The sequence below is a fragment of the Seonamhaeicola aphaedonensis genome (assembly GCF_003386195.1).
GTDB classification, from domain to species: domain Bacteria; phylum Bacteroidota; class Bacteroidia; order Flavobacteriales; family Flavobacteriaceae; genus Seonamhaeicola; species Seonamhaeicola aphaedonensis.
Genome location: NZ_QRDX01000004.1, coordinates 230,686 through 346,028, shown reverse-complemented (window position 1 = coordinate 346,028; position 115,343 = coordinate 230,686). Strand labels below are relative to the sequence as shown.

The window sequence follows — 115,343 nt, the reverse complement described above, 5'->3', positions numbered from 1 at the left end:
TTCTTATATACTTTCTAAAATCTTCGTCTTTAGACATTAGATATCTATTTTACTTTAACAGCAATTCTATGGCAAGCGTTATTTAAATAGCCTTTAGGGTTCCACCCAGGCAATAACATAGGTTGAGACACACCATTGGAATCTGTAGCTTTAGCCCAAACTTCGTAATAGCCTTTTTTTGGAAACGTAACTTCTGCTTTAAAATGTTGCCAAGCCAATCTGTTTACTGGTTTTTCAATTTTGCATATTTGCCAAGTAGCACCAAAATCAATAGAGTATTCCATTTTTGTAACTTCTAATTCTCCGGCCCAGGCATGACCTCTTATTTTTAATGCATTTCCTTCATTAATAATAGCTCCAGTTTTTGGGTCAGTAATTAAAGATTTTACGGGCATTGATTCTATAATGCACATATTTTCATCTTTTACTTTTTCACCAGGAGCAACCGGTTCACATGGTACTCTGTATGCGGTTCCTGTCATTTTAGTACCATCATGCACTTTATTTCTAATGCTAATTCTATTTATCCATTTTCCTGAAACCGAAGCAGGCCAACCACCAGCAACAAGTCTTAAGGGATAACCATGAGCTATCGGAATATCTTTACCATTCATTTTAAACGCTAAGAGTGTTTCGTCTTGAAGGGCCTTAGACATTGGGCAGCCCCTTGAAATTGGTTCTTTTGTAGGGTCCATACTTAAATGAATATCTGCTGCATGGTATCCTATATAGACAGCGTCACTTTCTATACCGGCATCTTCTAAAACATCTTTTAAACGAACACCAGTCCAATTTGCACAGTGTACTGCACCAACACTCCATTGGTTTCCTTTTGCAGGCGGGTTAAACTCATTTCTACCATTTCCACCGCATTCTAAAGTTAATTGGTAGGTATATTGCTTAAATTTAGTTTTTAAATCTGCCAAAGAGTATGTTTTTTTGTTGGTCACAGACTCTCCATCAATGGTTAATGTCCAAGCTTTAGCATCAATATCTTTAGGTATCAGCCCATTATTTCTAATAAACATACAAGCGTTTGGAGTGACAGCGTCATCTAGGAGATGTGCTTGTGCTTCAATATTCCAAGGCTTGTCATTTAAAACTACCATGTCTTTATGTTTATTGAACATTTTAAATGGATCTGGATCTTGTAATGCCAGAGGAATATAATCTTCAGGCAAGTTGAGTCCGTAAACAATTTCTGCTCCAATGATAGTTGAAATTGTGCCTAACCCTGCTCTACTTATGAATTCTCTTCTCTTCAAAATTATTTATCTAAAATGTAATTAATGTTTTAAACATGCCTAGAATTTGATGTAAGTTAATTAAAAAAATAAACCCTTATGAAACAAAAGTTACATTACAACTTATTGTTGTGTAGTACTTTACAAAATATTTAAATAAGTTTATTATGAAAAAAGATTTTGAAACTAAGTTTACAGCATGGTCATTTATTGCTGCAGCTCTTATGTTATGGGGTGGTTGGGTATTATCTTCACATCATGTTGGTGAATATTTTGTAGCCGAAGACTTTACAGCCATTGGAGAAAATGTTTGGTATTGGATTTGGATGTATCGCATACATATTTTTGGCTGGGTTACAATGGCTATAGCTATGTTTGCAATAGTTGCGGTTATAAGTAAAAAACCATTTAGGGTACTCGTATTACCAGGAGCAGGTATGGTGGTTGTAGGTACTTTTACTTTGGCAATTGCAAATGCGTATTACTATAATTATGGTGCCTGGGGTGTTGGTCAAACTGCTGGTAAATCGGTCGCTGAAATTAAAGAATTCATGAACAGTATTTTGTACACAAATCAATATGTTACATGTTTCATTCGTTTTGGACGTATTTTCTCTGGAGTAGGCCTGGTGTTATTAGGGGCTGGTTTAGTAAAATGGAAAATTGTTAGTGCATGGTTAGGTTGGTTCACAATTTTATTTGGGTTGTTAGCTATGGGGATTATTTTATTGATTCCTGATAACTTTGAAGTATATAAACCAATGTTTCATGTAAAAGTAATCTGGTTAGCAGTTATGGGTGTTTTCTTGCTAAGAAAAGGTGTTAATCTTAACGAATCATAGCTTTAATTTTAAGGTGACTAATTCTAAAAGGCTTCCTTGTATTTTGAGGAGGCCTTTTTGTTGCTCTAATGAATATATTTTAAAATTATATTCTATTCTTAATTGAATTCTTGTAATTTTACATCAATGCAAACCCAAATTCAAGAATACATACCGCAACTAGCCATAGCAAAGGTATTAAAATTGTTAGAGCATGATAATTTGGTAATAAAAATTAAAAAGGAACGTAAAACCAGACATGGAGATTACAGGCCTTTACCTAACGGAAAACATCAAATAACGGTCAATTCTAACCTAAACAAGTATCGATTTTTAATAACCCTAATCCATGAAATAGCGCATTTTGAGGCTTATAAAACTTATGGAAGGTTAATTAAACCGCATGGTATGGAGTGGAGGCGTACCTTTCAGCATTTAATGTTACCATTTATTAACCCTGAGGTTTTTCCAAATAATTTACTGCCTTTGTTAGCTAATCATTTTAAGAATCCCAAAGCTAGTAGTGATACCGATGTTAATTTAGCATTAGCATTAAAACAATTTGATAAACCCAATAATAAAACTTATATTTTCGAAGTTCCGTTTGGTAGTTTATTTAAACTTTACAACGGAAAAATATTTAAGCAAGGTAAAAAGCGGGTAAAACGGTTTGAATGCTTGGAAATAAAAACAGGCAAATTATACCTTTTTAACCCTAATGTAGAAGTAGAAATATTAAAAGATGAATAAAAACTATTACGCCATTTTAATGGCAGGAGGCGTGGGCTCTAGATTTTGGCCGGTAAGCACCCAAGATTTTCCAAAGCAGTTTCATGATATGTTAGGTACGGGAGATACCTTAATTCAAAAAACATTTCAGAGGTTATCGCATATAATCCCAAAAGAGAATATTTTCATTTTAACCAATGAGCGCTATAATAATTTGGTATTAGAACAGTTGCCAGAAGTAGCACAACGTCAAGTGGTTTTAGAACCAGCCATGAGAAATACAGCTCCTTGTATTTTGTATGCTGCTTTAAAAATTCAAAAGGAAAACCCCAATGCGGTTATGATAGTAGCGCCAAGTGATCATTGGATTGAAGACGAAGCTACCTTTGCAAAAAACGTACAAACAGCATTTGATTATTGCTCAAATAATGATGCCTTAATGACACTTGGAATAAAACCAACCTTTCCTAATACCGGTTATGGATATATTGAGTTCGATAAAACATCTTCAGAGGAAATTAAGTCTGTAAACCAGTTTAGGGAAAAACCTGATTACGAAACTGCTAAACAATTTTTAGCTCAAGGAAATTTTTTATGGAATGCGGGCATTTTTATGTGGAGTGCTGCAACGGTCATTAAGGCATTTAAAAATAATCAACCTGAATTATATGCGCTTTTTGAGTCTGGAATTCAAGCATATAATACAGAAAATGAAGGTAGTTTTATAGCAGAGAACTATCCGAAGGCAGAAAATATTTCGGTAGATTATGCCATAATGGAAAAATCTGACAATGTTTGGGTCATTGGAGCAGAATTTGACTGGAATGATCTTGGCACTTGGGGAAGTTTGTATGATAAGCTATCCAATGAAAATCATAAAAATATAGTTTTGAATGCTCAATGTTTGGCTGAAAATGCCGAAGGTAATATTATTAGAACATCAAAAAACAAAGTTGTGGTTGTTGATGGATTAAATGATTATATTATTGTTGACCACGATAATACTCTACTTATTTACCCAAAGAGTAAAGAACAAGGAATTAAACAGGTTCAGCAGCAAGTAAAAAATAAGTTTGGATAAATTTAAATGTAATTTATTACAAAAAATTATACTTATATTGGTGTGTGCAAGTTAATCCAATATCTTTATGGAAGAAAATAAATTTAACTTCAGTGATGAAGAGGCTTCAGGAAAAGATCAGGTATCTCAAAGCAAAGAAGCAGTAAAAAAAGAAGCACGTGGTTTATATGCAAGTGTCACAAAGTTTTTAAGTGAACTCCTTGATTTTAGGGAAGATACCGATAGAGATGCTACTATACTGGCCATAAAAGGAGATATTCCTTTTAAAGGTGCCACAGCTTGGATTTTAATTTGTTCTATTTTTGTAGCTTCAGTGGGTTTAAATGCAAATTCAACAGCAGTGGTAATTGGTGCCATGTTAATCTCACCGCTAATGGGCCCTATTTTAGGAGTTGGATTATCCATTGCAATTAATGATGTAGACACACTTAAAAAATCTATTATAAACTTAGCCACAATGATTGTGCTGAGTTTATTAACAGCATTTTTGTTTTTTAAATTTTTTCCTTTAAGTGAAGACACTTCAGAACTTTTAGGAAGAGTTAAACCAGATATTAGAGATGTTTTAATTGCCTTTTTTGGTGGTTTAGCGCTTATAATTGCACGTACTAAAAAGGGAACAATAGCCTCGGTTATTTTTGGTGTGGCCATTGCTACGGCATTAATGCCACCACTTTGTACTGCAGGATATGGGTTAGCAAAAGGTAATTTTGAATACTTTTTGGGAGCCATGTATTTATTTACCATCAACACAATTTTTATTGCTTTAGCAACATTTTTGGTACTAAAATTATTGCGGTTTCCAATGCTAAAATATGTTAATTCTAAGAAAAGAAAGCGTATTGGGCAATTAGCTTCTTTATTAGCTATTTTGGTTATGATTCCTGCAGGCTTTACTTTTTTTAATGTTTATAATGAGAGTAATTTTAATAGAGATGCCAACTTGTTTATTAAAAACGAATTAGAAGGGTTGCCGCATGCAGAGTACATTAGGAACAATGCCTCTTATGTTTATGATGGAGAGGGTAGGAGTAAAATAGAGTTTAACTCTTTTGGACTTGATGAAATACCTGAAACCACTATTTCTATATTAAAAAATAGAATATCTAATTATCCGGCCTTAGAAAAGAATTCAACACAACTTATCTTTAACCAAAGTACACGTAAAGGTATGGATAACTTCAAGTATATGAAGGAGTTACGTTATAGGGATTCTCTCGATATTCTTTCGCAAAACCAAAAAATTACCTTTCTTGAAGATAAAGTACGACAGCTGTCAAAACTAGAGAAAAATTATATAGCCTTTGAAGAGCTAACCAAAGAGGTAAAAATAAATTACCAAAATGTTGAAAATATTGCCTATTCAAATCTCATTCGGTCAAACTTCGCTCAAATGGACACTATTTCTGTTTTTGAAGTTAAATGGATAGATTCATTAACGAATGAAGCTACTAGAAAATCCGAAAGAGAAAAATTAGAAAATTGGTTTAAGCAAAAATTAAATTTAGAAAAATTAGTTGTAAAGCGAATAAATTAATGTTTTATTCACTTCAACATTATAAAAATAGAACTGCTAGTGCTACTCGTTTTCTTCTAAGTACATTTGGCGTACTTTTTTAAACAGATTAGATGAGTAAACAAAATCTGTAACGGCTTTATTATCGGTTTTAAAAATAGTGTCTTTAGAACCTTGCCATTCTTTTATGCCATGTCTTAAAAAAACAATTTTTTCTCCAATTTCCATAACAGAGTTCATGTCATGAGAGTTAATAACTGTTACCATTTGATATTCATCGGTTATTTCCTGAATTAAATTATCTATGACAATAGCTGTTTTGGGGTCTAAACCAGAGTTAGGTTCATCACAGAATAAGTATTTAGGGTTATTTACTATGGCTCGCGCAATGGCTACACGTTTTTGCATACCACCTGATGCCTCACTTGGCATTTTGTTATGAGCATCCGGCAGGTTTACTCTTTTTAAAACAAAATCGGCTCTATCCTCCATTTCGCTTTTACTCATTTTAGTAAACATTTTTAGAGGGAACATTACATTTTCTACAATGGTCATAGAATCAAATAGAGCACTGCCTTGAAATACCATACCAATTTCTGCGCGTAAATCTCTTTTTTGGTCTTCAGATAATTTAGAAAATATTTTCCCATCATAAGAAATAATACCTTTTTCATAAGGAAAAAGACCTAATAAACACTTTAAAAAAACGGTTTTTCCAGAACCACTTTGCCCTATAATGAGGTTTGTCTTTCCTTTTTCAAAAGAGGTGCTGATACCTTTTAAAACCTCAGCATTACCAAAAGACTTGTATAAATTTTCTACTAGTATCATTAGCCTAACAACATTCCGGTTAAAATATAATTTAATAGAATTATAACCACTGATGTCCAAACAAAAGCGGTTGTACTTGCTTTACCTACCTCTAATGCGCCCCCTTTCATATAAAACCCGTAAAAAGAAGGAATGGTTGCTAATACAAAAGCAAAAACATACGTTTTAATGAAAGAATAGGTAACGTGGAAACCATCAAAATCTGTCTGTAAACCTAAAACGTAATCTTCTAAACTGGTATACCCTCCAAAAACACAAGCTGCCATACCACCCAAAATGCCTAAAAACATACCAATGGCAATAGCAAATGGGTATAGCATCAATGCAATGGTTTTAGGAAATACCAAATAATTTAAAGCGTTAATACCCATAACTTCTAAGGCATCGATTTGTTCCGTAACTCGCATGGTTCCAATACTGGAAGTTATGAAAGAACCTACCTTTCCAGCCATAATAATGGAGGTAAAGGTTGGAGCAAACTCTAAAATTACGGATTGCCTTGTAGCAAAACCAACAAGGTACCTGGGGATGAGTGGATTTTCAATGTTTAAAGCTGTTTGAATGGTTATTACGCCTCCTACAAAAAAGGATATGAAGGCAATAATGCCTAAGGAGCTAATTATTAAATCATCAATATCTTTTAAAATTAATGTTCTCATAACCGACCATTTAGTGGGTTTGCGGAACATTTCGGCAATCATTAAAAAATACCGACCAGTATTATGAAGATATCGCATATAAAAATTTCTTAGTGCTAAAGTAAAAAAAAGTTAATGGTATTTAACCTTAATTTTAAATTATGATGTTTTAAAAGCAGTATTTTTGAAGTAATAAATATTCATTGAAATGAAGCAAGTAATGTTATTGTTTTTGGTTTTAACCATGAGTTTTGTCAGTAAAGCACAGACTAATGCACAAGAATCTCAAGTAGAAATAATTAACGTTTCAAATGACAAACCTAAATTGGTAGTAGGTATTGTTGTAGACCAAATGCGTTATGATTATTTAACACGCTTCTATCATAGATATGGTGAAGGAGGTTTTAAGCGCATGATAAATGAAGGTTTTAATTGTAAAAACAATCATTTTAATTATATACCTACAAAGACAGGTCCAGGACATGCTTCTGTATTCACAGGAACAACTCCCAAAACACATGGTATTATAGCCAATGACTGGTATGATAAACAAACCAAAAAGATGATATACTGCGCTGGAGATACTAGTGTATTGGCAGTTGGGAGTAGTTCTGAGTCCGAGCGTATGTCACCACACCGCATGAAGACAACCACTTTTGCCGATGAAAATCGCTTATTTACCCAAATGCGAGGGAAGAGTATAGGTGTATCAATAAAAGATAGAGGTGCTGTGTTGCCAGCGGGTCACTCAGCAAATGCAGCTTATTGGTTTCGCGGAAAGAAAGAAGGTAATTTTATAACGAGTACTTATTACATGAACGAATTACCAAAATGGGTGCAGGATTTTAATGAATCAAATACAGTCCAATCCTATTTAAAAGAGTGGAATACTTTATATGATATTTCTACTTACAGTGAAAGTGGTAATGATTTAAATAATTTTGAACTTGGGTTTAAAGGTAAAGAAACAGCAACATTTCCGTATGATTTAAAAAAATTGAGTACTCAAAATGCTGGTTTCGACATTATTAAAAACACGCCTTATGGTAATAGTATTGTGGCAGATTTTGCAATTGTAGCTTTAAAAGGTGAAGGTTTAGGAAAAGATGATTATACTGATGTTTTAACGGTGAGTTTTTCAAGTACTGATTACGTAGGTCATAATTTTGGAGTAAACTCCAAAGAAATACAAGATACCTATCTGCGCTTAGATAAAGATTTAGAACGTTTTTTTAATGAACTTGATGCAGAAGTTGGAAAAGGGAACTACACGGTCTTTCTAACGGCTGATCATGGTGCTATAGATGTTCCTTTGTATCTAAAATCTGAAAAAATACCCGCTGGATATTTGAATTTTGATGAGACAAGAAAAAAACTAAGCGCTTTTGTGTTGGATAGATTCAAGTCTAATGATTTAATCGAAAATATAAGCAATAATCAAATATTTTTAAACAGAGATAAATTAAAAATTTTAGGTTTAGATTTAACTGAGGTTCAACAAGCCATTGTAAATGAAATTATTGGTTATGAGCATGTTTACAAAGCGTATTCTGCAACCACTTTAAGTACTACTTTTTTTACAAATGGTATAGAAGCCTTGTTGCAAAATGGTTATAATCAAAAAAGATCGGGTGATGTTTTAGTCATTGAAGATCCAGCATTTATATCCTATCCAAAGACGGGGTCAACCCATGGTAGTGGTTTAAATTATGATACTCACGTACCTTTATTGTTCTTTGGTAATGGAATAAAAAAGGGAGAAACATTCCAAAAAACGGTTATTCCAGATATTGCTCCAACCATATCTGCCCTTCTAGGTATTAGTTTTCCTAATGGAGCCACAGGTAAACCATTAGGTTTTGTTTTAAAATAGTATGAGTAGAGAAAAGGTGTTTTCAATACTGGCAATATTTATTCTTTTAGGTGTTTTAGGATATGAGTATTTTTTGGAAGAGAAAGAGCGCGCTGATATCCAATCTTTAGGTGTAAAGCCAAAAGTTGATACGAATACCTATTTTTTACCAACCAGTACAACAGGTCAAATTATTCATCACAGCAGTTATTCGTTGTCCTATGATGAAGACCACGAACAAGCTGAATGGGTGGCTTATGAGTTAAAAAAGTCTCATTTGTCTACTAGAAAATTTAAGAGACCTTATTTTGAAATTGATAAAGCCGTGAAAACAGGGGCGGCTCATTGGCGCAGTTATAAAAATTCAGGATATGACCGCGGACATTTATGTCCTGCAGGAGACCGTAGCTATAGTAGAGAAGCCCATGATGAAACTTTTTTAACGAGTAATATTAGTCCACAAAAGCATGATTTCAATTCAGGGATATGGAACAGATTAGAGCAAAAAATACGGTATTGGGCGAATAAGTATGAAGGGGTTTTTGTGGTAACAGGTGGAATTTTAAATGGTGAAATGGAAACTATTGGACAAGATGCTGTGTCTGTCCCCAATCAGTTTTATAAAGTACTCATTGATAACAATAAGGTATTACCTAAAATGATTGCTTTTTTAATACCTCATGAAGATTCCGACAAACCATTATATGATTTTGTGGTTTCGGTTGACGACCTTGAAAATTTAACAGGAATAGATTTTTTTCCACAACTGGATGATACTATTGAAAACAGATTGGAAGCTTCTAGTAGTTATAAAGGTTGGAGTTTTAACTAAATTTATTTAACATGCCTTTCCAGCGCAATTGTCTTATAAATTTGCCTTGTTCTTTGGTGACTAACTGTTCAGGTTTTTCTTTTTTTGCTTTAAAAAAGCCACGCATATAATTTATAAACAATTTAAAGTTTCCTTTTTTAAAGGCCAATTTTATAGCAGAAATTAAGGTGATCATAAAACCATAACGCATTTTATACATGGCTTCTCCTTGTAAATATTTAGAAGCTTTATTATAAGATACACCTGTTGGTTTTAAATGTTTCACTTGCAAAGAGTCATCGGTTAAAATTTCCCAGCCATAATATTTAGCTAGTAGTTCGTCAACGGTATCCCAACCCATAGATGGCTTTAAATTACCAATATCTAAAAAGCACTGTTTTCTGTAAGCTTTTAAAGCACCACGAATATGGTCTTTTCTGGTTAGGTTTTCTAAAATCCAATGGCCATTTTTCTCTATATAACAAAACCCAGAAGCCATACCAAGACGTTCATTTTCTTCAAAATGACACGCTAACTTTTCAAGGTAGTTATCTGGAAAAACCAAGTCTGCATCAAACTTACAGATAATATCATAATTATCATCTAAAATGTTATAACCACAATAAAAAGCATTGATGATTTTAGCTCCAGGTAAATGATCATTGGATGATTTTGAATGAACCAGTTTAATGAAATCATGTTTAAATGAATAACTTTCAACAATATCTTGTGTGCTATCGGTTGAATTATCATTAACTACAACAACTTGTTTTGGTATTAGAGTTTGATTGACTAAAGAATCTAAGGTAAGACCAATAGAACTTTCTTCATTATGAGCAGGTATAACAATGTAGAATTTCAATTAATTTTTTTTTAAAGTAAAAGAATTAGTCAAAAGTATTACTTTCGTTGCAAATAAATCTAAAGTGACCTCAATTATAAAGAGACTTTCCCTAGTACTAATCAGTTTTTTTGTTATTTCATGTAGTTCGGAAGATATAATTATTATCGACGAAGAAGGTAGTGTTATCATTGATGAAGAAAAGGAGGAAAATCATGCTTCTAATTTAGTATACGATAATATTTCTGAAGGAAGTTTAAATAGTTTTTTCCATAATGCTTTAATTTCTGATTTATACAATAATATTGAAAGGCAAGAACCAATTGAGATAACTGAATATGACATAGGTAATAATAGAATAAAAACAAATTACGAGCATATAGAAAATTTACTTGTAAAGGCCTCTAATGATCAATCTTGGTTTGTTACTCAGGGCAGAGAAGCTACTGCAGTTGTTGAGGTTAAAAGTGTAGATGTTAATAATGGTTGGGTTAATCTAGGGCAAAGGTATTCTGGATCCTTTAATTCTAAAGTTGGGGCAAGATTAGAGTTTTTTAATCCTTTTGTGAATTACAAAATAATAAATGATAGTCCGTTATTTAGTCCCTATCCAACCCAAGTAGATGAGGGTAATTTTAATTATATTCAATCAGGTGGTTTAATAGAAAAAGCTAATGGAACATACGTTCTACTTACTCCCGTTGTTTTTGGTAGTCATCAAAAAAGAAGTATTTATTACGCCATGAGTTCTAATTTGGAAGACTGGGATTTTAAAAATGAAAAGTTATTAGGAACTGAAACGATATCGTTTGCAAAACCTAGTGGTAATGTATTTTCAGTTGATAATCCGTTTAAATTGGACGATGGAAGGTTGTTAGTTTTACTAGGAGTTGAGCAACCAAATGGTAGTTATACATCTGCTTATATGATTATAGATGAGGGTTTAAATATTTTGCAACAACCTAAGGAAATTATGATTCCAGGGTGGTATGGAGAAAATCAAAACAGTTTCCCTTTAGCGCTTACAAAGTTTAATAATCAATACAGGTTACTGCTTCATAGAAGAAACTCTAGCTTCATTGATAGAGAGATTTATGAATTGGTTTTTTCGGATTTATTTAGTGCTTTAGAATCAAACAAAACTATAGTATCTTCTAAATTGGTACACAGAGGATCTGAAAGCGCTGGTTATTTGGAGGGAAAAGCTGATGATGCATGTTATATTAAGTTTAATTCAGAATTATATATAATTCTTGGAGGCGAGGAGGTAAGCTCTAATTATTTAACTTCTAACAATAGAGAATATGGGCTTATGAGATGGCATGAAAGTTTATGGAAACATGATCCTAGAAGTCCTCTAATAATAAACCCTGTTCAATTGCATAAAAAATATCCAAATTATAATTGGGCATGGGATCATTTAGGAGGTTTTGTATCACCTATTATTCGTAATAATACACTTTATCTATACATGGCTTTTGGAACCGATAACCCCGATTATTACATTACAGGCATTAAAATACCTTTGCAATAGACTTCTAAATTATTTATAAAACTCAATAATGTTTTGAAGTTAATAATATGAAAAAACATTTGTTAACTAATATGTTTTATACTCTTTCAGCATAAACAATATAGTATCTTGGAGTAAACCATCTTAAAATTGGCCTAATACCAATTTTTTTGGTTGGGTTGGACCATTTTTTAGAATCTATAATCTGCCACCCAGTTTTTTCTAACAACCAATCAAATTGCCAATCTTCAAATTCATGATAATGTCTGTCCCATGTATCAGTTTTACTTCTATAGGCTGAAGAAAACCATAATTTAAGAGGCACACTGGCTACCAATTTGTTAGTCTTTATTTCTTTCAGAACAGTATATGGATTGAGTAAGTGTTCAAAAATTTCAAAGGCAGTTACAACGTCAGCTTTTGAGTTTATTATAGTAGATTGATTTTCGTCTAAATCTTCGCCCTTAGTGTTTTCAACAGCATAGCCGTGTTCTATCATGATTTTAGAAAACGGATTTTCTACCCCTAAATCTAAAATGCTTTCAGATTTTGAAATATGTTTTTTTAAAAATGAAATAGTGTGCTTAAAGCGTTTGTTAGGATATGATTGCTCGTACATTAATGATATTAATATTTGTAAACAATAGCATTGATGTGCATACCAGCACCCACACTAGCAAATATAACAACATCACCTTTGGTTAAGCTATGGTTTTCCATTTTATTATTTTTTACCAAATCAAAAAGTGTTGGAACCGTAGCTACAGAACTGTTTCCCAAAGTTTGAATACTCATAGGCATGATGTGCTCAGGAATAAGGGTTTTATAAAGTCTATAAAAACGCTTTAAAATGGCCTCGTCCATTTTTTCATTGGCTTGATGGATAAAAATCTTTTTGACATCTTTAATACCATAACCACTATTATCTAAACAGGTTTTCATTGCTTTTGGAACATTCAATAAGGCAAATTCATATATTTTTCTGCCATCCATTTTAATGTATCGCGTATCTTTACATAGATCTTGATTATTGGAATTTCCAAAGTAGAGATAATATGCTTCGTCGTATGTGAAGCTCGCTGTTTCATGAGCTAAAATACCACCGTCTTCATCGGTTGCTTCCACAATAGTAGCACCAGCGCCATCAGAAAAAATCATAGAATCTCTATCGTATTTGTCTACAACTCTGGATAAGGTTTCTGTGCCTATAACCAAACAACGTTTAGCCATACCAGACTTGATAAAAGCTTTAGCTTGAATTACACCTTCAACCCAACCTGGGCATCCAAATAGAATATCATAAGCCACACATTTAGGATTCTTAATTCGGAGACTATGCTTGATACGAGATGCTAAAGAAGGCAACATATCACTTTGGATAGTGTTGTTTTTTACATCTCCAAAATTGTGTGCAACTATTATATAATCAATAGTTTCGGGGTCTATTTTAGCATCTTCAATGGCTTTTTCAGCAGCAAAAAAACCAAGATCAGAAGAATTGTGATGAGGCTTAGCGTAACGACGTTCAGCAATACCTGTGATAGCCTCAAACTTTTCTACGATGACTTCGTTAGGAGTATTTATACTAGAACCATCAGTATTTAAAAATTCATGATTATGAAAACTTTCATTTGTCTCAATGGTGTCAGGTATAAAGCTTCCAGAGCCTGTAATCTTGATATTCATAGAACGGTGTTTTGCTATTAATTTTTAAATTTGAAAGCTAAGATACTGGCATTAATAAAAAACTCAGTTTTAAAGTGTTATTCATTACGATGTTCAACAACCTAAATTATGCTTCAACATATTCTTCAATTGGAGCGCAGGAGCATATTAAGTTCCTGTCTCCATAAGCGTCATCAACACGTCTTACACTAGGCCAAAATTTATTGCTTCTAAGGTATTCCAAAGGAAATGCTGCAAATTCTCTAGAATACGGGTAGTCCCATTCATCAGAAGTAATCATTTCTAGGGTATGAGGCGCATTTTTCAAAACATTGTTGTTGTCCTGGTTTGAAAGTTGTTCTATTTCATTCTTTATGGAAATCATAGCATCACAGAACCTATCTATTTCCTCTTTACTTTCACTTTCGGTTGGTTCAATCATTAAAGTACCGGCTACTGGGAATGAAACCGTTGGCGCATGAAACCCATAATCCATTAAACGTTTAGCAATATCAGTCACTTCAATCCCATTAGCCTTAAACGGACGGCAGTCTACAATCATTTCGTGAGCGGCTCTACCTCGTTCTCCAGAGTATAGTGTATTGTAGTGCCCATCAAGCCTATGTTTAATATAATTAGCGTTAAGGATAGCTACTTTGGTAGATTCTGTGAGTCCTTCAGTACCTAACATTTTTATATAGCCGTATGAAATTAAACATGCCAAAGCAGAACCAAATGGTGCTGCAGAAATAGCTGTGATTGCTTTATCACCTCCAGTTTTAAAAAGGGGGTTGCCCGGAAGGAAAGGCGCTAATTGTTTAGCAACACAAATGGGTCCAACTCCTGGTCCACCACCACCGTGTGGAATAGCAAATGTTTTATGAAGGTTTAAATGACATACATCGGCACCAATATTTCCAGGATTGGTTAAACCAACCTGCGCATTCATGTTGGCTCCATCCATATATACCTGTCCGCCATTATCATGAATAATTTTGGTGATTTCTTTTATGTTCGATTCAAAAACTCCGTGGGTCGATGGATAAGTAACCATTAATGCTGCTAAATCATCCTTGTGTTGAATAGCTTTTTCACGTAAATCATTCACGTCAATATTACCCTCGTCAGTAGATTTTGTCACAACTACTTTCATGCCTGCCATAATAGCACTTGCAGGATTAGTACCATGAGCAGACGAAGGAATTAAACAAATATTCCTATGGGCTTCACCACGAGATTCATGATACGCCTTAATTACCATTAAACCAGCAAACTCTCCCTGAGCACCAGAGTTTGGTTGAAGTGATGTGGCTGCAAAACCTGTGATTTCGGTTAATTGATTTTCTAAAGTTTTTAAAACTTTTCTGTAGCCTCTAGCTTGTTTTTTAGGCGCAAACGGATGGATGTTCCCCCATTTAAACCAACTTAGTGGCAGCATTTCAGAGGCTGCATTTAATTTCATGGTACAAGACCCTAAAGAAATCATGGAATGGTTAAGCGATAAATCTTTACGTTCTAAAGATTTAATATAGCGCATCAATTGTGTTTCAGAGTGATGTTGATTAAACACATCAAGTTCTAAAAAAGGTGAAGTTCTTTTAACGGATTCTTCAATATTATCTGCTGGAGATACTTCAGAAAGAATTATAGTTTCTTTGTTGGCTGCTTCTGCAAAAACTGAAATTAAATAATTGAGATCTCTGATGGATGTGGTTTCATTAATTGAAACTGTAACCGTGTCTTTATCTGGGTAGCAAAGATTAACTTTCTTTTTAGTTGCTACTTTTTTTATTTTTCTGGCTTTGGTTTTTATTTGAAGTGTATCAAAAAACGATATGTTTACTTGTTTATAACCAAAACTTTCTAAAACTTCGGCTAATTTTGAAGCTTTATTATGAACTTTGTTAGCAATGAATTTTAATCCCTTTGGACCGTGATAAACGGCATACATGCCTGCCATAACTGCCAGTAAGACCTGAGCAGTACAGATGTTGGAGGTTGCACGGTCTCTTTTAATATGTTGCTCTCTGGTTTGTAGGGCCATTCGAAGCGCCCTATTACCATTGGCATCTTTTGTAACCCCAATAATTCGCCCTGGAATTTCCCTTTTATAAGCCTCTTTTGTAGCAAAATAAGCCGCGTGCGGACCTCCATATCCCATAGGAATTCCAAAACGCTGCGTAGTGCCAACAACTACATCAGCACCAAAATTACCTGGAGCTTCAAGTTTTACTAAACTTAAAATATCAGCAGCTACAGCAACTTTAATTAGTGCTTCTTTGGCATTTTCAATAAAAGATTTTATGTTAGTTATTTGACCATCTCTTCCAGGGTATTGCAAAATAGCCCCAAAGAATTCTGATGAGAAATCAAAACTTTTTTCGTTGCCAACTACCAATTCAATACCTATCGGGGTTGCTCTGGTCTCTAGAAGAGATAATGTTTGTGGTAAAATATTATCGGAAACAAAAAATTTGTTGACACCTGCTTTCTTTTGATCACGTTCACGTACAGCAAATAGTAAACTCATAGCCTCTGCTGCAGCTGTACTTTCATCTAGAAGGGAAGCGTTTGCAATTTCCATTCCAGTCAACTCTGTAATCATGGTTTGGTAATTCAAAAGCGCTTCTAAGCGCCCTTGTGCAATTTCTGCTTGATACGGAGTATAAGCTGTATACCAACCAGGACTTTCTAGTATGTTCCTTTGAATAACTGCGGGCATAACTGTTGGGTGATACCCTAAACCAATGTATGTCTTATAAGCTTTATTTCTTTTTGATAAATCATGAATATGAAGTAAATATTCATGTTCTGTCATTGGCTCTTCTAAATTCAATCCGTTTTTTAAACGGATATCTGCGGGTATGGTTTCATTTATTAATTGATCTAATGACTCAAGACCTAAAGTCTCCAACATTTGTTTTTGATCATTTTCATTAGGGCCAATATGACGTAAAGCAAAAGCGTTTGTGTTCATTTAGTTGCAAATTGTTATACAATTTGCAAAAATACGCATTATTTAATGTTGCTTATTTCTAAAAAAGGAAAGTTTTTAACCATTTGAGAACGTTATTAACAGTTTATTTATTTTTGTTTGATGGGGGCAATCAAACAACTACTTAATTTTTATATTAATAGCAGCATTCATGTGGCTTTGGCTGTTTGTGCATTAACTTGGACTACCTTTTTGGAATTTCAAGTTCCCATAGATAAAATACTTATGTGTTTTATTTTTTTTGCCTCTGTAACAGGGTATAATTTTGTGAAGTACTTCGGATTAGCAAAATTTCATCACAGACGTTTAGCAAATTGGTTAAAAGCCATTCAGGTTTTTTCTTTTTTTTGCTTTTTATTGATGGTTTATTATGCTGTTAAATTACCTGTAAACACTTTATTATATACCTTAGGTTTTGGAGCAGTAACCTTTTTTTATGCCATTCCGTTTTTACCAAAACGTTTTTTTGTAGATAAGCAACAAAATTTACGAAGTATAGGTGGACTTAAAATCTACCTTATTGCTTTTGTGTGGACTGGGGTTACTGTTTTTATACCTCTAATTAATGACGCTTATCAATTATCTGCAGATGTTTTTATAACAGGTTTTCAACGCTACATTTATGTTGTTGTATTAATGCTGCCTTTTGAAATTAGAGATTTAAGGTTTGATAATTTAAAACTATCAACTATTCCACAGAAAATAGGAGTGCCTCTTACTAAGATTATTGGTGCACTCTTATTATTTCTCTTAATAGCTTTAGAGCTTTTAAAAACTGAATTTAAATTTTCTCAGCTATTAATAATTACGGTTATGGCATTTTTAACTTGGGTAGCAATTAAATTTTCTGAAACGAATCAGGGAAAATATTACAGCTCTTTTTGGGTAGAAGGATTACCACTATTATGGCTGCTATTGATGCACTTGTTTATTTAATTTGCTTGTTCTTTAATAGCTTTATCAAGCTCTTTTTTCATATTTTTTTTACTGGTGCTGTCTAAACATTCCACTTTAGATTCTTTTATCCTCTTTGTTAGCATAGCATTACTTTTGTAGTAAGCTCTGGTAATTTTGCAGTAGGAGAGTCTTATATTTAACTTAAATTTTTCCCATGAGCTAGCTTCATCATATTGCGCTTTGTCACAAATATGTTGTGCTTCATCACAGCTAACAAATAAAAAACTTTGCTTTTTCATCATTAAAACCAATTTTCTTTTAGGCAATCTGCCATGGCGGTGCGCGCTCTATGGATAATTACCCAAAGATTAGACGCTGTAATATTTAGTTCATTACAAATAACTTCGGTTTCAATACCTTGTATGGTTTTCATTTTAAAAACGTCGGCTTGCTTTAAAGGAAGTTTGCTTAAACAATTGTATATAGCATTTCCCAATTCACTGTTTTGCATGGTGTCTTCTGCAGTTTTATCAAAGGGGTCTGCAACACGTTCTTCTAGCCAATCGCCTTCGCTTTCTTCATCCTTATAATTAATTCTAACCTCAGCTTTACCTTTGTTAGAATTAATTTTCCGATAATGGTCAATAATTTTTCTTTTTAAAATAGATATAAGCCAAGTACGTTCACTGGCTTCACCTTTAAAATTTTTCATTGACTTTAGACCCGCTAAAAAAGTATCTTGAACTAAATCCTGAGCAACTTCTCTATCATTAATACGAGCAATGGTATAGTTGTAGAGATAATCAGAATATGAATCGATCCATTTGTTTGGATTAATCTCGTGTTTGGGCATTGTCTAGCAATTGTTTTATAAAACCAAAAATAAGATAAAAAATCGAATATTTTCAATTGTTTAAATAATACTAAAAATTATTGAAGAATTGCTTTTTGAGCCTGTATTTCAGAACCATTAACCAGGCATTTGTATATATGGTTAAGATATTTAAAATGGGGTAGTAATAGTTTGAGTAATTTTGAATTGAAGTTTAATATTATTGTTTTATAATCTTTCTATAATTGATAAAAAAAAGTGACACCTAAACGAAATTAGGTGTTACATTATTTCAGCAACCCCGCACGTTTTAATAAAGCTTCAGGTTTTGGTTCTTGACCCCTAAAACGTTTGTATAAAGTCATAGGGTTCTCAGTACCACCTTGACTTAATATGTGGTTTTTAAATTTGTTGGCAATTTGTTTATCAAAAATACCTTCTTCTTTAAAATATTCAAAAGCATCAGCATCTAATACTTCAGCCCATTTATAGCTGTAGTATCCTGAAGAATAACCTCCCTGAAAAATATGAGCAAAAGCAGTACTCATACAATTTGTTTGAACATCAGGGTATAGATTTGTATTTTCAAAAGCTTTAGATTCGTATTCTTTTACGCTCTTGATTGATTCTGGTGAATCACTTGCATGCCAACTCATATCCAATAGACCAAAACTTAATTGTCTGAGTGTTTGCATCCCTTCATGAAATGTAGCCGATTCTTTGATTTTTTCAACCAAATCCATTGGTATAATTTCGCCAGTTTCATAATGTGTTGCAAATAACTCTAAAGCATCTTTCTCATAGCACCAATTTTCCATGACCTGACTTGGTAATTCTACAAAATCCCAATAAACACTTGTTCCAGATAAACTTGGGTAGGTAGTATTGGCTAACATACCGTGTAGGGCATGACCAAACTCATGGAATAGCGTCGTAACTTCATTAAAAGTTAGTAAAGAAGGCTTGGTTTTAGTAGGTTTTGTAAAGTTACAGACTATTGAAATATGAGGTCTTGAATTTTCACCATTTTTGATATACTGAGGTTTGAAGGACGTCATCCAAGCACCGTTTCTTTTTCCTGGTCTTGGATAGAAGTCAGCATAAAAAACAGCTATAAATTCACCTTTTGTATTGGTAACTTCATACGTTAAAATATCCTCATGATATTTGTCAATATTATGAATCTCTCGGAAATTTAAATCGAAAAGTTTATTAGCAATGGTAAAAGCTCCATTAATAACATTTTCAAGTTTAAAATATGGTTTTAATAGCTCGTCATCAAGATTGAACAGTTTTTGTTTTAATTTTTCAGAATAATACGCTCCATCCCATTTCTGTAGTTGCTCAATACCGTTTAATTCTTTTGCAAAGTTTTGAAGATTTGTAAATTCTCTTTCGGCAGCAGGTTTGGCCTTTTCCAATAATTCATTCAAAAAACTGAGAACTTTCTTGGGGGTTTTTGCCATGCGTTCTTCTAAAACGAATTGAGCATGTGTTCTATATCCTAAAAGTTTAGCACGATCATGACGCAGTTTCACAATCTCTAAAACAATTTGTTGATTGTCTAAATCATCATTTTTAAATCCTTTGCTTCCAAAGGCTAGAGACATTTTTTGTCTTAACTCCCTATTGTGAGCATACGTTACAAACGGAATATAACTAGGGTAATCTAAGGTGAATAACCAACCTTCTTTTTCTTTTGATTCAGCCAGTTGTCTAGCTGCTTCAATAGTGCCTTCAGGTAAACCACATAAATTCTCTTTTTCTGTAATGAGCATTTCAAACTTATTGGTTTCGGCTAAAACATTTTCACCAAATTTAAGTTTCAGCTGACTTAATTTTTTGTCAATTTCTCTGAGCTGTTCTTTTTTATCCTCTGGTAGGTTAGCACCATTTCTTGAGAAGCTTTTATATTTTTTATCAAGTAATGTTTGTTGTTCAGTGGTTAATTTTAAATCATCTTTTTTATCATAAACTGCTTTTACACGTTCAAACAAATCTTTGTTTAAAGTAATATCATTACTAAATTCAGAAAGAAGCGGAGATACTTCGTGAGCTATTTTTTGAATAGTTTCATTAGTTTCTGCAGAGTTTAAATTGAAAAATATACTTGAAATTCTATCTAATTTTTCGCCAGAAAAATCAAGGGCTTCAATGGTGTTTTCAAATGATGGTTCGTCAGTATTGCTTACTATTGCATCAATTTCGGCTTTAGCATCATTGATAGCTTCCTTGAAGGCTGGTAAAAAATAGTCTTCTTTAATTTTCGAAAAAGGTGCTGTATTATAAGGTGTTTGAAACGGATTGAGTAATATTTTATAAGACATTCTTATGAGGATATTGTAAATATTTATAATTTACTATGCATACATAGTAAAATTTTTATATTTTTGTTTGTGAAAGTTATAAGAGTGACTAACTCGAATAAAATTATATGTTAATATAGCTAGTGAAATCCTGAGGTTTATCTCAGGATTTTTTATTGTAAATCTTTTGCGGATTCGTTTACTTTAATTTTTAAGCCTTCTTTATAAGCAATTATTTTGTCTAACACACATTTATCTGCAGAGCCAATAATTTGTGCCGCTAAAATACCTGCATTTTTTGCACCGTTTAGGGCAACAGTGGCAACAGGAACACCACCTGGCATTTGTAAAATAGAAAGCACAGAATCCCAACCATCAATAGAGTTGCTGCTTTTTACAGGAACACCAATAACTGGAAGTGGTGACAATGAGGCAATCATACCAGGTAAATGTGCAGCACCACCAGCACCAGCAATAATAACCGATAAACCCCGTGTATGCGCATTTTTGCCATAATCAAAAAGTTTATCTGGAGTCCTGTGTGCAGAAACAATATCAACTTCAACTTCAATATCAAATCCTTTTAAGATGTCTATGGCATCTTGCATAACTGGGAGGTCACTCTTGCTTCCCATAATTACACCTACTTTCATAATACTTTATTTGTTCAGTTGTTTATTTATTAGTTTTATATAGCTTAACAAATAAACGATTCAACTATTACACTTTACTCACTTATAACTTTTATACTTTTCTTTACCGCTTCTGCCACACGTCTGGCTTCATCTAAATCTTCATTTACTATGGTAACATGTCCCATTTTTCGGAATGGTCTCGTTTGCTTCTTCCCGTAAATATGTGGGGTTACACCATCCATTTCCATAATGGTTTCAATATTTTTATAAACTACATTTCCTGTAAAACCTTCAGCGCCAACTAAATTTACCATAACGCCACCTACTTTACTATCGGTTCTTCCTAACGGTAAATTTAAAATAGCTCTTATGTGTTGTTCAAATTGAGACGTATAACTGGCTTCAATGGTTTGGTGGCCAGAATTATGTGGCCTTGGTGCTACTTCGTTAACTAAAATTTGATCATCTTTAGTTTGAAACATTTCAACAGCTAGTAATCCAACATGATTAAAAGCTTCAGAGACTTTCAGGGCCACTGCTTTTGCCTTATTTGTCACAGCATTATCAATTCTTGCAGGACAAATAACATATTCAACTTGATTGGCTTCTGGGTGAAATTCCATTTCAACAACTGGATAGCTTTTAATATCACCAGAAGCATTTCGGGCAACAATTACCGCTAATTCATTCTTAAAAGGAACCAAGTTTTCCACTATACATTCTACGTTTGGTAATCCATCTAAATCCGCAATGGTTCTTACAATTTTAACACCTTGCCCGTCGTATCCAAATTGGGCACTTTTCCAAACAAAGGGCAGTGATAAACCACCATGATTTATAGATTCTTTTATTTCAGAGGTATAAGCAAACCTTGAGAAAGGAGCCGTTGGAATATCATTATCAACGTAAAATAGTTTTTGTTTCGCCTTGTTTTGAATAGTTCTCAAAGTTTTAGAGGCGGGATATACTTTTATGCCTTCTTTCTCTAGGGTTTCCAGAGCATCAACATTTACATTTTCAATTTCAATAGTAAGTACATCTACTTTTTTACCAAAGTTGTAAACCGCTTCGTAATCCATTAAGTCACCAAGTGTAAACTCATTACAAGCAATTTTACAAGGTGCCTCATTACTGGAATCCATCACCGAGGTGTTTATATCAAATTTTCTAGTATTGTAAAGCAGCATTTTACCAAGTTGGCCGCCACCAAGAATTCCCAATTTAAAATCAGAAGAAAAAAAGTTCATCAATGTCTTTTAAATAAAACTGTTTAAAGATGTTGCAAAAATACACTTAAATATGAAATTAGGTTCTAAATCCTAATTCAAAAAATCGGTATTACTTAATCTATTGATTATCTTTGCTGCTCAAAACAAGTTTAGGGTGATAAAATTACACGACAAATTTTTTAAACCTCTTATTTCTGCAGCACAAATTGAGAAGGCCATTGATAGATTGGTCAAAGAAATTTCGGCTGATTTAGGCGATGAAATTCCAGTATTTGTAGGTATTTTAAATGGGTCTTTTATGCTAACAAGTGACTTTGTAAAAAAGTATCCAAAACCATGCGAAGTTACTTTTATTAAACTAGCTTCTTACGAAGGCTTACAATCCTCAGAAGATATTCAGCGTTTAATTGGCCTTACTCAAGATCTTACAGGTAGAACAGTTATTATTCTCGAAGATATTATAGATACGGGAAAAACTTTGGCCGAAGTGTACAGAATTTTTAAGAATGAAAAAGTAAAGACCCTTAAAATTGCAACGCTTTTTTACAAACCTGAAGCTTATAAAAAAGACTTTAAATTACATTATGTAGGTATTGAAATTCCAGATAAATTTATAGTTGGTTACGGATTGGATTATGATAATTTAGGAAGAGATTTACCAGAAGTATATCAAATAAAAGAAACGCAACATATGACAAACTTAGTGCTATTTGGTCCTCCGGGAGCAGGTAAAGGAACCCAAGCAGAATTTTTAAAAGAAAAGTATAATCTCGTACACATTTCTACAGGTGATGTTTTTAGGTACAATATTAAAAATGAAACCGCTTTGGGTATGTTGGCCAAGTCTTATATGGACAAAGGCGCATTGGTGCCAGATCAAGTAACTATTGATATGTTGAATGCTGAAGTTGAAAAGAATGCTGACGCCAATGGGTTTATTTTTGATGGATTTCCACGTACCGATGCCCAAGCAAAAGCATTGGATGAATTAATGGATACAAAAGATTCCGCTATTAATGCCATGATTGCTTTAGAGGTTGATGATGAAGTACTCGTAAAACGATTATTAGAAAGAGGTAAAACTAGCGGAAGAGCTGACGATGCCGATGAGTCTATTATTCGAAATAGAATTAAAGAATATTACAATAAAACAGCTATCTTAAAAGATTACTATTCTGCCCAAAATAAGTATTTTGGTGTTGATGGTGTGGGGAGCATTGAAGATATTACCGTGCGTTTAAGTGGTGTCATAGATAATCTCTAACTTATACTTTAAGAGCTTGAGTTTAAACTTTAAACTTTAAACTTAAAACTTTAAACTCAAAATATGACTGAAGGGAATTTTGTTGATTATGTAAAGGTCTATGTGTCGTCTGGAAACGGAGGTAAGGGGTCTGCGCACTTGCATAGAGAAAAATATATTGCCAAAGGTGGTCCTGATGGAGGTGATGGTGGCCGAGGCGGCCATGTGATTATTCGTGGTAATGCGAATATGTGGACGCTCTTTCATTTAAAATTTAAAAAGCATTTTCGAGCAGGTCATGGCGAACATGGTGGCAGTAGTAGAAGTACGGGTGCCGATGGAGAGGATGTGTACGTTGATGTGCCTCTGGGAACAGTTGTTAGAGATACTGAAACAAACGATATACTCCTAGAAATTACAGAAGATAAGGAAGAGCAAATTCTCGTTCAAGGCGGAAAGGGTGGTTTAGGGAACTGGCATTTTAAAACGGCTACCAATCAAACCCCTCGTTATGCACAACCTGGTTTGCCACTTGAGGAAAAGTATATTACTTTAGAGTTAAAGGTATTGGCTGATGTAGGCTTGGTTGGGTTTCCAAATGCTGGGAAATCCACACTTTTGTCGGTTATGACCTCAGCAAAACCTAAAATTGCCGATTACGAATTTACTACTTTAAAACCCAATTTAGGTATTGTTGAATACAGAGATTTTCAAACCTTTGTTATGGCTGATATCCCTGGAATTATAGAGGGTGCTGCTGAAGGTAAAGGCTTAGGACATTATTTTTTACGCCATATAGAGCGAAACTCTGTGTTACTGTTTTTAATTCCCGCAGATGCCGATGATATTAAAAAACAATACGATATTCTTTTGGATGAATTGAGACGTTACAATCCAGAAATGCTTGATAAAGAACGACTGATTGCTATATCAAAAAGCGACATGTTGGATGATGAGTTAAAAGCAGAACTTAAAAAAGAACTGGATAATGAACTTCCTATTCCTTATTTGTTTATTTCGTCGGTAGCGCAACAAGGCATGGTTCAACTTAAAGATGCTTTGTGGAACATGTTGAATCCTTAGTATTTAAAGCTTTTCTATTTGCAGTATTTTTTGAGTACCTTTAATGAAAAATTTGCTTCAAATGAAATCATTAAAACTCATATTATTTGCTTTACTCCTAGTTGGTTGTGCGCCCATTCGTGTAAATTATGATTTTGACAGAACTACTGATTTTACAGATTATAAAACTTATCAGTATTAAGGTGATATGAAAACGGGTTTGAGTGAATTAGATGCGAAACGCTTATTAGATGCCATAGATTCTAAAATGAACTCCTTAGGTTTCCAAATTTCTGAAACACCAGATTTTTTAATAGATATTAGAAGTATTGAATATCAAGGAGCACCTAGGAATACTGTGGGTGTTGGTTTAGGTGGGGCCGGACGTAATATGGGAGGTGGAATTTCTTTGGGGATACCTGTTGGTCAGGGTAATTTAAATAGACAAATTAGTATTGATTTTGTTGATGAAAAAGGCAAAGGTTTATTCTGGCAAGCTGTTAGTGAATCTAGCTTTAACCCTAATACCACTCCAGAAAACCGAGAGGCACAATTAAAGGCTATTGTTGCAAAGGTTTTGGCTGGATATCCTCCTAAAAAAAGTTAGTTTTACTATAAACCTCTAGTATTTGCTTTAATATTTTTATTTTTATGAACTAGATGTTTCATCTAAATCGTGCAATTCATTTAGAGTATTTCTATGCGAGACTATAAAATTATTAGATATTCAAAGGAATACTTCCAAATCTGGAATGAATTTATTTCTAAATCTAAGAATGGTACTTTTTTATTTCATAGAAATTTTATAGAGTATCACAAGGATAGATTTGAAGATTTTTCATTATTAGTTTTTAGAAAAAATAAACTTGTTACGGTTTTGCCAGCAAATAAGGTTGATAATACATTACACTCTCATCAAGGGTTGAGTTATGGAGGTGTAATTGTTAAACCAGAACTCAAATTTAATATCCTTATTGAATTATTTAGAGAAATTCTATCTTTTTTAAATGGTCTCAATATTATCTATTTTGAAATTAAAATGCTACCCTCAATATATTCTCAATTCCCTAACGACGAACTACTATATATGATGTTTTTGCTAGATGCAGAACTAATAAAGAGGGAGTCTCTTTCTGTGATAAATAATGAAGCTGTAATAAAGATTTCAAGAAATAGAATGGAGGGTGTTAAAAGGGGTGAAAAACATAACCTTAGAATAATTGAAGAGAACAGTTTTGATGCATTTTGGAATGAGATTTTAATACCAAATTTAAACTTAAAACATAAAGTATCTCCAGTTCATAGTTTGGAGGAAATTTTATTGTTAAAAGAATACTTTCCTAACAATATTAGGCAATTTAATACTTACTACGAAAACACTTTAGTTGCTGGAGCTACAATTTTTGAAACAAAAAATGTAGCTCATTGTCAGTATATTTCAGGGAATATAGAAAAGAATATTCTGGGAAGTTTAGATTTATTGCACTATCATTTAATTAGTAACGTTTTTTCAGACAAAAAATATTTTGATTTTGGTTCCTCAAATGAAAATGATGGTAAACAAGTTAACAGAGGATTACAGTATTGGAAGGAAGGTTTTGGAGCTAGAATTATAACTCAGGATTTTTATAGAATTAAGACTGAAAATTACAAGCTATTAAATGGTGTGTTTATATGATTAAGTTTTTAGATTTACAAAAAATAAACGCTCGCTTTGAAACTCAATTTCAAGAGAAATTTCAAGACTTTTTAAGTTTGGGTCAATATATCTTAGGAGAAGAAGTGAGTACTTTTGAAAGTGAATATGCTAAATATTGTGGAACAAAATATTGTATAGGTGTTAGTTCAGGTTTAGATGCTCTTCAGCTTATTTTTGAAGCATACAAAATATTAGGCAAATTGGAAGATGGTGACGAAATAATTGTTCCAGCAAATACATATATAGCATCCATATTGGCTATAAGTCATAAAGGATTGAAACCTGTTTTGGTTGAACCTAATTTAGAGACATTTAATATTAATCCTATTGAAGTTGAAAAAGCTATAACACCAAAGACAAAAGCTATTTTAGGAGTTCATTTATATGGAAAGCTTTATGATGTTGCTGCTTTGAATAAAATTTCTAAAGCATATAATTTATTGTTGATTGAGGATGCAGCTCAGGCTCATGGGGCTGTATATAGGGATGGAAGAAAAGCTGGAAATGTTTCAAATACGGCAGCTTTTAGCTTTTATCCAACTAAAAACTTAGGAGCTCTAGGAGAGGCAGGAGCTATTACGACAAATGATTCAGCGCTAGCAGAAGTTCTATATAGATTAAGAAATTATGGAAGGGGAACTTCATATAAAAATGATTACAAAGGATATAATTGCAGATTAGATGAAATACAGGCAGCCTTTTTAAGAATTAAATTAAACTACCTTGATGAAGATAATAATAGAAGACGAGAAATAGCTAGTCGGTATTTTCAAGATATGAATTCTGAAAATGTTAAATTACCTTATTCCAAAGACTTAAACGAACACGTATTTCACCTTTTCGTAGTTAGATCTAGGAGAAGAGAAGAACTTAAGGACTACTTATATAAAAATGGCATCGAAACTTTTGTGCATTATCCAATACCAACCCATAAACAAAAAGCATATCAGGGACTAAATAATCAAAAATATCCTATAACAGAAAAAATTCATAAAGAGGTATTGAGTTTACCAATAAATCAATTATTAGAAACTCAAGAAGTAGAGAAAATAGTTGCAGTTATTTCTAATTATAAATAGTTTTTTGAACGAAAATAAAAACTCATATAAACAAATATTAAAAGCTACAACATTATTTGGTGGCGTTCAAGTTTATAATATTTTGTTATCTGTTATAAAAACAAAGATAGTAGCTGTTTTAATAGGCGCTAATGGTTTGGGGGTTTTAGGTTTGTTTAATTCATCTATTAGACTGATAGTAGATGTAACAAAAGTTGGTTTAGATACAAGTGCTGTTAAGGAATTATCTGAATTAAATTCAAATGCTGAAAGTTGTGAAATCTCGGACTTTATATCGGTTTTAAATAAGGTTATTTGGATTACCGGAGTTTTGGGAGCGTTTTTAGTGGTGTGTTTTTCTAAGCCTCTAAGTGTTTGGACTTTTGGAAGTGATAAATATACCATCCATTTTACATGGTTGGCAATAGCTATTATATTTAATCAGCTTACAAAAGGGAAAATAGCAATATTTCAAGGGAATCATCAGTTAAAAAAGCTTGCAAAGGCAAATTTAATGGGTAGCTCATTAGCGTTGTTAATTTCACTTCCTATATATTTTTATTTTAGAATGGATGGTATTGTACCTGCCATAATAGGAAGTTTTGTAATAACATATTTAGTTTTTTTAAGGTATTCTAATACTAAGAAAACAAAAACAATAAAGCATAGTTTATCTGAGATTTACCAAAAAAGTAAAGCAATGTTTTCATTAGGGTTAACTATGAGTTTTACATCCATTGTAGGGGCTTTAACTCTATGGTTAATTCAAATTTATATCAGAAATCAAGGAGGTGTTGAAGCAGTAGGCTTTTATAGTGCAGGGTTGGTAATAATAAATTCTTACGTTGGAATGGTTTTTAGTGCTATGTCAACAGATTATTTTCCCAGACTTTCGGCAATAAATAGAGATAAGGTTGCAGTAAATGAAGTAGTAAACAAGCAAGCCAACATTGCTGTTTTAATAATTACGCCTATAATATTATTATTTTTAACTTTTGATTTTTTAATAATTCGAATATTATACACAAAGGAATTTCTAGTTATTTTAGGTTTAGTAACTTTTGGGGTTTTAGGAACTCTGTTTAAAGCAGTTTCTTTTTCAATTGGTTATGTAATTATAGCTAAGGGAGATTCAAGAATTTTTATAAAAACAAGTTTGTTTTTTAATGCTATTTTGTTTTTAATATGCGCGTTATCATATCATTATGGGGGACTCAAAGGTTTAGGAATAGGTTTGTTATTGCATTATTTTATACATTTTACAGTCTTAAAAATATTAACTCATTATTTATATGGACTAACCTTAAATAGAGCCTTTTACAAAGTATTTGTTCTTTGTGTTTTCTTGTGTTTTATAGGTTTTTTAGGAACTCTTGTTGGGCAGAAATATATTCGTTTTTTGGTAATGGTTTTAATTGTGTCGATTTCAGTTATATTTACTCTAAGAGAATTTAATAAACAAATTGATCTGAAGGAGATAATGCACAAATTTTTAAAGCAAAATAAAGAAAAATAAAAGGGTATGCTTGGGCTTGGAATAAAAAGAAAACTAAAAATTTTTGTTAAAGTAAATTGGATAAAGACCTTGTATTTTAATTTTAAAATGTTTCCTTTTAATATTGCCAAGAAACTTCCTGTATTTTTTTATGGAAGTGTTAAGTTTTCAAACCTTAGTGGAGAAGTTATAATTGATGCTCCTGTAAGATTAGGTATGTTTGGTTTTGGTCAACAGTTTGAGGTTTTTACACGAAGTAAAAAAACATCTGAAATAAACTTGTCTGGGATACTAAAAATAAAAGGAAATGTACATATTGGTAAAGATTGTTTTTTATACATTGCCAAAGAAGCTTATTGTGAGTTCGGACATATGACTTGTTTAGGGTATAATGTCAAGATATTATGTACCGATAAAATTATTTTAGGTAAATGGGCAAGGGTAGCTTATGAATCACAAATTTCTGACTCAAATTTTCACGACACTTATAATACTTTAACTAAAGAAAGATATAGTAAGAGTGGCTCAATTGTAATTGGAAATTACAATTGGGTAGCCAATAGAAGTACTATTATGAAATCAACTGTAACTCCAGATTATTGCATTATTGCATCAAATAGTTTGTTAAGTAAGGACTATTCAAAGTTGGGAAATTATATTTTGATAGGAGGTGTTCCTGCTAAATTAATTAAAGAACATGTTTCTAGAGATTGGGAAGGGGAAAAAGCCACTTTAGAAAAAAATCTGATTATAAGGATTTAAATTATGATTGATTTTCTAAAGATAATAGATATACCAAAAGTAAAAGATGTTAGAGGTAATCTAGGTGTAGTTGAGTTAGATACAATTCCTTTTGAAATAAAAAGGGTTTATTACTTATTCGATGTGCCGAGTTCTGCCTCTAGAGGGGGGCATGCGCACAAGGAACAGGAGGAACTTTTAATTGCTGTTAGTGGTAGTTTTGATGTAATTGTTGATGATGGTAATGTGAAACAAAAAATTACACTTAATAAACCCGATAAAGGATTAATGATTTCTACTGGAATATGGAGGGAATTGGAAAATTTTTCTTCGGGATCTGTTTGTTTGGTAATTGCTTCTGGTGTTTTTGATGAAGAAGATTATATTAGGGATTATAATGAATTTTTAAAATTAAAATCTTAAGATAGCCAACAGTCAATATATTGTTGTGCAACTTTTTTATAGTCGTGATACTCTAAAATATAGGCTCTAGAATTTTTGCTTATTTCTTCAATTTTCTTAGGGTTTTCTATTAAGTAAATTAAATCGTTTACAATTTTATCAACATTAGGTATGGTATGAATGCCTATTGTTTTATTAATGTTATAATATTCTGTGAACTGCTTGCTTATACCTGTAAATACTACCTTTCCTTGTGCCATAGCTTCAAGTGCATTGTAGCCTTGGTCATAGGCATAAACCTGATCTAGAAGAATGTGGCATTTGTTATAAAGTTTTATGTATTCTTTATAAGGAATACTTGTAACTTCTGTGATAATTACACGGTCTTTATACTTGTTTTGTATGTGTTTTAAAGCTTCGCAAAAATAATCATTCCCCTTTTTATAAAAATTAACTCTATTAATACCGTGGAAGATGTGAATTTTATCTTTTACTTTTAAAGGATTGTACTTGATAGCATCGGTGTTTATAGGAAACGGAATGAGTGGTTTAGCAATAGATAAATCCTTATATGCCATTTCATAATCCATATCCGCAGGTATAAAGCCATTACTGTGCTTAACGACATAATCATGTAGTTTTTTATGGGATTTACTTAAATAGTTTAGGCTAAATTTAAAGTGCTTTTTTAATTTAGGGTTTTTTATGTACGGAGTTAATATATGATGAGGTAATGAGGTGTTTAATAAATAATTCAAGTAAATAACATCATCTCCACATGCAGAAATAAAAACTTTATTGTTGTGTTTAAAAATGCTTTTTAAGAGGAATCTATCAAAAAAAGGAGTTGACTTAATAGGATATTCATTTATGAACTGAACAACATCAAAGTTTTTGAGTTTTTTTTTGTTCTTTAAAAATAAGAATACTATTTCGTAAATAGATATATCAAATTTACATACTCTGTATATAATCCCTCTAATGTATCTTAATGGTTTTTTTACTGTGACAACAGGATCAAAAGATATATCAACAGGGTATGATTTAAAGCCATCGTTTCTACCAGCAATAACTACTTTATGACCTAAACTTTCAATACCTTTTTTTAAGGAGTTATGAAAGTTACTATATTCACCTAGTAAAAGAATTTTCATAAGTTAATTTGTTGGGGGTAATTTAGTAGATTTATACTATGGTACAAAATTTTAGAAGAAAAGTATGTCTAATAGTCGATTGTTTAAGTGGTGGTGGAGCGGAACGTATTGCAGCTTTATTATCAATTAAATTAACAGACTTAAATTATGATGTTTCTATTATAAGTATTAGGAATGAAATATCTTACGAATTTAATGGGATACTTTATAATTTAGGAATTAATGAGCCTAAATTTAAAATATTAAAGCAGGTTAGTAAATTTTTCGATTTCAAGAAAGTCTATAAAGATATCAATGCAGATGTTTATATTGATTTTAGGATGAGAAATAGGGTTCTTATGGAATGGTTATTTCATGTATTTGTATTTGATGTAAAAAAAATGATTATGGCTATTCATAGTTATAATATTTTTTATCATATGCCAAAGCATAAGTTTTTTTATAAAGAATATAACAGTTCGGTTGCTATTGTAGGGGTTTCTAAGCATATATGTAAGTGTTTAGAGCAGGTTTATGAGTTTAAGAATTTAGTCAATATCTCAAATTTTTATAGTAGAGATATTTTGAATATGAAATATTCTGATGGGTATGTTGATATTGACAAAGAGTTTGTTTTAGCTGTTGGTAGGCTAGATAATGAAATTAAACAATTTGATAAACTTATTTTAGCTTATAAGAACTCTATTCTTATAAATAAGAGCATTTCATTAATAATCATAGGAGAGGGGAAAGATAGGCCAGTTTTAGAAAACTTAATTTTAAGAAATAATTTAGAAGATTATGTTAAGTTATTAGGTTTTAAGGATAACGTCTATTCATATATGAAGGCAGCTAAGTTTTTATTGTTGAGTAGCAAAGTAGAAGGTTTCCCAAATGTTATATTGGAGTCTCTTGTATTTGGAACACCGGTAATATCTTTCAATTGTAAATCTGGTCCATCAGAAATGATTCAAAATGGTGTTAACGGAATTTTAGTTGAAGACCAAAATTTTGAAGCTTTTACTCAGGCTATGAATAAGATGATATCCGATAAAGGATATTATGAAAATTGTAAATCAAATACTCTAAGTTCTGTAAAAAAGTTTTCTGAAAAGAATGTTATGGATAAGTGGATAAATCTAATTGAATCCTAGTTTGTTGAAACTCTTATTCTATACTTTAATAAAGACATTTTTAAATTTCGTATTAATTTTACTAAAAAATAGGGACTATTCAGCATCAACTTTTGTTTGAGGGTTAAATGATTAGGGTTTATTTTTTTTATGTAAAATTTTTTTAATGACTTGTTTCTTTCCTCTATGCACTTGATTACATATTTATATAATTGAATTGATATATACCTTTGAATAGAATTATTGTTTTTATGTAAAGTTTTATAAAATTCAAAATCTGGTAGTTTTTTATTAGATATGTATGAATTAGACATTCTATTAGCTACATCAAAATTCACATATGCTAAAGGTGAATAAAAAATAGCAACTTTATATTTGGGGCAGTATTTTAAATAGAAATCAACATCTTCATGGTAGGTTAAATCTTCATTATATGGAGACGTTGGGAAAGCTTTTTTTAATAAAGCTATGGTACTCTGACAAGGGATGAACTGCTTTGTGTTATAAATGAAAAAATCATTAATTATAAATGAGGATTCCTTTAAACTATTACTAATGTTAACATTTATATTTAAGTTTTTTTTTGAATAAGTTTCATAATAGCTAGTCCCATATATTTGAGCCTTTGGGAATTCATTGTACAAATTCTTAATAGATTTTAAAAAATCTACATGCCAATAGTCGTCGGCATCTAAAAATGTGACAATTGTACCTCTAGCCATATTAAAACCTTTATTCCTTGACGCAGAAAGGCCTTTGTTTTTTTGATTGATTATAGTTAAATTTTGAGCTTTGATAGTTTTTACTATTTCAAGACTATTATCTGTTGAACCATCATTTACGATAATAAGCTCAAAATCAGTGAAAGTTTGTTTTAAAACACTATTAATAGTTTCTTTAATATAAAGTGCTTTGTTAAATAATGGTATGACGACAGAAAAAAATGGCATTAGTTGTTTTTATTAAACGAAATCATCTTTAGTTGTTCAAATGAATTTTTTTTGCTATAATCTTGGCTGCCTTAAGGTCGTTGTCAGTTATAAATCCATCTATTAAATGATTATAAAAAAGTTCTTGTAAAAAAATGTTTAGGTATTTTTTGTTAGGTATAAAATTAAGAGCTTCTTTTAAAATAGCTTTTAAAAACTTGTTTTTTGTATATGGCAAACATATTTTCTCCTTTTTGTAGTAAGAGTTGCCTAAGACTATTAATGGTTTTTGGTTGATTAGGGCATCAATACCCACCGTTGAGTTATTAACAATAACAACATTTGCCTTTTTAATAGTGTCTTGAAGACTACTTTCATGTTCTATATAAATATGATGCTTTTTTACAAATTGGTATAATTTTTTTTCATATTTTCCCATGTAAACAGGGTGTTCTCGTATTACAAGTTTTGAACTTCTAGGTAGGTTAAAAAAAACCTCTTTTACAATATCATAATGCCTTTTAAAATACGGACTATGGTAAATCATATTAACATCTTCGGGGACTTGAAGAACAAGTAAATAAACGTTAGAATTTATTTTTTTTTCTGAATCTACTTTCCGCTGCTTGAACTGTTTAAAAATTCTGGGATATGTGTCAGTATATCTTAAGTCTGGTGGATAAAGGATAGTCTTTTCAAAAAAGAAACTTATAAGCCAATCAAATCCTCGGTATAAAAAAGATCTTCTATATGGTCTTGGTTTAGGCTTTTTAATTAACGTCTTTATTAATTCATCATTATCTTGCTCAAATGCAGTAGATGTATTTATAATATAATCAGAAATTGAATGATTGGCATTAACGCCTTTTGAATCAAAAAAAGTAGTGTTGTAAGGCCCTTGTTCAATATAATATACCTTAACATGAAACAATAACGCTAGTTTTTTTGTAACTTCAAAAACTAATCTGGAGTCTCCTATAAGCAGAATGATATCTGGTTTAAACGTTTCAAATTTTTTATATAAAATGTCTATGTAAGAAACACATTGTAATAATAAAGAAGTTCTTGAAATGTTTTTGTTAAGATTTGTATGATAATTAATTAAAGTATCTAAAGTAATATTCTTATAGCTATTCTTACTTATAGCGGTAAGGAATTTTTTTTTATGAAGTAATACATTAAGCCAAGCTTTGAACGTGATAATAGATGACTTGTGTTTTCTTAAACAAGAATAAAAATAACCACTAAAAAAAAGACTTATAATATAGAACCTTGCATTTGGACGCTTTTCTTTAAGTTCTTTTTTTATACCAATAAAAAATCTCGAAAACTTATCAAAATAACCTATGCAGAGTACGTTCATTACACTTTATAATTTTGTTGTCATCCCTTCCTTTGCACCACCTCGTACACTTGATTATCATCACATTTCAATGTCTTACTGGGGTATTTTAAAAGTAAAGCATAATCATGAGTGGCCATTAAAATGGTGTTACCATTTTTGTTGATTTCTTGAAGAACTTCCATGACTTCAACACTGGTCTGTGGGTCTAAATTTCCAGTAGGCTCATCCGCAAGAATTAACTCGGGGTTATTCAGTAAAGCTCTAGCAATAGCCACTCGTTGTTGTTCACCACCAGAAAGCTCATGAGGAAATTTAAAACCTTTGGTTTTCATACCAACCTTGTTTAAAACCTCTTCAATGCGAGTATTCATTTTTTCTTTATCCTTCCAGCCCGTTGCCTTTAAAACAAACAACAAGTTATCGTTGATAGTTCTATCAATAAGCAATTTAAAATCTTGAAAAACTACGCCTAGTTTACGTCTTAAAAATGGGATATCTTTTTCTTTTAAACCATGTAATTTAAAATCAACAATCTGTCCCTCACCTTCAGTTAATGGCAAATCGGCATAAAGCGTTTTCATAAAACTACTCTTACCAGTGCCTGTTTTTCCAATTAAATACACAAACTCTCCTTTATTGATTTCAATATTTACGTTTGAGAGTACCAAACTTTCACCTTGATAAATAGCGGCGTTTTTTAATTGTAAAATTGGGTTTGACATAAGATTTGCAAAGCAGTTTTATGTTGGTAAATGTATTGTTAAAAATTTCAAATCACAAATTACAAAATCCAAATCTGTCAAATAATAATATCACAACAATTTTAGATTTAATAGGTTGGTTTATAATTATGGCACGATTATTTCGTTATAGGTTCTAAAATTCTTCAAGATTTTTAAATCTTGATTTCATTTGAATTTGTCATTCCTGCGAAGTCAGGAATCTAAACCTTATGTTTATCTTTGATTTCAAATTAAATAACGAATAGTTATAATGACTAAAAATAGTTTTATTTTCCTTTCTCTGGCTATCTGTTTCAGTTTTTCCCTTTTAGCCCAACAATCGGCAGCCTATACCAGTAATATGGTTGACTATCAAAAAGCCCTTTCGCTTTATAATAATAACCAGTTTTTAGCAGCTCAATCTTTATTTGGAAGTGTAAAAAAAACAACAAAAGAAGAAATTCTGGAATCTGACTGTGCTTACTATATAGCTAATTGTGCGGTGCGGTTAAATCAGCTCAATGCAGACCAATTGGTTGAAGATTTTGTAAAAGAGTATCCTACCAGTACAAAGCGCAATACGGCTTATGTAGACGTAGCCGATTACTATTTTGAAAATTCAAAATATGCCTATGCCAGAAAGTGGTATAATAAAGTTGATGAAAATGCTTTGGCTAGGAAAGAAAAAGAAAAGTTTTATTTCAACAATGGGTATTCGGCATTTTCAACCAAGCAATACCGAGATGCTAAAAAGTACTTGTCTAAGGTAGAAACGTCTCAAGAATATGGTTCGCAAGCCAAATATTATATTGGTTTTATGGCGTATGAAGGTGATGATTATAACCAAGCCAATGCATATTTTGAACAGGTAAATGATCAGGAGCGATACAAAGAAAAATTGTCTTACTATCAGGCCGATTTAAACTTTAAACTCGGAAACTTTCAGAAGGCTATTGAACTGGCAAAAGAAAGGTTGCCTGAAAGCAATGATGAGGAAGTCTCGGAATTATCAAAAATAATTGGTGAGAGTTATTTTAATTTAGAAGAATATGCAGCCGCAATCCCTTATTTAACTGCCTATAAAGGGAAAAAAGGTAAACGTGAAAAAACTGCTAAATGGAATAATACTGATTTTTATCAATTAGGGTATGCCCATTATAAACAAGGTGACTATGAAAAGGCTATTTCAGAATTTAATAAGATTATTGACGGAAATAATGGTATAGCACAAAATGCTTATTATCATTTAGGGGAGAGTTACATTAAACTCGATAAAAAACAGGAAGCCTTGAATGCCTTTAGGTATGCTTCTGAAATGAATTTCGATGAGAAAATACAAGAAGATGCGTGGTTAAATTATGCAAAGATTAGTTATGAAATTGGTAACCCATACCAGCCAGCACCTCAAGTTTTAGATGGTTATTTAGAGAAATACCCCAAAACCCCTTATAAAGAAGAAATAGAAACCTTATTAATTGATTCCTATATCACTTCAAAAAACTATAAAGAAGCCCTTAAGTTATTAGAAGGCAAAAACAGTTTTGAAAATAAGGTCGCTTACCAAAAAGTAGCTTTTTACAGAGGTATAGAACTGTATAATGAAAACCAGTATTTAGAGGCCGAGTCGCTTTTTGATGCTTCTTTAAAAGAACCAAGAGACGATAAATTTACCGCCAGAGCAACCTTTTGGAAAGCAGAATCTGATTATAATTTGTCGGATTATGAAGATGCCTTGGTTGGGTTTAAGGAATTTCAGTTAATAGGTTCAAACACGCCTGAAACAGAGAATTTAGATTATAATCTTGCCTACACCTATTTTAAATTAAAGAATTATCCAAAAGCCACTGAACATTTCAATAACTTTATTTCTAACAAAAAAGATGATAAGGTAAGATTGAATGATGCCTATTTACGTATGGGAGATACCCATTTTGTAACTAGTAACTATAGTGCAGCTGTAAGTGCCTATAACAATGCCATAAAAATTGGGGCTATGGATGCAGACTATCCCGCATTTCAAAAAGCTATTAGCATTGGCTATTTGGGGCAATCGTCAAAAAAAATAAAGGAACTGGAGCAATTTATCTTAGATTACCAGACGTCAAAACTTCGTGACGATGCTATGTATGAATTAGGTAATTCTTACGTAAAAGCTAATGAAACGGATAAAGCCATAAAAATATATGACCGATTGAACTCTGAATATAAAATGAGTTCATTTGTTCCAAAGTCTTTATTACGCCAAGGGTTGGTTTTTTATAACCAAAATGAAAACGAACGAGCGCTTAATAAATTTAAAACAGTTGCAAACGATTACCCAAAAACACCCGAAGCTGTTCAGGCGGTTTCTACAGCTAAATTAATTTATATTGACTTAGGTCGTGTTGATGACTATGCCAATTGGGTAAAGACACTAGATTACGTTGAAGTAACCGATTCTGAATTAGACAACGCTACTTACACTGCTGCCGAAAAACAATATTTAGATGGTAATACAGACAGAGCTATTAAGCAATTTAATGGCTATGTAAACGAATTTCCCAACGGATTACACCTACTACAAGCCCATTTTTATTTAGGACAGTTGTACTATAAAAAAGATTTGGTGGCAAATGCAGCACCTCATTATACGTTTATTGTGGAGGCGTCTCAAAATGAATATACAGAGGAAGCATTATCTAGATTGTCCCAATATTATTTAGAAGAAAAAAATTGGAATCAAGCTATTCCACTATTAAAACGTTTAGAAGTAGAAGCTAATTTCCCTCAAAATGTGGTTTTTGCACAATCTAATTTAATGAAAGCTAATTATCAGTTAGAAAATTATGACGAAGCCGTTTCATATGCAGAGAAAGTACTGGCAAGTTCAAAAATTGACAATAAAATAAAGAGTGATGCATATGTTATTATGGCACGCTCTGCTATTAAAACAGATGATGAGGTTAAAGCTAAAAAAGCGTATGCAAATGTTGAAAAAGTTGCAACCGGTGAAACGGCTGCTGAAGCACTTTTTTACAACGCCTACTTTAAAAGCAAAGATGCTAAGTACGAAGCTTCAAACATAGTTATCCAAAAACTAGCTAAAGATTATTCAGGTTTTAAATATTACAGTGCCAAAGGTTTGGTAGTAATGGCTAAGAATTTTTATGCTTTAGATGACGCGTTTCAAGCCACCTATATTTTAGAAAGTGTTATTGAAAATTTTGCTGAGTTTGAAGATGTAATTGATGAAGCTAAAGAAGAACTAAGCAAAATTAAAACGGAAGAAGCTAAAACAAATTCATCTATTCAACCTGAGTAAACCAATAAACAGTATGCAGCTTTCAATTTGCAGTTTGCAACCAACAGTAGTTAGTCAATCATATGTCATGCTGAGCGCAGTCAAAGCATCTCAATCGTCAATCATTAACCTGCCCTGAACCTAGTCGAAGGGTCATAATCGTAAATCAAAATTATGCGAAAGCACATCAAACATATATTAAGCATTGTCACCATTTTAAGTGTAACATTGGTCTTTTCTCAAAACAGGCAAAAAGACACCATTGATACCGGCGTTATTGATGTTGTTAAACCATATACGCCATCAATTTCAGATGCTTTTAAAGTAAAAGAAATACCTTCATTAGATGATGAAACAACCCAAAATAAAAAGGAAGTAAAATATAATATTTTTTCATTTCCTGTAGCCTCTACTTTTACTCCAGCCAAAGGAAAAGCCGCTGCTGTAGAAAAAGCAAAACCCATCAAGCTTTATGATAATTATGCAACTTTAGGTGTTGGTACTTATACAACTATTTTAGGTGAAGTTTACTTAAATCATGCTATTAACAGAAACGAGAGTGTTGGTGGTTATGTAAGTCATAATTCTTCACAAGGTGGGATTGACGGCGTTTCTTTTGATGATAATTTTTCCATTTCAAAAATTAATTTAAACTACGCTAGCAGGTTACGAGATTTATCATGGAAAGTTGATGCTGGGTTTAAACACCAAATGTATAATTGGTACGGAGTGCCCAATTCTTTTGTTGATACAGCTATTGCTGATGCAATTGATGAAGAGCACAGTTTTTACGATGCTCATTTTGGAGGTGATATCACATTTGAAGATACCTATATAAATTCGGGAAGTTTCTTTTTCAGACGTTTTGGAGACAACCAAGGTTCTGGTGAAAATAGGTTTTTGGTAAATACCAAAATGGATATACCTATTAATGACGAAGAGATTTCAACCACTTTTAATTTTGATTATTTAAAGGGAACTTTTGACAGAAGTTATGAAGTAGATGAAGAACTTCTATACGGAAATTTTATAGTAAGTGCTTCACCAACTTATGAGATGAAACAAGATGATTTAACCGTGAATGTTGGTATTACAGCTGCATATTCTAGAGATTCAGAAACTAAAGAAAGTAAATTTTATATCTACCCCAATGTGACGGCTACTTATAGATTAGTAAGTGATATACTTATTGCCTACGGTGGTATTGAAGGCGGACTCATCCAAAATTCATATTTTGATTTTGCCTCAGAAAATCCGTTTGTATCGCCAACCTTGAATGTTATGCCCACGGACGAACAATACAACGCGTATATTGGTTTAAAAGGTAAGTTGTCTAGTAATATGAGTTATAATATTAGCGGACTTTATAAAGCAGATAGAAACAAAGCTCTGTTTAGGAACAATGATATTACATTGATGTCAGACCAAGCTTATTCCTATGGGAATTCCTTTGGAATTGTCTATGACAATGTAGATACGTTTGGTGTTGCTGGTGAAATTAATTTAGATGTAAACCGAAACTTTAAATTAGGCATTAAGGCCGAATATTTTAGCTACTCTACCGATGACGAAGCCGAAGCTTGGAACCTACCTGATTTTAAAGGGTCTTTATTCATGGATTATCAAATTGATGAACACTGGTTTACTGGCGCCAATTTATTTTATGTAGGCGAAAGAAAAGACCAATTCTTTTTAAATGATGGCATTACAGTAGCGTCTCCGTTTACGGTGGTATTGGATAGTTATTTTGATGCCAATGCGCATTTAGGATATCATGTTAATGAAAAGATTTCGGTATTTGCCAAAGCTAATAACATAGCGAATAACGCTTACCAACGCTGGCAAAATTTCCCGGTACAAAGTATTCAGTTTTTAGCAGGAGCTACTTTTAAGTTTGATTTTTGATACATAGTGTCATCCTGAACTGTCAGACTGAGCGTAGTCGAAGTCTTGTTTCAGGATCTCATTTTTGACATTCCCGCGAAGGCGGGAATCTCATCGTTTGAACCGTCACTCTGAACTTACTTGTTCTAAACTTTTTAAGGAAGGTCGCATGTTTGTGTGCCAGGATTTTTCGAAGGAAACTCAGATGTAAGCAAACATGCATTATTTTTAGATTTAGGAATAAACTTATACATTATTTTTATAAAATGTTGTCTGTAGTTATTTTTAGTTCAGCGATTCCATATATCTAATTGGAAATATTTGCCTTATTTCTTGCCATTTTATTATGTCCTCTTGCTCGTTTGAGTTTAGTAATTCCGTTAAACTTTTGTTGAATTTCGACATAGAGAAGTCATTACGGACTTCATTGTAAGCTAAATAAAATTTGTTTCTAATTTTTTGATACTTTTCATAGTTTAATTCTTTGTGATATTTAACAAGGATAGTGATATTTTTGTGAGTATTAACCTTTCCAGAATATTGAAAACTCTTCTCAGTTGTCATTGGCATTTTTTCGTCAGTTGGGTTTGGTGTTATATATTTTTTGAATTCAGATATTATTAGGCTGTCTGGAATAAAATTGTCCTCAATTGTCGTTTCACCATTTTTATCAACATAAATTAAAACGATATTTCTTTGTTTGATTATTAATTGTTCGGATTTATCTCTGATATTTCTCATATAATTGTCAAATCCGTATTCCAAATCAATAACCTTATAGTCAGCCTCTAACTCTAATAAAGAGTCTAAATCTTTCTTACAAGAAGTTGAAACTAATATTAAAGTCAGAAGAAATATTTTTAGTGAAATTTTTGTCATAATTACAGGTAACGTATAGATAGACTTGCGTTTTAATTGAGTTTAAGGATTGTTAAACGAAGTTAGTAGAAGTTTATTACAAAATCAAATTAAGTGTAAGGTCTTATTTATTTAACCGCGCCAAATAATCAAAATGTTCCCCTTCCATAATCAATTCGCATTGCAGTCCAACCGTTTCACAAGCCAGTTTTAAAGTGTTAAAATCTAAATACAACCATGTCATGGGCACTTCTTTTTCACCTTTATAACTAATAAAATAATCTATTTCCCCGTAGTATTCTGCATTGGTATCCATCCAAATTCCGCCATCGTCATCTTCGTACATGTATTGAATATCAGAAGAATCGATTAAAATGTGTCCGTTTGGTTTCAACAGACTTTTCAAGTGTTTTAAATACTTGGCAACCAGATTTAATTTTTGGAAGATGCCGGTACCATTCATTAGTAAAAGAATAGTGTCATAAGTTTCGGTTTCATCTAGAATATTTAAAACCTCGGCATTTTTAACACCCCTAAGCTTAGCCACTTCAATAGCGCCTTTAGATATATCAATAGCTTTTACCGTTAAGCCTTTTTTTTGTAAATAAAGACTATGACTTCCAGAGCCGCAACCAACATCAAGAACTTCTCCTTTGGCAAGTTCCAAGGCCTTTTGCTCCAATTTTGGCATGTCAGGATAATTTCTAAACAAATAGGGAAGTGGTAAAACATCATCATTAGAAATACTTGTTGAGGTGATGATGTCTTCGGTATAATCTCTGTTTTGATAATCTAGTAAAGCCTTACCAAAAATGTCTCGCATATTTTTTTTGTCATTCCCGCGAAGGCGGGAATCAATATTGGTCACGTTGGGCGCAGTCGAAACATCTTAATAATTATTAAGATTCTTCACTTCGTTCAGAATGACAGGTTTGTTTATTTTTGCGCTATGCAAGACATTATAAAAAATCTTCCAAAGCAGGCCAAAGATAAACATAACGAGAACAAAAAGTTCTTTCAGAAGCTTAAAAAGAAGCCGCCAAAAAATCTAGATTATATCATGCAGGAATTGCATGAAAACGAATTTAAACAAACAGATTGTCTAGAATGTGCCAATTGTTGTAAAACAACAGGGCCACTTTTTACCGATAAAGACATTGGGCGTATCGCAAAATTCTTTAGAATAAAACCACAGCAGTTCATTGAGCAATATTTAAGAATTGATGAAGAAAACGATTATGTGTTACAGAGTGTTCCTTGTACATTTTTAGGTGCCGATAATTACTGTTCAATTTATGAGGTGCGTCCAAAAGCATGTAGGGAATTTCCACATACCGATAGAAAAAAGTTTCATCAAATCTCTAATCTTACCTTAAAAAATGTAACCATTTGTCCGGCGGCATTTAACATTGTAGAGGAAATGAAAAAACGAATTAAATAATTATATTTAGTACATAAATTATTTTGATTGGACCACATTCTGAATTATTTCGAAACCATTCCACCTCCACATAGAGCAATGCTTATTATTGGGGGGGCTTACCATTTTTTGGATTATAGAAGGAGCTATTCCTTTATTTAAGTTTAAGTACAACAAATGGAGGCACGCCATTCCTAATCTGTTTTTTAATCTCACATTGATGTTGGTTAATTTGCCTTTAGCATTTTTACTTTTAAAGACATCAGATTGGGTTAGGGATAATAATTTTGGAATTATTAATTGGCTTCCAGAAATACCATTATGGTTATATGCTTTTCTAGGTGTTTTGTTTTTAGACTTTTTTGGAGCCTATCTTCCACATTTAATAGAGCACAAGGTAAAGCCGCTTTGGATGGTGCACTTAGTACATCATACCGATCATAAAGTGGACACAACAACTGCAAACAGACATCATCCTATTGAGAGTGTTATTCGGTTTTTTTTCACACTTATGGGTGTATTTTTAGTTGGAACGCCCATTGGAATTGTGTTTTTCTATCAAACACTTTCTGTAATAGCAACACAATTTAGTCATGCCAATATAAAGTTGCCCAAACATGTTGATAAAGCAATCAGTTATGTGTTGGTGTCTCCAGATATGCACAAAGTTCACCATCATTACAGGTTACCTTATACCGATTCTAACTATGGAAATATTTTTTCGATTTGGGATAGGCTTTTAGGAACTTATATGGAGTTGGATACAGAAAAACTGATTTACGGTGTGGATGTATTTCCGGATGAGAAAAAGAATCAGCACATTGGAGAATTGTTGAAACAACCGTTTCAGAAATACGACAAACCAACCTTGGAGATCGATGAGAATTTATAAATCAATTATTGTTACCACTTTAACTTCTTTTATGAATTGCCATTCAACCAAAACAATAGATATTCAAGGCCACCGTGGGTGCAGAGGGCTTATGCCCGAGAATACTATAGAGGCTTTTGTAAAAGCTATTGATTTGGGTGTACATACTTTAGAGTTGGATGTAGCTGTTTCAAAAGATAATGTGGTGGTGGTCTCTCATGAGCCGTTTATAAGTAGAAAATATTGTTTTGATTTGAATGGAAATAACATATCAAAAGGTTTGGATAAAGCATTCAATTTATACCAAATGACATTTGATAGCATTAAGCAGTTTGATTGTGGAAGTAAATTCTATCCCAAGTTTCCAGAACAGAAAAAAGGGAAGACTTATAAACCCTCACTAAATGATGTTATTAAGGTGTGCAAAGCAAAAAAACCAAAAATAAAATTCAATATAGAGTTAAAGGCTCGACCAGAATATGACAATATTTACACGCCAATCCCAGATGAATTTGTGAAACTAGTTTTAGAAGTTGTAAACATAAATGATGCTTTTAAAGAAACTAATCTACAAAGTTTTGACCTTAGGGTTTTAGAAGCCATTAAACAGCAATCACCTAAAATGAAAGTAGCATTATTGGTTGATGAAGATGAAGTTGTTTGGGTAAAAATGACAAAAATGTCGTATTTGCCTGAGATTATAAGTCCGTATTTCAAATTATTAGATACCAAAACGGTAAGAAATCTTAAAGCTGAAAATTTTAAAGTAATTCCTTGGACAGTCAATAAAAATGAGAATTTGCAGAGAATGAAAGACTTTGGAGTTGATGGTATTATTACCGATTATCCCGATAGGTTGATTAAACTTTTAAACTAATAAATTTTCATTCTTGTGATTTGTGTTGAACTTGTTTCAGTAAGACAGTAATCCACTTTTAATCATAAAGCAAGTACTTTTTTCTGGTCTTTTTAAAAACTTCTAAATTATCTTTCCAAGTGGTCTTAATGTCAGCCTCGCTCATACCAGATTCAATTTGCTTTTGGAGTTGATCTGTACCAGCATGTTTCGTAAAATTATCAATATTAAAGAACTTTGATTTATCTGTTGAGTTTTGATAAGCCTTGATAATCCATTTTAAGGTCATTTCGCCATCAATATCCTCACTTCTTAAATCTTCTCCATAGCATAACTCATTTTGATGTTTCGGGTATTTAGCACCAAAATTAGCAACGGGGGTGTAAGTAAAATGCATAGTTTCACTGTTTAGAAAAGGAGCGCCATACCTTTGAAACTGAAATTCTGTGCCTCTACCAGCGTTAACATTGGTGCCTTCAAATAATCCCAAACTAGGATACAATTTAATGGATTGATCATTAGGAAGGTTAGGTGAAGGTCGGATTGGTAAACTATAAGGCGTATGATGATTATAGTTTTTTAATGGAATTATGGCAATGTCACATTGTAATTCATGAGCTAGCCATTTTTCTCCGTTAATCATTTGAGCATATTCGCCAATGGTCATGCCATGAACCAATGGAATGGGGTGCATTCCTAAAAAGCTTTGGTTTTCCATTTTTAAAGTAGGACCATCAATGTAGTGTCCGTTAGGATTCGGTCTATCAAAAATTAAGACAGGGATATTTGCTTCTGCACAAGCTTCCATGACGTTATGAAGTGTTGAAATGTAAGTATAAAATCGTACGCCTACGTCTTGAATATCAAAAACGACAATATCTAAATCTTCAAGTTGCTCTTGCGTGGGTTTTCTGTTTTTTCCATGAAGGGACACAATGGGTAGATTTGTTTTGGTGTCATAGCCATCTTCTACATGCTCTCCGGCGTCTGCTTTTCCTCTAAAACCATGCTCCGGTGCAAATACTTTTTTAATAGCGATGTTTAATGTAAGTAAGGAGTCAACTAAATGGGTATATCTGTCATTGCGAGGAGCACTGAGCGACGTGGCAATCTCTTTTTTAAATATTACACTCGTTTGATTCGCCACAATACCCACTCGTTTTCCTTGTAACAAAGGTAAATAAATTTCAGTTTGATTAGCACCTTCAACAGGCAGATTGTCATTCTGAACAAAGTGAAGAATCTCGCCTTCTGTCTTCTGTCTTCTGTGTTCTACCTTCTTTATGTTTCCACAAGAAATAAGTACAATAACAAATAATAAAACTGTATTTTTGAAAATAGTAAACTTCATTAAAAAAATTGAATTACGAGTATTTTATAGCTAAACGCATTATTAGTAGTAAGTCGTATAAAAGTAGTGTTTCGGCACCAATAATAAAAATTGGTATTGCGGCAATTACTATTGGTATTGTGGTGATGATGATTGCCATTGCCACCGGTATTGGTTTACAACAAAAAATACGTGATAAAGTAGTGGCATTCAATGGTCATGTGCTTATCACAAATTATGATAGTAATAATTCAGAAGAAAGTATTACACCTATTTCTATTAATCAGGAATTTTATCCTGAGTTTAAATCGGTTGAGGGTATTGAACATATTCAAGCTGTAGCTTCCAAGTACGGTGTTATTAGAACTGATAAAGATTTTGAAGCGGCTTATTTAAAAGGTGTGGGTGCGGACTATAATTGGATGTATTTTAATGAGTTTTTAATTGAAGGGAGGTTGCCTGACTATACCCAAAAGAGGAATGAAGATGTTTTAATATCGCAATATTTAGCCAATAGATTAGAACTAAAATTGAATGAAACCTTTCAAATGGTCTTCCCAAAGAACGACCCCGAAAAATTGCCAAACATGATAACATATAACGTAGTTGGTATTTATAACTCTGGGTTTCAAGATTTTGATGCCAACTATATTATTGGTGATATTAGACACATTCAGCGTATTAATAATTGGAAAAAAGATGAGGAAGGCAACTTTATTGAAGTTGGAAATTTTGAAGTTTTCATAAGTGATTATGATGAGCTTGAACAAAAGGGTTATGAAATTTATGATAATACACCTTCGGTATTAAACACCCAGATCATCACAGACAAGTATAGTTCTATATTTGAATGGATTAAAATATTTGATACCAATATTTATGGAATCATTGGTATTATGATTTTAGTGGCAGGAATTAATATGATTACGGCGCTGCTCGTTCTCATCTTGGAACGCACCCAAATGATAGGTATTTTAAAAGCTTTGGGAAGTAATAACTGGAGTATCAGGAAAGTGTTTCTTTACAATGCTTCCTATTTAATTCTTTTGGGATTGTTTTGGGGGAATTTGTTGGGACTAGGATTACTGTTTGCGCAAAAATATTTTAAAATTTTTCCTTTAGACCCTAGTGTGTATTATGTAACCGAAGCTCCAGTTTACATCAGTGCCGGTTACATAATAGCTTTAAATATTGGTACACTGCTATTGTGTTTATTGATGCTATTAGTGCCGTCTTATATCATCACGAAGATTTCTCCCGTTAAAGCAATCCGGTTTGATTAATTCTATTGAGATTAAGAGCATTCATAAATTTTGAAAAGTTGGTTTCTTTAGAAAGCTTACCTTAAAACAATCGAATCGATTTCTAATTTAAAACGTTCTTCTTTTTTGTTGCCAATTAAAAATGCAACCATTTCAAGTTGTTGCCCTGGATAGTTTGCTTTATCAAGCTTGCGCCCCCGAAATGAAGGATACATTGTGTTTAAAGGTATTTCGATGGTCTCCCACGCTCCAGTGGTTTTAAAAGGGATAACATACGAATAACTGTCATCGATACTGGATTTAACCCGAAACTGATACGTTTTTCCATCTCCTTTCAGATAAATAGATACTCTGGAGAAACTAGAAATATTTTTCGTTTCAAAAGCATATTGTACCATAGAGAATCCACCATTATTCTCAAGTGAAACATAACCTGAAAAAATACCGTTTCCAGCATCGTTTAAATCAAAGTTTCCATTAGAACGACCTCCCATAACTACATCATCAACAATGCGCCAATTAGTGTAATTACTATTTTTGTTAAAATCGAATAGTATCATTTGATTTTGCAAGATAGTTAAGATTATAAGAATTATAATTACTTTCATTTTTACTTACCCTCAATGTCACTTATATGATGCTCTAAAGCCTTAACAGAAATTTGTATTTCCCAAATTAAAAAGGCTAACGAAAGGATTAACAAAATTAGAGCTAAGCCAAATACCCAAATAGCAACAGTTTGCTGTTCTATGTATATTAAAAACATGGTTAAAACACAAAGTAGTAAACTGCTAATTCCCAGAATTTGCATAGACCTAGTTAAGTATAAGCGTTTTTTTATATTTTGTATTTGTGCCATAAGCACGTTGTCTTTATTCTTAACGTATTTAGCGTGTAAACTTCTAATAGTAGCAGCATAGGCTAAAAACCTATTTGTATAAGCTAGCATTATTAAAGAAATAGCAGAGAATAAAAGAGCAGGCGTGGTGAGTGTAAGAGCTTCCATAAAAACGGCTTTGTGACAAAATTACAAAGTTTAGGTTAAGAAATCGAAAGATTGAAAGTTGATCTTATTTTAAATATTAAAAGACAGTCTCAAGGAGATTTTTTTATAGTTTGTTTACAATAACCTGTATTAGTATTTTTCATTCTATTAAATGAGTATGAAGACCTAATTTGTTTAATAGTTATTTAAATAATACACGAAATATTTGTGTGCCTCAAACGTTATTAAAACAACTTGCATTATAGGTTTATATTACTATTTTTGTATCCATCTGAATAAAATTTACTTCATGAAATTAAGATTTTTGTTTGCGTTAATATCAGTATTGTTAACGGCAGTTAATTATGCTCAAGATAATCAGGAAGATGTACTTTTTTTGGTAGATAATGAGCCTATTTATGTTTCTGAATTTATAAGGGTTTACAATAAAAACCTTGATTTAGTTCAGGATGAATCTCAAAAAAATGTTGATGAATATCTAAAACTATTTACGAGCTATAAATTGAAATTAAAGGAAGCTAAGGCTCAGGGGTTACATAATAAACCCTCCTATAAAAGAGAATTGTCTACTTATAAAAAACAGTTGGCTCAAAGTTTTATGTCCAATACTAAAGTTACAGACGCATTAGTAGAAGAAGCCTACAAAAGAATTTCTTTTGATATAAAGGCTAATCATATTTTGGTCAAGGTAGCTGAAAACGCCAATCCAAAAGATACTCTTAAGGCCTACAATGAAATTACTAAATTTCGCAATAGAGCCTTGAGTGAAGGTTTTGAAAAAGTTAGAAAGGAAGTACACAATGGGCAAACTATTTTTGGAGAAGAGTTGGGATATTTTACTGGATTTAGAATGGTTTACAAATTTGAAACAGCTGCTTTTAATACGCCAGTAGGAGAAATATCTCAACCATTTAGAACCCGGTTTGGATACCATATTGTGAATGTATTAGATAAAAGAAAAGCTAGAGGTGAATGTACTGTGGCTCACATTATGGTAGTCGATAACAAAGAGGAAGCAATTAGCAACCCTGAAGCTGAAGTTAGAATTCAGGAAATCTATCAAAAAATACAGCAAGGAGAAGATTTTGAAGCTTTAGCAAAACAATTTTCAGACGATAAAAGTTCAGCATCCAAAGGCGGAGCACTTGCACCATTTTCCAGCGGACAATTAAGTGCGCCAGAGTTTGAGGAAGTCGCTTTTTCATTAGTTAATAAAAATGACATTTCAGAGCCTTTTAAAAGTGCTTATGGTTGGCATATAGTAAAGCTAATTGATAAAAAACCAATACCATCATTTAAAGATATAAAACCTGAGTTGGAAGTAAAAGTTAAGAGAGATGATAGATCCAAACTCATAGATGAAGCGTTATATAATTCACTAAAAAAAGAATACAACGTTAAGGTTAATGAATCATACTTAGATTATTTTGCTTCTATCATAACGGAAGATTATTTTAAACGGACTTGGAAATTGCCCGATAATTTCAAAGCAGACCAACCTTTGTTTAAAATAGGAAAGAAGCAGTTTTACTTCAAAGATTTTGGTGAGTATTTATTAAGTGGTCAGAAAGGGAGAGTGCTTAGAGAGCCATTTGATACTTTAGTAAAAGACAAATACAATACCTTTTTAAATGAAAGTTTAGTGCAGTATAAAGAAGATAATTTGGAATACGAAAATCAAGAATATGCGCATATCTTATCAGAGTATAGAGATGGTTTGTTGTTATTTGATTTAATGGAAGGCACTATTTGGAATGCGGCTAAAACTGACTCTGTTGAAATAAAAAAATTCTATGAAGCTAACAAAAGTAATTATGTATTGCCTGAGCGTGTTGATGCAGTTTTAGCGTCTTCTTCAAAGCAAAAAACACTTAAAAAAGTGGCAAAATTGTTAGAGAAAGGTATGGAATTAGACAAGATAAAAAGCCTAATTAATGGCAATGATAACATAGAGGTGATTTTTACTACAGGCATTATGGAAGCAAATAATCAATCAATACCTAAATCATTACCATTTAAAGAAGGCATTTCAAAAGTATACAAACACAATGAAAGTTTTGTGTTGGCTCAAATTAAAGAGGTGCTTCCAGTAACTCAGCAAAGTTTTGAAGAATCAAAAGGTAGAGTAATAAGTGATTACCAAACCTTTAAAGAAGAAAGTTGGGTGGAAAATTTGAAAGAAAAGTATGAGGTTATAATAAACCAGGAAGCCTTGAAAAGAGTAAAAGCAGATCTTAAAAGCCAATAGGTGTGCAAAATAAATTTGTTTTATTTTTTGTATTAATATCAATACAGTCATGTACGTTTTTTAAAACTCAAGAAGAGCTATCTGCCATAGCTAGGGTTAATGAGTCTTATTTGTTTTATGACGATATAAAGAATTTGGTTTCAGAAGGAACCAGTACTTCAGATAGTGTACTTATAGTTCAAAATTATATAAATAAATGGGCAACACAACAATTATTGATGGATGGTGCTATCTTAAACTTAAGTGAATCTAAACAACTGTTTTTCAATAAATTGGTTGACCAATATAAAAATGATTTATATACTAAGGCCTATATGGAAGCGTTAGTGAAAAAAAACATTGATACTGTAGTAACTAATGATGAAGCTCAAAAATATTACGAGAATAACAAAGAAGCCTTTAAACTAAACGAAGAACTTATTAAGTTTAGATATATCCACGTTGATGAAAGTATTATTGATTACGACATTATTAAAAAAAAGTTTAAGCGCTTTGAAAACCAAGATAAAAAGGAATTAGATTCTATATCTATTCAATTTCAATCTTACTCATTAAATGATTCTATTTGGATAAAACTGAATCAGATTATTGAAAAAGTCCCTGTTGTAAATTCAGAAAACAAATCAGAACTGTTAAAAAAATCTAATTTTATACAACTCAAAGATTCATTAGGAGTATATTTGATGCAAATTAATGACGTGCTGTTAAGAAATGACGCTGCTCCATTAGAATATATAAAGCCCACAATAGATCAAATAGTTATCAACAAAAGAAAACTGGAGCTTATAAGGCAATTAGAAAAAGACATTACAAAAGATGCTATTAAAAATAAACAATTTGAGATATATAAATAATCTAAAAATAACGAGTATTTTACTTTTTGCCCTATTATTTTATAGTTCAATTGCTGCTCAAGAAATAATAGAGGACAAACCTAAACAAAAACCTTTACAAAAAACGGATAGTGTGTTTTCGTCCTTCAAAGCTCTAAAAGTAGATGGTGTAGCTGCTGTGGTTGGAGAGTACATTGTTTTAGAGTCCGATATTCCAAAAGAACGGGAACAAATTCTTGCAGCAGGAGGAAATTTAGATGGTGTAACAGATTGTCAGTTAATGGGGTCTTTGCTAGAAAATAAGTTGTATGCACACCATGCCATTCAAGATAGTATTCAGGTGTCTGATGCTGAAATTAGAAGTCAAGTAGATTATCAAGTTCAACAGTTTTTACAATACTTTAATGGTTCTATGGAAAGGCTTCTGGAATATTATAAAAAAGACGATGAAGCTAGTTTTAGAGAGGAAATGTTCGAAATTAATAAGAACAATCAGTTGGCAGCTAAAATGCGAAGTAAAATTGTTGAGGAAGTAGAAATAACACCTGAGGAGGTCAGAGAATTTTTTAATGCTATCCCTGTTGATAAAAGGCCACGATTTGGTACAGAATTAAAAGTTGCACAGATAGTAGCAGAACCTAAAGTTTCTGAAGAAGAAGAACAAAGAATCATAGACAGGTTAAATGGCTTTAAAGAAGATGTTGAAGTCAGAGGCTCCAGTTTTAGGTCAAAGGCAGTTTTATATGGGGAAGATCCAGGTTTGAAACAAGCAGGATACGTTTACACATTAGATAGAAATAAGCCTAGAATGGTAAAAGAATTTAGGCAGGCTGCTTTTGCATTAAAGGAAGGTGAAGTTTCAGAACCATTTAAAACCGATTTTGGATATCACATAGTCTATTGTCAAAAAATTAAAGGACAAAAGTACGATGTTAGTCATATTCTCTTAAAGCCTAAGGTGTCATATGAGGCTATTGAAGAAGCAAAGAACAGACTTGAAAATATTCGAAAACGTATTATAGATGGCGATATTTCGTTTGCTGACGCTGCTAAAGAGGCAAGTGATGAAAAGGAAACTAGGAATGATGGTGGCCAATTGATAAACCCAGAAACTCAAGATTATAATTTTGAACTCACAAGAATGGATACTGAACTATACTCTCAAATTCAAAATTTAAAGGATAATGAAGTAAGTCTAGTTTTAAAAGATGAGGATAATAGAGGTAATGTTAAGTATAAAATTTTAATGGTTTCTGATAGAATTGATGAACACGTAGCAGATTATGCAAGAGATTTTCTTAAAATTAAAGAATTGGCTCTGAAGGAAAAGCAGCTAAAAGCAATTGAAAAATGGCAAGATGAAAAAATATTGGATACCTACATAAAAATTAGTGGCTCCTATAGAGATTGTGAATTTTCTGGTAATTGGCTAAAAAAATAAATTATGTCAGACGTTGCTACCGTAGAACGGTTTGTAAAAAAATATCAAGAGTTAAAACAAGAAGTAGCCAAAGTTATTGTTGGACAGGATGACGTTGTAAATCAAATTTTAATTTCTATATTTTCTGGAGGACATTCATTATTAATAGGAGTTCCAGGGTTAGCCAAAACTTTAATGGTTAATACTATTGCACAGGCTTTAGGATTAGATTTTAAACGTATTCAGTTTACACCAGATTTAATGCCAAGTGATATTTTAGGAAGTGAAATTTTAGATGAAGACAGGCATTTTAAATTTTTAAAAGGTCCTATTTTTGCTAACATTATTTTAGCAGATGAAATTAATAGAACACCGCCAAAAACTCAAGCCGCTTTATTAGAAGCCATGCAAGAAAGAGCGGTTACCGTTGCTGGACACCATTATAAATTAAACTTGCCTTATTTTGTGTTGGCTACACAAAACCCTATAGAGCAAGAGGGTACCTACCCGTTACCAGAAGCACAGTTAGATCGTTTTATGTTTGCTATTAATTTAAACTATCCTTCTTTTAACGAAGAGGTAGAAGTGGTAAAAGCAACTACAAATGATGATATTGTAGAGGTTAAACCGTTGTTTACTGCTGAAGAAATATTGACTTTTCAGCATGTCATTCGTCGTATTCCAGTAGCAGATAATGTTATAGAATATGCTGTAGCTATGGTTGGTAAGACCAGACCTGATAATGATACTGCCGTTGATTTAGTAAAACAATATATAGATTGGGGGGCAGGGCCTAGAGCCTCTCAAAACCTAGTTTTAGCAGCTAAAACTCATGCCGTAATAAACGGTAAATTTTCCCCAGACATAGAAGATGTTCAGGCTGTAGCAAATAGTATTCTTCGTCATAGAATTATTAAAAACTACAAGGCTGAAGCTGAAGGTGTTTCAGAAGACCAGATTATAAAAAGCTTATTTTAGTAATTGTCTAATATCTTTTTTTAACCTTTTAACAGAAATTGGCTTGAGTAAATCGTAAAATCCTCTTATGAGTTGCTCCTTATCCACTAAAGCGACAAATGATGAGTGGTAAAAATCCATTCTATCTTCTTTGCGTGAAAAGCTTGTTCTAAATAGTTTGGCTGTATGTTCAAGTTCTTTTTTTCCCCGGTTAGGAATAGCCATTTGTTACTAGCAATATTTGTAGCGTTTGAATATAGTTTTAAAACACTTGGAGTGTCATTTTTAGGATAGATACTAATGGAAATAATTTTAAAATTAGAATCTTTTTTAAAATCGTTGGCAATATCTTCTATAACAAATTTCATTTTTGGGCATATACTAGGACAACGGGTAAAGAAAAAATTAGCAATATAAACGTTATTATTTACTTCATTTTCATTGAAATTTTGATTGTTTTGGTATGTAAAATTTAGATCATTAATCTTATAGATAACTTCCAGACCATCATCATTGATGTATTTACTTAGAATGGGTAATTTAGTTTTTGACGAACAGGAATCTAACAAAAGCATAATAAGAACTAATATAAGCCTTTTAGTTTGCATTGTAGTACGACTTAATTTTTAGATCTATTTCGTTATCGTAAAAAAATAAAAACATACTAGCCATCATATCCTGAGATTTATTGGTAGTATTGTGAGTAGTTAACTCTATTTGATATTTGTGTTTAGGATACATCAATACCCCTGCCTTACTTGAAAAGCTAGGGGTGCTAGCTAATCCAATTCTGTTAGTATGATTTTTTACTTCACACTTGTAAATTATAGAGTCAGTAGTCATGTCTTTTAAAATAAATTCTTTCGCAAAAGGGTGTAAGTGGGGAGTGATTTGATGTAAACGTATAGTGTCTTTAATAGCCAATTGATTAGTTACATTACTTTTGAAGGTTTGTAAGCCAGGAAAAATTTTCCAATGTCCGGAAAAATATTGACCATTTTCGTTTTTATATGTATGATTTTTTGTTTCAACAGGAATACAGGAATTTGCACCATTAGAATAATCTACATTATTAATATCGAAGGGAAGTGCCATATAGATGGTTTTGGGCAATAATGGTTTAAGATTCTCACTTTTTGAGTAGTTTATTGAAATATTGTGCTTTATTTGAAAAATACTATCCTTAATGTTATGATTTAATGATTGCGTTACCATAAAAAAAGTTTCATTACCCCAAAAAGGAAAGCCATAACCATCTGGAAATTTTATGGATTCTATACCATGAGATAAGGATATTAATCTAGGGTATTGATTGTTGATTCTGTTTAATAAGTTCCAACGACCATGGTGCTCTTGATCAATATAGTTAATATTCATATGGCATATAAAATCATTAGATATTGCTTTGTTACTTTTAGTGTGTTTTGCATTAACCTTAAAACCTGTCATCCAAAATAAAGAATCGTTGTCAGAGTCTATGTTAAAGTATTGCATAGTTTTAGGGCCCTCCATAGACTTATAAATTCCATCAATTAGTAAAGAAGGGGATTCGAAATTTAACTGTTTATTCTCTATAGTTTTATCCCAATCACTATCAATTATTTTAAGAAAATGTAGGGTTCTGGTTTTAACTATAGCTTTATGTCTGTTAGATAAATTAAAGTAGTATATTAGACCAACAGTAGAAAAGATTAAGAATATTATCAGGAATATTTTATAAGTTTTTTTCATCTGCAAAATTAAAATTCCGTCTATTCAAATGTACTAATATTTTACTGCCAGAAATTACTAATACTAATGAATTACAAGTTTCGAGAATTAATTAGCAACAATGATGAACTTTTTTGGATTAGATTAGCCGCTTTTTTAGCTTTTGTAATACCTATAGGCATGGCTCCATTAATTTGGTTTTCTAATCGAGATTTCCCCATGATTTCAATGTTTACGGGATTTTGGAAGTTAAATTTCTATTTAGATTTAGTAATTATTTTAGGATTTGTTGTTTGCTTTTTATTTTTTGTGTTTAAGCCCCAATGGATTGCTGGTATTATAGTAACAGTCATTTATTTGTTTTGGATAGTTTTAGATCAAAATAGAATACAGCCGTTCTATTTTGAAATAGTTTTCGTGGTGCTTGCGTTAACCCAATTTAAATCTGGTAGGCAGGTGGCCAAGCAATGTTTGCTATTAATATTAATTGGTACTTATTTTTGGAGTGGCGTACATAAATATAATGATGTTTTTTTTGAAAAATGGTTACTAGGTCTTGAAAACCGAATTCCATATGTTCCTAGCTGGATAAAAAAATGCTTTACTTATGCCATTCCGTTTTTGGAAGCCTTTTTTGGAGTGTCCTTAATTTTTAAAAATACTAGAAGAATAGGTGTTTGGCTAATTGCAATCATGCATCTCATGATTTTAACAACATTAACATTGAGTGGGACGGGATTTTTGATTTTTCCTCTTACTATCTTTAACGTGTTTACATTGTTTTTCTTATTCTATAAACAAGAAGATGCTCTTTTTAATAAAGATTTTAGGAAACCGAAAATTTTGTTTTTTTCTATTTTAGTCTTTGTATTACCCGTTTTTAATTTTGTTGGGTTTTACGATCATTTACCATCTTTTAGTTATTTTTCTGGTAAGCCCAAATACGCCATGGTATATTTTGATGAAGATACAAACCTAAACAATCTGCCCACAAGTATCACAAAACATATATTGGTTCATGAAGGAAGGAATTATATTGATTTTAACTATTGGTCTGGTAATACTATAAAAGTTATGGTTTATCCAGAGAATCGAGTTTATAAAAAAATACAGAACTATATTGATTCTTACTTTGATGAACCCAAAACGCAATTAGTTTATTATTGATGACGTCTGAATTAAAACGAAATTTTGGGCTCGATTTACTCAGGTCAATAGCTATTAGCTTGGTAGTTATATCGCATTCTACGTATCTTCTGTTTCCCCAAAACACGTCCTTTTATGTGACCTTTTTTAGAACAATAGGAGCTGTGGGGGTAGACTTGTTCTTTGTTCTAAGCGGATTCTTGATAGGTGGGATTTTATTAAAATTGATAACGGAAAGAAAGACAAATTTTAATAAACTATTCAAATTTTGGAAAAGACGTTGGTTTAGAACTTTACCCAATTATTTTTTAATACTAGTGGTTAATATTCTTTTACTGCTTATTCAAGGAATTGGTTTACCAGACAATATATTCTTGTATTTTGTGTTTTTACAGAATGTTTTATCACCTCACCCAGATTTTTTCACAGAAGCATGGAGTTTATCTATTGAAGAATATGCATATTTACTTTTACCATTTTTGATTTTTTTAAGCTTCAGACTTTTTAATAAAGCAAGCAAAAGAGCCTTATTTATATGGACTTCTATTCTCACAATAGCATTATTAATGTTTTTTAAATGGAAATACTTTAAAACAGTCAGCGTAATTAATTATCAAGAGTGGAGCGCTACTTTTCGAAAGGTAATTATTTATAGGATGGATAGTATATATTTTGGATTTGTTTTGGTTTATCTTATAAGAACTTTTCCTAAATATATAAAGGAATATAAAAACCTATTATTTGTTTTGGGTTTTAGTTTATTTGTTTTATTGCATTTAGTTATTTATTACTTCAATATTCAACCCCAAAACAATTTATTTTTTTACACTTTTATTTATTTACAAGTAATCATTATCAGTTTGGCAATGTTATTTCCATTTTTTTTGAATTTAAAAAATGTGAAAAAATGTATCAATAAAATGGTCTTATTTGTCAGTACTAGATCATATGCAATTTACCTTATTAATTACTCAATAGTGTTGTTAAGTGTTGAAAAACTAATGCATACTTTTACACCATCAATGTTTGAAAAATGGTTATTGGTAATAATATTTATGGTAATTACTTTAGTTGCCTCTAATATTATATATGTTTACTTTGAGAAACCGATATTAAAATACAGAGATAGAAAATTTCCAAGATAAACTTGAAAGCAGAGAAAACTAGGATATACGGTTTAGACTTAATACGAGCCATAGCTATTACCATGGTAATCTTTTCACATACACTATACATTTTTCAAGGATATGATAATTTAATGACCCAAGCAATGCAGATTCTAGGAGTTCAAGGAGTAGAAATATTTTTTGTATTAAGTGGGTTTTTAATTGGAGGAATACTTTTAAGGTTATTCAAAAATGGGAATTTCACAAAAAAGGCAATGCTGCATTTTTGGTTAAGACGATGGTTTAGAACCTTGCCATTATATTTTTTGATGTTGCTAGTTAATATCACTGTTGCTTTGATTATAGGTTTAAGTTTACCTCAAGACCTTTGGAAGTACTTCTTCTTTTTGCAGAATTTTGCTAAGCATCATATTCCTTTTTTTCCTGAGTCTTGGAGTTTGTCTGTGGAGGAGTATGCCTATATATTAGCTCCAATTTGTATATATCTTTTCTTTATGTTATTGGGTAGAATAATTAAAAAGAAAGAAACGATATTTTTATACACATCCATATTTTTGGTGTTATTTTTTTTCGCCACCAAAATTAGTTATTATGTCTCAACTCAACTAGAATCTCAATCATTGAAATTGTGGAATTCAAATTTAAAGGCTATTGTAATTTATAGGATGGATGCTATTTTTTACGGTTTTGTGTTGGTTTATACATTCAATAGATATAAAAATATATTTTTTCAGAATAAAGGTAGACTTTTAGTGGTTGGAGTGAGCCTTTGTTTTTTAGTCATAGTTTTAATACCTCTTATGGGTGTAAACATTCAAGAGTATCCTTTTTATTGGAATGTACTCTATTTACCTCTAAACTCCATGGGAATATGTTTGATGTTTCCCTACTTTTATTTTTTAAGGAAACCAGATAGAAGGATTGCAAGCCTAGTTAAGGGAGTAAGTTTATATTCTTATGCAATGTATTTACTACACTACACTTTTATACTATATGTGATACGGCTTTATTTTAACTTTGAAACCTTTAGCTTCATAGAACGTCTTATCTGCTCAATCATTTATGTTCTGTTAACTTACACGTTATCCAGAACGGTATACATCTATTTTGAAAAACCCATCACCAATTTAAGAGATTCCAGATTTATTGTAAAATATTTTAATTGTTAGTCTAATAAATCATCAGTTTAATTCAATTTTACTGTTAAAAAAAGCAATCATTTTATTTTAAAATGTCACAATAATAATTAAGTATAAATACGTATTCTTAACTAATTTTTAGTTTTAAATCTTTGCATTTATTTCGTATTTTGCGTCGCTTTAAAAAATACTTTTATTTTTAAGTCAATAAAATTATTGAAACACTTCATTTTTTATGCAGACATATAACAATTATATTAAGGAGATTCAGGAAAGAAAAGCTCAGGGATTGCATCCTAAGCCAATTGATGGTGCTGAATTAACAAGCGAGATTATCACTCAAATTAAAGATTTAAATAGTCCAAACAGAGAAGATTCTCTAAATTTTTTTATTTACAACACGTTGCCAGGTACTACTAGTGCTGCGGGTGTTAAAGCAAAATTTTTAAAAGAGGTTATCCTTGGTGAGTCGATTGTAGATGAAATCACACCAGCTTTTGCATTTGAGCAGTTGTCTCACATGAAAGGAGGGCCTTCAATTGAGGTATTATTAGATTTAGCTTTAGGAAATGATGTAGCTATAGCCGAGGAAGCTGCCAAAGTTTTAAAGACACAAGTGTTTTTATATGAAGCAGATACTGATCGTTTGGAGGAAGCCTTTAAGGCAGGAAATGCTATAGCCAAAGATATTATTGAAAGTTACGCCCAGGCAGAATTTTTCACAAAACTTCCTGAGGTTGAGGAAGAAATAAAAGTAGTTACTTTCATTGCTGGTGTTGGAGATATTTCAACTGATTTGTTATCACCTGGAGCCGATGCTCACTCAAGATCTGATAGAGAGTTGCATGGGCAGTGCATTTTTGAGCATAATAAAGACATGCAAAAAGAACTTTTAGAGCTTAAAGCACAACACCCAGATAAACGCGTGATGCTCATAGCCGAAAAAGGAACTATGGGTGTGGGGTCTTCAAGAATGTCTGGTGTAAATAACGTTGCCTTATGGACAGGAATACCATCGAGTCCGTATGTGCCATTTATTAATATTGCGCCTGTAATTGCAGGCACCAATGGTATTGCGCCAATCTTCTTAACAACTGTAGGTGTTACGGGAGGCATAGGAATCGATTTAAAAAACTGGGTAACTAAGAAAGATGCTGAAGGTAATACTGTTTATGATGCAGATGGTGAGCCCGTTTTAGAGCAAGTATATTCCGTTGAAACAGGTACTGTTTTAACAATCAATACAAAAGAAAAGAAACTTTATAACGGTGATAAAGAATTAAAAGATATTTCAGCAGCACTGACCCCACAAAAAATGGAGTTTATAAAAGCAGGAGGCTCATATGCGGTGGTTTTTGGTAAAAAACTGCAAACTTTTGCTTGTAATGTTCTAGGTATTGAGGTACCGCAAGTATATGCGCCATCAAAAGAAATATCAATAGAAGGGCAAGGTTTAACGGCTGTTGAAAAGATTTTTAATAAAAATGCTGTTGGAACTACTCCAGGAAAGACCTTGCACACGGGTTCTAACGTTCGTGTAGAAGTTAACATAGTAGGATCTCAAGATACTACTGGATTAATGACCTCTCAGGAGTTAGAGATGATGGCAGCTACTGTTATTTCTCCAATTGTAGATGCTGGTTACCAATCTGGTTGTCACACCGCTTCGGTTTGGGATGATAAGTCTAAAGCTAACATTCCTAAACTAATGAAGTTTATGAATGATTTTGGTTTAATAACAGGTCGTGATCCAAAAGGAAAATACCATGCCATGACCGATGTAATTCATAAGGTATTAAATGACATTACAGTTGATGATTGGGATATCATTATTGGTGGAGATTCACATACACGTATGTCCAAAGGTGTGGCCTTTGGAGCAGATTCGGGTACAGTAGCTTTAGCTTTAGCTACGGGTGAGGCTACCATGCCAATTCCAGAATCGGTTAAGGTTACCTTTAAAGGTAATATGAGAAGTTATATGGATTTCCGAGATGTGGTGCACGCAACACAACAACAAATGTTAAAACAATTTGGTGGTGAAAACGTGTTCCAAGGTCGTGTAATTGAAGTGCACATTGGCACTTTAACATCAGACCAAGCGTTTACATTTACAGATTGGACTGCAGAAATGAAAGCCAAAGCTTCTATTTGTATTTCAGAAGATGACACTTTAATTGAATCTTTAGAAATTGCCAGAAATCGTATCCAAATCATGATTGATAAAGGAATGGATAACGATAAGCAAGTCCTCAAAGGATTAATTGATAAAGCTAATTCTAGAATAACAGAACTTAAAACGGGTATTAAACCAGCATTAAAACCAGATGCTAATGCTAAGTATTACGCTGAGGTTACTATAGATTTGGATGAAATAGCAGAACCAATGATTGCAGATCCAGATGTAAATAATGAAGACCCATCAAGACGTTATACACATGATACCATCCGTCCGTTATCATATTACGGAGGGACTAAACAAGTAGATTTAGGCTTTGTTGGTTCTTGTATGGTTCATAAGGGTGATATGAAAATATTAGCCCAAATGTTAAAGAACATAGAGGCTCAACACGGTAAAGTAGAATTTAAAGCGCCATTGGTGGTGGCGCCTCCAACCTATAATATTGTAGATGAATTAAAAGCAGAAGGTGATTGGGAAGTATTGCAAAAATATTCAGGATTTGAATTTGACGATAGCGCACCAAAAGGACTGGCGCGTACAAAGTATGAAAACATGTTATACCTAGAGCGCCCTGGATGCAACCTATGTATGGGTAATCAAGAAAAGGCTGAACCAGGTGATACGGTTATGGCAACATCAACGCGTTTATTTCAAGGGCGTGTGGTTAAGGATTCTGGTGAGAAAAAGGGAGAATCGTTATTATCATCAACACCTGTAGTGGTGCTATCAACCATTTTAGGAAGAACCCCTACTATGGAAGAGTACGAGGCAGCTGTAGATGGCATTGTTTTAACCAAGTTTAAACCATCTCAAAAAGAGTTGGTTATATAATTTAAATTTGTAATTCCCGAAAAAGCGGGAATCTATAATAAAAAGCCTGAGTTTTATACTTGGGCTTTTCTGTATTTTGTCATGCTGAATTTACTTGTGCTGAACTTGTTTCAGTATTTCAATATCTCATTTTGAGTAGTTGGGCGTTCCCTACTTTGGTCGGGTCGGGCTTTCACTAAGCAATCTTTTTAAAACGCCATTGCGAAGTAGGTACGACTGTGGCAATCTATAGAATTTTATTTCTGTCCTAGTAACAATGCTCCTTGCCAGTTTTAAAAAGGATTTCAATCATACCGTTCAATCCCTAACACGCGTGCTTGCTATTGAAGTTTTAAATTCTAACCTTTTGGATTTTTGGAGAGTTTAGTTTAACCCTGAGATGGAGCACATTTAATTTAAGGTGCATTGTCTATGAAGCAGCGCAGATTAAAGTTCGCCTTTGGCGAATGTGCTATCATCTCAAGAATATGTGTCATTTTAATGACTTATATTCGACGTTAAACGAAGGTAGTTAAAAAATTCTTACAGAATCAAGTGAGTAATTCCTGTTTTTAACATTTTTAAAAGTTGTTTACTAATTGTAAATTTGGGTCATAAACCATATTGTATATGAAATTAGTTTTATCACCTGCCAAGTCATTAGATTTTGAAAGTGAATTGCCAACCACTTTAAATACCGAAGCCTGTTTTTTAAAACAAGCCGAACTATTAAATAAGCTGCTTAAAAAGAAATCTGCCAAAAGTTTATCTAAACTTATGAGTATTTCAGATGCTTTGGGGCAATTAAATTATGAGCGAAATCAAGAGTGGACCTTACCGTTTACTCCAGAAAACTCAAGACCTGCGGTGTATGCCTTTAGCGGTGATGTTTATAGAGGATTGGATGCTTATACCATTACACAGGATAAATTAGAGAAATTGCAAGATACGGTTAGAATCATTTCAGGCTTATACGGCATTTTAAAACCAACCGATCTAATACAGCCTTACCGGTTGGAAATGGGAACTAAATTTCCCGTAGGGAAAAATAAAAACCTCTATGAGTTCTGGAAAAAAAACATTACATCTGCCTTAAATGACGAGTTAGAAGATGATGAACTATTTCTAAACCTTGCGAGTAATGAATACTTTAAAGCTATTGATGCCAAAGCTTTAAAAGTACCTGTGGTGACGGCTAATTTCAAAGACTTTAAAAACGGAGAATATAAAATGATTTCGTTTTTTGCTAAGGCAGCACGTGGTATGATGGCACGCTATATTATTGATACCAATGCCAATACTTTAGATGATATAAAAGGCTTTAATTATGAAGGTTACGGATTCAGTGAAAAGATGTCTTCTGATACCAATTTGGTTTTTATACGTTAGTTCTGTCATTCCAGCGTGTCACACTGAGCGCAGTTCATGTGTAGACAGGAATCCATTTTAAAAGAGTTGTTTTAATGTTTTATTATCTAATTATTGCCTTACAGGGGTTTTCCATTTACCACGTTATATTAGATATAGAATAGCTTACTGCTGGATATTGTTGATTTTGTTACTTCCTATGATTAGTTCTATTATCTATTTTACAGGAATACGATCTCAGAAGTTGAAAAATTGTTGGTAACTCTGTAATCATTTAGGATTGACTTTAGTGCTAATATCTATTTTAGTTTCTACTGAAAGCTTCTTTTTAACTCTTGGACGTCTTACTCCAAATGTACCCCGGTTAATTTTTCCTCGTTTAGTTTTTTTATCGCCTTTCCCCATAAATTAAATTATTTTTCAAGTAACTTAGTAAAGAGTACTGTATAAGTACAATTCATATAGTTTTACATTGAACAATAAGATAATAAAAATATATTTACATGACAAGGTTAAGAGATTGGTTTTGTATTAAAACAAAAAATAATTCCGGCAAACCCCCATTAAGTTAGAGGGTTGAACCGGAATTGCTATTATATATAGTTAGTGGGAATTTACATAGCAGCTTTGTATATACTAATAGTGTCTTCTAATGTTACCTCTCTTGGATTTCCGCCAGTACAAACGTCGGCTAGAGCATTTTTAGCCATTTCTTCAAAATCTTCTTCTTTCACACCCAGCTCTCGTAAACCAGATGGAATACCAACAGATTTTGATAGGGTTTTAATAGCTTCAATAGCTGCATTGGCGCCTTCTGTATCACTCATTCCTGATACTTGAACTCCCATGGCTTTAGCTACACATTTTAGTTTATTTGCACAGCCAGGAATATTAAACTGCTCTACATGTGGTAATAAAATAGCATTGGCAACACCATGAGGTAGGTCGTACATGCCACCTAATTGATGCGCCATTGAGTGCACATAACCTAGTCCAGCATTTGAAAATGCTTGACCTGCAATAAATTGTCCCCAGGCCATTTTATTTCGTGCTTCAAGATCATTACCATCAACAACAGCTTTTTCTAAACTTTGTGAGATTAATTTTATAGCCTCTAGAGCCAAGGCATCAGACCATCCAAAAGCACCTTTGGTTACATAAGTTTCAATGGCATGTGTTAGTGCATCCATACCAGTAGCAGCAGTTAAAGCTGCTGGTTTACCTATCATCAATTTAGGGTCATTTACAGCAATTGACACTAAACAGTTTTTGTCTACCATAACCATTTTTATATGGCGTTTTTCATCAGTAATCACATAATTAATGGTTACTTCGCTTGCCGTTCCTGCAGTGGTATTTATAGCAATAATGGGCAAAGAAGTATTTTTAGATACATGGATACCTTCATAATCTGCAATGTTTCCTCCATTGGTGGCAAGAATACCAATAGCTTTACCGCAATCTTGTGGTGAGCCGCCTCCAAGTGTTAAAATAAAATCACATGAATTATCTTTTAGTAATTTTAAACCATCATCAACATTTTTAACAGTAGGATTTGGTTGTACATCGTCAAATAAAACAATTTCAATATTTGAAGATTTTATAATATCAAGTACTTTCTCTACAATACCTATTTTGACCAAAACGTTATCTGTAACAAAAAGAGCCTTTTTGTAAGGAAGTGTTTTTAATTCTTCTGCTAAATCCTCTAGTGCACCTGGACCTATTAAACTTAATGGAGGTAGATATATTCTTTTACTTTGTGTCATTTCTATGCGTGTTATAAGATTATTAAAATTTATTTACAGCACAAATGACTTAAAAGTTGAATTCTTATTTTATGATTTTTATCACTTAACCCAAAACATTAAGTACTTTTAGTTTTTATAGTATTAGCATCTTTTTTTAATGCGGCAATATAATGTTTGTTCTTGTTAATGTTTTGTGATAAATATGATTGAAATGCTAAAGAATTTGTTAAAAAAATAGATTAATAAAAAAACCACCTTGATTTAACAAAGTGGTTGCTTTTAGTTGTTTATGTAGTATCAGTTTATTAGTCTACAGAAATTAAATTAATATCAAAAATTAGTACGGCACCACCGGGAATACTTCCGTTACCAAAACTACCGTAGGCTAAGTGTGATGGAATTAATAGGATACCACTACCACCTTCTTTAAAATAGGTGATTCCCTCTGTCCAACCTGCTATGACTTGTTGTAAATTAAATGAAATACCTGAGGCATCACTTTCGTCAAAAACAGTACCGTTTGTAAAATAGCCTTTATATGCTACGGTAACATTATCTGTAAATGTGGGCTGTGTGCCTGTTCCTTGTTCATTAAGGACATAATACAAACCAGAGGTACTACTTTGGGCGTTTAAGTTGTTTGCTGTTATATAATCTTGAATTTCTTTATCGTTTTCCGCACGATAATCTTTTGGGGTATTATCGTTGTTTGAAGTACATGAAAGAAAAAGGACTAAGCTAAAAGTCAGAATTAATTTTTTCATAGAAATTTTTTTAAGAATGCAAATATAATTTAGAGTGTAGTATTATCAAAAAAACCACTTTGATTTAACAAAGTGGTTTTAGATTTATGTAAGATGAGGTGCTGACACCAGTTCAGCATGACAAAAAACCTCTACTTAATCATATCATAACTACGTTTAATGAAGTTTGTTAGTTCTTCGCCTTTAAGTAAACCTTGAGATAAACGTGCTAAGTCTAAACTTTGGTTAATTAAACGTTCTTGTTTTTTACGTGTTTTGGTATTCAAGATTTCGCTTACCAATTCGTGATTGGTATTTACAACAAGGTTGTACATTTCTGGCATATTACCCATACCAAACATGCCACCACCTCCAGTAGCTTGCATTTCTTTCATCCTACGCATAAATTCTGGTTGCGTAATGATAAAAGGGGAAGCTTCACTATCCATTGCCTCTAACTGAACCATGAATTTTTCTGAAGGAATCACTTCTTTTAATAATTCATCTAAAGATTTCTTTTGGTCATCATCTAATTTAGAAATGGTTGTGTCTTCTTTTTTAATTAAGTTATCAATATGATCTCCGTCTACACGAGCAAAAGAGACTTTCTCTTTAGTTGTTTCTAATTTTTGAATTAGATGAGATACAATTGGAGAATCTAACAATAATACTTCATAACCTTTAGCCTTGGCAGCTTCAATATAGCTGTGTTGAGCATCTTTATCAGCTGCATAAAGAATCACTAGTTTGTCATCTTTATCAGTTTGGTTTGCTTTTATCTTGTTATATAATTCTTCGTATGTATAATATTTACCATCAACGGTAGGGTATAAGGCAAAAGCCTCTGCTTTTTCAAAGAACTTTTCTTCAGAAAGCATTCCGTATTCAATTACAACTTTAATGTCGTTCCATTTAGCTTCAAAATCTTCACGATTATTATTGAAGAGTGATTTTAACTTATCTGCTACCTTTCTAGTGATGTAAGATGAAATCTTTTTAACCGCACCATCGGCTTGTAAATAAGAACGAGAAACGTTTAACGGAATATCTGGAGAATCAATCACACCTCGAAGCATGGTCAGGAATTCTGGTACAATACCTTCAACATTGTCTGTTACAAAAACCTGGTTTTGGTATAACTGAATTCTATCTTTTTGAATGTTTAAGTCGTTCGTCATTTTTGGGAAGTACAAAATTCCCGTTAGGTTGAACGGATAATCAACATTTAAGTGAATATTGAATAGCGGTTCTTCAAACTGCATTGGATACAATTCGCGGTAGAAGTTGTTGTAATCTTCATCTTTTAAATCGGCAGGTTGTTTTGTCCATGCTGGATTAGGATTATTGACAATATCATCAACTGTAATCTTTCTATAAGGTTCTTTGGTTTCTTTACCGTCTTTATCGGTAATAGTTTTAGGTTCATGCTCAGGGTCATTAATCTCCTTCGTACCAAACTTAATTGGCACAGGCATAAACTTGTTATACTTGGTTAAAAGTTCTCTAATTCTTCCTTCTTCCAAGAATTCTTTTTCATCATCTGCAATATGAAGAATAATTTCAGTACCTCTCTCGGTTTTATCATGTGGTTCTATTGTAAACTCTGGAGAGCCATCACAAATCCAATGTGCTGCAGGTTCATCTTTATAAGACTTGGTAATTATTTCCACCTTTTTGGCTACCATAAAAGCAGAATAAAATCCAAGACCAAAGTGCCCAATAATACCGGAATCTTTCGCAGAATCTTTGTATTTATCTAAAAACTCTTCAGCACCAGAAAAAGCCACTTGATTGATGTACTTTTCAACTTCTTCGGCTGTCATACCCAAACCTTGATCAATAACATGAAGCTTTTTGGTATCCTTATCAATTTTAACTTCAATCTGAGGATTGCCATATTCTACTTTGGCTTCACCTATATTCGTAAGGTGTTTTAGTTTTAATGTAGCATCTGTAGCGTTGCTAATGAGCTCACGAAGAAAGATTTCGTGGTCACTGTATAAGAATTTTTTAATGAGAGGAAAGATATTCTCTACCGATACATTAATACTTCCTTTTGTCATGATAAATAAATTTATTTGCCATTCCCGCTAAGGCAGGAATGTAATTAATTATAAGTTTAATTTCTTGAGAAACATTTAGACAAAAAAAATACCAAGAGCAAAAAAGTGACAAACTGACACAACTTTTGTTGAAAAAGTAAAACACAAAAGATAAATATCCATAGAGCAAAAGGATAAACTATGTTAGGGAATTGTTGTTTTGAAATTGGAATTTGTTTGTAGTTATTGTATTTTGTATTACTAAAATAAAGTTTCCTTTCTTCAGGGGAATGACAAAAACCGATTCGTTATGTATAATTCTAGAATAATTGGTCTTGGAAAGTATTTACCAGATAATGTGGTGACAAATGATGATTTGTCTAAAATGATGGATACCAATGATGCGTGGATACAGGAACGTACTGGAATAAAAGAGCGGCGCTGGATTAGGGAAGGTAGTGACGACACATCCGCAGTAATGGGGGCTAAGGCTGCTAGAATAGCCATTGAAAGATCGGGGTTGACCAAAGATGATATAGATTTTATAGTGTTTGCTACCTTGAGTCCAGACTATTATTTCCCGGGCTGTGGAGTGCAAATTCAAGATATGCTAGATATGCCTACAGTTGGAGCTTTAGATATTAGAAACCAGTGCACCGGTTTTGTGTATGCCGTGGCAGTTGCGGATCAATTTATTAAAACCGGTATGTATAAAAATATTCTGGTTATTGGGTCTGAATATCACTCTGGCGGTTTAGAAAAATCAACTAGAGGTAGAGGAGTTACTGTTATTTTTGGTGATGGCGCCGGCGCCGCAGTTATGAGTAGGATTGAAGATAATACAAAAGGAGTGTTGTCATCACATTTACATTCGGAAGGAAAGTATGCCGAAGAATTAACGGTTCTAGGGCCTAGCATAAAGCATTGGGTGCCACAGATATTAGAAGATAATGACCCTAATGACACATCGTATTACCCTTATATGAATGGAACCTTTGTTTTTAAGCATGCTGTAGTAAGATTTAGTGAAGCTATTGTAGAAGGTCTAAAAACGAATAATCTTAAGAAGGAAGATATTGATATGCTTATTCCGCATCAGGCAAATTTGAGAATCTCTCAATTTATTCAAAGGAAGTTTGGTTTAAGGGATGATCAGGTTTATAATAATATTCAAAGATATGGTAATACTACGGCTGCTTCGGTTGTGATTGCTTTAACTGAAGCATGGGAAGAAGGTAAAATTAAGGAGGGAGATACTGTAGTTCTAGCTGCCTTTGGTAGCGGTTTTACTTGGGGTAGTGTTATTATTAATTGGTAAACTAAGATGACTAATTGTATTTCTGTCATGCTTAACTTGTTTTAGTATCTTAAAATAAAAGTAAAAAGCATTATATAAGGAGACCTTGAAATTAATTCAGGGTGACAATTGTAAAATAAAAACCCAAAACTTTAAGTTTTGGGTTTTTCAGCTATTAATCAACTCCAACTAACACTAATGTGAAGAATCTTATCTATTAGACGTACAAAACGTCACTTTATTGCACGGATTTTATAATTTAACGCTTTTTAACACTTTACAGAGAAAACTCGGAGTATTACGCTCCGAGTTTTATTGTGAAAATATACTAATCTGATTACGAAATTTAATGTGTAAGACGACTAACTCTAAATAATTATTCTTCGCTTTGGCTAGATTGTATATATTTCAAATAACGATAAGTTATTATATTTATTGTATAGGGATTAAAGTTTTTAAAACAAAACCCCAAGGTTGTTAAACTCTGGGGTCTTTTATTTAATAACCTAACTTAACACTAACCAACAAAAATTATGCAGGTTATTAAATTACTTTTAAAGAAAACCTCCGCTACCAGATTTTGTGTTGTTATCGCGTTGCTTTCTTTTTAGAGCCCTGTATTTGCCACCACCAAACCTGTAAGATAGCGCAAGGTTCCAGGTGTTGCTTTCCCAGTTAAACTCACCTTGGCTTGGGAACGGAGAAACACCTTCAAACTCAAATTTCATACTATTAAAAATATCGCTATAGTTGAAGCTAAAAGTAGCTCTATTATCTTCTAAAAAGCTGTATCGCATACCTGTATTGACCATTATCATGGGTTTTCTGGTAAACTGAATACCTTTTTCTTCGCCTCGATACATTGCAAAAAGTGAAAAACTCAATTTTTCAGAGGCTTTAAAATTGTTGAACATTCTCAAATTCCAAATGACATTATCTACAACAGTTTTTCTAGATTTAATATCATCTATTGTGGCATCTTGGATATTAGGATTGTCAATAAACTCAGTAATACCTGTTTGTTCCTGCGAGTATAAATCAAAACTTCCATTAATGTTCCACCATTTTGTAGGGCGATAGTTGCTAGATATTTCAATTCCATAAGCAGAGGTGTTGTCAAAATTATCATATGAAAGAATAACGTTTCCGGAAGTTACATCGGTTCTATCTATGCTAACAAATCTATTAATGTTATCTTCAATAATTCTAAAAAACACACCTCCGGTTATACTGCCTCCATTCAAATTTCTGGTATAATTCGCTTCAATAGAATTAGTAAATTGGGGTTGTAGATTAGTGTTTCCGAATGATGAAACCCTTGGTGTACTCCACTCCCTAATCGGATTTATCTGCTGCAACCCTGGTCTGTCCACTCTACGGCTAGCACTAATTTGATAGGTGCTTTTTTCAGAAGCCTCAAAACTTAGAAAGATCGATGGATATACTTGAAAATAGTTATTATCAAAAGGGATCTCTTCATCGCTGCCATCAGAGAACATTCTCAGAGCTTCAGCATCCTCGGTAACCGATTCTACTCTGGCTCCAATTTGGTAGCTCCATTTGTTAATTTTTTTACTATAGGTGGCATAAGCAGAGTAAATATCTCTATTGTATTCAAAATCTGTATTAGGTGTTGGAATGATGGCGCCTTGTTCAGAAAAACTGAATCCTGTTGAGGTATAATCTACATCGGTACTGAACAAACGGGCTTCGAAACCTAATTCTAATTTTGATTCGTTACTTAGTGGTTTTACATAATCTATGTTAACAGTAGTTTGATTTCGTTGCGTGTCTACAAAATCGAGATAGTTAGGAGGGAAATTAAAATTGATAAAATCAAAACGGGCATCTTCGTCATTAATGAAATCATTGTAGTCTATCTCTACATCAAGGGTTTCATCCTCATCTGCAAATTCATGCTTGTAAACTAAATTATACTGACTTGAAGTGTTTTTACTATTGTTAGAAAATAATTGTCTTTGAGATAAGTTGGGATATGTTATAAAAGTATTGCCAAAACCATCGCCTCCAAAAGTATTTTGATTAGTGAAAACTGAAATAGTATTTTTATCATCCATATAAAAATCTACACCAAATTTGTAGAGGTGAGATTTGTTGTTGTTCCCAAACTTGAAGTCCTGACGCGAATTGTCATCTAGTCTGTCTATACCACCAAAATTGTCGTATTTTCCAATATTATTACCATAATTACCATAAAAATTAAATTTTCCGTTACGATAGTTCATATCAATAGAACTATTGAACTTAGCAAATATCTCTTTAGTCAAACTTAGGTTTAGGTTCCCATTAAAGCCTAACTGTGTGTTTTTGTGCAGCTTTATGTTAATGATACCACTCATGCCTTCAGGGTTGTATTTTGCTGAAGGGTTGGTAATAAGTTCTATTGATTTTATTGAAGTAGAAGGGATTTGTCTTAATAGTTGTGCAACTGGAACATTACTCAATTTACCATCAACCATAACTCGCACATTTTCGTTGCCTCTTAAACTAATATTACCAGATTGTTGGTCTACACTAATGGAGGGTATGTTATTCATAATATCGCTGGCCGTAGCTCCAGCTGTTGTTAAATCTTTACCTACAGTAATAACTTTTCTATCTACTTTCTGTTGAATAGTAGAGACTTCAGCTGTAACGGTTACAGCTTCCAAACTTTCGGTTTCTTCTTCTAAATAAATATTACCAATATTTATTCTGTAATTACCTTTACTAATGTTAATCTTTTCGCTGTAAGTTTTGTATCCTATATATTGTATACTTATGATGAAGTCCCCTTCTGCTATTTTGTTAATCTTAAAAGATCCGTCATCCTGTGTGATACCGCCAGTTATAATCTCATTTTGATTATTTTTAATCACAACATTTACATAAGGTAAGGGTTGATTGAGTTTAGCGTCTAAAACCATTCCAAAGATGGTTCCGTTTTTTTCAATATTTTTTTCGAGGTCATTGTGCGCATTTACAAAAATTGAGAAAAGTAAAAGACACATGAAAAAGAAATTTTTCATAATTGATTAGATTGTTTTTTGATTGATGAACTAATTTAGTTACGATTAAGACGCTTGATAAACGCTCATGTTACCGAAATTTTAAAACTTAACACTATTTTAACAAATGACTAAGAAAACACTTGTACTCGGAGCTTCCTTAAAGCCTAATAGATATTCTAATTATGCCATACAAAGGTTGGTAGCGAATAATATTGAAACCGTAGCTTTTGGGTTGAAAAAAGGCATAATTTCTAAATTAGAAGTTGATACTGATTTATTGGATTATGATGATATTCACACCATTACGCTTTATCTAAATCCTAAAAGACAAAAGCAGTATTATGACTATATAGTGTCTTTAAAACCTAAGCGCGTTATTTTTAATCCGGGAACTGAAAATCCTGAGCTTTATAAAATATTAGAAATAAACAATATTTATTTTGAAGAAGCTTGTACGTTGGTATTACTTTCTACGAATCAGTATTAAGCCAATAAAAGTCAACAAGCCATTAATAGGCAGTAGTTCATAACCCAAAACATAGCCTCCTAAATATTCTGCCGGAATAGAACCAATTATTGTAATTAAGACTACAGAACATAACGCCACTAACCAAACATATTTGTCTTTAATCTGATAGTTTGTAAAGATGCCGAAAGCAAACAAGCCAAGTAATGGCCCGTAAGTATATCCAGCTACAGTTAATAAACTATCAATAATGTTACTGTTGAGAACATATTTAAAGATAATTATAACTATGACTAATAATATACTCATGGCAATATGTGTGCTTTTTCTAATTCGTTTTTGTATATTTTTTGGTTTTTTGTCAATATTTAAAAAATCTACACAAAACGAGGTTGTTAATGAGGTTAAAGCGCTATCTGCACTACTGTAAGCAGCAGCTATTAAACCAAGCATAAAGGTAATTGCTAAAGTAAGTCCTAAGCCACTATTTAATGCTATTTCAGGAAATAATAAATCAGTTTTTGGTTTTCCGTCCATTAGTGGGATAGCAATATTGTGTTTATTGGCATAGATATACAATAATGCTCCTAATAGCATAAATAAAAGCGTGACAACAACCAATACTATACTGAATGATATCATATTTTTTTGTGCGTCTTTCAACGATTTGCAGGTTAGGTTTTTTTGCATCATGTCTTGATCTAAACCAGTCATACAAATGGTAATGAACATGCCACCTAAAAAAGATTTTATAAAATGATTTCGTTCTAAAAAGTTTTCGGTTACGAATACTTTACTATAACTCTTTAATTCGGTAGAAGCAAGAAATTCTCCAAAGCTCCAATCTAAACTTTTATTAATGAAATATATGGATAGAATTACAGCCAAAATCATGAATAGTGTCTGCAGGGTGTCTGTCCAAACAATAGTTTTAATACCACCTTTATTGGTGTAAACCCAAATGAGTAAAATGGAAATAACTACGGTAATTTCAAACGGAACATTCCAAGCATTAAACACAAATTGTTGCAGTACTATGGCAACCAAAAATAATCTAAAAGAAGCACCTAAAACTCTTGAAATAAAAAAGAAAAAAGCACCTGTTTTATGGCTGACCACACCAAAACGTTCAAGCAAATATTCGTATATAGATATGACGTTCAATCTGTAATAAATAGGAAGCAAAACATAAGCAACAATGAAATAACCAACCATATAACCCAAAACCACTTGAAAATAACTGAACTGAGACCCTTCAATCCAACCAGGAACAGAGATGAAAGTAACGCCAGAGAGAGAAGCTCCCACCATCCCGAAAGCTACCACATACCAGGGAGATTGCTTTCCAGCTTTGAAGAAATCATCATTATTATCGTTTTTTCCTGTAAAATAAGAAATTACTAACAACACAATGAAATAGGTAGCTACAAGAAGGAGAATTTGAGTGGCGCTCATAAAAATTTATTTGGTTTTCAAAATACAAATTAATCCTGATAGTTATTGGGGTAAAAACAAATTCACCTAAAAGAAGAAAAACAGATGTAAACAAATTAATATTATATTGTAAATTCGCAACCATGGAATTTTCTTCTAAACTGCTTGAGCAAGCTGTAAATGAAATGTCACAATTACCAGGCATTGGAAAGCGTACTGCATTGCGTTTGGTATTGCATTTATTGCGCCAACCAAAAGAGCAGACCTTGGTGTTATCTAACGCTTTACAACATATGCGTAATGAGGTGAAGTTTTGTAAATCTTGTCATAATATAAGTGATAATGAGCTTTGTGAAATTTGTTCAAGCCATAACAGAAATACAGAAATTGTTTGTGTTGTTGAGGATATTCGTGATGTTATGGCTATAGAAAACACAAGCTCATTTAAAGGTTTGTATCATGTGTTAGGTGGTAAAATTTCCCCAATGGATGGTATTGGTCCTCATGATTTGAATATTGATTCTCTAGTTAAAAAAGTAAGGGAAGGAACAGTTAAAGAACTCATATTTGCTTTAAGTTCAACCATGGAGGGGGATACTACTAATTTTTATATTTTTAAGCAAATTCAAGATTACAATGTTTTTACATCAACCATTGCCAGAGGGATTTCTGTTGGCGATGAACTTGAATATGCCGATGAAATTACTCTAGGAAGAAGTATTGTTAATAGAATTCCGTTTGAAACTTCCTTAAAATTGTAGTTTTGTTAACATGGAGGTCGTTACCTTAAATCAAAAGAAATTTGAAGAATCATGTGGAGTATTGTTTTCTATGATTAAAAACAAGCCAGATTTAGTGGTTGGAATTCTAGAAGGAGGAGGTTATGTAGTTAATCGAATGATAAAAGAAAGTAAAATTGACTCGGTTATTTTTAAATCAGTTAAACTTCAAAGAGATAATCCATTTAAAAATAGCAAGATTATCAAGTTTTTTTTAAAGGTTTTACCCTACATAGTCCTTAATAAAATAAGAGTTTTTGAATCTAAAAAGGCAAAAGAGTCTATAGACAAAATAAATCTAAGTGAAATATTAAAATGTGAAATTAATGTAGATTCAATTTCCAATATTATAAATGTAGAACAAATTTTGATTATTGATGATGCAATTGACACGGGGAAAACTATGTCTATTGTTAAAAATAATTTGAGTAAAATTTTTCCTGGTACTCGTATAGAAATAGCTGTTATTTCTTGGACACTTACAGGCTCAATTATAAAACCGGATTATTATTTGTACAAAGAAGAATTAGTTAGATTTCCCTGGGCGAAAGATTATAAAGGAAAAGATTTTGAAAAAAAGTGTTTTAGTAGTTGATTTAGATGGAACGCTATTTTCAATTAATACGTTTCATTATTTTATTAAGTTTCTATTTCAAGATAGTATAAAGAAGCGTAAACTATTTTTTGTTTTAAAATTAAGCTTTATCCTTTTACTAAGACTGTTAAAAGTTTTTACACATGCTAAAATGAAGTATTCCATTTTAAAAATGGTGTCTAAAACGAATATAGATTTCATAGAATTTGTAAAGCTAATAGAAGCAAAAAAAAACGATATTTCTGTTTTAAAAGATTTCTTTAATATTAAAATACTGGCTACCGGAGCACCTAATTTGTATGCAAATATTATTGCTAAGAATGAAGGGTTTGATGTTTGTTTAGCTACTAATTTTCCTAGGACTGGTTTTGACCAGAAGTTTGAGAATATTAAAGAAGTCAAAAAAAATACAGTAATGAATTATTTATCCGGAGAAAGTATTCAAGAGATTGATATTTTCGTTACGGATCATATAGATGATTTACCACTCATGAAAAATGCCAAGCGAAATATTTTAGTGGCTCCAAATCAGGAAACAAAGTCCTTTTTGGAACAAAATAAAATTTCGTTTGAAGTTTTGAAATGACTTTATAAGATATAGGTTTGTCTTAGATTAATGTGAATAATTAATAAAAATCCCTGTTTTTTAGTTAATTTTGCAAGCGCAAACTAGAAAAGAACTTTTACGTTATTAATATGGCAAAATTTGAACTCAAGCTACCAAAAATGGGCGAAAGTGTTGCAGAGGCAACTATTACATCTTGGTTAAAAGAAGTTGGTGAAACCATTGAAATGGATGAGCCTGTGGTTGAAATTGCTACTGATAAGGTTGATAGTGAGGTTCCAAGTGAAGTAGATGGCGTTTTGGTTGAAAGGTTTTTTAATGTTGACGATGTGGTTCAAGTAGGACAGGTTATTGCTATTATTGAAACAGAAGGTGATGATGAACCAAGTAAAGACCCAGAAACCAATCAGGTTGAGGTAGAGGAAACCGTTGTTGAGCAATTGGAAGAAGCTATAACTATTGCTAAAGAAACAGTGACACCTGTGGTATCAAGCGGGAATCGTTTTTACTCGCCATTAGTTAAAAATATTGCAAAGCAAGAGGAGATTTCTCAAGAAGAACTAGATGCTATTTCGGGTACTGGAAAAGATGGTAGGGTAACCAAAAATGATATTTTGAACTACGTTGAAAATAGAGGAAGTAAGTTACAGACACAACAAAAAGTTGTAAAGCAAATAGTTGCTCCAGTTCAAAATAAAATAGAAGCTCCCATAGTTGATAGTCAACCCTCAGTTTCTAATGGAGATGATGAAATCATTGAGATGACTCGTATGGGTAAACTCATTGCGCACCACATGACAGAATCGCTTCAAACATCGGCGCATGTTCAAAGTTTTATTGAAGCCGATGTAACTAGAATATGGAATTGGCGTAATAAAGTTAAAGACAATTTTGAAAAACGTGAAGGTGAGAAATTTACCTTTACACCTATTTTTATGGAAGTAGTGGCAAAAGCACTACGCGATTATCCATTGCTTAATATTTCGGTTCAGGGAGACAAAATCATAAAAAAGAAGAACATCCATTTAGGTATGGCTACGGCCTTAGCTGATGGTAATTTAATTGTGCCTGTAATTAAAAATGCAGATCAACTTAATTTGGTAGGTATGGCTAAACAGGTTAATAATTTAGCTAATAAAGCTAGAAACAATCAGTTAAGTCCAGATGATATTCAAGGAGGTACTTACACTGTTACTAACGTAGGGTCTTTTGGAAGTATCATGGGTACTCCCATAATTAATCAGCCACAAGTAGGGATTTTGGCTTTAGGTGCTATTAGAAAAGTACCCGCTGTTATTGAAACTAATGAAGGCGATTTTATTGGAATTCGTTACAAAATGTTTCTATCACATTCGTATGACCACCGTGTGGTTAATGGCGCTTTGGGTGGTATGTTTGTAAAGGCTGTTAAAGATTATTTAGAGGCTTGGGACGTTCATAGAGAAATATAGATATTTAAAAAAATAGTTAACTAAGGCCTAATCATTTTAAATGGTTAGGTTTTTCTATTTTTGCAGTTAACTACTTAAAATAAAGGCAATTTATGCAACTCAATCTAAATAAACCCATATGTTTCTTCGATTTGGAAACTACTGGTGTGAATATAACAACCGACAAAATTGTAGAGATTTCGGTCTTAAAAGTGTATCCTAACGGAAAGGAAGAACGAAAAACATGGCGTGTAAATCCAGAAATTCCAATACCAAAAGAAGTAACTGCTATTCATGGTATAGCAGATGAAGACGTGGCAGATAAGCCTACATTTAAGGAGTTGGCAAAAGAGGTTTATAATATGATTAAGGATTCAGATTTGGGAGGATTTAATTCCAACCGATTTGATATTCCTTTATTGGCAGAAGAAATGCTAAGGGCTGAGGTGGATTTTGATATGAAAAGCCGTCAAGCCATTGATGTTCAAACCATTTTTCATAAAATGGAACAGCGCACACTTAGTGCTGCTTATAAGTTTTATTGCGATAAAAATTTAGATGATGCGCATAGTGCCGAGGCAGATACCAATGCTACCTATGAAGTTTTAAAAGCCCAAATTGCAAAGTACGATGAATTAGAAAATAACACTAAGTTTTTGGCGGAATTTAGTTCAAGAAAAAAGTTTGCAGACTTTGCTGGTTTTATTGTGTATAACAAAAAGGGAGAAGAATGTTTTTCATTTGGTAAGCATAAAGGAAAATTGGTAACTGAGGTTTTAGAAAAGGAACCAGGGTATTTTGGATGGGTTTTAAATGCTGATTTTCCATTGTACACTAAAAAAGTATTGACTAATATTAAATTGCGTAGTCTAAATAATAAATTGGTATAGTTTTATGAAGCTAATTTGTATTGGTAGAAATTATACCGAGCATATTGAGGAATTGGAAAATGAGAGGCCTTTAGAACCCGTTATTTTTCAAAAACCAGACTCTGCTATTTTATTAAAAAAACAACCTTTTTTCATTCCAGATTTTTCAGATGATATTCATTATGAAGTTGAGGTTTTAGTGAAAATAAATAAGATAGGTAAGTACATTGATAAAAAATTTGCTCATAAATATTATGATGAAATTGGTTTGGGAATAGACTTTACAGCCAGAGATTTACAAAGTAAACTAAAGGCAAAAGGGTTGCCATGGGAAAAGGCAAAAGCATTTGATGGTTCTGCTGTAGTAGGTAAATGGATACCAAAAAATGAATTTGAGGATGTTAATGCCATTGAATTTTCCTTAAAAAAGAACGAAAATATTGTTCAAAAAGGAAATACCAGCCACATGTTATGGAAAATTGATGAAATCATAGAATATGTCTCAAAATATTTCACTTTAAAGATTGGAGATATTATATTTACTGGCACTCCGGCTGGGGTTGGCAGAGTAATTGCTAATGATAAACTAAAGGGTTTTATAGAAAACAGGGAAATGTTTTCAATAACAGTTAAATAATGGAACAACATTACAAATTATTCAGAGTAAAGGAATTGGCTGATAACGATGCAGATTTCATTGCAACTTTAGCTGAGGCGTTTCTTGAAGAAGTAGCACCAGATTTAGAGCGATTAAAAAATGCAGTAGCGGCCGAAGATTACCAAGAAGCCTATCAAGCTGCACATAAAATGAAGCCAACAGTAGATTTATTTGAGCTTGGGGTTTTAGATACACTTATAGAGGTTCAAGATTGGGGTAAGTTCACTAAAAAGGGAGAGGATATTACGCCACAGTTAGCTATTGTGGTAGATGCTGTTGAAAAAGCCTTAGCAGAAATAAAGTCGGATTTTAATTTGTAATGGATGCAAGCAGAAATAATTACCATTGGCGATGAACTTTTAATCGGGCAGGTAATTGACACCAATTCTGCATTTATAGCAAAACAACTCAACAAAATAGGCGTTTCTATATATCAAGTAACCTCAGTTCAAGATGATAGAAACCATATTCTTAAAGCTTTAAAAGAAGCTGAAAGCAATTCAGATATTATTATTTTAACCGGTGGTTTAGGTCCCACTAAGGATGATATTACTAAAAAAACGATAGCAGAATATTTCAATGATACATTAATTAGAGATGATTCGGTAATGCAAAATATTGAACATCTATGGAAAAGCTATGTTGGTGGTAAATTACTTCAAGTAAACAAAGACCAATCTTTGGTACCATCAAAATCTACAGTCTTAATGAATAAGTTGGGAACCGCTCCAGGCATGTGGTTTGATAAAGATGATAAAACCTTTGTATCTCTTCCGGGTGTCCCTTATGAGATGTCAACCTTAATGGAATACTATGTCATTCCTAAATTAAAAGAGAAGTATAATTGTCCGTTTATTATGCATAAAACTTTGTTGGTTTATGGGTTAGGAGAAAGTGCTTTGGCCGCCAGAATAGAAGCTTGGGAAGACGCCTTGCCAAAAGATATGCGGTTGGCCTATTTGCCTAATTTAGGTAAAATGAGGTTACGCTTATCAACAAAGGGGTTTGATGAAAGAATGCTCAAGGAAAGGGTAGATACTGAAATTGAAAAGGTTATTCCGTTAATCAAAAACGAATTTTTTGGTTTTGAGGACGAAGAAGGTTCTGCCGAAATAATCATAGCAAAACAACTCACAAAAATAGGAAAAACACTTGCAATAGCTGAAAGTTGTACCGGAGGTCTCTTAGCAGAACAATTTACAAAACATTCAGGAGCATCGGCATATTTCAACGGGGGTGTAGTGACTTATTCCACAGAGTCAAAAATGACTGTCTTAGGTGTTTCAAAAGAAATTATTGACAAACATTCTGTTGTTAGTAAACCTGTTGCAGAAGCCATGGCGAGCCATTCTTTAAAATTATTTAATTCAGATTTTGCGGTTGCAACCACTGGAAATGCAGGACCAACCAAAGGAGAGTCTGATGCCGAAGTTGGTACTGTATACATTGCTATAGCTAGTAAAAGTGGGGTGTATTCAGAAAAATTCAACTTAGGAAATCACAGAATAAAAGTGTTGAATAAAGCCGTTAATAAAGCTCTAGAAATGTTGCTTAAAGAAATTTTTAAAAATTGATAATAATAAGATTGTCATAATATAAAGATTTTGTATATTTGCACCTCGATTTTAAGCAACAAAATTTAAAGTTATATATAATGTCAAGAGTTTGTGAACTTACAGGAAAGAAGGCAATGGTTGGTAACAACGTGTCTCATGCATTAAACAGAACTAAGCGCAAATTTAACGCTAACTTAGTTAAGAAACGTTTTTACATTCCAGAAGAAGATAAGTGGGTAACTTTAAAGGTATCAACATCTGCATTAAAGACTATTAACAAAATAGGTATTTCTGCTGCAATTAAGGAAGCAAAAACTAAAGGTTTTTTAAAATAAAGAGCTGCGTTAAAAAAGATATTTAGAAATGGCAAAGAAAGGTAACAGAATTCAAGTAATTTTAGAGTGCACAGAGCACAAAGCTTCTGGTGAACCAGGAACTTCAAGATATATTACTACAAAAAATAAAAAGAATACGCCAGATAGAATGGAACTTAAAAAGTTCAATCCTATTCTTAAGCGTATGACAGTTCACAAAGAGATAAAATAATTGAGTCATGGCAAAAAAGGCAGTAGCATCGTTACAAACAGGATCAAAAAGGTTAACTAAAGCCATTAAAATGGTAAAGTCCCCTAAAACAGGAGCTTACATGTTTGTGGAGTCTATTATGGCTCCAGAACAAGTTAACGACTTCTTAAACAAAAAGTAAACATACTTATATCAAGATATTACAAACTGCTTTCTTTTTTTAAGAAAGCAGTTTTTTTATGTTTATATTTGACCAGTTTCTGCCAAAATATCAGTAATGAATTATGGTAAAGAAATTGTTATAAACATTAGGATACCTGTCTAATTGCTCAATGGCAGGCAGGTTATCAATAGGTTAAGGCTTATGTTAGTCGCTCTTTAAAGAGAACTCCTGAAAGCACTTTAAACCTTAACAAATATTGAATAATTGTTTAGTTTTTACTTAACATATAAAAAAAATCAACGTATAAAGAGCAAATGAGTCTTTTTAAAAAAATATTTTCCTCCGAAAAAAAGGAAACTTTAGATAAAGGTTTAGAGAAGTCTAAAACTAGTTTTTTTGGTAAATTAAGTAAGGCAGTTGCTGGAAAATCAAAAGTAGATGATGAGGTTTTAGATAATTTAGAAGAAGTACTTGTGACCAGCGATGTTGGTGTAAACACAACTTTAAAGGTCATTGAACGTATAGAAGAACGTGTGTCTAGGGATAAATATTTAGGAACCGATGAATTAAATCAAATTCTTCGTGAAGAAATAGCTGGCTTGCTGAGCGAAACCAACATTGGTGAAGACACAGAGTTTGTAATACCAAAAGACAAAAAGCCATATGTTATCATGGTGGTTGGTGTAAACGGCGTTGGTAAAACAACTACTATTGGTAAATTAGCATATCAGTTTAAAAAGCAAGGGTTCAAGGTAGTTTTAGGTGCAGCAGATACTTTTCGTGCAGCAGCAATAGATCAACTTCAAGTTTGGGCAGACAGAGTAGAGGTTCCAATCGTAAAGCAAAGTATGGGTAGTGATCCTGCTTCTGTAGCTTTTGATACGTTGCAAAGTGCAGTAACTCAAGATGCAGATGTTGTTATTATTGATACAGCGGGACGTTTACACAATAAAGTGAATCTTATGAATGAGCTCACAAAGGTTAAACGTGTCATGCAAAAAGTTGTAGTTGATACTCCAAATGATGTGTTACTAGTTTTAGATGGTTCTACTGGTCAAAATGCCTTTGAACAAGCCAAACAATTTACGGCGGCCACTGAGGTAACATCATTGGCTGTAACTAAACTTGATGGAACAGCAAAGGGAGGTGTCGTCATTGGTATATCAGACCAATTTAAAATCCCTGTTAAATATATTGGAGTTGGTGAAGGCATTGAAGATTTGCAAGTATTTAATAAGTATGAGTTTGTAGATTCATTTTTTAGATAAAAAAACCTTTTTTATTTGAATTAGAAAGCAAAAAACTTATTTAGTTTGTCCCATAATTCATTATCAAAATTGCTTGGTCCAAATCTTGTTTTTTTAGCTTTGTCTCCCATTCTAACTATAACGAGGTTTTTACTAGGTACCACATAAAGTTTTTGATCATTTTTACCAAGACCCGCAATGAGGTCATCAGGAGCATTGGGTATAAGTTTACCATTAAAAGTTTTGGTAAGCCCAGGTAGTTTAAAATTGTCTTTGCCATTGAGCCACCACAAATATCCATAACTTTTGTTCAGATCTTGGGATGTATTTGTCATATCACTAAAATACTTAGAATCCTTCAGAATAGGTGTGTCTCCCCAATAACCTTTGTTTAGGTTTAATAGCCCAAATCTAGCCATACTTCTAGCGTTGCTGTAGTATGGTTTAGCAAAACCTAAGCGTTTCCATTCTCCTTGCATGCCTATTTTATCTCTTAGTTTTTTGTTAAAATAATCCTCAAAACTTTGGTTTACAGCTATTGTTACAATAGCTTGTATTTTAGTATATGCGGCATTGTGGTAATACCAGAACTCACTAGGATTATATTTAAAATTTAAACAGCGAGGAGCCGTACAGTTTTTGTTAAAAATCGTATAATCTAATCCTGTGGTCATGGTCATATGGTGCTTCACAGTAATTTTACTTTCTTGGATTTCAGTCATATTAGACCAGCCTGTTCCTAGATGAATACTTGAAGAGTGGTTTATGTTTAAATGCCCTTCATCCTGGGCAATTCCAACGGTAAAAGCCACTAACGTTTTACCTGCAGAATACCAAGGTAGGTTTGATTGCGCATTGGTATCGCTATCATACCATTCTAGAACAATTTTTCCATCCTTCAAGATAATAAAGGCTTTTGTGCTTTTTTCTTTAATATAATCCATTAAGTGTTGTAGATATGAGATATTCCATCCAGTTTTATTAATATCAATCTTCTCCCAACTATCAGAACTTAACGGAGGAAAATATAAACTTCCTTGGTTTTCACTTTGTGAAAAAATATTAGCTATCACTATGATTATTAAACTTAAGGAAAGAAACTTTCTCTTCATAATTAATATTTTTAAATAAGACACATCAAAATATTAAAGGTTTAACTTTAAAATATGCAATAATATATCATAAACCATTCCGTATCTTTGCGCCTACATCTAATTATGGTATGAGAACAAAGAGTTTAAAGAAAAATAAAATCAATGTAGTTACTCTGGGTTGTAGTAAAAATGTTTACGATAGTGAAGTGTTAATGGGACAACTTAAGGCTAGTGGTAAAGATGTAGTTCATGAAGAGGAAGGTAACATTGTTGTGATTAATACCTGCGGATTTATAAACAATGCCAAAGAAGAAAGTGTAAATACTATTCTAGAATTTGTTCAGAAAAAAGAAGAAGGTGAAGTAGATAAGGTATTTGTAACAGGGTGTTTAAGTGAGCGTTATAAACCAGATTTACAAAAGGAAATACCTAACGTAGATCAATATTTTGGAACAACAGAACTCTCTGGATTATTAAAAGTTTTAGGAGCCGATTATAAACATGAATTGATAGGCGAGCGTTTAACCACTACTCCTAAAAACTATGCTTATTTAAAAATTGCTGAGGGATGTGACAGACCCTGTAGTTTTTGTGCTATTCCCATTATGCGTGGTAAGCATAAAAGCACCCCCATTGAAGAAATAGTCATAGAGGCTGAAAAATTGGCTGCCAAAGGCGTCAAAGAACTTATTTTAATAGCTCAGGACTTAACCTATTACGGCCTCGATTTATATAAAAAACGAAATCTTGCCGAATTACTTGAGGCCTTGGTTAAGGTTGATGGTATAGAGTGGATTCGTTTGCATTATGCTTTTCCAACAGGTTTTCCTATGGATGTTTTGCAGGTTATGAAACGAGAACCAAAAGTTTGTAATTATATAGATATTCCGTTGCAACATATTTCAGATACTATTTTAAAAAGTATGCGTAGAGGTACAACCAAAGAGAAAACCACAAAACTTATTAAAGAGTTTAGAGAGATGGTTCCTGAAATGGCAATAAGAACAACCTTGATTGTTGGTTATCCAGGAGAAACGGAAGAAGATTTTAATACCTTGAAAGACTGGGTTCAGGAAATGCGCTTTGAGCGTTTAGGTTGTTTTACTTACTCTCACGAGGAGAATACACATGCATATACTTTGGAGGATGATGTGCCCGAAGAGGTTAAAATAGCTAGGGCTAATGATATTATGGATATTCAATCTCAAATTTCTTGGGAGTTGAATCAGGAAAAAATAGGGCAGACCTTTAAAGTTGTTATTGATAGAAAAGAAGGCAATTATTTTATAGGTAGAACTGAATTTGATTCTCCTGATGTAGATAACGAAGTACTGATTGATGCCACAACTACTTATTTAAAAGCAGGTGAGTTTACAACGGTTAAAATTACTGAAGCAGAAGATTTTGATCTTTACGGAGACGTTTTAGATTAGCACATTGATAGTTTAGCGCATTGTCACCCTGAGCGCAGTCGAAGGGTTTTGTTTAATCATCCAATTTCTTGTTTAAGAATAGATGCGATTAAAAAACTTTTCAAAATTATTAAAGAACCTAAGCATAGAACCGCTTCATGTGCTTGATACTTCTATTCCTAGATCTCAATACACCCCAATCAATTTATCTGAGAATAACCACGATTTGAATATTGTAAACGTATCTTCAGTTAAAAAATTAGGCAATTTTGTAAGCAACCATATTAAAATTCATAAGGCTTCTGTAGCCTACGGAGGTTATTTAGAAGTCAGGAACATTTACAAAAGAAGTCAGCACTTTAATAAACAAACAGAAGAAGAGCGAAATATACATTTGGGAATTGACTTTTGGTCTCAAGAAGGAACACCCATTTATGCGCCTTTAGAAGGACAAATTCACAGCTTTAAGAACAATATCAATTTTGGTGATTACGGGCCAACAATCATTCTTGAACATAATATTGATAACATTTTGTTTTATACACTATACGGACATTTAAGTTTAGAGTCCTTACAAAATTTAAAAGTAGGACAAGTTTATAAACAAGGTGAAAAAATAGCAGTTTTAGGTGATGAGAATATTAATGGAAATTATCCATCACATCTGCATTTTCAAATCATTAAAGATTTACAGGGTAATCAAGGCGATTACCCGGGAGTTTGTTCAAAAAAGGATTTAGAGTTTTATTCTAAAAATTGTCCTGACCCTAATCTGCTTTTGAAGATTTAAGATTTTTCGTTGATTAGTATAACTGGATAATAATAAAAACCCCAATAGCCTACTATCGGGATTTTATTGTAATGTTAGGTTGAGTAACTTACGTCTTTTTTAATTGTTTTTTAATTTTAGAAATAGCATTTTCAATAGACTTTTCAGGTTCTATGATATTGTATTCCCCCCAAAATTCAGGGTCTGAAAAACCAGATGCTTGATCTGTTAATATGGTAGATGGACGCAACATTTGGTTTTCAATTTTCGCAAACTTTGTATTAGTTATTTCCCAATCAGTTACAGCCATTTCACTATTCAAGGTGTATATACTATTAAATAATTTACCTTTCCAATTCACTTTAAAGCTTAGTAAAATATTACTGTAAGCATAATGCCATTTTCCATTTTGAATACGATAATTGACTCGGTAATTGGCTTTAGTAGGATATACATCAACTTTTCTTGGTTTTTTGCGTACAAACATTTGACTTGCCAGATGTCTATTCTCAACATTTAAGCTATAAACCGCATTGGTTAAAGCTAAAGTAGCGGCATCTATATAAAGTTTACCGTAATATAACGGGTAATTGATAAAAGAACTCTGTTTAAAGTTAACCACATAAACTAATTTTTTATCAATGTTTGTAGACTCTCCAAAAGAAAATTCGTAATCGTCAATATCCTCTTCTGTAAAGATGTACTCTGGATATTTAACTAAATCGGTGTAGAGGTTACTAAAAGGGCCACCTTGAAGTTTCAAAGCTAAAGTATCTAATCTATCATAATTGGTGTTTTTTCTAGCCTTTATCAATTCAATATTATCTTTTCTATAATTAGTATATGGTTGTTTATGAATTTTAACAACGGCTTCAGAAAGTGAGGCATTTTTTCTTCTTTTTTTAATAGTTTCTCGGTAAAATGCCGTCATTAAGGTATTATCGTTGTTGTATAATCTTCCTTTTTTTTGAAGCGTTTGCAGAACTAAGTCTTTAGCATTTACAGGTCTAGCTAATAAATTAACAGCATCTAAAGTAGTGACCGCAGGAATGAGTTCAATTTTTGTTGTTCCTTTAAAATAAGTAATGTCTATTTCCTTGGTTTCATAACCTAAATGAGTGATAACAACAGCCCCCTCACTATATTCAATAGGTACTTTTAAAAGAAATTCACCATCAATATTAGTAACCGTACTAATATTGGTTCCTTTTATAACCAAATCGGTGAAGACCAAGTGATCATTATTACTTGCATCAACAACAATGCCTTTAACTTCTATGAATTTTGATAAGTTTTGGGATGTAGAACTATTGGTGCCCCAAATAATAAACACACAAACTGCCACCAACAAACGGTTATAAAGATTTTTCTTTTTCATGGCTTAGGGTTATTTAACAAATTAACTGCCAATAAGATACGAAAAATACTAATGATTTAATAGTTTAGTTTTACGATTTAACATTTGTTTAATAAGTTACATTTACCAAACTATAATTAAAAACCACGAAAGGATTTAAATGAACTCTTAACTTAATTTTTAGGATTTTTGAATTTTAATAACAGTATCTTTATGGTCAAATTGTGTTTTTTATGTCAATAGGCACTTTGTCGTTTAAAAATACAGGCTATTTCTCGTCATTAATCTGTGATTATTTAGCTGAAAAACCTGAATTGAAGACGTTTTACAATAGGTTTCCTAATATTGATAATTTTAGGTATCAGATTCAGGAGAAACAAAAGGTTTTTAAAGCCCAAACTAGAAATGTACTGGTTAACACCTTAAACAAACAGTATCAGAATACTAGTACTTCGGAATTAACCGTTCAAAATATTAAACTTCTTGAAAAGGACAACGCTTTTACAATAACAACAGGTCATCAGCTCAATTTATTTACTGGTCCGCTCTATTTTTTGTACAAAATAGTGTCTGCAATAAATCTTTCTAGGGAATTACAAAATAAATATCCTAATTACCACTTTATTCCTGTGTATTGGATGGCAACCGAAGATCATGATTTTGATGAGATTAATTACTTCAATTTTAAGGGAAAGAAAATACAATGGAACAGAAGTGCAACAGGTGCTGTTGGAGAACTTTCAAATACTGGTTTAGAAGATGTTTTTAAGATACTTGAAGGCGAATTTGGTATAAGTAAAAATGCCGATGAGTTAAAAGCACTTTTCAAAAAGGCTTATCTAAGCCATAGTAATTTAGCTGATGCTACCAGATTTTTGGCAAATGATTTGTTTAAAGATTACGGGTTGGTAATTATTGATGCCAATGCCGCCGATTTGAAAAAGTTATTTATACCTTTTCTTAAAGACGAGTTACTGAATCATAGATCTTTTAATGAAGTTTCTAAGACTAATGCACAAATTAATGAATTACCAAAACAACCATATAAAATACAAGTTAACCCAAGGGAAATTAATCTTTTTTATTTAACTGAAAATTTACGAGAACGTATTGTTTTTGAGGCAAACAGCTTTAAAGTTTTAAACACAGATATTAATTGGAGTTTGAGTGAGATACAAGAAGAACTTTCTCTGCATCCAGAACGCTTTTCTCCAAATGTCATTATGCGTCCTTTGTATCAGGAAGTGATTCTTCCAAACCTTTGCTATATTGGTGGTGGTGGTGAGCTGGCCTATTGGTTTCAGTTAAAAGCTTATTTTAAAAAGGTTGATGTGCCTTTTCCAATTTTACTGCTTCGTAATTCGGTCTTGATTCAAACTAAAAATCAAGCTAAAAAACTTCAGAATTTAAAGATTTCAAAAGAAGATATATTTTTAAAACGAGATGCCTTCATTAATAAAAAGGTTAGAGAAATATCTAATATCAATATTGACTTTTCCGAGCAAAGAGTGTATTTAAAACAGCAATTCGAAAATTTATATGCTTTGGCAGAACAAACCGATAAGTCTTTTTTAGGAGCGGTAAAAGCGCAGGAAGTAAAACAACTTAAAGGTTTGAATAAGCTTGAAAAACGACTCCTAAAAGCTCAAAAAAAGAAATTATCTGACCAAGTTTTACGTATGACTGACATTCAGAATGAATTATTCCCCAATGGTGGTTTACAAGAACGAAATACTAATTTTTCTGAATTTTATTTAGAATATGGCAAGCAATTAATACCTCAATTAATATCCCATTTAAAACCTCTTCAGGGAGAATTTTTAATATTAACTATGTAACTAGTTCACAAAATCGAACACTTTTTACTGATTTACTAGTTAATAACCTTTTTAAAAAAATCTAAAATCCTAAATCGTAATTATAAAAACCTTTTTATTTTTGCGCATGCAACATGACAAGGTACTAATTTTAGACTTCGGATCGCAATACACGCAGCTTATTGCCCGTAGAGTTAGGGAACTCAACATTTACTCCGAAATTCATCCGTTCAATAAGGTTCCATCAAATATAGAAGAGTATAAGGCCGTAATACTTTCGGGTAGCCCATTTTCTGTAAGAGGTAAAGAAGCTTTACATCCAGATTTATCAGAAATACGGGGTAAAAAGCCTTTATTAGCAGTATGTTACGGAGCTCAATATTTAGCTCATTTTTCTGGAGGAGAGGTAGCACCGTCAAACACACGTGAGTATGGACGTGCTAATTTATCCTTCATTAAAGGAAACGAACCATTTTTTGCGCACATCCATACCGGTAGTCAGGTTTGGATGAGTCATTCAGATACTATTAAACAATTACCAGAAAATGGCGTGTTAATTGCTAGTACCCATGATGTTGAAAATGCGGCTTACAGAATTAATGGCGAAGAAACGTATGCTATTCAATTCCATCCAGAAGTATACCATTCCACGGATGGGAAACAGCTTTTAGAAAACTTTTTGGTCAGTATAGCAGGTTTACATCAAGATTGGACACCAGATTCCTTTATAGAAGAAACGGTGGAATTCATTAAGGAAAAAGTGGGTAGTGATAAAGTAGTACTTGGTTTATCAGGTGGTGTAGATTCTACCGTTGCCGCTGTATTGCTAAACAAAGCTATTGGTAAGAACTTGTATTGTATTTTTGTTAATAATGGATTGCTTCGTAAAAACGAATTTGAAAATGTTTTAAATCAATACGAAGGTATGGGGCTCAATGTTAAAGGTGTTGATGCCTCGGGTCGTTTTTTAGAAGCTTTAAAAGGTATTGAAGACCCTGAATTAAAGCGAAAGGCCATTGGTAATGCTTTTATAGAAGTTTTTGATGACGAAGCCCATAAAATTGAAGATGTAACTTGGCTAGCTCAGGGTACTATATATCCTGATGTTATTGAAAGTGTTTCGGCAACGGGAGGGCCTTCGGCAACCATAAAAAGTCATCATAACGTAGGTGGTTTGCCAGATTTTATGAAGCTAAAAATAGTAGAACCATTACGAGCTATCTTTAAAGATGAGGTACGCAGAGTAGGGAGGTCTTTGGGTATAGACCCAGAACTTCTAGGGCGTCATCCTTTTCCTGGGCCTGGTTTAGGCATCCGTATTTTAGGAGATATTACTGCTGAAAAGGTGCGGATTTTACAAGAGGTTGACCACATCTTCATTAAAGGACTTAAAGAATGGGGGCTTTACGACGATGTTTGGCAAGCTGGGGCTATGTTACTACCAGTAAACAGTGTAGGTGTTATGGGAGATGAGCGTACTTATGAAAAATGTGTGGCGCTAAGAGCCGTAGAAAGTACAGATGGTATGACTGCTGACTGGGTAAATCTTCCTTATGAATTTCTTCAAAAAATATCAAACGATATAATAAATAAGGTAAAAGGCGTTAATAGAGTAGTTTATGATATTAGTTCTAAGCCACCTGCAACCATTGAGTGGGAGTAATGTGTGACTTTAGTTTCTGTGCAGAGTCATAAACATAGATTCCATGTTGATGAATGATTAGGGTTTTTGTTGTTGGTATTGCAAATCATAAGTTTAAAAACTTTTATAATACCAACATCATCTTAATATTATAACATATCGTATATATTTACGAGAGTTTAATAAAATCATCAGGTTTTATGTTGTATTTGCCTGCTATTGTCTTTAAATACAGGTATTATTTTGGCACGTTATATGATTTAACTTAAAAGGTAATAGTAGATGTTACTGCCTTTAACACCATAAAAATAGTTATTATATGAGTAAATACTTTTCCATTTTTTGTTTCTTACTTTTTTTTAGTTTTAGTTTAGTCCATGCTCAAAACCATACTGTTCATAGAGTAAAAAAAGGCGAAACCATTGAAGGTATTGCAAAACGTTACTATGTAACCCCTTTCGATATTTATACGCTTAATCCTGAAGCGAAAAAGGAATTAAAACCCAACACTATTTTAATCATACCAAAGTCTAAAGTTGAGGTAAAAAAAACGATAATAAAAGAATTGCAAGGTTTTAAAACGCATAAAACCAAACGAAAAGAGACGTTATATAGTTTAGCTAAAAATTATAATGTTTCTGAAGATGATATAAAGAAGCACAATAAGTTTTTGTATGCTAATCCGTTACGTAAGGGAGATAAATTGCAGATCCCCATTTTTAAAATCACCGAAGTGGTTGAAAAAGTAGATCCTTATAAAGCTTATATTGTGCAACCAAAGGAAGGCAAGTGGCGTATTGCTTATAAGTTCGGAATTACTGTGGCAGAGTTAGAATCTTTAAACCCAAACATGGGAGAGATTTTAAAAGAAGGTCAAGAAATTAAAGTGCCTAACATTGAGGATGACGCCGAAAAAGAAATTGATGATCAATATAGTTATTACAAAGTACTACCTAAAGAAGGTTTTTACCGTTTAAAAATAAAACTTGGTTTAGAACAAGATCAGTTAGAAGCTTTAAATCCAGAATTGAAGGAAACAGGGTTAAAAGCAGGCATGATTTTGAAGATTCCTTTTAACGAATCGATTTCTGTTGAAGAGGAAAAAGACAGAATTACTTTGGTAGATAGTATTTCAGATTATACAACGAAGCGTATTGCTATCATGTTACCCTTTAGATTGAATAGGGTAGATTTTGATTCTATAGCTGGCATAAAAAGAAGTATTAAAAGCGACCCTTATTTAGATGCGTCGTTGGATTTCCATTCTGGGGTTTTAATGGCAGTTGATTCTCTACAAACATTGGGCATTTCACTTAAAGTTGATGTTTACGATACCAAGAACGAGGTGAATGAGGTTAGCCAAATTATTAATAATCATAATTTTGAAGATGTTGATGCGGTAATTGGACCATTAACTTCTAAAACTTTTGAAAAAGCTTCATCAGAATTAAGAAAGTATCATGTGCCTATCATATCTCCTATAGGATCAGATTTAAAGTTGTATGATAACGTGTTTCAGTCTAGAGCGTCAGATGAGTTACTAAAGTCTAAAGTGTTAAATTTTGTAAAGTCAGACACCTTGATCAGTAATATTGTGATTGTGGCAGACTCTAAGCATGTTATTGTTTCCAATAATTTAAAGCAGGAATTTATAGCAGCTAAACAAGTGTTTTCTAGAAAAGACAAAGAAGGTGTAGACAAGTATTATTTGAACAGGCAGGATATAGAAGATGTTTTGAAACCAGGTAATAACATGGTGTTTTTAGAAACTAAAGATGTTGGATTTGCTTCAAATGTTACTAGTATTTTAGCTTCTTTAATTCAGAAAGAAAATGAAGAAGAACAAATTGAGCAAAGAGATATTGTACTAGTAACAACAGATTTTAATAAGGCTTTTGAAGGAGACGAAATTTCCAATGAACATTTGTCTAAGCTTCAATTTCATTACGCAACCACGTCAAAAAACTATATTGAAAATGATGCCTTTGCCAAAAAGTATGAGAGTGTCTATCATATAACTCCAAACAAAAGAGCTGTAAAAGGATTTGATTTAACTATGGACGTAGTGCTGCGATTAGTAACATCAGACGATTTGTTTTTATCAGTAAATAACGCCCCTTTAACAGAATATGTAGAGAACAAATTTTCATATAAAAAGAAGCTTTTTGGAGGCTTTTATAATGATGCTGTATATTTGGTGAAGCATCAAGATTTAGCTATTGTTGAAGTGAAACGATAAGAATTTGGTGTTCTTGTTGGTGGCTTTGATAGAAGTTGTTTTGATGAGAACTTAATAAAAAAACCTACTTATGTTAATTAGAACTTGTTTTGTTTTATGCTGTTTTTTGTTGGTTCATAAAGAACCTGTTATATCATGGCGTGATTCTTATAAATTGACTTGGTCTGATTTTAAGGCAACACCAGATAATCAGTCTAATGCTGTGGCCATAACCGCCTCAGGAATTACTCTTGGTTTTTCAATTAAACAAACCGATGGAAAGGTAGTTAGTTTTAAGACAGAAATTGATGCTCATTTTTATCCAGAACAATCTTGGTATAAACCAGAAAAAGCCAACAACCATGTTTTGCAGCATGAACAGTTACATTTCGATATTACGGAGTTGTATGCTAGAAAGTTTAGATACAGAGTAAGCAAGTTAAAAGAGTCTGCTAATATCAAAAGGATTTTGCAAAAGCTTCATGATGATATAAACAAAGAACTAACATCTGTTCAGAATAGTTATGATACTGAGACTAATTATTCAAGACATGTAAATGCACAAGCTAAATGGCAAGCCTACATTAAAGAAGAGATCAAAAAGTATTCTAAATACAAATCAAATTAATGCTCCCAGATAAAGACTTTCTTATAAAATTAGCACAGACTAAAATGCCCTATGGAAAATATAAGGATCGTTATTTAATAGACTTACCCGAATATTATGTGGTTTGGTATCACAGAAAAGGCTTTCCTAAAAATAAGTTAGGTGATATGCTCACTACGGTTTATGAGTTAAAAGTTAATGGATTGGAATATTTGGTGAAAAATATTCAGAAGCAATACCTTAAGTGAGTTTTTAGGTTTTGTGTATTCCAAATATGTTGTCGTCTTAATACTAAAATAAATTCAACTTAAATAATGGTATATGACAATACAAGTTTACCAAAAGTTAAGCAAGGGGTCCCTAAATAAAATAGTTTTTAGATTAATTATTATACTTTTAAGCATTATTCATATGAACTATGCAACAGACTACTAATACGATTTTAATGGTGCGCCCTATTCATTTTAGGATGAACGAACAGACGGCAGTAAATAACTATTATCAAAAAGTAATAGATAATATTTTGCCAGCTTCAATTAATAAAAAGGCACAAGAAGAGTTTGATGCATATGTTGAAAAACTAAGGTCTTTTGGTGTTCAAGTGGTTGTAGTATCTGATACAGAGGATTTTGACACTCCAGATGCTATTTTCCCCAATAATTGGATTTCATTCCACCAAGATGGTACCGTGGCTATATACCCCATGTTTGCTGAAAATAGACGTTATGAACGTAGGGAAGATATTCTAGATATACTAGAGGAAAGAGGTTTTCTGATTAAAAATGTAGTTGATTATACTGCTGCTGAAGATGAAGATATTTTTTTAGAAGGCACTGGAAGTGTTGTTTTGGACAGGATAAATAAAAGGGCATATTGTGCGTTATCACCCAGAGCTGATGAAGATTTGTTTATTGAATTTTGCGAGGATTTTGAATACACCCCAATCATCTTCAAGGCTAACCAAACTGTTAACGGCACACGTAAACCTATTTATCATACTAATGTGATGATGTGTGTGGCAGAAACTTTTACTGTAATTTGTTTAGAAGCCATTGACGATAAAAAAGAACGCAAAAATGTTGTTAAGCATTTAAAAGATACCAATAAAGAGGTGATTGCTATTACAGAAGCACAGGTAAACAGTTTTGCAGGTAATATGCTACAGGTGCGTGGTAAAAATAACCAGTTATATGTAATTATGAGCCAAGCGGCTTATGATAGTTTAACGTTAAATCAAGTCAATCAAATTGAAAAACATTGCCCCATTATTTCCAGTTCTTTAGATATTATTGAAGCTTGTGGTGGCGGTAGTGCCCGTTGTATGATGGCTGAAGTGTTTTTACCCAAAGCTTAATTTTAAGCATTGGTCGGTTTCGATTTTGGTAACTGTACATAGAATGTACTGCCGACATTTAGTGTGCTTTCAACCCATATTTTACCATGGTTTAATTCTACAAGCTCTTTGCAAATAGAGAGTCCTAGGCCAGTACCTTTTTCATTACTGGTTCCAGTAGTTGTAAAAGATGTGTTTTTAAATAACTTCCCTAAATTTTCCTTAGAAATGCCAACACCTGTATCAGCAATACTCACAATACTACTACCATTGCTTATATGGTTTGAAATAGTTATGGTATCCCCTTCTTTACAGAATTTTATGGCGTTTGCCAAAAGGTTTTGAACCACTATTTCAAACATGCTACGGTCTGCATAGGCAAAATCTCTAAGAGAATGATCAATTAGTGTAATACCTTTATTTTCCAGGCGCTGTTCAACAAGTTTTACCTTGTCTTCAAACACTTCCTGAATATCAAACAAGCTTGGTTTAGGTTCTAAAGATTGCATTTGAGACTTAGACCAATTTAATAAGTTAAATAATAACAAAGAGGCATTATTAGCATTTTCACTTAGCTCTGGTATCAGCTTTTCAAATTCTTCTCTAGATAGAGAACCATCACTTAGCAAGCCAATAAAACCATTTATAGAAGACAAAGAATCCTTCAAATCATGTGATACGATGGAGAATAATTTGTCTTTTACATTGTTAATACTTTCAAGGTGTGCTATTTGTTCTTCGTAAGCCTGTTTTTGTAAGTCGGTTTTAATACTTTTTTCTTCTAATTCTTGCGTATATTTAATTGTCTCATTTCGCTTTAAATATGCTAAAATTAAAAAAGTAGCCACAATAGCTAGGGCGGCTAACAGGGCGTATAGAAGTATCTTGAACTTACCAAGGGTATTTGAATCTTCAGTAGAAATATTTTTTTTAACATCTTCGGTAGTTGAATCTGAATGCAGTTGATCAAAATTAGGATCTAATTCAAGTCTAATCTCAGCCTCAGTGTTATCGTTTAAAGGAGATACTTTTTTATCCAATTCATTTTTTAAATTATAATATTCACGTTGCCATACAAAAGCTCTATCGAATCGTCGCCTAGTAGAGTCTAAGGCTGTCATGAGCTTGTAATGTTTCAATAGTTCTTTCTTATTATCCAACTCTTTGGCAATAGCACCTGCCTGCAATAATTGGCGTTCGGCAACATTAAGTCTGCTCTTACGTAAATTTAAATCAGCAAGGTTGTTTAAAACTGTAAGTAAACCAGACTTATCCTCACTTCTTATATTAATATTATACGCCTGAACCAAGTATTCGGTGGCTTTGTTATAGTCGTTAAACTTAAGGTATTCTCCTCCTAAATTAGAATAAATAGTTCCACGAATGGAAGTATCGGTGTTATTAGCCAATACTTTTTCATAATACTCAATAGCTTTTCGGTGTTCCTTTTTTAGTGAATACAATTCGGCTAAAGCCATGTTAGAAGTAGTTATACCATCAGCATCCTTTAATTGCTCTTGAACATGTAAAGCCTTGATATAAAACGCAATGGCTTTATCATGAGCATTTACATTACTATAAGCTTTTGCTAGATTACTATAAGCTAATTTTAGTTCTTCTTTTAAGTCTTGCTTTTCAAGTTCATTAATAGCCGCTAGAGAATATTGAAGCCCTTCAGAAAAGTTCCCTCTTTTAATTTCAATCAAGCCAATATTGTTATTTACTTTGGCAACTCCTATTACATCATTTAAACTCTTAAATAAATTTTTAGCTTTATTATAGCCTCTTAGCGCATTAATGTAGTCGTCCTTTTGAGCATAAATCAAAGCTTTGTAATAAGTAACTTCGGCAGTACCTTTTTTGTAATTAATGTCATCCGAAAGTTTTTCGCTTAACAGAATATAGTCAGATGCCTTGTTATAATCTTCAAGGTTATATAGTGCTTTTATGAGCTGTAGGGAAGTGTCAACTTTTAAGGAATCTTGCTTTTGATACGCTAATTTTATAGTAAGACTATCTATTTCCTTGGTTTGTGAAAACCCCAGAAACGTAATCAAAATTAAACCTAACGTAATTAATTGCTTCATATAATGTTCACCTTGAAACTTCTTCTATATCTAAAGTTTTCTGCTATTGAGGGAGAAAAGAATACTTTAATACGTGTTAAGTTAAAATGTTTGTTAGTTGACTGCGAAAATGATTTTTTAATGAATAATTAATAGCTCTGTTTAACAAAATTTCAAAAAAGACCTTTTAAAATCTAATTTCTAGGTTTTACTACCAATATATTAGATAAAATGAAGCCTTAAAATTAGCCTAAAAATCGACGAATAGATTAACGGCAGAAATCATAGAAAAAAAGCACTTTTATCGATGAAATGCGTATGCTCTAATATTCATTTAAGGGTATGATTTAAGGGGTGCTATTGATTGTTTTTTTTTGTTAATTTATAAGAATTGATAAGGTAGTTTAAAGCCTGTATTTTTGCTACAAAGCTTTTATAAAAGTTTTATCTTTGCGCATCTAAAATAAACACCTATACATGAACCTTCAAGACACCTTATCAAACCAAGTGAAACAAGCGGTTTTAGCTTCTTTTAACGTTGAAATTGAATCTGTGGAATTTCAGGCAACCAGAAAAGAATTTGTAGGAGATATTACAGTGGTGGTGTTTCCTATGCTAAGGTATGTAAAAGGGAATCCAATAGTCATTGGTGAAACCATTGGTAATTACCTAGTTGATAATGTAGATAATGTTAAAGCGTTTAATGTTGTAAAAGGCTTTTTGAATATTGAAATTAGCGATTCTTATTACTTAAACTTTTTTGACACTATAAAGGATAATGATACCTACGGATTTGTAAACTCAAGCCCTAGTGAAAAGGCTGTTATGGTGGAGTACTCATCTCCTAATACTAACAAACCATTACATCTTGGTCATATCAGAAACAACCTTTTAGGGTATAGCGTTGCTGAAATTTTAAAAGCCGCTGGTCAAAAAGTTTATAAAACCCAAATTATTAACGACAGAGGTATTCATATTTGTAAAAGTATGTTGGCTTGGAAATTATTTGGTCATGGCGAAACACCTGAAAGTACAGGATTGAAAGGAGATAAGTTGGTTGGAAATTACTATGTAAAGTTTGACCAAGAATATAAAAAAGAAATTGAAAGCTTAGTATCTAAAGGAAAGTCTGAAGATGAGGCTAAAAAGAGCGCTCCAATTTTATTGGAAGCCCAAGAAATGTTACGAGAATGGGAGAAAGGAGATGATGAAACAGTAGCACTTTGGAAAAAGATGAACGGTTGGGTTTATGAGGGTTTTAATGAGACCTATAAAAACTTAGGTGTTGATTTTGATACTTTGTATTACGAAAGCAATACCTATTTATTAGGAAAGGAGTTTGTGGCAGAGGGTTTAAAATCAGGTGTATTTCATACTGAAGAGGATGGCTCGGTTTGGTGTGATTTAACAGATGAAGGTCTCGATAAAAAAATAGTACAAAGAGCAGACGGAACGGCGGTTTATATGACTCAAGATATCGGTACCGCTATTCAGCGTATAAAAGATTTTCCAGATGTTGGTGGAATGGTTTATACCGTTGGAAATGAACAAGATTATCATTTCCAGGTATTGTTTCTAATCCTGAAAAAACTAGGTTTCGAATGGGCTAAAAATCTATATCATTTAAGTTATGGTATGGTAGATTTACCCAGTGGAAAAATGAAGAGTAGGGAAGGAACCGTTGTGGATGCCGATGATTTAATTGATGAAATGGCTGCTACTGCAGAGGAAATTTCCAAAGAGTTAGGTAAGTTAGAAGGCTATTCTGACGAAGAAAAACAAGATTTATATAAAACCATAGGTTTAGGGGCTTTAAAATATTACATCTTAAAAGTAGACCCTAAGAAACGCATTCTTTTTGATCCAAGGGAATCTATAGATTTTCAAGGGAATACAGGGCCTTTTATTCAATACACCTATGCCAGAATTCAGTCTATTTTAAGAAAGGCTACTTCGAGTAAGCTCAGTGACCAAGTTATAAATGCGATAGAGCTTCACGAAAAAGAAAAAGAATTATTAAAGCAATTGCAGTTATTCCCTGAAGTAATTCAAAATGCGGCCTCACAGCATAGCCCAGCGTTGATAGCCAATTATACGTACGATTTAGTTAAAGAGTTTAATTCGTTTTATCAAAATGTTTCCATTCTTGGAGCAGATATCGAAGATGAAAAAATCTTTAGGGTACAACTTTCTAAAGTTGTTGCCAATACCATTAAGAACGCTTTTGGTGTTTTGGGTATCAAGGTGCCAGAGCGCATGTAACATATTAAGGCTTAAAAAAAGCTGCTGTCTAAAAAATCACATTTTTGTCAATCTGAACTCGTTTCAGATTCTGAAATAAATTCAGAATAACAGGTTCTTATACTTTTTAGACAGCTTCTTTATGTTTATGAGATTCCTGCTTTCGCAGGAATTTTTTACTCATCTACCAAAACCCAATCACCTTTAGCAATTAAAGGTTCGGCTTGTTTATATTTTAAAGTCTTGTTTTCACCATTAATAACATGTTTTATGGTCACACGATCGTTACGTCCAATTTTTGGTTTGTCACGTACAATGGTTTCTATCACTTGTGGTTGGCGTTGTGTATTACCTGCGGCTCTACTTTCAGCAGCACGTTCATCTAAATTAGGAATTTCTTCTTTAGAGGTTTGCACTTTTTCTTGCTTTCTGGTGCGTGCTTCCTGAATATTATTTTGAGTTTCTTGAGGTAACTCGCCTTTAAACAAGAACGAAATCACATCTTTGTTCACTTGGTCAATCATTGATTTGAATAACTCAAAAGCTTCAAATTTATAAATCAATAAGGGGTCTTTTTGCTCATGAACCGCCAGTTGTACCGATTGTTTTAATTCATCCATTTTACGTAAATGCGTTTTCCAAGCATCATCAATAATGGCTAAGGCAATATTTTTTTCAAAATCAGTAATCAGTTGCTTACCATTGGTTTCATAAGCTTTTTCAAGGTCTGTAACTACATTTAAACTTTTTACACCATCAGTAAACGGCACCACAATACGTTTGTATTTATCACGTTGGGTTTCATATACATTTTTAATGACTGGGAAAGCCATATCGGCATTACGTTCCATTTTTTCACGATAGTGTTCAAAGGCAGCTTTATATATTTTTGAAGTGATTTCTTGTTCGGAAAGTTTACCAAATGTTTCCTCAGTAATAGGTGAACTCATTGAGAAATAACGAATCAGTTCAAACTCAAAATTCTTGTAATCATTAGCAGCTTTATTTGTTTGGGCAATACCTTCAGAGGTATCAAAAATCATATTAGCCAAATCTACACGAAGGCGTTCTCCATGAAGTGCATGACGGCGACGTTTGTAAACCACCTCACGTTGGGCGTTCATCACGTCATCATACTCTAATAAGCGTTTACGAACCCCGAAGTTGTTTTCTTCAACTTTTTTCTGAGCACGTTCTATAGACTTAGAAATCATAGAATGTTGAATTACTTCACCTTCTTTTAGTCCCATGCGGTCCATCATTTTGGCAATACGTTCGCTACCAAATAAACGCATAAGATTATCCTCTAAGGATACATAGAATTGTGAACTACCTACATCACCTTGACGACCTGCACGACCACGTAACTGGCGGTCTACACGACGGGAATCATGACGTTCTGTCCCCACAATAGCTAAACCTCCGGCTTCTTTAACTTCATCAGTTAATTTAATATCGGTACCACGACCCGCCATATTGGTAGCAATGGTTACTTGGCCACTTCTACCAGCTTGATCTACAATTTCGGCTTCTTTTTTATGTTGTTTTGCATTCAGAACGTTATGAGGAATCTTTCTAATACTTAACATTTTTCCTAATAACTCTGAAATCTCAACCGAGGTTGTTCCAATTAACACAGGGCGACCTGCTTTTGATAATTGGGTAACTTCATCAATGACTGCGTTGTATTTTTCGCGCTTAGTTTTATAAACTAAATCCTCGCGGTCATCACGTGCTATTGGTTTGTTGGTTGGAATTTCAACTACATCTAATTTATAGATTTCCCAAAACTCACCGGCTTCCGTAACGGCTGTACCTGTCATACCAGATAATTTACGGTACATTCTAAAGTAATTCTGTAACGTAACGGTGGCAAAGGTTTGGGTAGCATCTTCAATCTTTACATTTTCTTTGGCCTCTATGGCTTGGTGTAAACCGTCGCTATAGCGGCGCCCATCCATAATACGACCGGTCTGCTCATCAACAATCATTACCTTATTGTCAATAACCACATACTGCGTGTCTTTTTCAAAAAGAGCATAAGCCTTTAATAACTGGTTTAGGGTGTGAATACGTTCTGATTTTACACCAAACTCTTTAAATAATTCTTCTTTAAGTTCTGCTTCTTTTTCTGTGGTTAATCCTTGACTTTCAATTTTTGCAATTTCCATCCCAATTTCTGGCATTACAAAAAAGTTTGGATCATCCTTACCAGATAAATAATCAACCCCTTTATCGGTTAACTCAATCTGGTTGTTTTTTTCGTCTATGACATAGTACAATTCCGCATCTACTTTAGGCATTTCGCGGTTATTGTCTTGCATGTAGAAATTTTCGGTTTTTTGTAGGAGTTGTTTAACGCCTTCTTCACTCAAAAATTTGATAAGTGCTTTATTTTTAGGAATACCTCTGTAAACACGTAATAATTGAAAACCCCCTTCTTTCGTGTCTCCTTCTTTAATGAGTCTTTTAGCTTCGGCTAAAACACCTGTTAAGTACTTACGCTGAACACTAACGATGTCGTCAACTTTTGGTTTAAGTTCGTTAAACTCATGGTGATCTCCTTTCGGAATAGGGCCAGAGATAATTAATGGCGTACGAGCATCATCCACTAACACAGAATCTACCTCATCTACAATGGCATAATGGTGCGGACGCTGCACTAAGTCGTCTGGCGAATGCGCCATATTATCACGTAAGTAATCGAAACCAAACTCATTGTTGGTTCCGTAGGTGATATCAGCATTATAAGCCTTTTTACGCGATTCAGAATTGGGTTGATGGTAGTCAATACAATCAACACTCAATCCGTGAAACTCAAAAATAGGTGCCATCCACGCACTATCACGTTTTGCTAGGTAGTCGTTTACGGTTACCAAATGCACACCTTTACCGGCTAAGGCGTTTAAGTACACAGGAAGGGTAGCTACTAAAGTTTTACCCTCACCAGTTTGCATCTCTGCAATTTTACCTTGATGTAGGGCAATACCACCAATTAACTGAACATCATAATGAATCATGTCCCAGGTAATGGGTTTTCCAGCGGCATCCCAAGAGTTTGACCAGGTAGCGCTATCACCATCTAGTGATACATAGGTTTTTTCACCAGACAGTGTTCTGTCAAATTCATTTGCTTTAACAGTAATAGTAGTATTATTCACAAACCGCTTAGCCGTTTCTTTAACTACGGCAAAAGCTTCGGGTAAAATGTCATTTAAAACCCCTTCGGTAATGTCATATACAGTGTCGTGAAGTCTATCAATTTGCTCATAAATATCTTCACGAGCATCTATATCTTCTGTGTTTTCAGCCTCTTCAGATAGTTTATTGATTTGCTCGTTTACATCTTTGCAAGCTTCAGCAATTTTCGATTTGAATTCTACTGTTTTATGGCGTAACTCTTCATGTGTTAAGCCTTCAAGTGAAGACTCAAACGATTTTATTTTATCTACAATTGGCATGATAGCCTTGACGTCTTGTTTAGATTTGTCTCCAACAAAAACTTTTAAGACCGAATTTAAAAAACTCATAATGTGTTATATATTTTAACTAGGTTTTACCTAGGATATTTTTTTTAATAAACGTATCCAGTTAAGCATTCAAAGATACATTATGTTAAGGTGTTACGTAAGGAATAAAATAAAAAAAAGCCTCAAACTAGAGACTTTTTAACCATTCTTTATGTTTTTTTAATATTCATCTTCGTTCCAAAGGTAATCTTCGTCTGTTGGGTAATCAGACCAGATTTCTTCAATAGAATCATAAGAATCACCTTCGTCTTCAATAGACTGCAAATTTTCAACAACTTCTAAAGGTGCACCAGTTCTAATAGCGTAGTCAATTAACTCGTCCTTAGTAGCTGGCCATGGAGCATCACTTAAATAAGATGCTAGTTCTAAAGTCCAATACATTTCTTGTAGATTTAATTTTTTGCAAAAATAATTTTTTAGTTTAAACGTGCAAGAAAAATTTCATTTAATTATCATTAATTTTAAAGAGCGTTTTTCTTGAGCATACAAACATTAAAATAATTTTTGTAGACTTAAAAAATTGGACAAACTTAAAATCTAAGAAGTCTTTTCAGGAATCCACTTCACTTCATCTGCTTCTAAGTCTTGGGTCAACTTTCGTGCCAACACAAAAAGGTAGTCAGAAAGGCGGTTTAAGTATATTAAAGCATGAGATTCTACAGGTTCAATGTCGTTAAGTGCTGTAGCTAAACGTTCTGCTCTACGGCAAACACAGCGTGCTATATGACAGAATGACACCGTTTGATGACCACCAGGTAATACAAAATGGGTCATGGGAGGTAAAGCCTCATTCATGGTGTCCATTTCATCTTCGAGCTTCTGAATATCATCTGAAGAAATCTTTTCAATATCCAAACGTTCTTTACCGCTTTTTAAGATGGCTTTTTCGGGGTCTGTAGCTAAAATAGCGCCAACAGTGAATAAGCTATGTTGAATTTCAATTAGGATGTCTTTATGTTGCTGATTGATGTTTTGATCTCTAATTAAGCCTATATGCGAGTTCAGTTCATCAACCGTACCATAACTTTCAATTCGTATATGATGTTTAGGAACTCGGGTACCTCCAAATAGGGCTGTGGTTCCTTTATCGCCTGTTTTTGTGTAAATTTTCATCTGATAGTTAATATTGTTTTAGAGGTCATACTTCGGCTGCGCTCAGTACAGGAATGTAATTCGCTATTAATATTTTGGAGATTAGCGATACGATTCTGGAGTGCTCATTTCATGTTTCAAAGTTAAAAGTTAAAAGTTAAAAGTTAAAAGTTTTATTGTAAAAATGATTTTGTCATTCCTGCCTTTAGACTTTAGCCTGTCCTGAGCTTAGTCGAAGGACTCAAGATAAACTTCAGCAGGAATCCAGAATGTAAAAGTGGATTCCGCATCACACTTCGACTGCGCTCAGTGGGACAGTGCGGATGACAGCTAAACGACTTAACAACTAAAGGTCTAAACTCTAATCGTAAAATGCTCTTTAGCTTGTTCTTCTCTAAAAAACACCATACCCCAAAAAAAGGTGTCAATAGTAACAGTAACTTTGGGGTGTTGTTTGATGATCTTCCATGCTTCAGTCATGTCTTTGGACCAGTAGATGTCATCAAAAATAAACATAGTGTTGTTGTTTATAGTTGGCAATAACGTTTCAAAATATTGTAAGGTAGCTTTCTTTTGATGATTGCCATCAAAGAAAATGAGGTCATAATGCTCGCTTGTAAGCTTTGGAATAACCTTTTTAAAATCTCCAATCTTAAATTCAATATTCCTGTACTCATTAAGTTGTTTTTTTGAAAGCGAAGCTATCTCTGGACAACCTTCTATAGTGGTAATTCTAGCTTTCGGGTTTCCTAAACTGAGTGCTTGTGTAGCAATGGCCAATGAAGTGCCGAGTTCTAGTGTCTTGTCTGGTTTGAGATACTTTGCTATTCGAAAAAGGAGTTTGGCTCTTTTTAAGGTAGTTCCAGAAGTTTTAGCAATTTCATTTACTTGCCTCATATTGGTTTTAGTTTTTCTGGAACCAGGCCCCAAATCATGAACTTTAATGGTGTTTTTGTTTTGTAAAAGTTGATTACGGTATTTTTCAATAGTATGATACTCGGTATGTTTGGTTTGGTCATAAAAGCACTTCGTAACTAACTCATATACAAATGGTGAGTGCACCCCATGCTGGTTGGTAGATTTAAACAGGAATTTTAGGTATTGACTTATTTGGTATAACATGTTGTTCAGTTGTTCTCGATACAAAATGCTTCATACTTCAGAATTTCACTCGAACTGACATAAAAGACAAATTTAAGTTGTCACTTCGAGTGTCCCGATTTAATATCGGGATGTATCGAGAAGTTTACTCCTTATTTAAAGGTTTTTTTGGCTAAGTTAGGCAGCTTTTCAAAATCATTATTAATAAGAGCCAGTTTTTTTGCTCTAGACCATTTTTTAATCTGTTTTTCAGTAGAGATAGCTAGTTCAACATTTGTAAATTGAGCATAAAACTGTAAGGTTACTGGTCTCCGTTTATAAGTGTAACTGCTTGTGTGTTTACCTGTTTTATGATCCATAATACGTTTGGTTAAGTTTGATGTAATGCCCGTGTAAAATGTTTTGTCGGAACACTTAAGAATGTAAACGTAATATATTTTCATTTGCATGCTTTTAAGTTGTTCTCGATACAAAATTCTTCATCCTTCAGAATTTCACTCGAACTGACATTAGTATTGTTAGGTTGGTCACTTCGAGTGTCCCGATTGAATATCGGGATGTATCGAGAAGTCAGCCTTCCAATTTTTCCGATAACTCAAACCAACGTTCTTCTTTAGCTTCAATGGTATTAATAATGTCTTGAAGTTCTTCCGATAATTGATTAATGTCCTCCTGAGACAAATCAGGATTAAGAAACTTATCTTCCAATTGTTTTTTATCGTAGGCTAAAGATTTGAGTTTACTTTCAATGTTTCTAAGTTCTTTTTCTTCGTTGAAAGACAGTTTAGAAGCCTCGTTTTGTTTCCATGAAGTATGTTCCTTTTTATCTTCCGTAGCTTTAGAAATAACCGGCTGACTATCCTCATAAACCCGATAGTCGGTATAATTGCCAGGGAAATCTTCAATCACACCTTCGCCTTTAAACACAAACAGATGATCCACCACTTTATCCATAAAATAGCGGTCGTGGGATACCACAATTATACAGCCTGGAAAGTCTAACAAGAAACTTTCAAGGACATTAAGGGTAACAATATCTAAGTCGTTAGTAGGTTCATCCAAAATTAAAAAGTTGGGATTTTGGATTAAAACCGTGCATAAATACAGGCGTTTGCGTTCACCACCACTTAGCTTTTCAACAAAATCATATTGTTTTTTTCTACTGAATAAAAAACGTTCCAGTAATTGTTGTGCACTTATCTGTCTTCCTTTTTTTAAAGGGATATAATCCCCAAACTCTCTGATAACATCAATAACTTTCTGCTCTGGTTTTATGGTAATGCCACTTTGGGTGTAGTAACCAAATTTAACCGTATCACCTTTAACCACTTTACCGCCATCAGGTTTTGTGGTTTGGGTTAAAATATTTAAAAAGGTCGTTTTGCCAGTGCCGTTTTTCCCAATGATGCCAACACGTTCCCCTTTTTTAAAAGTATAGTCAAATCCTTTTAAAATAACTTTGTCTTTGAAAGATTTTGATACATTATGGAACTCCATGATCTTGCTCCCCAAACGCTCCATATTAATTTCAAGCTGAACTTGATAATCTTTTCTACGCTGATGCGCTCGGTGTTTTATTTCAAAGAAATCATCTATCCTAGATTTTGATTTTGTGGTGCGCGCTTTGGGCTGCCTGCGCATCCATTCTAATTCCGTTTTAAATAATTGTTTGGCTTTGTTTGTTTCTACAGCTTCTCGTTCTATTCTGGCGTCTCGCTTTTCAAGGTAGTATGAATAGTTGCCCTTATAGCTGTAGAGTTGTCCTTCATCTAACTCTATAATCTCATTGCAAACACGCTCTAAAAAGTAACGATCGTGCGTTACCATAAACAGTGTGATGTTCTCCTTAGCAAAAAAAGCTTCCAACCACTCAATCATTTCCAAGTCTAAATGGTTAGTAGGCTCATCCAGAATCAATAAATCTGGTTTATTTATTAAAGCATTAGCTAGTGCCAAACGCTTTTTTTGTCCGCCAGACAATAACCCTACTTTCTGATTGAGATCTTCAAGTTTTAGTTTAAAAAGAATCTGTTTGTATTGTGTTTCAAAATCCCAAGCTTGATGTTGTTCCATAGCTTCAAAAGCCTTTTGGTACGTATCGGTGTCTTCAGGATTTAAAAGCGCTTTTTCGTAAGTATGAATTATTTTTAATATAGGATTGTCACTGGCAAAAATGGTTTCTTCAACCGTCAGGTTATTATCGAATTTCGGATCTTGTGATAAAAAAGAAACTTTGATCCCTTTTCGGTAAATAATATTACCAGAGTCCGCTTCATCATCACCCGAAAGAATGTTTAATATAGAGGTTTTTCCGGTACCATTTTTAGCTACAAAGGCTATTTTTTGGTCTTTATGAACACTAAAGGATAAGTCTTCAAAAAGAACCAGTTCACCGTACGATTTTGATATGTTTTCAACTGTTAAGTAGTTCAAAAGAATGCTTTTTTGCAAATATGGGATAAAATGGGGATATATTCATTTTTTTGTTTAACTAGATGAGTGTTTGTGAGGCGTCGAGATTATTCCCGGGGCAGAAAAGTAAGTTAACTATTATATTCAAGCTTAATTCACCTATACAGATCCCCTTGTCGTGTCATGCTGAACTAGTTTCAGCATCTAAAGAAGACTCATGTACATAGACCCTGAACCATACTTCGACTCCGCTCAGTACAAGAATTCAGGGTGACAATGCGAAAGGGGGTGTCAAGTATTATTCACTTCGTTACTCTCAGTGTCTGAATGACAATAGGATTCTTATGTTTCGTAGTTTTGCTGTCTGAAAGACAAATTAATCTAGTTTTGTCATGCTGAATTCATTTCAGCATCTAACAACAAAGACTGGTTAGCATAGACATAGACCCTGAACTATACTTTGATTCCGCTAAGTACAAAGAATTCAGGGTGACAATGCGAAAGGCGTTTGTCAAGTATTATTCACTTCGCTACTTGCTTCGCAAGGTACTTGCAATGCAAATATATTTGATTTAAACCCACCGTCTAAATGCTAAAGCATTTAGCCACCTCCCTTTGACCAAAGGGAGGAGCTTAAGAGTTTAGGGCATGAATAGGAATAATGTAGGGTGCTTAAAAACAAAAAAAATATGTAGATTTGTTTTTTGTCAACTTGCCTCAATATGAAGAGAACGTTTTTTCTTGTTTTAGTTGTGATTAATACAGCATTTTTTTCCTGTATTCCATATAAAGACACGGTATATCTTCAAAATAAATCTCAGGCAACAGATTCCATTCAAAAAATTGTAGAGCAGCAAAAACCCTACAGGGTACAAATCAATGATATTTTGAATATTCGCATAAAAGTAACCGATCAGGATAATGTGCAAATATTTAATCCCATTGGAATAGGCAATCTAAACGCCAGTGGTGCAGAACGGGCCTATTTTGATGGCTTTACAGTAGATTTGCATGGTAATATTAGAATCCCCGAATTAGGCGACATGAACGTGTTGGGGTATACGGCTACAGAAATAGAAACCCTTATCACAGACAAATTGTTAGCAGACCAGTTCAAGGAAACCGCCAATATTTTTGTAACGGTGAAACTTACGGGGCTACGTTATACGACCTATGGTGAAATTGGTAGTGGCATGCAAACCATTTATCAGGAACGTGTTAACATATTTGAAGCCATTGCGAATGCTGGAGACATCACTGATGTAGGTAATAAGAAAGATGTGTTGATTATAAGGCAATACCCTGAAGGGCAAAAAATCCACCATATCGATTTAACCCATGTTAATGTCATGAACTCTCCCTATTACTACATTCAGCCCAATGATATGATTTATGTCAAGCCTTTAAAGCAAAAGTCTTGGGGTACGGGTACCAATGTACTTCAAAATATTGGAGCGGTTGCTACCGTTTTATCATTAATCACTACGACTATTTTGGTTTTTCAACGCATATAACTCATGTCTTATAACGAATTTGAAGATTTAGATCATGTTGAAAGCAAAGGAATGACCTTTGATTTTAAAGGCTTTTTATTTAAAGTCTTACACCATTGGAAATTTATAGTTTTAAGTATTGGTATCGCTTTAGTAATAGCGTATTCTATTAATGTTCGCAAGGAAAATATCTACCGTTTAGGGGCTTTGGTTTCTATTGAGAATGACCAAAACCCTTTTTTTACTGCTAATACCAGTATCTCTTTTAACTGGGGCGGGGTGTCCGGTAAAGTGGGTAAAGTAATCACTACCTTAGGTACTAGACGACATAACGAAAAGGTAGTAGATTCTTTGCAGTATTATACGCGTTACATGATACAAGGAAAATATAGAATGGTAGACGTATACAAGAGCGCTCCTTTCTATTTAGAAATAGACAAGTCTAATCCACAAGTTTTAGGTAAGTATATAGGAATTCGATTTTTAGATGAAGAACAATTTGAAATCTTTATGACGTCTGAAAGCGAGTATGGTACAGGGCAAATTTATTCTGATAAGAGAAAAGAAAGGGTATCTATACCCAAAGGTAATTTTAAAAAAACATATAAAATTGGGGATAAGGTAACATTATCATTTGCAAATTTTACATTACATAAAAGAAGTTTAGCATCTATTACACCCCAATCGGAGTATTATGTGCAATTTTTGGATTTCGATGGAATCGTTAATCAGTATAAGAATGTAGTAAAGGCGTCTCCCAGTAGTAACACTTCTTCGGTGTTAAGGCTTTACATGAATGGAACTAATAAAGGGAAAATAGTAGACTACTTAAATGCTACCGTAGCGATTCTGAGTAAAACAGAATTAGAACATAAAAACCAATATGCTACCAATACCATCAAGTTTATTGATAGTAGTTTGGCCGCTGTTAATTTAGACTTAAAATCTGTAAATGAAGAAATGAATGATTTTAGAAGGCAAAGTAAGGTCTTCGATGTCGATGAAGAATTACAGGAAGTGTCTTCAAAACTAAAGGGTTTAGATAAAGAAAAGGAAGCAGTAAATAACAAGATAAAGTATCTTGATGTATTAGAAACCTATCTCAGAACTAAAACAAATTACACAGAAATAGCGGCACCAACGTCTGTAGGGATTGAAGAATCTAATATTTTGGCAAGTGTGAGCAAGTTGACCAATTTGGCTATTGAGCGACAAAATTTAGAAGCCACCACTAAAGAGGGCTCTAGTTTGTTCAAAGAATTGGATAATCGGATTGATGCTGAAAAAAATGTGCTGTTTGAAATTATTAGGGGTACTAAAAGTACGGTTAGTATTCAGTTGAATTCCATAAATAATCAAATTGCCAAATTGGAATCTAAATTGAATAATTTACCAGAGGATCAGCAACAGTTTTTAAAAATTCAACGGAAACTGGATTTAAGTCAGGAGGCTTATAATGTGTATTTGGCAAAGCGTAGTGAGGCGGCTATAGTGAAGGCTGCTAATGTCTCTGATATATCTATGATTGATGAGGCTAAAGACATTGGTAATCCTCCCATAGGTCCTAATAAAAGTTTGAATTATATGATGGCGCTCATGGTTGGTTTTTTTGCGCCTTTAGTACTTGTTTTTGTGGTGTTTTTATTAGATACCACCATTCATGGCTCCGATGAGGTAGAACGTTTGTCTAACATCCCTATTTTAGGTTTGATTGGAAAATACAGATATCACAATAATTTAGTAGTTTTTGAAAAACCCAAATCGGCGGTAGCCGAATCCTTTCGCTCCATTCGGTCGAGTTTACAATTCTTTTACAAGAAAAATGATAAGGAGGGTGGTAGAACGCTTATGGTCACCTCTTCGGTGAGTGGTGAAGGGAAAACTTTTTGTTCTATTAACATTGCTACGGCTTATGCTCTGTCTGGTAAAAAAACTATTTTACTGGGCTTGGATTTACGAAAGCCCAAAATCTTTAATGATTTTGATTTAAATAACGACAAGGGAATGGTTAATTACTTAATTGGAGACAGTCAATTTGAAGCGTTAGTAAAAAAAACCCATATCGATAACTTAAGTGTGGTGACTTCCGGTCCTATACCACCCAATCCATCCGAATTGTTAATGGGAGGAAAATTACAGGAACTTGTTGCTGCTTTACGTCAAACTTATGATATCATTGTTTTAGACACGCCACCACTAGGTTTGGTGACTGATGCTTTAGAGCTATCTAATTATGCCGATGCGACCTTATTTGTGGTACGTTTAGACTATACAAAAAAGGGCATGTTACAATTAGTGAACACGAAATATAGAAAAGGCGAGTTAAAAAATATCAGTTTTGTGTTAAACTTTTATAAACATAAAACCAATCAAAATTATGGTTATGGCTATGGTTACGGTTATGGTTACGGCTATGGAGTTTATGGCGAGACCTATCATGAAAAACAAGACAGCTCTTTATTTGGGAAAGCAAAGCGGTTTATTAAGAAACTATAACCCCTGTCATTCCTGCGCAGGCAGGAATCCACAAAACACATTTTCAAAAGTAAAAACTACCAAATATAATATTGAGCCAACAAGGTTCTTCAGTGGATTCTAAGTCTTCTTTTGAGCGTCTAACATCTTATCATCGGTATAGAATACACAAAACAAAAAAAATCTGTCATTTTGAGCGAGAAATATTTCGAGCGTAAGAATCTGTTAAATAAATAGTCTAGTTTGTTCTTAAAAACAAATAGATTGTCACGTCATCCCGATAGCCATCGGGACGCTTCACAATGTCGGCATCTTGTATCGAATCGTCATTCTGAGCGTTACACGAAGGAAAGCATTGCTTTCTTGAGGGTACATTGCGAAGCTAACGAACGTAAGAATCTGTTTAATGTATTAACAAATCTGCTATTTTAGTACCCTTTATGCCAAGAGGTTGCACGTTCCCAATAGCTGTTGGGACGCATAACAATGACGATTTACTTGCTATGACTCGTCATTCATAGCACAACGAAGAATCCCCCTGTCATTCAGAGAGTAGTGAAACGGAACGAAGAATCTCTTCCATAATGTGAAACATGTCTATCATTCAGAGCATTATTTAAATGTAAATAAATTTGCATTGAAAGCTCCTTGTAAAGCAAGTATCGAAGAGGAAGAATCCCCTTCCAAACCGTACAACATAAAATCTAACAAAATGTCTCTGTCATTCAGAGCATTGCGAAGAATCCCCCTGTCATTCAGAGAGTAGTGAAACGGAACGAAGAATCTCTTCCATAATGTGAAACATGTCTATCATTCAGAGCATTATTTAAATGTAAATAAATTTGCATTGAAAGCGCCTTGTAAAGCAAGTATCGAAGAGGAAGAATCCCCTTCCAAACCGTACAACATAAAATCTAACAAAATGTCTCTGTCATTCAGAGCATTGCGAAGAATCCCCTATCATTCAGAGAGTAGTGAAACGGAACGAAGAATCTCTTCCATAATATGAAAACAAACAACATGCTAATAGTAGAATAAAAACCGTTAAAACAAGTTTAACGGTTTTCAACACACATCGCTTCTTAAATATAAGAAACTTTATCGTGATACATAGTCTAAATGCTATAGTTAACACAACCGCTAACCAACCACTTGTATGGTCATAGCATTGTCACTAGCCAATTCATAAAGCACCCCATTAATATCCTGATAAAAGATGATACCGACAGTAATTACTACAGCTACACTAATAGGTAGAGCAGATGAAAACCCTAAATCGGTAGTTAAGGTAGTGTCACTACCAACAGGTCCGGTTAAGGGAATCTCATTACTAAAAACAATATTACTGGTTTCATTTTCGCCTGGATTTGTAGGGGTATATTGTTTAAGGTCATTGTTATAAGTGTAATTGCTTAGTACAGAGCAGCCTAATACAAGCTTAAAATGAGTAGCGCCTTCAGGAGCATGAATATAGTCCAAGGTATTAAAATCAGGTATTAACCAGGTACAAATACTTCGGTTAGTATCTAATGTAGGGGTGCCAAAAGGAGCAAAGAAAACACTTTCCAAGGGCTTTGATTTGTTAAACTCAAAACCTTCTAAAAGTGCTTTATTGGTTAATATATCAAATTCGCGTTTACCACGCACACCTGTTCCATTAGCATTAATACGTTTCATAATGGCAGTTAACCGTCCTACAACGGTACGGTCACTCATAATAGGGATAATAGTAGCAAATCCATGCCGCAATGCTTTGCCTACCGTAGCACTACCACCAAACTCCGTCATATTTTCACGTGTTCGTTTAAAATTAGACTCTTTTAAGATGCGGTCTTTATTAATAGCACTTTTGGTTTTAACAATAGATTGTCCACCACTTTTATAAAAGGTAAGTCCTCCCAACGTACCTTCTAAGTCAATATAGCCTTTTTGTTTTGCCATAATTAAAAAATTTATGTTGTTATAAATAACAACGGGTTATACAATAATTAAATACAAAGGCCTTTTGTATATGGAAAGTCTATTATAAAGCGAAGCGTGTGTTATAGTATTACGTCTAAGTAAGAATTTTAGTATTATATAACTACGTTAAAAACATGTTAAACTTTTTAGGTGTTTCAATTAAAAGATTTTATAATGTACTGTAAGCCCAATGAATTCAGTGAATGAAACAAATAAAATTTGTATCGAGATCTACGATATATACCTAAAAATATTTTTATTGAGAGCATTTATCTTGAGTTTGTCAAAGTGTCACCAAAAACCTGATGCCATTCCAACACTTTAATGAAGTGTAAATATAGTCATATTGAAAGTGCCTTGATAACCCAATATTGAAGTGAAAGAATCTCCTTGGTCATTCAGAGCACAGCGAAGAATCTCTTTCGGGTAGTCAAAGCTTAAACCAACAGGCTATTTGATTTATATTTTAACGTGAATTCGACGTACAAAACTCATTTTTATTCCATTTATACAATAAAATTGGAGCTTGTCACCTTGAGCATTGCTAAGTGAAAATATATTTTCAACGAAAGCACCTTGTGAAACAAGTCGAAAGGTCTTTAAATAGGGAGTATTTCAATGAGGTCTCGACTGCGCTCTACCTAACACTTAAGTTATTTTTTTGTTAATCAATTTAATAGATTTAACTTTACATGTAACTCACGTTATTTTAGAGGGTATATGTATCTTTATTGTTATCTTAGCACGATTAAAACCCCAAAGTGTGCATACTTCTAAAGAAAGCCCATGGTTGTATACCATCTCTTCAAAGCGAAAGCTGGTAGATTTCAACTTTAAAGAAATATGGCAATATAAAGACCTAATGTTTTTGTTTGTAAGACGGAACGTGATTGCTGTATATAAACAAACTATTTTAGGGCCATTATGGTATTTAATACAACCTTTGTTTACAGCACTTACCTTTACCATTATTTTTAATAAAGTTGCCAATATTGATACGGGAACCGTACCACCTTTTTTGTTTAATTTGGCTGGTATATCGGTATGGGCCTATTTTAAAAACTGTTTAACAGGAACCTCAAACACGTTTAGTGCCAATGCTGGTATGTTTAGTAAAGTTTACTTTCCACGTGTCATTATACCGTTATCTGTGATTATTACAAATTTGGTGAAGTTTGGTATCCAGTTACTCATTTTCATAGGGTTCTATGTATATTATTATAGCACGGGTTCTCAGATACAAATTAATAAACTCATTGTGCTATTCCCGGTTCTAGTTATGGTTATGGGCTTATTTGGCTTGGGTATAGGAATGCTTATTTCATCCATGGTGACCAAATATAAAGACCTTAAGTTCTTAATTGGGTTTGGGGTGCAGTTGTTAATGTATCTGTCTGCTGTGATGTACCCCTTAAGTTTAATGCGAGAAAAATTACCGCGTTTTGCTTGGTTAGTGGAGTATAACCCTATGGCTTATGTGATAGAAACCGCCCGATATATGCTGTTGAGTGATGGGGTTATTTCTTGGCCTGGATTAATCTATACAACTATCGTTACTGTTCTAGTATTATTTTTTGGTTTGCTGGTTTTTAATGCCACTGAAAAACGATTTATAGATACCATTTAAGTATGTCAAAGCCTTTTAATCATTTTGTGATTACGCGTTTTAATTTAAAGCAGTCTATATGGGGTTCAGATAAATTAGGGGCTCAGGTAAATAGTGACGTTTGGTTAAAAAGCAGGTATGAACTTTTTGAAACATATTGTTTTCCCTCTTTACAAAACCAAACCAATAAAGATTTTAAATGGCTGGTGTTTTTTGATGAGACTACACCACAAATTTACAGAGATAAGAATACTGCTTTAAATACCATTTTTAAAAATTTTATACCTATATATGTAAAAAATTTTGAAACATTTCACATTACAGTACCACAATTTGTTAAGGATCATTCAGAGAAGGGGGTCAACTATGTCATTACAACCAGATTAGATAATGATGACTGCTTTCATAAGGATGCTGTAAAGACTATTCAAGATCATTTTACAACCAAAGAGACTGCTATTATTGATTTGTGTAACGGATTAACACTTCAGACTACGCCTGCATATAAATTGGCTTTGAGGGAACATGTCATATCTGGACCATTCATAAGCCTTTGTGAATCTTTGAAACCAAGTAAAAACCCGGTTACGGTATATAAGCAAGAGCATACCGCTTGGTTAGGAGAGGTCACTTATATTTCCGTAAACAAAGGATTTTATTGGCTACAAATCATTCATGACCGAAATATTTCAAATGCTTTAGGAAAACAACTCACTTATAACAAACGTTATTTAGAAGGCTTTGATTTTTTAGGAAGCATCCCATTTAGTTTAAGATATTATATATTTATCCTCTATAAAAAAATACGACGTTTGGTTAAACATCGTATTAGAAATAAAACAAATGATTTAAATCTATGAGCGCTATCATTTTAAAGATT

The 115,343-nt window shown here is 33.0% G+C and carries 99 protein-coding genes and 1 pseudogene (2 of these 100 only partly in view); 60 read left to right on the top strand and 40 right to left on the bottom strand.

The annotated features are described in order from the left end of the window. Window positions 1–37, bottom strand: the beginning of a protein-coding gene (locus DFQ02_RS09165) for a monoheme cytochrome C (RefSeq protein ID WP_116524120.1). 437 nt of this gene lie to the left of the window's left edge; only the first 37 of its 474 coding nucleotides appear in the window; it begins with the start codon at window positions 35–37; its stop codon lies beyond the left edge, outside the window. Window positions 38–44: 7 nt separating this feature from the next. Next, window positions 45–1,265: a sulfite oxidase gene (locus DFQ02_RS09160; RefSeq protein ID WP_116524119.1), complete on the bottom strand. Its 1,221-nt coding sequence runs from the start codon at window positions 1,263–1,265 to the stop codon at window positions 45–47. A 146-nt stretch (window positions 1,266–1,411) separates the two neighbouring features. Between DFQ02_RS09160 and DFQ02_RS09155 the strand changes: the two genes are divergently transcribed. From DFQ02_RS09155 to DFQ02_RS09140, 4 genes are all read left to right on the top strand, one after another. Then, on the top strand, window positions 1,412–2,086 hold the full coding sequence (locus tag DFQ02_RS09155) for a hypothetical protein (RefSeq protein WP_116524118.1): 675 nt from the start codon (window positions 1,412–1,414) through the stop codon (window positions 2,084–2,086). A 126-nt stretch (window positions 2,087–2,212) separates the two neighbouring features. Beyond that, entirely contained in the window at window positions 2,213–2,815 is a 603-nt protein-coding gene (locus DFQ02_RS09150) for a SprT-like domain-containing protein (protein ID WP_116524117.1), read from the top strand. Then, complete coding sequence (locus DFQ02_RS09145; RefSeq protein ID WP_116524116.1) at window positions 2,808–3,875, top strand: mannose-1-phosphate guanylyltransferase; 1,068 nt, start codon at window positions 2,808–2,810, stop codon at window positions 3,873–3,875. Before DFQ02_RS09150 ends, DFQ02_RS09145 begins: the two co-directional genes overlap by 8 nt. A gap of 67 nt (window positions 3,876–3,942) precedes the next feature. Further along, complete coding sequence (locus tag DFQ02_RS09140; RefSeq protein ID WP_116524115.1) at window positions 3,943–5,412, top strand: DUF389 domain-containing protein; 1,470 nt, start codon at window positions 3,943–3,945, stop codon at window positions 5,410–5,412. Between the two features lie 42 nt (window positions 5,413–5,454). On the opposite strand, the gene DFQ02_RS09135 is transcribed toward DFQ02_RS09140, so the two are convergent. Continuing rightward, window positions 5,455–6,222 (bottom strand): ABC transporter ATP-binding protein, encoded by a 768-nt coding sequence (locus tag DFQ02_RS09135; RefSeq protein ID WP_116524114.1) that lies wholly within the window; start codon window positions 6,220–6,222, stop codon window positions 5,455–5,457. Beyond that, a complete protein-coding gene (locus DFQ02_RS09130) occupies window positions 6,222–6,959 on the bottom strand; it encodes an MlaE family ABC transporter permease (protein ID WP_116524113.1) in 738 nt (245 codons plus the stop codon). Before DFQ02_RS09130 ends, DFQ02_RS09135 begins: the two co-directional genes overlap by 1 nt. A gap of 109 nt (window positions 6,960–7,068) precedes the next feature. Here DFQ02_RS09130 and pafA point away from each other — a divergent pair, with 109 nt between their 5' ends. Together pafA and DFQ02_RS09120 are read left to right on the top strand one after the other, a co-directional pair. Then, entirely contained in the window at window positions 7,069–8,733 is a 1,665-nt protein-coding gene (gene pafA / locus DFQ02_RS09125) for an alkaline phosphatase PafA (protein ID WP_116524112.1), read from the top strand. Between the two features lies 1 nt (window position 8,734). After that, a complete protein-coding gene (locus DFQ02_RS09120) occupies window positions 8,735–9,544 on the top strand; it encodes a DNA/RNA non-specific endonuclease (RefSeq protein ID WP_116524111.1) in 810 nt (269 codons plus the stop codon). Here DFQ02_RS09120 and DFQ02_RS09115 read toward each other — a convergent pair. After that, window positions 9,537–10,385 (bottom strand): glycosyltransferase family 2 protein, encoded by an 849-nt coding sequence (locus DFQ02_RS09115; protein ID WP_116524110.1) that lies wholly within the window; start codon window positions 10,383–10,385, stop codon window positions 9,537–9,539. The genes DFQ02_RS09120 and DFQ02_RS09115 overlap by 8 nt on opposite strands. Before the next feature lie 64 nt (window positions 10,386–10,449). On the opposite strand from DFQ02_RS09115, the gene DFQ02_RS09110 reads away from it, so the two are divergent. Then, window positions 10,450–11,898 (top strand): hypothetical protein, encoded by a 1,449-nt coding sequence (locus tag DFQ02_RS09110; protein ID WP_116524109.1) that lies wholly within the window; start codon window positions 10,450–10,452, stop codon window positions 11,896–11,898. Window positions 11,899–11,974: 76 nt separating this feature from the next. Here the strand turns inward: DFQ02_RS09110 and DFQ02_RS09105 are convergent, their stop codons facing one another. The 3 genes from DFQ02_RS09105 to gcvP all read right to left on the bottom strand — a co-directional run bounded on the left by DFQ02_RS09105 (window position 11,975) and on the right by gcvP (window position 16,519). Then, the gene (locus DFQ02_RS09105; protein WP_116524108.1) at window positions 11,975–12,496 is read right to left on the bottom strand and encodes a class I SAM-dependent methyltransferase; all 522 of its coding nucleotides are present in this window, start codon (window positions 12,494–12,496) and stop codon (window positions 11,975–11,977) included. Between the two features lie 8 nt (window positions 12,497–12,504). Continuing rightward, complete coding sequence (locus tag DFQ02_RS09100; RefSeq protein ID WP_116524107.1) at window positions 12,505–13,563, bottom strand: 3-oxoacyl-ACP synthase III family protein; 1,059 nt, start codon at window positions 13,561–13,563, stop codon at window positions 12,505–12,507. A 106-nt stretch (window positions 13,564–13,669) separates the two neighbouring features. Continuing rightward, window positions 13,670–16,519, bottom strand: a complete 2,850-nt coding sequence (gene gcvP / locus DFQ02_RS09095) for an aminomethyl-transferring glycine dehydrogenase (RefSeq protein ID WP_116524106.1) — start codon at window positions 16,517–16,519, stop codon at window positions 13,670–13,672. Window positions 16,520–16,639: 120 nt separating this feature from the next. On the opposite strand from gcvP, the gene DFQ02_RS09090 reads away from it, so the two are divergent. Next, complete coding sequence (locus tag DFQ02_RS09090) at window positions 16,640–17,473, top strand: UbiA prenyltransferase family protein (protein WP_116524105.1); 834 nt, start codon at window positions 16,640–16,642, stop codon at window positions 17,471–17,473. On the opposite strand, the gene DFQ02_RS09085 is transcribed toward DFQ02_RS09090, so the two are convergent. The 5 genes from DFQ02_RS09085 to DFQ02_RS09065 all read right to left on the bottom strand — a co-directional run bounded on the left by DFQ02_RS09085 (window position 17,470) and on the right by DFQ02_RS09065 (window position 22,454). Beyond that, window positions 17,470–17,736 carry a hypothetical protein gene (locus DFQ02_RS09085; RefSeq protein WP_245940241.1) on the bottom strand — a complete coding sequence of 89 codons (267 nt, stop codon included), beginning with the start codon at window positions 17,734–17,736 and terminating at the stop codon, window positions 17,470–17,472. The two genes, DFQ02_RS09090 and DFQ02_RS09085, sit on opposite strands and share 4 nt — an antisense overlap. Then, window positions 17,736–18,287 (bottom strand): sigma-70 family RNA polymerase sigma factor, encoded by a 552-nt coding sequence (locus DFQ02_RS09080; protein WP_116524103.1) that lies wholly within the window; start codon window positions 18,285–18,287, stop codon window positions 17,736–17,738. The genes DFQ02_RS09085 and DFQ02_RS09080 overlap by 1 nt, the downstream gene beginning before the upstream one ends. Before the next feature lie 266 nt (window positions 18,288–18,553). Then, window positions 18,554–20,593: a M3 family metallopeptidase gene (locus DFQ02_RS09075; protein WP_116524102.1), complete on the bottom strand. Its 2,040-nt coding sequence runs from the start codon at window positions 20,591–20,593 to the stop codon at window positions 18,554–18,556. A 152-nt stretch (window positions 20,594–20,745) separates the two neighbouring features. Continuing rightward, window positions 20,746–21,228: a 5-(carboxyamino)imidazole ribonucleotide mutase gene (gene purE / locus DFQ02_RS09070; protein ID WP_116524101.1), complete on the bottom strand. Its 483-nt coding sequence runs from the start codon at window positions 21,226–21,228 to the stop codon at window positions 20,746–20,748. Window positions 21,229–21,299: 71 nt separating this feature from the next. Next, on the bottom strand, window positions 21,300–22,454 hold the full coding sequence (locus tag DFQ02_RS09065) for a 5-(carboxyamino)imidazole ribonucleotide synthase (protein ID WP_116524100.1): 1,155 nt from the start codon (window positions 22,452–22,454) through the stop codon (window positions 21,300–21,302). A gap of 136 nt (window positions 22,455–22,590) precedes the next feature. Here DFQ02_RS09065 and DFQ02_RS09060 point away from each other — a divergent pair, with 136 nt between their 5' ends. The 8 genes from DFQ02_RS09060 to DFQ02_RS09025 all read left to right on the top strand — a co-directional run bounded on the left by DFQ02_RS09060 (window position 22,591) and on the right by DFQ02_RS09025 (window position 30,157). Further along, window positions 22,591–23,700 carry an adenylate kinase gene (locus DFQ02_RS09060; RefSeq protein ID WP_116524099.1) on the top strand — a complete coding sequence of 370 codons (1,110 nt, stop codon included), beginning with the start codon at window positions 22,591–22,593 and terminating at the stop codon, window positions 23,698–23,700. A 63-nt stretch (window positions 23,701–23,763) separates the two neighbouring features. After that, window positions 23,764–24,762: a GTPase ObgE gene (gene obgE / locus DFQ02_RS09055; RefSeq protein ID WP_116524098.1), complete on the top strand. Its 999-nt coding sequence runs from the start codon at window positions 23,764–23,766 to the stop codon at window positions 24,760–24,762. Window positions 24,763–24,949: 187 nt separating this feature from the next. Beyond that, window positions 24,950–25,348, top strand: coding sequence for a DUF4136 domain-containing protein (locus tag DFQ02_RS09050; protein ID WP_317124696.1), 399 nt, complete (start codon window positions 24,950–24,952; stop codon window positions 25,346–25,348). Between the two features lie 93 nt (window positions 25,349–25,441). Next, on the top strand, window positions 25,442–26,419 hold the full coding sequence (locus tag DFQ02_RS09045; RefSeq protein WP_116524097.1) for a GNAT family N-acetyltransferase: 978 nt from the start codon (window positions 25,442–25,444) through the stop codon (window positions 26,417–26,419). Next, the gene (locus DFQ02_RS09040; protein WP_116524096.1) at window positions 26,416–27,519 is read left to right on the top strand and encodes a DegT/DnrJ/EryC1/StrS family aminotransferase; all 1,104 of its coding nucleotides are present in this window, start codon (window positions 26,416–26,418) and stop codon (window positions 27,517–27,519) included. Before DFQ02_RS09045 ends, DFQ02_RS09040 begins: the two co-directional genes overlap by 4 nt. Continuing rightward, a complete protein-coding gene (locus DFQ02_RS09035) occupies window positions 27,494–29,014 on the top strand; it encodes an oligosaccharide flippase family protein (protein WP_116524095.1) in 1,521 nt (506 codons plus the stop codon). Before DFQ02_RS09040 ends, DFQ02_RS09035 begins: the two co-directional genes overlap by 26 nt. Window positions 29,015–29,020: 6 nt before the next feature. Continuing rightward, window positions 29,021–29,755 carry an acyltransferase gene (locus DFQ02_RS09030; RefSeq protein WP_245940240.1) on the top strand — a complete coding sequence of 245 codons (735 nt, stop codon included), beginning with the start codon at window positions 29,021–29,023 and terminating at the stop codon, window positions 29,753–29,755. A gap of 3 nt (window positions 29,756–29,758) precedes the next feature. Continuing rightward, window positions 29,759–30,157 carry a sugar 3,4-ketoisomerase gene (locus tag DFQ02_RS09025; RefSeq protein WP_116524094.1) on the top strand — a complete coding sequence of 133 codons (399 nt, stop codon included), beginning with the start codon at window positions 29,759–29,761 and terminating at the stop codon, window positions 30,155–30,157. Here DFQ02_RS09025 and DFQ02_RS09020 read toward each other — a convergent pair. Beyond that, entirely contained in the window at window positions 30,154–31,290 is a 1,137-nt protein-coding gene (locus DFQ02_RS09020; protein WP_116524093.1) for a glycosyltransferase, read from the bottom strand. The two genes, DFQ02_RS09025 and DFQ02_RS09020, sit on opposite strands and share 4 nt — an antisense overlap. Window positions 31,291–31,328: 38 nt before the next feature. Between DFQ02_RS09020 and DFQ02_RS09015 the strand changes: the two genes are divergently transcribed. Further along, window positions 31,329–32,423: a glycosyltransferase gene (locus tag DFQ02_RS09015; protein ID WP_116524092.1), complete on the top strand. Its 1,095-nt coding sequence runs from the start codon at window positions 31,329–31,331 to the stop codon at window positions 32,421–32,423. Here the strand turns inward: DFQ02_RS09015 and DFQ02_RS09010 are convergent. Genes DFQ02_RS09010 through DFQ02_RS09000 form a run of 3 tightly spaced genes read right to left on the bottom strand, consistent with a single transcriptional unit; the run spans window position 32,420 to window position 35,398 of the window. After that, the gene (locus tag DFQ02_RS09010) at window positions 32,420–33,352 is read right to left on the bottom strand and encodes a glycosyltransferase family 2 protein (RefSeq protein ID WP_116524091.1); all 933 of its coding nucleotides are present in this window, start codon (window positions 33,350–33,352) and stop codon (window positions 32,420–32,422) included. The two genes, DFQ02_RS09015 and DFQ02_RS09010, sit on opposite strands and share 4 nt — an antisense overlap. A gap of 28 nt (window positions 33,353–33,380) precedes the next feature. Beyond that, complete coding sequence (locus tag DFQ02_RS09005; RefSeq protein WP_116524090.1) at window positions 33,381–34,694, bottom strand: capsular polysaccharide export protein, LipB/KpsS family; 1,314 nt, start codon at window positions 34,692–34,694, stop codon at window positions 33,381–33,383. A gap of 20 nt (window positions 34,695–34,714) precedes the next feature. Continuing rightward, the gene (locus DFQ02_RS09000; RefSeq protein ID WP_116524089.1) at window positions 34,715–35,398 is read right to left on the bottom strand and encodes a cell division ATP-binding protein FtsE; all 684 of its coding nucleotides are present in this window, start codon (window positions 35,396–35,398) and stop codon (window positions 34,715–34,717) included. A 271-nt stretch (window positions 35,399–35,669) separates the two neighbouring features. Between DFQ02_RS09000 and DFQ02_RS08995 the strand changes: the two genes are divergently transcribed. After that, window positions 35,670–38,699 carry a tetratricopeptide repeat protein gene (locus DFQ02_RS08995; RefSeq protein ID WP_116524088.1) on the top strand — a complete coding sequence of 1,010 codons (3,030 nt, stop codon included), beginning with the start codon at window positions 35,670–35,672 and terminating at the stop codon, window positions 38,697–38,699. 153 nt (window positions 38,700–38,852) lie between these two features. Next, window positions 38,853–40,583 carry a TonB-dependent receptor gene (locus DFQ02_RS08990; protein ID WP_116524087.1) on the top strand — a complete coding sequence of 577 codons (1,731 nt, stop codon included), beginning with the start codon at window positions 38,853–38,855 and terminating at the stop codon, window positions 40,581–40,583. A 264-nt stretch (window positions 40,584–40,847) separates the two neighbouring features. On the opposite strand, the gene DFQ02_RS08985 is transcribed toward DFQ02_RS08990, so the two are convergent. Further along, window positions 40,848–41,441: a hypothetical protein gene (locus tag DFQ02_RS08985; protein WP_116524086.1), complete on the bottom strand. Its 594-nt coding sequence runs from the start codon at window positions 41,439–41,441 to the stop codon at window positions 40,848–40,850. Window positions 41,442–41,544: 103 nt separating this feature from the next. Continuing rightward, window positions 41,545–42,243 carry a class I SAM-dependent methyltransferase gene (locus DFQ02_RS08980; protein WP_116524085.1) on the bottom strand — a complete coding sequence of 233 codons (699 nt, stop codon included), beginning with the start codon at window positions 42,241–42,243 and terminating at the stop codon, window positions 41,545–41,547. Between the two features lie 126 nt (window positions 42,244–42,369). On the opposite strand from DFQ02_RS08980, the gene DFQ02_RS08975 reads away from it, so the two are divergent. The 3 genes and pseudogenes from DFQ02_RS08975 to DFQ02_RS08965 all read left to right on the top strand — a co-directional run bounded on the left by DFQ02_RS08975 (window position 42,370) and on the right by DFQ02_RS08965 (window position 44,588). Continuing rightward, entirely contained in the window at window positions 42,370–42,861 is a 492-nt protein-coding gene (locus DFQ02_RS08975; RefSeq protein WP_116524084.1) for a YkgJ family cysteine cluster protein, read from the top strand. Between the two features lie 78 nt (window positions 42,862–42,939). After that, a pseudogene (locus DFQ02_RS08970) lies at window positions 42,940–43,732 on the top strand (sterol desaturase family protein). Further along, window positions 43,719–44,588: a glycerophosphodiester phosphodiesterase family protein gene (locus DFQ02_RS08965; protein ID WP_245940239.1), complete on the top strand. Its 870-nt coding sequence runs from the start codon at window positions 43,719–43,721 to the stop codon at window positions 44,586–44,588. The pseudogene DFQ02_RS08970 and the gene DFQ02_RS08965 overlap by 14 nt, the downstream one beginning before the upstream one ends. A gap of 58 nt (window positions 44,589–44,646) precedes the next feature. Here DFQ02_RS08965 and DFQ02_RS08960 read toward each other — a convergent pair whose 3' ends face one another. Next, entirely contained in the window at window positions 44,647–45,918 is a 1,272-nt protein-coding gene (locus tag DFQ02_RS08960) for an exo-beta-N-acetylmuramidase NamZ family protein (RefSeq protein ID WP_116524083.1), read from the bottom strand. An 8-nt stretch (window positions 45,919–45,926) separates the two neighbouring features. Here DFQ02_RS08960 and DFQ02_RS08955 point away from each other — a divergent pair, with 8 nt between their 5' ends. Continuing rightward, on the top strand, window positions 45,927–47,180 hold the full coding sequence (locus tag DFQ02_RS08955) for an ABC transporter permease (RefSeq protein WP_116524082.1): 1,254 nt from the start codon (window positions 45,927–45,929) through the stop codon (window positions 47,178–47,180). Window positions 47,181–47,236: 56 nt separating this feature from the next. Here the strand turns inward: DFQ02_RS08955 and DFQ02_RS08950 are convergent, their stop codons facing one another. Together DFQ02_RS08950 and DFQ02_RS08945 are read right to left on the bottom strand one after the other, a co-directional pair. Continuing rightward, window positions 47,237–47,767, bottom strand: a complete 531-nt coding sequence (locus DFQ02_RS08950) for a CIA30 family protein (RefSeq protein ID WP_245940238.1) — start codon at window positions 47,765–47,767, stop codon at window positions 47,237–47,239. Window positions 47,768–47,769: 2 nt separating this feature from the next. Continuing rightward, on the bottom strand, window positions 47,770–48,165 hold the full coding sequence (locus tag DFQ02_RS08945) for a DUF2721 domain-containing protein (protein ID WP_116524081.1): 396 nt from the start codon (window positions 48,163–48,165) through the stop codon (window positions 47,770–47,772). A gap of 289 nt (window positions 48,166–48,454) precedes the next feature. On the opposite strand from DFQ02_RS08945, the gene DFQ02_RS08940 reads away from it, so the two are divergent. Genes DFQ02_RS08940 through DFQ02_RS08925 form a run of 4 tightly spaced genes read left to right on the top strand, consistent with a single transcriptional unit; the run spans window position 48,455 to window position 53,644 of the window. Next, a complete protein-coding gene (locus DFQ02_RS08940) occupies window positions 48,455–50,413 on the top strand; it encodes a peptidylprolyl isomerase (RefSeq protein WP_116524080.1) in 1,959 nt (652 codons plus the stop codon). Between the two features lie 2 nt (window positions 50,414–50,415). Further along, entirely contained in the window at window positions 50,416–51,267 is an 852-nt protein-coding gene (locus tag DFQ02_RS08935; protein WP_394343002.1) for a peptidyl-prolyl cis-trans isomerase, read from the top strand. Beyond that, window positions 51,230–52,687 carry a peptidylprolyl isomerase gene (locus DFQ02_RS08930; protein WP_116524079.1) on the top strand — a complete coding sequence of 486 codons (1,458 nt, stop codon included), beginning with the start codon at window positions 51,230–51,232 and terminating at the stop codon, window positions 52,685–52,687. The genes DFQ02_RS08935 and DFQ02_RS08930 overlap by 38 nt, the downstream gene beginning before the upstream one ends. Window positions 52,688–52,690: 3 nt before the next feature. Next, entirely contained in the window at window positions 52,691–53,644 is a 954-nt protein-coding gene (locus DFQ02_RS08925; RefSeq protein ID WP_116524078.1) for an AAA family ATPase, read from the top strand. An 86-nt stretch (window positions 53,645–53,730) separates the two neighbouring features. On the opposite strand, the gene DFQ02_RS08920 is transcribed toward DFQ02_RS08925, so the two are convergent. Together DFQ02_RS08920 and DFQ02_RS08915 are read right to left on the bottom strand one after the other, a co-directional pair. Then, window positions 53,731–54,231, bottom strand: a complete 501-nt coding sequence (locus tag DFQ02_RS08920) for an SCO family protein (protein ID WP_116524077.1) — start codon at window positions 54,229–54,231, stop codon at window positions 53,731–53,733. Then, window positions 54,221–55,354 carry a hypothetical protein gene (locus tag DFQ02_RS08915; RefSeq protein ID WP_116524076.1) on the bottom strand — a complete coding sequence of 378 codons (1,134 nt, stop codon included), beginning with the start codon at window positions 55,352–55,354 and terminating at the stop codon, window positions 54,221–54,223. Before DFQ02_RS08915 ends, DFQ02_RS08920 begins: the two co-directional genes overlap by 11 nt. A gap of 66 nt (window positions 55,355–55,420) precedes the next feature. Between DFQ02_RS08915 and DFQ02_RS08910 the strand changes: the two genes are divergently transcribed. The 5 genes from DFQ02_RS08910 (at window position 55,421) to yaaA (ending at window position 63,126) form a co-directional block, all read left to right on the top strand. After that, the gene (locus tag DFQ02_RS08910; protein WP_116524075.1) at window positions 55,421–56,500 is read left to right on the top strand and encodes a MauE/DoxX family redox-associated membrane protein; all 1,080 of its coding nucleotides are present in this window, start codon (window positions 55,421–55,423) and stop codon (window positions 56,498–56,500) included. After that, window positions 56,500–57,624, top strand: coding sequence for an acyltransferase family protein (locus DFQ02_RS08905; RefSeq protein WP_116524074.1), 1,125 nt, complete (start codon window positions 56,500–56,502; stop codon window positions 57,622–57,624). The genes DFQ02_RS08910 and DFQ02_RS08905 overlap by 1 nt, the downstream gene beginning before the upstream one ends. A 2-nt stretch (window positions 57,625–57,626) precedes the next feature. After that, a complete protein-coding gene (locus DFQ02_RS08900; RefSeq protein WP_116524073.1) occupies window positions 57,627–58,775 on the top strand; it encodes an acyltransferase family protein in 1,149 nt (382 codons plus the stop codon). A gap of 205 nt (window positions 58,776–58,980) precedes the next feature. Continuing rightward, entirely contained in the window at window positions 58,981–61,758 is a 2,778-nt protein-coding gene (locus DFQ02_RS08895; RefSeq protein WP_116524072.1) for a bifunctional aconitate hydratase 2/2-methylisocitrate dehydratase, read from the top strand. 609 nt (window positions 61,759–62,367) lie between these two features. Continuing rightward, on the top strand, window positions 62,368–63,126 hold the full coding sequence (gene yaaA / locus DFQ02_RS08890; RefSeq protein ID WP_116524071.1) for a peroxide stress protein YaaA: 759 nt from the start codon (window positions 62,368–62,370) through the stop codon (window positions 63,124–63,126). A 249-nt stretch (window positions 63,127–63,375) separates the two neighbouring features. Here the strand turns inward: yaaA and DFQ02_RS08885 are convergent, their stop codons facing one another. The 4 genes from DFQ02_RS08885 to htpG all read right to left on the bottom strand — a co-directional run bounded on the left by DFQ02_RS08885 (window position 63,376) and on the right by htpG (window position 67,662). After that, a complete protein-coding gene (locus DFQ02_RS08885; protein WP_116524070.1) occupies window positions 63,376–63,510 on the bottom strand; it encodes a 30S ribosomal protein THX in 135 nt (44 codons plus the stop codon). Between the two features lie 209 nt (window positions 63,511–63,719). Then, window positions 63,720–64,874, bottom strand: a complete 1,155-nt coding sequence (locus tag DFQ02_RS08880; protein WP_116524069.1) for an iron-containing alcohol dehydrogenase — start codon at window positions 64,872–64,874, stop codon at window positions 63,720–63,722. Window positions 64,875–65,161: 287 nt separating this feature from the next. Next, on the bottom strand, window positions 65,162–65,620 hold the full coding sequence (locus DFQ02_RS08875; RefSeq protein WP_116524068.1) for an FKBP-type peptidyl-prolyl cis-trans isomerase: 459 nt from the start codon (window positions 65,618–65,620) through the stop codon (window positions 65,162–65,164). 131 nt (window positions 65,621–65,751) lie between these two features. Then, window positions 65,752–67,662: a molecular chaperone HtpG gene (htpG, locus tag DFQ02_RS08870; protein WP_116524067.1), complete on the bottom strand. Its 1,911-nt coding sequence runs from the start codon at window positions 67,660–67,662 to the stop codon at window positions 65,752–65,754. Window positions 67,663–67,951: 289 nt separating this feature from the next. On the opposite strand from htpG, the gene DFQ02_RS08865 reads away from it, so the two are divergent. Next, the gene (locus DFQ02_RS08865) at window positions 67,952–68,959 is read left to right on the top strand and encodes a 3-oxoacyl-ACP synthase III family protein (protein ID WP_116524066.1); all 1,008 of its coding nucleotides are present in this window, start codon (window positions 67,952–67,954) and stop codon (window positions 68,957–68,959) included. Window positions 68,960–69,492: 533 nt separating this feature from the next. Here the strand turns inward: DFQ02_RS08865 and DFQ02_RS08860 are convergent. Beyond that, the gene (locus DFQ02_RS08860; protein WP_245940237.1) at window positions 69,493–71,949 is read right to left on the bottom strand and encodes an outer membrane beta-barrel family protein; all 2,457 of its coding nucleotides are present in this window, start codon (window positions 71,947–71,949) and stop codon (window positions 69,493–69,495) included. 124 nt (window positions 71,950–72,073) lie between these two features. Between DFQ02_RS08860 and DFQ02_RS08855 the strand changes: the two genes are divergently transcribed. Beyond that, a complete protein-coding gene (locus DFQ02_RS08855; protein WP_116524064.1) occupies window positions 72,074–72,436 on the top strand; it encodes a CoA-binding protein in 363 nt (120 codons plus the stop codon). On the opposite strand, the gene DFQ02_RS08850 is transcribed toward DFQ02_RS08855, so the two are convergent. Further along, on the bottom strand, window positions 72,413–73,870 hold the full coding sequence (locus DFQ02_RS08850) for a sodium:solute symporter (RefSeq protein ID WP_116524063.1): 1,458 nt from the start codon (window positions 73,868–73,870) through the stop codon (window positions 72,413–72,415). The two genes, DFQ02_RS08855 and DFQ02_RS08850, sit on opposite strands and share 24 nt — an antisense overlap. Before the next feature lie 122 nt (window positions 73,871–73,992). On the opposite strand from DFQ02_RS08850, the gene recR reads away from it, so the two are divergent. The 12 genes from recR to ftsY all read left to right on the top strand — a co-directional run bounded on the left by recR (window position 73,993) and on the right by ftsY (window position 82,257). After that, window positions 73,993–74,610 carry a recombination mediator RecR gene (gene recR, locus DFQ02_RS08845; RefSeq protein WP_116524062.1) on the top strand — a complete coding sequence of 206 codons (618 nt, stop codon included), beginning with the start codon at window positions 73,993–73,995 and terminating at the stop codon, window positions 74,608–74,610. Between the two features lie 70 nt (window positions 74,611–74,680). Further along, on the top strand, window positions 74,681–75,223 hold the full coding sequence (locus tag DFQ02_RS08840) for a phosphoribosyltransferase family protein (protein ID WP_181896380.1): 543 nt from the start codon (window positions 74,681–74,683) through the stop codon (window positions 75,221–75,223). Next, window positions 75,198–75,809, top strand: a complete 612-nt coding sequence (locus DFQ02_RS08835) for an HAD family hydrolase (protein ID WP_181896379.1) — start codon at window positions 75,198–75,200, stop codon at window positions 75,807–75,809. Before DFQ02_RS08840 ends, DFQ02_RS08835 begins: the two co-directional genes overlap by 26 nt. A 110-nt stretch (window positions 75,810–75,919) precedes the next feature. Next, window positions 75,920–77,239, top strand: a complete 1,320-nt coding sequence (locus DFQ02_RS08830) for a dihydrolipoamide acetyltransferase family protein (RefSeq protein WP_116524059.1) — start codon at window positions 75,920–75,922, stop codon at window positions 77,237–77,239. Between the two features lie 92 nt (window positions 77,240–77,331). Beyond that, window positions 77,332–78,108 (top strand): 3'-5' exonuclease, encoded by a 777-nt coding sequence (locus DFQ02_RS08825; RefSeq protein ID WP_116524058.1) that lies wholly within the window; start codon window positions 77,332–77,334, stop codon window positions 78,106–78,108. A gap of 4 nt (window positions 78,109–78,112) precedes the next feature. Continuing rightward, on the top strand, window positions 78,113–78,724 hold the full coding sequence (locus DFQ02_RS08820) for a fumarylacetoacetate hydrolase family protein (RefSeq protein WP_116524057.1): 612 nt from the start codon (window positions 78,113–78,115) through the stop codon (window positions 78,722–78,724). Then, window positions 78,724–79,065, top strand: a complete 342-nt coding sequence (locus tag DFQ02_RS08815; protein WP_116524056.1) for an Hpt domain-containing protein — start codon at window positions 78,724–78,726, stop codon at window positions 79,063–79,065. Before DFQ02_RS08820 ends, DFQ02_RS08815 begins: the two co-directional genes overlap by 1 nt. A gap of 3 nt (window positions 79,066–79,068) precedes the next feature. Next, entirely contained in the window at window positions 79,069–80,319 is a 1,251-nt protein-coding gene (locus tag DFQ02_RS08810) for a competence/damage-inducible protein A (protein WP_116524055.1), read from the top strand. Between the two features lie 80 nt (window positions 80,320–80,399). Next, window positions 80,400–80,636, top strand: coding sequence for a 50S ribosomal protein L28 (rpmB, locus tag DFQ02_RS08805; protein ID WP_116524054.1), 237 nt, complete (start codon window positions 80,400–80,402; stop codon window positions 80,634–80,636). 28 nt (window positions 80,637–80,664) lie between these two features. Then, a complete protein-coding gene (gene rpmG / locus DFQ02_RS08800) occupies window positions 80,665–80,847 on the top strand; it encodes a 50S ribosomal protein L33 (protein ID WP_116524053.1) in 183 nt (60 codons plus the stop codon). 7 nt (window positions 80,848–80,854) lie between these two features. Further along, window positions 80,855–81,007, top strand: a complete 153-nt coding sequence (locus DFQ02_RS08795) for a DUF4295 domain-containing protein (RefSeq protein WP_116524052.1) — start codon at window positions 80,855–80,857, stop codon at window positions 81,005–81,007. A 296-nt stretch (window positions 81,008–81,303) separates the two neighbouring features. Then, window positions 81,304–82,257: a signal recognition particle-docking protein FtsY gene (gene ftsY / locus DFQ02_RS08790; protein WP_116524051.1), complete on the top strand. Its 954-nt coding sequence runs from the start codon at window positions 81,304–81,306 to the stop codon at window positions 82,255–82,257. Between the two features lie 20 nt (window positions 82,258–82,277). Here ftsY and DFQ02_RS08785 read toward each other — a convergent pair whose 3' ends face one another. Continuing rightward, entirely contained in the window at window positions 82,278–83,348 is a 1,071-nt protein-coding gene (locus tag DFQ02_RS08785) for a serine hydrolase domain-containing protein (RefSeq protein WP_116524050.1), read from the bottom strand. A gap of 110 nt (window positions 83,349–83,458) precedes the next feature. On the opposite strand from DFQ02_RS08785, the gene rimO reads away from it, so the two are divergent. Further along, complete coding sequence (rimO, locus tag DFQ02_RS08780; protein ID WP_116524049.1) at window positions 83,459–84,763, top strand: 30S ribosomal protein S12 methylthiotransferase RimO; 1,305 nt, start codon at window positions 83,459–83,461, stop codon at window positions 84,761–84,763. An 82-nt stretch (window positions 84,764–84,845) separates the two neighbouring features. Continuing rightward, window positions 84,846–85,532, top strand: coding sequence for a peptidoglycan DD-metalloendopeptidase family protein (locus tag DFQ02_RS08775; protein WP_116524048.1), 687 nt, complete (start codon window positions 84,846–84,848; stop codon window positions 85,530–85,532). An 88-nt stretch (window positions 85,533–85,620) separates the two neighbouring features. Here DFQ02_RS08775 and DFQ02_RS08770 read toward each other — a convergent pair whose 3' ends face one another. Next, on the bottom strand, window positions 85,621–86,889 hold the full coding sequence (locus DFQ02_RS08770) for a carboxypeptidase-like regulatory domain-containing protein (protein ID WP_116524047.1): 1,269 nt from the start codon (window positions 86,887–86,889) through the stop codon (window positions 85,621–85,623). Window positions 86,890–87,101: 212 nt separating this feature from the next. Here DFQ02_RS08770 and bshC point away from each other — a divergent pair, with 212 nt between their 5' ends. The 6 genes from bshC (at window position 87,102) to ctlX (ending at window position 94,506) form a co-directional block, all read left to right on the top strand. Continuing rightward, window positions 87,102–88,706 carry a bacillithiol biosynthesis cysteine-adding enzyme BshC gene (gene bshC / locus DFQ02_RS08765; RefSeq protein WP_116524046.1) on the top strand — a complete coding sequence of 535 codons (1,605 nt, stop codon included), beginning with the start codon at window positions 87,102–87,104 and terminating at the stop codon, window positions 88,704–88,706. A 106-nt stretch (window positions 88,707–88,812) separates the two neighbouring features. Then, on the top strand, window positions 88,813–90,348 hold the full coding sequence (gene guaA / locus DFQ02_RS08760; RefSeq protein WP_116524045.1) for a glutamine-hydrolyzing GMP synthase: 1,536 nt from the start codon (window positions 88,813–88,815) through the stop codon (window positions 90,346–90,348). Between the two features lie 298 nt (window positions 90,349–90,646). Continuing rightward, window positions 90,647–92,566 carry a PBP1 and LysM peptidoglycan-binding domain-containing protein gene (locus tag DFQ02_RS08755; protein WP_116524044.1) on the top strand — a complete coding sequence of 640 codons (1,920 nt, stop codon included), beginning with the start codon at window positions 90,647–90,649 and terminating at the stop codon, window positions 92,564–92,566. Between the two features lie 70 nt (window positions 92,567–92,636). After that, the gene (locus DFQ02_RS08750; protein ID WP_116524043.1) at window positions 92,637–93,173 is read left to right on the top strand and encodes a DUF922 domain-containing protein; all 537 of its coding nucleotides are present in this window, start codon (window positions 92,637–92,639) and stop codon (window positions 93,171–93,173) included. Beyond that, window positions 93,173–93,400 carry a DUF3820 family protein gene (locus DFQ02_RS08745; RefSeq protein ID WP_116524042.1) on the top strand — a complete coding sequence of 76 codons (228 nt, stop codon included), beginning with the start codon at window positions 93,173–93,175 and terminating at the stop codon, window positions 93,398–93,400. The genes DFQ02_RS08750 and DFQ02_RS08745 overlap by 1 nt, the downstream gene beginning before the upstream one ends. Window positions 93,401–93,570: 170 nt before the next feature. Then, window positions 93,571–94,506, top strand: a complete 936-nt coding sequence (gene ctlX / locus DFQ02_RS08740; RefSeq protein ID WP_116524041.1) for a citrulline utilization hydrolase CtlX — start codon at window positions 93,571–93,573, stop codon at window positions 94,504–94,506. A gap of 2 nt (window positions 94,507–94,508) precedes the next feature. Here the strand turns inward: ctlX and DFQ02_RS08735 are convergent, their stop codons facing one another. Next, a complete protein-coding gene (locus DFQ02_RS08735) occupies window positions 94,509–96,572 on the bottom strand; it encodes a tetratricopeptide repeat-containing sensor histidine kinase (RefSeq protein ID WP_116524040.1) in 2,064 nt (687 codons plus the stop codon). Between the two features lie 456 nt (window positions 96,573–97,028). Between DFQ02_RS08735 and argS the strand changes: the two genes are divergently transcribed. Next, window positions 97,029–98,813 (top strand): arginine--tRNA ligase, encoded by a 1,785-nt coding sequence (gene argS, locus DFQ02_RS08730; RefSeq protein WP_116524039.1) that lies wholly within the window; start codon window positions 97,029–97,031, stop codon window positions 98,811–98,813. 155 nt (window positions 98,814–98,968) lie between these two features. Here argS and secA read toward each other — a convergent pair whose 3' ends face one another. The 6 genes from secA to DFQ02_RS08700 all read right to left on the bottom strand — a co-directional run bounded on the left by secA (window position 98,969) and on the right by DFQ02_RS08700 (window position 106,948). Then, window positions 98,969–102,322, bottom strand: a complete 3,354-nt coding sequence (gene secA, locus DFQ02_RS08725) for a preprotein translocase subunit SecA (RefSeq protein WP_116524038.1) — start codon at window positions 102,320–102,322, stop codon at window positions 98,969–98,971. A gap of 159 nt (window positions 102,323–102,481) precedes the next feature. After that, the gene (locus DFQ02_RS08720; protein ID WP_019387375.1) at window positions 102,482–102,703 is read right to left on the bottom strand and encodes a DUF2795 domain-containing protein; all 222 of its coding nucleotides are present in this window, start codon (window positions 102,701–102,703) and stop codon (window positions 102,482–102,484) included. Window positions 102,704–102,859: 156 nt separating this feature from the next. After that, window positions 102,860–103,435 carry a cob(I)yrinic acid a,c-diamide adenosyltransferase gene (locus tag DFQ02_RS08715; protein WP_116524037.1) on the bottom strand — a complete coding sequence of 192 codons (576 nt, stop codon included), beginning with the start codon at window positions 103,433–103,435 and terminating at the stop codon, window positions 102,860–102,862. Between the two features lie 333 nt (window positions 103,436–103,768). Then, on the bottom strand, window positions 103,769–104,536 hold the full coding sequence (locus tag DFQ02_RS08710) for an O-methyltransferase (RefSeq protein WP_116524036.1): 768 nt from the start codon (window positions 104,534–104,536) through the stop codon (window positions 103,769–103,771). A gap of 131 nt (window positions 104,537–104,667) precedes the next feature. Beyond that, on the bottom strand, window positions 104,668–104,958 hold the full coding sequence (locus DFQ02_RS08705; RefSeq protein ID WP_116524144.1) for a GIY-YIG nuclease family protein: 291 nt from the start codon (window positions 104,956–104,958) through the stop codon (window positions 104,668–104,670). 127 nt (window positions 104,959–105,085) lie between these two features. After that, on the bottom strand, window positions 105,086–106,948 hold the full coding sequence (locus tag DFQ02_RS08700; RefSeq protein WP_116524035.1) for an ABC-F family ATP-binding cassette domain-containing protein: 1,863 nt from the start codon (window positions 106,946–106,948) through the stop codon (window positions 105,086–105,088). A 701-nt stretch (window positions 106,949–107,649) separates the two neighbouring features. Between DFQ02_RS08700 and DFQ02_RS08695 the strand changes: the two genes are divergently transcribed. Both DFQ02_RS08695 and DFQ02_RS08690 read left to right on the top strand, forming a co-directional pair. Then, the gene (locus DFQ02_RS08695) at window positions 107,650–108,441 is read left to right on the top strand and encodes a polysaccharide biosynthesis/export family protein (protein WP_116524034.1); all 792 of its coding nucleotides are present in this window, start codon (window positions 107,650–107,652) and stop codon (window positions 108,439–108,441) included. 3 nt (window positions 108,442–108,444) lie between these two features. Beyond that, entirely contained in the window at window positions 108,445–110,916 is a 2,472-nt protein-coding gene (locus DFQ02_RS08690) for an exopolysaccharide transport family protein (protein WP_116524033.1), read from the top strand. Between the two features lie 1,119 nt (window positions 110,917–112,035). Here the strand turns inward: DFQ02_RS08690 and DFQ02_RS08685 are convergent. Then, window positions 112,036–112,836 carry a hypothetical protein gene (locus tag DFQ02_RS08685; protein WP_116524032.1) on the bottom strand — a complete coding sequence of 267 codons (801 nt, stop codon included), beginning with the start codon at window positions 112,834–112,836 and terminating at the stop codon, window positions 112,036–112,038. 784 nt (window positions 112,837–113,620) lie between these two features. On the opposite strand from DFQ02_RS08685, the gene DFQ02_RS08680 reads away from it, so the two are divergent. The 3 genes in view from DFQ02_RS08680 to DFQ02_RS08670 are tightly spaced (at most 2 nt apart) and all read left to right on the top strand, a layout consistent with a single transcriptional unit that may run on beyond the window. Next, window positions 113,621–114,484, top strand: a complete 864-nt coding sequence (locus tag DFQ02_RS08680) for an ABC transporter permease (RefSeq protein WP_116524031.1) — start codon at window positions 113,621–113,623, stop codon at window positions 114,482–114,484. A 2-nt stretch (window positions 114,485–114,486) separates the two neighbouring features. Next, complete coding sequence (locus DFQ02_RS08675) at window positions 114,487–115,323, top strand: glycosyltransferase (protein ID WP_116524030.1); 837 nt, start codon at window positions 114,487–114,489, stop codon at window positions 115,321–115,323. After that, window positions 115,320–115,343, top strand: partial view of an ABC transporter ATP-binding protein gene (locus tag DFQ02_RS08670; RefSeq protein WP_116524029.1) — the beginning only. The gene runs 1,242 nt beyond the window's last position; 24 of the gene's 1,266 nt are visible here — the first part of the coding sequence; it begins with the start codon at window positions 115,320–115,322; its stop codon lies off the right edge, out of view. Before DFQ02_RS08675 ends, DFQ02_RS08670 begins: the two co-directional genes overlap by 4 nt.

Excerpts from the sequence above, each read along its gene's own strand:
- DFQ02_RS08695 (WP_116524034.1), top strand. The coding sequence starts at position 107,650 with ATGAAGAGAACGTTTTTTCTTGTTTTAGTTGTGATTAATACAGCATTT.
- DFQ02_RS08750 (WP_116524043.1), top strand. The coding sequence starts at position 92,637 with ATGTTAATTAGAACTTGTTTTGTTTTATGCTGTTTTTTGTTGGTTCAT.
- DFQ02_RS08895 (WP_116524072.1), top strand. The coding sequence starts at position 58,981 with ATGCAGACATATAACAATTATATTAAGGAGATTCAGGAAAGAAAAGCT.
- DFQ02_RS08785 (WP_116524050.1), bottom strand. The coding sequence starts at position 83,348 with ATGAAGAGAAAGTTTCTTTCCTTAAGTTTAATAATCATAGTGATAGCT.
- DFQ02_RS08755 (WP_116524044.1), top strand. The coding sequence starts at position 90,647 with ATGAGTAAATACTTTTCCATTTTTTGTTTCTTACTTTTTTTTAGTTTT.
- DFQ02_RS08685 (WP_116524032.1), bottom strand. The coding sequence starts at position 112,836 with ATGGCAAAACAAAAAGGCTATATTGACTTAGAAGGTACGTTGGGAGGA.
- DFQ02_RS09140 (WP_116524115.1), top strand. The coding sequence starts at position 3,943 with ATGGAAGAAAATAAATTTAACTTCAGTGATGAAGAGGCTTCAGGAAAA.
- DFQ02_RS09090 (WP_116524105.1), top strand. The coding sequence starts at position 16,640 with ATGGGGGCAATCAAACAACTACTTAATTTTTATATTAATAGCAGCATT.
- ftsY (WP_116524051.1), top strand. The coding sequence starts at position 81,304 with ATGAGTCTTTTTAAAAAAATATTTTCCTCCGAAAAAAAGGAAACTTTA.
- DFQ02_RS08855 (WP_116524064.1), top strand. The coding sequence starts at position 72,074 with ATGACTAAGAAAACACTTGTACTCGGAGCTTCCTTAAAGCCTAATAGA.
- DFQ02_RS08820 (WP_116524057.1), top strand. The coding sequence starts at position 78,113 with ATGAAGCTAATTTGTATTGGTAGAAATTATACCGAGCATATTGAGGAA.
- DFQ02_RS08885 (WP_116524070.1), bottom strand. The coding sequence starts at position 63,510 with ATGGGGAAAGGCGATAAAAAAACTAAACGAGGAAAAATTAACCGGGGT.
- DFQ02_RS08945 (WP_116524081.1), bottom strand. The coding sequence starts at position 48,165 with ATGGAAGCTCTTACACTCACCACGCCTGCTCTTTTATTCTCTGCTATT.
- DFQ02_RS09045 (WP_116524097.1), top strand. The coding sequence starts at position 25,442 with ATGCGAGACTATAAAATTATTAGATATTCAAAGGAATACTTCCAAATC.
- DFQ02_RS08940 (WP_116524080.1), top strand. The coding sequence starts at position 48,455 with ATGAAATTAAGATTTTTGTTTGCGTTAATATCAGTATTGTTAACGGCA.
- rimO (WP_116524049.1), top strand. The coding sequence starts at position 83,459 with ATGAGAACAAAGAGTTTAAAGAAAAATAAAATCAATGTAGTTACTCTG.
- DFQ02_RS08690 (WP_116524033.1), top strand. The coding sequence starts at position 108,445 with ATGTCTTATAACGAATTTGAAGATTTAGATCATGTTGAAAGCAAAGGA.
- DFQ02_RS09080 (WP_116524103.1), bottom strand. The coding sequence starts at position 18,287 with ATGCCCAAACACGAGATTAATCCAAACAAATGGATCGATTCATATTCT.
- DFQ02_RS08810 (WP_116524055.1), top strand. The coding sequence starts at position 79,069 with ATGCAAGCAGAAATAATTACCATTGGCGATGAACTTTTAATCGGGCAG.
- DFQ02_RS09010 (WP_116524091.1), bottom strand. The coding sequence starts at position 33,352 with ATGCCATTTTTTTCTGTCGTCATACCATTATTTAACAAAGCACTTTAT.
- DFQ02_RS08720 (WP_019387375.1), bottom strand. The coding sequence starts at position 102,703 with ATGTATTGGACTTTAGAACTAGCATCTTATTTAAGTGATGCTCCATGG.
- DFQ02_RS08980 (WP_116524085.1), bottom strand. The coding sequence starts at position 42,243 with ATGCGAGACATTTTTGGTAAGGCTTTACTAGATTATCAAAACAGAGAT.
- DFQ02_RS08775 (WP_116524048.1), top strand. The coding sequence starts at position 84,846 with ATGCGATTAAAAAACTTTTCAAAATTATTAAAGAACCTAAGCATAGAA.
- DFQ02_RS08770 (WP_116524047.1), bottom strand. The coding sequence starts at position 86,889 with ATGAAAAAGAAAAATCTTTATAACCGTTTGTTGGTGGCAGTTTGTGTG.
- DFQ02_RS09005 (WP_116524090.1), bottom strand. The coding sequence starts at position 34,694 with ATGAACGTACTCTGCATAGGTTATTTTGATAAGTTTTCGAGATTTTTT.
- secA (WP_116524038.1), bottom strand. The coding sequence starts at position 102,322 with ATGAGTTTTTTAAATTCGGTCTTAAAAGTTTTTGTTGGAGACAAATCT.
- DFQ02_RS09075 (WP_116524102.1), bottom strand. The coding sequence starts at position 20,593 with ATGTCTTATAAAATATTACTCAATCCGTTTCAAACACCTTATAATACA.
- DFQ02_RS09000 (WP_116524089.1), bottom strand. The coding sequence starts at position 35,398 with ATGTCAAACCCAATTTTACAATTAAAAAACGCCGCTATTTATCAAGGT.
- DFQ02_RS08815 (WP_116524056.1), top strand. The coding sequence starts at position 78,724 with ATGGAACAACATTACAAATTATTCAGAGTAAAGGAATTGGCTGATAAC.
- DFQ02_RS08985 (WP_116524086.1), bottom strand. The coding sequence starts at position 41,441 with ATGACAAAAATTTCACTAAAAATATTTCTTCTGACTTTAATATTAGTT.
- DFQ02_RS08930 (WP_116524079.1), top strand. The coding sequence starts at position 51,230 with ATGCTATTAAAAATAAACAATTTGAGATATATAAATAATCTAAAAATA.
- rpmB (WP_116524054.1), top strand. The coding sequence starts at position 80,400 with ATGTCAAGAGTTTGTGAACTTACAGGAAAGAAGGCAATGGTTGGTAAC.
- DFQ02_RS09155 (WP_116524118.1), top strand. The coding sequence starts at position 1,412 with ATGAAAAAAGATTTTGAAACTAAGTTTACAGCATGGTCATTTATTGCT.
- DFQ02_RS08920 (WP_116524077.1), bottom strand. The coding sequence starts at position 54,231 with ATGCAAACTAAAAGGCTTATATTAGTTCTTATTATGCTTTTGTTAGAT.
- obgE (WP_116524098.1), top strand. The coding sequence starts at position 23,764 with ATGACTGAAGGGAATTTTGTTGATTATGTAAAGGTCTATGTGTCGTCT.
- DFQ02_RS08735 (WP_116524040.1), bottom strand. The coding sequence starts at position 96,572 with ATGAAGCAATTAATTACGTTAGGTTTAATTTTGATTACGTTTCTGGGG.
- recR (WP_116524062.1), top strand. The coding sequence starts at position 73,993 with ATGGAATTTTCTTCTAAACTGCTTGAGCAAGCTGTAAATGAAATGTCA.
- DFQ02_RS08860 (WP_245940237.1), bottom strand. The coding sequence starts at position 71,949 with ATGTGTCTTTTACTTTTCTCAATTTTTGTAAATGCGCACAATGACCTC.
- DFQ02_RS09020 (WP_116524093.1), bottom strand. The coding sequence starts at position 31,290 with ATGAAAATTCTTTTACTAGGTGAATATAGTAACTTTCATAACTCCTTA.
- rpmG (WP_116524053.1), top strand. The coding sequence starts at position 80,665 with ATGGCAAAGAAAGGTAACAGAATTCAAGTAATTTTAGAGTGCACAGAG.
- DFQ02_RS08710 (WP_116524036.1), bottom strand. The coding sequence starts at position 104,536 with ATGTTATACCAAATAAGTCAATACCTAAAATTCCTGTTTAAATCTACC.
- DFQ02_RS08960 (WP_116524083.1), bottom strand. The coding sequence starts at position 45,918 with ATGAAGTTTACTATTTTCAAAAATACAGTTTTATTATTTGTTATTGTA.
- pafA (WP_116524112.1), top strand. The coding sequence starts at position 7,069 with ATGAAGCAAGTAATGTTATTGTTTTTGGTTTTAACCATGAGTTTTGTC.
- DFQ02_RS09065 (WP_116524100.1), bottom strand. The coding sequence starts at position 22,454 with ATGAACTTTTTTTCTTCTGATTTTAAATTGGGAATTCTTGGTGGCGGC.
- ctlX (WP_116524041.1), top strand. The coding sequence starts at position 93,571 with ATGCAACAGACTACTAATACGATTTTAATGGTGCGCCCTATTCATTTT.
- DFQ02_RS09150 (WP_116524117.1), top strand. The coding sequence starts at position 2,213 with ATGCAAACCCAAATTCAAGAATACATACCGCAACTAGCCATAGCAAAG.
- DFQ02_RS09040 (WP_116524096.1), top strand. The coding sequence starts at position 26,416 with ATGATTAAGTTTTTAGATTTACAAAAAATAAACGCTCGCTTTGAAACT.
- DFQ02_RS08745 (WP_116524042.1), top strand. The coding sequence starts at position 93,173 with ATGCTCCCAGATAAAGACTTTCTTATAAAATTAGCACAGACTAAAATG.
- DFQ02_RS09015 (WP_116524092.1), top strand. The coding sequence starts at position 31,329 with ATGGTACAAAATTTTAGAAGAAAAGTATGTCTAATAGTCGATTGTTTA.
- DFQ02_RS08850 (WP_116524063.1), bottom strand. The coding sequence starts at position 73,870 with ATGAGCGCCACTCAAATTCTCCTTCTTGTAGCTACCTATTTCATTGTG.
- yaaA (WP_116524071.1), top strand. The coding sequence starts at position 62,368 with ATGAAATTAGTTTTATCACCTGCCAAGTCATTAGATTTTGAAAGTGAA.
- DFQ02_RS08975 (WP_116524084.1), top strand. The coding sequence starts at position 42,370 with ATGCAAGACATTATAAAAAATCTTCCAAAGCAGGCCAAAGATAAACAT.
- argS (WP_116524039.1), top strand. The coding sequence starts at position 97,029 with ATGAACCTTCAAGACACCTTATCAAACCAAGTGAAACAAGCGGTTTTA.
- DFQ02_RS08990 (WP_116524087.1), top strand. The coding sequence starts at position 38,853 with ATGCGAAAGCACATCAAACATATATTAAGCATTGTCACCATTTTAAGT.
- DFQ02_RS09135 (WP_116524114.1), bottom strand. The coding sequence starts at position 6,222 with ATGATACTAGTAGAAAATTTATACAAGTCTTTTGGTAATGCTGAGGTT.
- DFQ02_RS08910 (WP_116524075.1), top strand. The coding sequence starts at position 55,421 with ATGAATTACAAGTTTCGAGAATTAATTAGCAACAATGATGAACTTTTT.
- DFQ02_RS09025 (WP_116524094.1), top strand. The coding sequence starts at position 29,759 with ATGATTGATTTTCTAAAGATAATAGATATACCAAAAGTAAAAGATGTT.
- DFQ02_RS08675 (WP_116524030.1), top strand. The coding sequence starts at position 114,487 with ATGTCAAAGCCTTTTAATCATTTTGTGATTACGCGTTTTAATTTAAAG.
- DFQ02_RS09130 (WP_116524113.1), bottom strand. The coding sequence starts at position 6,959 with ATGCGATATCTTCATAATACTGGTCGGTATTTTTTAATGATTGCCGAA.
- DFQ02_RS08905 (WP_116524074.1), top strand. The coding sequence starts at position 56,500 with ATGACGTCTGAATTAAAACGAAATTTTGGGCTCGATTTACTCAGGTCA.
- DFQ02_RS08825 (WP_116524058.1), top strand. The coding sequence starts at position 77,332 with ATGCAACTCAATCTAAATAAACCCATATGTTTCTTCGATTTGGAAACT.
- bshC (WP_116524046.1), top strand. The coding sequence starts at position 87,102 with ATGTCAATAGGCACTTTGTCGTTTAAAAATACAGGCTATTTCTCGTCA.
- gcvP (WP_116524106.1), bottom strand. The coding sequence starts at position 16,519 with ATGAACACAAACGCTTTTGCTTTACGTCATATTGGCCCTAATGAAAAT.
- DFQ02_RS08915 (WP_116524076.1), bottom strand. The coding sequence starts at position 55,354 with ATGAAAAAAACTTATAAAATATTCCTGATAATATTCTTAATCTTTTCT.
- htpG (WP_116524067.1), bottom strand. The coding sequence starts at position 67,662 with ATGACAAAAGGAAGTATTAATGTATCGGTAGAGAATATCTTTCCTCTC.
- DFQ02_RS08865 (WP_116524066.1), top strand. The coding sequence starts at position 67,952 with ATGTATAATTCTAGAATAATTGGTCTTGGAAAGTATTTACCAGATAAT.
- DFQ02_RS08950 (WP_245940238.1), bottom strand. The coding sequence starts at position 47,767 with ATGAAAGTAATTATAATTCTTATAATCTTAACTATCTTGCAAAATCAA.
- DFQ02_RS08715 (WP_116524037.1), bottom strand. The coding sequence starts at position 103,435 with ATGAAAATTTACACAAAAACAGGCGATAAAGGAACCACAGCCCTATTT.
- DFQ02_RS08705 (WP_116524144.1), bottom strand. The coding sequence starts at position 104,958 with ATGAAAATATATTACGTTTACATTCTTAAGTGTTCCGACAAAACATTT.
- DFQ02_RS09105 (WP_116524108.1), bottom strand. The coding sequence starts at position 12,496 with ATGTACGAGCAATCATATCCTAACAAACGCTTTAAGCACACTATTTCA.
- DFQ02_RS08965 (WP_245940239.1), top strand. The coding sequence starts at position 43,719 with ATGAGAATTTATAAATCAATTATTGTTACCACTTTAACTTCTTTTATG.
- DFQ02_RS08995 (WP_116524088.1), top strand. The coding sequence starts at position 35,670 with ATGACTAAAAATAGTTTTATTTTCCTTTCTCTGGCTATCTGTTTCAGT.
- DFQ02_RS08830 (WP_116524059.1), top strand. The coding sequence starts at position 75,920 with ATGGCAAAATTTGAACTCAAGCTACCAAAAATGGGCGAAAGTGTTGCA.
- DFQ02_RS08875 (WP_116524068.1), bottom strand. The coding sequence starts at position 65,620 with ATGAAAAAATTAATTCTGACTTTTAGCTTAGTCCTTTTTCTTTCATGT.
- DFQ02_RS08840 (WP_181896380.1), top strand. The coding sequence starts at position 74,681 with ATGATTAAAAACAAGCCAGATTTAGTGGTTGGAATTCTAGAAGGAGGA.
- DFQ02_RS09145 (WP_116524116.1), top strand. The coding sequence starts at position 2,808 with ATGAATAAAAACTATTACGCCATTTTAATGGCAGGAGGCGTGGGCTCT.
- DFQ02_RS09050 (WP_317124696.1), top strand. The coding sequence starts at position 24,950 with ATGAAAACGGGTTTGAGTGAATTAGATGCGAAACGCTTATTAGATGCC.
- DFQ02_RS08925 (WP_116524078.1), top strand. The coding sequence starts at position 52,691 with ATGTCAGACGTTGCTACCGTAGAACGGTTTGTAAAAAAATATCAAGAG.
- DFQ02_RS08880 (WP_116524069.1), bottom strand. The coding sequence starts at position 64,874 with ATGACACAAAGTAAAAGAATATATCTACCTCCATTAAGTTTAATAGGT.
- DFQ02_RS09030 (WP_245940240.1), top strand. The coding sequence starts at position 29,021 with ATGCTTGGGCTTGGAATAAAAAGAAAACTAAAAATTTTTGTTAAAGTA.
- guaA (WP_116524045.1), top strand. The coding sequence starts at position 88,813 with ATGCAACATGACAAGGTACTAATTTTAGACTTCGGATCGCAATACACG.
- DFQ02_RS09085 (WP_245940241.1), bottom strand. The coding sequence starts at position 17,736 with ATGATGAAAAAGCAAAGTTTTTTATTTGTTAGCTGTGATGAAGCACAA.
- DFQ02_RS09120 (WP_116524111.1), top strand. The coding sequence starts at position 8,735 with ATGAGTAGAGAAAAGGTGTTTTCAATACTGGCAATATTTATTCTTTTA.
- DFQ02_RS08795 (WP_116524052.1), top strand. The coding sequence starts at position 80,855 with ATGGCAAAAAAGGCAGTAGCATCGTTACAAACAGGATCAAAAAGGTTA.
- DFQ02_RS09100 (WP_116524107.1), bottom strand. The coding sequence starts at position 13,563 with ATGAATATCAAGATTACAGGCTCTGGAAGCTTTATACCTGACACCATT.